Source organism: Arthrobacter sp. NPDC058097, from assembly GCF_042884885.1.
Classification (GTDB): domain Bacteria; phylum Actinomycetota; class Actinomycetes; order Actinomycetales; family Micrococcaceae; genus Arthrobacter.
This window is the reverse complement of the sequence record NZ_JBHVSZ010000004.1, coordinates 1-113,816: the sequence shown is the minus strand read 5'-3', so window position 1 is coordinate 113,816 and position 113,816 is coordinate 1. Positions and strand designations below refer to the sequence as shown.

Annotated in this window: 101 protein-coding genes, 4 tRNA genes and 1 pseudogene (1 of these 106 running past the window's edge); 63 read left to right on the top strand and 43 right to left on the bottom strand. The window is 67.2% G+C overall.

Annotation, left to right across the window (positions count from 1 at the left end; translation table 11 throughout):
- Positions 1-529, bottom strand: the beginning of a protein-coding gene (locus tag ACFVTE_RS08760) for a PucR family transcriptional regulator (protein ID WP_387099213.1). It extends 908 nt beyond the left edge of the window; only the first 529 of its 1,437 coding nucleotides appear in the window; its start codon is at positions 527-529; its stop codon lies beyond the left edge, outside the window.
- A 142-nt stretch (positions 530-671) separates the two neighbouring features.
- Here ACFVTE_RS08760 and ACFVTE_RS08755 point away from each other — a divergent pair, with 142 nt between their 5' ends.
- From ACFVTE_RS08755 to ACFVTE_RS08745, 3 genes are all read left to right on the top strand, one after another.
- On the top strand, positions 672-2,102 hold the full coding sequence (locus tag ACFVTE_RS08755) for an aminobutyraldehyde dehydrogenase (RefSeq protein WP_387099211.1): 1,431 nt from the start codon (positions 672-674) through the stop codon (positions 2,100-2,102).
- 45 nt (positions 2,103-2,147) lie between these two features.
- Entirely contained in the window at positions 2,148-3,503 is a 1,356-nt protein-coding gene (gene gabT, locus ACFVTE_RS08750; protein ID WP_387099209.1) for a 4-aminobutyrate--2-oxoglutarate transaminase, read from the top strand.
- Positions 3,504-3,804: 301 nt separating this feature from the next.
- Complete coding sequence (locus ACFVTE_RS08745) at positions 3,805-4,671, top strand: universal stress protein (protein WP_387099207.1); 867 nt, start codon at positions 3,805-3,807, stop codon at positions 4,669-4,671.
- Positions 4,672-4,786: 115 nt separating this feature from the next.
- Here ACFVTE_RS08745 and rarD read toward each other — a convergent pair whose 3' ends face one another.
- The gene (rarD, locus tag ACFVTE_RS08740; protein ID WP_387099205.1) at positions 4,787-5,836 is read right to left on the bottom strand and encodes an EamA family transporter RarD; all 1,050 of its coding nucleotides are present in this window, start codon (positions 5,834-5,836) and stop codon (positions 4,787-4,789) included.
- 115 nt (positions 5,837-5,951) lie between these two features.
- On the opposite strand from rarD, the gene ACFVTE_RS08735 reads away from it, so the two are divergent.
- From ACFVTE_RS08735 to ACFVTE_RS08700, 8 genes are all read left to right on the top strand, one after another.
- Positions 5,952-6,950 carry a DNA topoisomerase IB gene (locus ACFVTE_RS08735; protein WP_387099203.1) on the top strand — a complete coding sequence of 333 codons (999 nt, stop codon included), beginning with the start codon at positions 5,952-5,954 and terminating at the stop codon, positions 6,948-6,950.
- A gap of 137 nt (positions 6,951-7,087) precedes the next feature.
- Complete coding sequence (locus ACFVTE_RS08730; RefSeq protein ID WP_387099201.1) at positions 7,088-8,524, top strand: FAD-dependent oxidoreductase; 1,437 nt, start codon at positions 7,088-7,090, stop codon at positions 8,522-8,524.
- 164 nt (positions 8,525-8,688) lie between these two features.
- Positions 8,689-10,065 carry a GAF domain-containing protein gene (locus ACFVTE_RS08725; protein WP_387099199.1) on the top strand — a complete coding sequence of 459 codons (1,377 nt, stop codon included), beginning with the start codon at positions 8,689-8,691 and terminating at the stop codon, positions 10,063-10,065.
- Between the two features lie 243 nt (positions 10,066-10,308).
- Entirely contained in the window at positions 10,309-11,832 is a 1,524-nt protein-coding gene (locus tag ACFVTE_RS08720; protein ID WP_387099197.1) for an aldehyde dehydrogenase family protein, read from the top strand.
- Between the two features lie 71 nt (positions 11,833-11,903).
- Positions 11,904-12,926, top strand: a complete 1,023-nt coding sequence (adhP, locus tag ACFVTE_RS08715; RefSeq protein WP_387099195.1) for an alcohol dehydrogenase AdhP — start codon at positions 11,904-11,906, stop codon at positions 12,924-12,926.
- Entirely contained in the window at positions 12,926-13,384 is a 459-nt protein-coding gene (locus tag ACFVTE_RS08710) for a DUF779 domain-containing protein (RefSeq protein ID WP_387099193.1), read from the top strand. Before adhP ends, ACFVTE_RS08710 begins: the two co-directional genes overlap by 1 nt.
- 222 nt (positions 13,385-13,606) lie before the next feature.
- Positions 13,607-19,249 carry a peroxidase family protein gene (locus ACFVTE_RS08705; RefSeq protein WP_387099191.1) on the top strand — a complete coding sequence of 1,881 codons (5,643 nt, stop codon included), beginning with the start codon at positions 13,607-13,609 and terminating at the stop codon, positions 19,247-19,249.
- A gap of 211 nt (positions 19,250-19,460) precedes the next feature.
- On the top strand, positions 19,461-21,011 hold the full coding sequence (locus ACFVTE_RS08700; RefSeq protein ID WP_387099189.1) for an amino acid permease: 1,551 nt from the start codon (positions 19,461-19,463) through the stop codon (positions 21,009-21,011).
- 132 nt (positions 21,012-21,143) lie between these two features.
- Here the strand turns inward: ACFVTE_RS08700 and ACFVTE_RS08695 are convergent, their stop codons facing one another.
- The 5 genes from ACFVTE_RS08695 to ACFVTE_RS08675 all read right to left on the bottom strand — a co-directional run bounded on the left by ACFVTE_RS08695 (position 21,144) and on the right by ACFVTE_RS08675 (position 27,334).
- Positions 21,144-21,779, bottom strand: a complete 636-nt coding sequence (locus ACFVTE_RS08695) for a DUF2461 domain-containing protein (RefSeq protein WP_387099187.1) — start codon at positions 21,777-21,779, stop codon at positions 21,144-21,146.
- A 109-nt stretch (positions 21,780-21,888) separates the two neighbouring features.
- The gene (locus ACFVTE_RS08690; RefSeq protein ID WP_387099185.1) at positions 21,889-23,970 is read right to left on the bottom strand and encodes a DUF6541 family protein; all 2,082 of its coding nucleotides are present in this window, start codon (positions 23,968-23,970) and stop codon (positions 21,889-21,891) included.
- Between the two features lie 7 nt (positions 23,971-23,977).
- Positions 23,978-25,204, bottom strand: a complete 1,227-nt coding sequence (locus ACFVTE_RS08685; protein ID WP_387099183.1) for a polysaccharide pyruvyl transferase family protein — start codon at positions 25,202-25,204, stop codon at positions 23,978-23,980.
- A 155-nt stretch (positions 25,205-25,359) separates the two neighbouring features.
- Positions 25,360-26,841, bottom strand: coding sequence for a catalase (locus ACFVTE_RS08680; RefSeq protein WP_387099182.1), 1,482 nt, complete (start codon positions 26,839-26,841; stop codon positions 25,360-25,362).
- 19 nt (positions 26,842-26,860) lie between these two features.
- On the bottom strand, positions 26,861-27,334 hold the full coding sequence (locus ACFVTE_RS08675; RefSeq protein WP_387099180.1) for a Fur family transcriptional regulator: 474 nt from the start codon (positions 27,332-27,334) through the stop codon (positions 26,861-26,863).
- 76 nt (positions 27,335-27,410) lie between these two features.
- Here ACFVTE_RS08675 and ACFVTE_RS08670 point away from each other — a divergent pair, with 76 nt between their 5' ends.
- The gene (locus ACFVTE_RS08670; RefSeq protein ID WP_387099178.1) at positions 27,411-28,682 is read left to right on the top strand and encodes an MFS transporter; all 1,272 of its coding nucleotides are present in this window, start codon (positions 27,411-27,413) and stop codon (positions 28,680-28,682) included.
- A 40-nt stretch (positions 28,683-28,722) separates the two neighbouring features.
- Positions 28,723-29,592, top strand: coding sequence for a zinc metalloprotease HtpX (gene htpX / locus ACFVTE_RS08665; protein ID WP_387099176.1), 870 nt, complete (start codon positions 28,723-28,725; stop codon positions 29,590-29,592).
- 151 nt (positions 29,593-29,743) lie between these two features.
- Here htpX and ACFVTE_RS08660 read toward each other — a convergent pair whose 3' ends face one another.
- Positions 29,744-30,202 carry a GNAT family N-acetyltransferase gene (locus ACFVTE_RS08660; protein WP_387099174.1) on the bottom strand — a complete coding sequence of 153 codons (459 nt, stop codon included), beginning with the start codon at positions 30,200-30,202 and terminating at the stop codon, positions 29,744-29,746.
- A gap of 216 nt (positions 30,203-30,418) precedes the next feature.
- Here ACFVTE_RS08660 and ACFVTE_RS08655 point away from each other — a divergent pair, with 216 nt between their 5' ends.
- Complete coding sequence (locus tag ACFVTE_RS08655; RefSeq protein WP_387099172.1) at positions 30,419-31,387, top strand: IS481 family transposase; 969 nt, start codon at positions 30,419-30,421, stop codon at positions 31,385-31,387.
- Here ACFVTE_RS08655 and ACFVTE_RS08650 read toward each other — a convergent pair.
- Positions 31,384-31,875 carry a YajQ family cyclic di-GMP-binding protein gene (locus ACFVTE_RS08650; protein ID WP_050054209.1) on the bottom strand — a complete coding sequence of 164 codons (492 nt, stop codon included), beginning with the start codon at positions 31,873-31,875 and terminating at the stop codon, positions 31,384-31,386. The two genes, ACFVTE_RS08655 and ACFVTE_RS08650, sit on opposite strands and share 4 nt — an antisense overlap.
- A 199-nt stretch (positions 31,876-32,074) precedes the next feature.
- Here ACFVTE_RS08650 and ACFVTE_RS08645 point away from each other — a divergent pair, with 199 nt between their 5' ends.
- Both ACFVTE_RS08645 and ACFVTE_RS08640 read left to right on the top strand, forming a co-directional pair.
- Complete coding sequence (locus tag ACFVTE_RS08645; RefSeq protein WP_354257557.1) at positions 32,075-32,329, top strand: hypothetical protein; 255 nt, start codon at positions 32,075-32,077, stop codon at positions 32,327-32,329.
- Positions 32,330-32,447: 118 nt separating this feature from the next.
- Positions 32,448-32,529, top strand: a tRNA-Tyr gene (locus ACFVTE_RS08640).
- A gap of 115 nt (positions 32,530-32,644) precedes the next feature.
- Here the strand turns inward: ACFVTE_RS08640 and ACFVTE_RS08635 are convergent.
- Entirely contained in the window at positions 32,645-33,379 is a 735-nt protein-coding gene (locus ACFVTE_RS08635; RefSeq protein WP_387099169.1) for a potassium channel family protein, read from the bottom strand.
- 137 nt (positions 33,380-33,516) lie between these two features.
- Complete coding sequence (locus ACFVTE_RS08630; protein WP_387099167.1) at positions 33,517-34,560, bottom strand: LysM peptidoglycan-binding domain-containing protein; 1,044 nt, start codon at positions 34,558-34,560, stop codon at positions 33,517-33,519.
- A 393-nt stretch (positions 34,561-34,953) separates the two neighbouring features.
- Between ACFVTE_RS08630 and trxA the strand changes: the two genes are divergently transcribed.
- Entirely contained in the window at positions 34,954-35,388 is a 435-nt protein-coding gene (gene trxA, locus ACFVTE_RS08625) for a thioredoxin (RefSeq protein WP_387099165.1), read from the top strand.
- A gap of 93 nt (positions 35,389-35,481) precedes the next feature.
- Here trxA and ACFVTE_RS08620 read toward each other — a convergent pair whose 3' ends face one another.
- Positions 35,482-35,760, bottom strand: a complete 279-nt coding sequence (locus ACFVTE_RS08620; RefSeq protein ID WP_387099163.1) for a putative quinol monooxygenase — start codon at positions 35,758-35,760, stop codon at positions 35,482-35,484.
- 33 nt (positions 35,761-35,793) lie between these two features.
- Here ACFVTE_RS08620 and ACFVTE_RS08615 point away from each other — a divergent pair, with 33 nt between their 5' ends.
- Together ACFVTE_RS08615 and ACFVTE_RS08610 are read left to right on the top strand one after the other, a co-directional pair.
- On the top strand, positions 35,794-37,467 hold the full coding sequence (locus ACFVTE_RS08615; protein WP_387099161.1) for an AMP-binding protein: 1,674 nt from the start codon (positions 35,794-35,796) through the stop codon (positions 37,465-37,467).
- A gap of 150 nt (positions 37,468-37,617) precedes the next feature.
- A complete protein-coding gene (locus ACFVTE_RS08610; protein WP_387099159.1) occupies positions 37,618-38,535 on the top strand; it encodes a hypothetical protein in 918 nt (305 codons plus the stop codon).
- Positions 38,536-38,614: 79 nt separating this feature from the next.
- On the opposite strand, the gene ACFVTE_RS08605 is transcribed toward ACFVTE_RS08610, so the two are convergent.
- Positions 38,615-39,613: a DNA-3-methyladenine glycosylase family protein gene (locus tag ACFVTE_RS08605; RefSeq protein ID WP_387099157.1), complete on the bottom strand. Its 999-nt coding sequence runs from the start codon at positions 39,611-39,613 to the stop codon at positions 38,615-38,617.
- Between the two features lie 151 nt (positions 39,614-39,764).
- On the opposite strand from ACFVTE_RS08605, the gene ACFVTE_RS08600 reads away from it, so the two are divergent.
- Positions 39,765-40,169, top strand: coding sequence for a VOC family protein (locus ACFVTE_RS08600; RefSeq protein ID WP_387099155.1), 405 nt, complete (start codon positions 39,765-39,767; stop codon positions 40,167-40,169).
- Positions 40,170-40,270: 101 nt separating this feature from the next.
- On the opposite strand, the gene ACFVTE_RS08595 is transcribed toward ACFVTE_RS08600, so the two are convergent.
- Positions 40,271-41,431, bottom strand: a complete 1,161-nt coding sequence (locus ACFVTE_RS08595) for an SLC13 family permease (protein WP_387099153.1) — start codon at positions 41,429-41,431, stop codon at positions 40,271-40,273.
- Between the two features lie 93 nt (positions 41,432-41,524).
- Between ACFVTE_RS08595 and ACFVTE_RS08590 the strand changes: the two genes are divergently transcribed.
- From ACFVTE_RS08590 to ACFVTE_RS08560, 7 genes are all read left to right on the top strand, one after another.
- Positions 41,525-42,910, top strand: a complete 1,386-nt coding sequence (locus ACFVTE_RS08590; protein WP_387099151.1) for a cystathionine beta-synthase — start codon at positions 41,525-41,527, stop codon at positions 42,908-42,910.
- Positions 42,911-42,941: 31 nt separating this feature from the next.
- Positions 42,942-44,105 (top strand): cystathionine gamma-synthase, encoded by a 1,164-nt coding sequence (locus ACFVTE_RS08585; RefSeq protein WP_387099149.1) that lies wholly within the window; start codon positions 42,942-42,944, stop codon positions 44,103-44,105.
- Positions 44,102-45,439: a glycosyltransferase 87 family protein gene (locus ACFVTE_RS08580; protein ID WP_387099147.1), complete on the top strand. Its 1,338-nt coding sequence runs from the start codon at positions 44,102-44,104 to the stop codon at positions 45,437-45,439. Before ACFVTE_RS08585 ends, ACFVTE_RS08580 begins: the two co-directional genes overlap by 4 nt.
- A 39-nt stretch (positions 45,440-45,478) precedes the next feature.
- The gene (locus ACFVTE_RS08575; RefSeq protein WP_387099145.1) at positions 45,479-46,027 is read left to right on the top strand and encodes a winged helix-turn-helix transcriptional regulator; all 549 of its coding nucleotides are present in this window, start codon (positions 45,479-45,481) and stop codon (positions 46,025-46,027) included.
- The gene (locus tag ACFVTE_RS08570; RefSeq protein WP_387099143.1) at positions 46,024-47,475 is read left to right on the top strand and encodes an MFS transporter; all 1,452 of its coding nucleotides are present in this window, start codon (positions 46,024-46,026) and stop codon (positions 47,473-47,475) included. Before ACFVTE_RS08575 ends, ACFVTE_RS08570 begins: the two co-directional genes overlap by 4 nt.
- Positions 47,476-47,563: 88 nt before the next feature.
- A complete protein-coding gene (locus ACFVTE_RS08565; RefSeq protein WP_387099141.1) occupies positions 47,564-48,922 on the top strand; it encodes a glycosyltransferase 87 family protein in 1,359 nt (452 codons plus the stop codon).
- On the top strand, positions 48,919-49,662 hold the full coding sequence (locus ACFVTE_RS08560) for an SDR family oxidoreductase (protein ID WP_387099139.1): 744 nt from the start codon (positions 48,919-48,921) through the stop codon (positions 49,660-49,662). Before ACFVTE_RS08565 ends, ACFVTE_RS08560 begins: the two co-directional genes overlap by 4 nt.
- Positions 49,663-49,759: 97 nt before the next feature.
- On the opposite strand, the gene ACFVTE_RS08555 is transcribed toward ACFVTE_RS08560, so the two are convergent.
- The 5 genes from ACFVTE_RS08555 to ACFVTE_RS08535 are packed head-to-tail and all read right to left on the bottom strand — an operon-like array spanning position 49,760 to position 56,306.
- A complete protein-coding gene (locus ACFVTE_RS08555; protein WP_387099137.1) occupies positions 49,760-51,469 on the bottom strand; it encodes a phospholipase D family protein in 1,710 nt (569 codons plus the stop codon).
- A gap of 52 nt (positions 51,470-51,521) precedes the next feature.
- Positions 51,522-52,742 carry an acyl-CoA dehydrogenase family protein gene (locus ACFVTE_RS08550; protein WP_387099135.1) on the bottom strand — a complete coding sequence of 407 codons (1,221 nt, stop codon included), beginning with the start codon at positions 52,740-52,742 and terminating at the stop codon, positions 51,522-51,524.
- Positions 52,743-52,780: 38 nt separating this feature from the next.
- A complete protein-coding gene (locus ACFVTE_RS08545) occupies positions 52,781-54,304 on the bottom strand; it encodes an APC family permease (RefSeq protein WP_387099133.1) in 1,524 nt (507 codons plus the stop codon).
- A complete protein-coding gene (locus ACFVTE_RS08540) occupies positions 54,301-55,521 on the bottom strand; it encodes a glutathionylspermidine synthase family protein (protein ID WP_387099131.1) in 1,221 nt (406 codons plus the stop codon). The genes ACFVTE_RS08545 and ACFVTE_RS08540 overlap by 4 nt, the downstream gene beginning before the upstream one ends.
- A 2-nt stretch (positions 55,522-55,523) precedes the next feature.
- On the bottom strand, positions 55,524-56,306 hold the full coding sequence (locus ACFVTE_RS08535) for a Tat pathway signal protein (protein WP_387099129.1): 783 nt from the start codon (positions 56,304-56,306) through the stop codon (positions 55,524-55,526).
- A gap of 220 nt (positions 56,307-56,526) precedes the next feature.
- On the opposite strand from ACFVTE_RS08535, the gene ACFVTE_RS08530 reads away from it, so the two are divergent.
- The 5 genes from ACFVTE_RS08530 to ACFVTE_RS08510 all read left to right on the top strand — a co-directional run bounded on the left by ACFVTE_RS08530 (position 56,527) and on the right by ACFVTE_RS08510 (position 61,545).
- Positions 56,527-57,180 carry an MOSC domain-containing protein gene (locus tag ACFVTE_RS08530; protein ID WP_387099127.1) on the top strand — a complete coding sequence of 218 codons (654 nt, stop codon included), beginning with the start codon at positions 56,527-56,529 and terminating at the stop codon, positions 57,178-57,180.
- A 504-nt stretch (positions 57,181-57,684) separates the two neighbouring features.
- Positions 57,685-59,760, top strand: a complete 2,076-nt coding sequence (locus tag ACFVTE_RS08525) for a DEAD/DEAH box helicase (RefSeq protein WP_387099125.1) — start codon at positions 57,685-57,687, stop codon at positions 59,758-59,760.
- 283 nt (positions 59,761-60,043) lie between these two features.
- A tRNA-Thr gene (locus ACFVTE_RS08520) sits at positions 60,044-60,115 on the top strand.
- A 61-nt stretch (positions 60,116-60,176) separates the two neighbouring features.
- Positions 60,177-60,250, top strand: a tRNA-Met gene (locus tag ACFVTE_RS08515).
- A gap of 314 nt (positions 60,251-60,564) precedes the next feature.
- Positions 60,565-61,545 carry a hypothetical protein gene (locus ACFVTE_RS08510; RefSeq protein WP_387099123.1) on the top strand — a complete coding sequence of 327 codons (981 nt, stop codon included), beginning with the start codon at positions 60,565-60,567 and terminating at the stop codon, positions 61,543-61,545.
- Between the two features lie 86 nt (positions 61,546-61,631).
- Here the strand turns inward: ACFVTE_RS08510 and ACFVTE_RS08505 are convergent, their stop codons facing one another.
- Positions 61,632-62,321 carry an HNH endonuclease family protein gene (locus ACFVTE_RS08505; protein ID WP_387099121.1) on the bottom strand — a complete coding sequence of 230 codons (690 nt, stop codon included), beginning with the start codon at positions 62,319-62,321 and terminating at the stop codon, positions 61,632-61,634.
- 313 nt (positions 62,322-62,634) lie between these two features.
- Here ACFVTE_RS08505 and ACFVTE_RS08500 point away from each other — a divergent pair, with 313 nt between their 5' ends.
- On the top strand, positions 62,635-63,195 hold the full coding sequence (locus tag ACFVTE_RS08500) for a dihydrofolate reductase family protein (RefSeq protein ID WP_387099119.1): 561 nt from the start codon (positions 62,635-62,637) through the stop codon (positions 63,193-63,195).
- Positions 63,196-63,234: 39 nt separating this feature from the next.
- Positions 63,235-63,552, top strand: a pseudogene (locus tag ACFVTE_RS08495) (NAD(P)H-binding protein); the annotation flags it as partial.
- 119 nt (positions 63,553-63,671) lie between these two features.
- On the opposite strand, the gene ACFVTE_RS08490 reads toward ACFVTE_RS08495, so the two are convergent.
- Positions 63,672-64,874, bottom strand: coding sequence for an ROK family protein (locus ACFVTE_RS08490; RefSeq protein ID WP_387099117.1), 1,203 nt, complete (start codon positions 64,872-64,874; stop codon positions 63,672-63,674).
- 230 nt (positions 64,875-65,104) lie between these two features.
- Here ACFVTE_RS08490 and ACFVTE_RS08485 point away from each other — a divergent pair, with 230 nt between their 5' ends.
- The 5 genes from ACFVTE_RS08485 to ACFVTE_RS08465 all read left to right on the top strand — a co-directional run bounded on the left by ACFVTE_RS08485 (position 65,105) and on the right by ACFVTE_RS08465 (position 71,147).
- The gene (locus ACFVTE_RS08485; protein ID WP_387099115.1) at positions 65,105-66,394 is read left to right on the top strand and encodes an ABC transporter substrate-binding protein; all 1,290 of its coding nucleotides are present in this window, start codon (positions 65,105-65,107) and stop codon (positions 66,392-66,394) included.
- Positions 66,395-66,416: 22 nt separating this feature from the next.
- The gene (locus tag ACFVTE_RS08480; protein WP_387099113.1) at positions 66,417-67,364 is read left to right on the top strand and encodes a carbohydrate ABC transporter permease; all 948 of its coding nucleotides are present in this window, start codon (positions 66,417-66,419) and stop codon (positions 67,362-67,364) included.
- Entirely contained in the window at positions 67,364-68,299 is a 936-nt protein-coding gene (locus ACFVTE_RS08475) for a carbohydrate ABC transporter permease (protein WP_387099111.1), read from the top strand. The genes ACFVTE_RS08480 and ACFVTE_RS08475 overlap by 1 nt, the downstream gene beginning before the upstream one ends.
- A 52-nt stretch (positions 68,300-68,351) precedes the next feature.
- Positions 68,352-70,061 carry a glycoside hydrolase family 13 protein gene (locus ACFVTE_RS08470; RefSeq protein WP_387099109.1) on the top strand — a complete coding sequence of 570 codons (1,710 nt, stop codon included), beginning with the start codon at positions 68,352-68,354 and terminating at the stop codon, positions 70,059-70,061.
- A gap of 120 nt (positions 70,062-70,181) precedes the next feature.
- On the top strand, positions 70,182-71,147 hold the full coding sequence (locus ACFVTE_RS08465) for an aldo/keto reductase family oxidoreductase (RefSeq protein WP_387099107.1): 966 nt from the start codon (positions 70,182-70,184) through the stop codon (positions 71,145-71,147).
- Between the two features lie 79 nt (positions 71,148-71,226).
- Here the strand turns inward: ACFVTE_RS08465 and ACFVTE_RS08460 are convergent, their stop codons facing one another.
- Positions 71,227-72,147, bottom strand: coding sequence for a TauD/TfdA dioxygenase family protein (locus tag ACFVTE_RS08460; RefSeq protein WP_387099105.1), 921 nt, complete (start codon positions 72,145-72,147; stop codon positions 71,227-71,229).
- 75 nt (positions 72,148-72,222) lie between these two features.
- Positions 72,223-73,260 (bottom strand): ABC transporter substrate-binding protein, encoded by a 1,038-nt coding sequence (locus ACFVTE_RS08455; RefSeq protein ID WP_387099103.1) that lies wholly within the window; start codon positions 73,258-73,260, stop codon positions 72,223-72,225.
- Positions 73,261-73,578: 318 nt separating this feature from the next.
- Here ACFVTE_RS08455 and ACFVTE_RS08450 point away from each other — a divergent pair, with 318 nt between their 5' ends.
- Genes ACFVTE_RS08450 through ACFVTE_RS08420 form a run of 7 tightly spaced genes read left to right on the top strand, consistent with a single transcriptional unit; the run spans position 73,579 to position 79,004 of the window.
- Positions 73,579-74,442 (top strand): HpcH/HpaI aldolase/citrate lyase family protein, encoded by an 864-nt coding sequence (locus ACFVTE_RS08450; protein WP_387099101.1) that lies wholly within the window; start codon positions 73,579-73,581, stop codon positions 74,440-74,442.
- A 27-nt stretch (positions 74,443-74,469) separates the two neighbouring features.
- Positions 74,470-75,411: a DUF2797 domain-containing protein gene (locus ACFVTE_RS08445; protein ID WP_387099099.1), complete on the top strand. Its 942-nt coding sequence runs from the start codon at positions 74,470-74,472 to the stop codon at positions 75,409-75,411.
- 48 nt (positions 75,412-75,459) lie between these two features.
- Positions 75,460-75,684, top strand: a complete 225-nt coding sequence (locus ACFVTE_RS08440; RefSeq protein WP_387099097.1) for a DUF3188 domain-containing protein — start codon at positions 75,460-75,462, stop codon at positions 75,682-75,684.
- A gap of 35 nt (positions 75,685-75,719) precedes the next feature.
- Entirely contained in the window at positions 75,720-76,181 is a 462-nt protein-coding gene (locus ACFVTE_RS08435; protein ID WP_387099095.1) for a MaoC family dehydratase N-terminal domain-containing protein, read from the top strand.
- Positions 76,182-76,183: 2 nt separating this feature from the next.
- The gene (locus ACFVTE_RS08430) at positions 76,184-76,621 is read left to right on the top strand and encodes a MaoC family dehydratase (protein WP_387099093.1); all 438 of its coding nucleotides are present in this window, start codon (positions 76,184-76,186) and stop codon (positions 76,619-76,621) included.
- A 12-nt stretch (positions 76,622-76,633) separates the two neighbouring features.
- Positions 76,634-77,902 (top strand): MFS transporter, encoded by a 1,269-nt coding sequence (locus ACFVTE_RS08425; protein ID WP_387099091.1) that lies wholly within the window; start codon positions 76,634-76,636, stop codon positions 77,900-77,902.
- A gap of 34 nt (positions 77,903-77,936) precedes the next feature.
- Entirely contained in the window at positions 77,937-79,004 is a 1,068-nt protein-coding gene (locus ACFVTE_RS08420; RefSeq protein ID WP_387099089.1) for a UDP-N-acetylmuramate dehydrogenase, read from the top strand.
- A 46-nt stretch (positions 79,005-79,050) separates the two neighbouring features.
- On the opposite strand, the gene ACFVTE_RS08415 is transcribed toward ACFVTE_RS08420, so the two are convergent.
- From ACFVTE_RS08415 to ACFVTE_RS08350, 14 genes are all read right to left on the bottom strand, one after another.
- Positions 79,051-80,157: a winged helix DNA-binding domain-containing protein gene (locus ACFVTE_RS08415; protein WP_387099087.1), complete on the bottom strand. Its 1,107-nt coding sequence runs from the start codon at positions 80,155-80,157 to the stop codon at positions 79,051-79,053.
- A gap of 201 nt (positions 80,158-80,358) precedes the next feature.
- Positions 80,359-81,489, bottom strand: coding sequence for an aspartate-semialdehyde dehydrogenase (gene asd / locus ACFVTE_RS08410; RefSeq protein WP_387099085.1), 1,131 nt, complete (start codon positions 81,487-81,489; stop codon positions 80,359-80,361).
- A 76-nt stretch (positions 81,490-81,565) separates the two neighbouring features.
- Positions 81,566-81,967 (bottom strand): hypothetical protein, encoded by a 402-nt coding sequence (locus tag ACFVTE_RS08405; RefSeq protein WP_387099083.1) that lies wholly within the window; start codon positions 81,965-81,967, stop codon positions 81,566-81,568.
- The gene (locus ACFVTE_RS08400; RefSeq protein ID WP_387099081.1) at positions 81,954-82,607 is read right to left on the bottom strand and encodes a hypothetical protein; all 654 of its coding nucleotides are present in this window, start codon (positions 82,605-82,607) and stop codon (positions 81,954-81,956) included. The genes ACFVTE_RS08405 and ACFVTE_RS08400 overlap by 14 nt, the downstream gene beginning before the upstream one ends.
- A gap of 9 nt (positions 82,608-82,616) precedes the next feature.
- Positions 82,617-83,696, bottom strand: a complete 1,080-nt coding sequence (locus tag ACFVTE_RS08395) for a WXG100 family type VII secretion target (RefSeq protein ID WP_387099079.1) — start codon at positions 83,694-83,696, stop codon at positions 82,617-82,619.
- 118 nt (positions 83,697-83,814) lie between these two features.
- Positions 83,815-84,033: an NF038396 family protein gene (locus ACFVTE_RS08390; protein ID WP_387099077.1), complete on the bottom strand. Its 219-nt coding sequence runs from the start codon at positions 84,031-84,033 to the stop codon at positions 83,815-83,817.
- Between the two features lie 3 nt (positions 84,034-84,036).
- Complete coding sequence (locus ACFVTE_RS08385) at positions 84,037-84,621, bottom strand: dihydrofolate reductase (RefSeq protein ID WP_387099075.1); 585 nt, start codon at positions 84,619-84,621, stop codon at positions 84,037-84,039.
- Positions 84,618-85,421 (bottom strand): thymidylate synthase, encoded by an 804-nt coding sequence (locus ACFVTE_RS08380; RefSeq protein WP_387099073.1) that lies wholly within the window; start codon positions 85,419-85,421, stop codon positions 84,618-84,620. The genes ACFVTE_RS08385 and ACFVTE_RS08380 overlap by 4 nt, the downstream gene beginning before the upstream one ends.
- Before the next feature lie 9 nt (positions 85,422-85,430).
- Complete coding sequence (locus tag ACFVTE_RS08375; RefSeq protein WP_387099071.1) at positions 85,431-85,898, bottom strand: GntR family transcriptional regulator; 468 nt, start codon at positions 85,896-85,898, stop codon at positions 85,431-85,433.
- Positions 85,895-87,553, bottom strand: coding sequence for a hypothetical protein (locus ACFVTE_RS08370; protein WP_387099069.1), 1,659 nt, complete (start codon positions 87,551-87,553; stop codon positions 85,895-85,897). Before ACFVTE_RS08370 ends, ACFVTE_RS08375 begins: the two co-directional genes overlap by 4 nt.
- Before the next feature lie 100 nt (positions 87,554-87,653).
- Positions 87,654-88,625: an NUDIX domain-containing protein gene (locus tag ACFVTE_RS08365; RefSeq protein WP_387099067.1), complete on the bottom strand. Its 972-nt coding sequence runs from the start codon at positions 88,623-88,625 to the stop codon at positions 87,654-87,656.
- An 11-nt stretch (positions 88,626-88,636) separates the two neighbouring features.
- Positions 88,637-90,886, bottom strand: a complete 2,250-nt coding sequence (locus ACFVTE_RS08360; RefSeq protein ID WP_387099065.1) for an RNA degradosome polyphosphate kinase — start codon at positions 90,884-90,886, stop codon at positions 88,637-88,639.
- 104 nt (positions 90,887-90,990) lie between these two features.
- Positions 90,991-91,962: a mycothiol synthase gene (mshD, locus tag ACFVTE_RS08355; protein WP_387099063.1), complete on the bottom strand. Its 972-nt coding sequence runs from the start codon at positions 91,960-91,962 to the stop codon at positions 90,991-90,993.
- 274 nt (positions 91,963-92,236) lie between these two features.
- Positions 92,237-92,935, bottom strand: a complete 699-nt coding sequence (locus tag ACFVTE_RS08350) for a response regulator transcription factor (RefSeq protein WP_354257717.1) — start codon at positions 92,933-92,935, stop codon at positions 92,237-92,239.
- 221 nt (positions 92,936-93,156) lie between these two features.
- Between ACFVTE_RS08350 and ACFVTE_RS08345 the strand changes: the two genes are divergently transcribed.
- From ACFVTE_RS08345 to ACFVTE_RS08320, 6 genes are all read left to right on the top strand, one after another.
- A complete protein-coding gene (locus tag ACFVTE_RS08345; RefSeq protein ID WP_387099061.1) occupies positions 93,157-93,948 on the top strand; it encodes a permease in 792 nt (263 codons plus the stop codon).
- A gap of 164 nt (positions 93,949-94,112) precedes the next feature.
- Positions 94,113-94,766 carry an FABP family protein gene (locus tag ACFVTE_RS08340; RefSeq protein ID WP_387099059.1) on the top strand — a complete coding sequence of 218 codons (654 nt, stop codon included), beginning with the start codon at positions 94,113-94,115 and terminating at the stop codon, positions 94,764-94,766.
- 132 nt (positions 94,767-94,898) lie between these two features.
- Positions 94,899-95,621, top strand: coding sequence for a flavodoxin family protein (locus tag ACFVTE_RS08335; protein WP_387099057.1), 723 nt, complete (start codon positions 94,899-94,901; stop codon positions 95,619-95,621).
- Between the two features lie 41 nt (positions 95,622-95,662).
- The gene (locus ACFVTE_RS08330) at positions 95,663-96,748 is read left to right on the top strand and encodes a YgfZ/GcvT domain-containing protein (protein WP_387099055.1); all 1,086 of its coding nucleotides are present in this window, start codon (positions 95,663-95,665) and stop codon (positions 96,746-96,748) included.
- Positions 96,745-97,203, top strand: coding sequence for an ankyrin repeat domain-containing protein (locus ACFVTE_RS08325; protein WP_387099053.1), 459 nt, complete (start codon positions 96,745-96,747; stop codon positions 97,201-97,203). The genes ACFVTE_RS08330 and ACFVTE_RS08325 overlap by 4 nt, the downstream gene beginning before the upstream one ends.
- Positions 97,204-97,207: 4 nt before the next feature.
- Positions 97,208-98,725 (top strand): DHA2 family efflux MFS transporter permease subunit, encoded by a 1,518-nt coding sequence (locus tag ACFVTE_RS08320; RefSeq protein ID WP_387099051.1) that lies wholly within the window; start codon positions 97,208-97,210, stop codon positions 98,723-98,725.
- 55 nt (positions 98,726-98,780) lie between these two features.
- Here ACFVTE_RS08320 and ACFVTE_RS08315 read toward each other — a convergent pair whose 3' ends face one another.
- The 5 genes from ACFVTE_RS08315 to ACFVTE_RS08295 form a co-directional block, all read right to left on the bottom strand.
- A complete protein-coding gene (locus ACFVTE_RS08315) occupies positions 98,781-99,512 on the bottom strand; it encodes a GNAT family N-acetyltransferase (RefSeq protein ID WP_387099049.1) in 732 nt (243 codons plus the stop codon).
- Between the two features lie 137 nt (positions 99,513-99,649).
- Positions 99,650-100,675, bottom strand: coding sequence for a 6-phosphofructokinase (locus tag ACFVTE_RS08310; protein ID WP_387099047.1), 1,026 nt, complete (start codon positions 100,673-100,675; stop codon positions 99,650-99,652).
- 232 nt (positions 100,676-100,907) lie between these two features.
- Positions 100,908-101,162, bottom strand: a complete 255-nt coding sequence (locus ACFVTE_RS08305; RefSeq protein WP_354257740.1) for a PspC domain-containing protein — start codon at positions 101,160-101,162, stop codon at positions 100,908-100,910.
- 3 nt (positions 101,163-101,165) lie between these two features.
- A complete protein-coding gene (locus ACFVTE_RS08300; RefSeq protein WP_387099045.1) occupies positions 101,166-101,450 on the bottom strand; it encodes a hypothetical protein in 285 nt (94 codons plus the stop codon).
- A gap of 1 nt (position 101,451) precedes the next feature.
- Positions 101,452-103,137, bottom strand: coding sequence for a PspC domain-containing protein (locus tag ACFVTE_RS08295; RefSeq protein WP_387099043.1), 1,686 nt, complete (start codon positions 103,135-103,137; stop codon positions 101,452-101,454).
- A gap of 125 nt (positions 103,138-103,262) precedes the next feature.
- On the opposite strand from ACFVTE_RS08295, the gene ACFVTE_RS08290 reads away from it, so the two are divergent.
- Both ACFVTE_RS08290 and ACFVTE_RS08285 read left to right on the top strand, forming a co-directional pair.
- Entirely contained in the window at positions 103,263-104,654 is a 1,392-nt protein-coding gene (locus ACFVTE_RS08290; RefSeq protein WP_387099041.1) for a PspC domain-containing protein, read from the top strand.
- The gene (locus ACFVTE_RS08285; RefSeq protein ID WP_387099039.1) at positions 104,651-105,328 is read left to right on the top strand and encodes a LuxR C-terminal-related transcriptional regulator; all 678 of its coding nucleotides are present in this window, start codon (positions 104,651-104,653) and stop codon (positions 105,326-105,328) included. Before ACFVTE_RS08290 ends, ACFVTE_RS08285 begins: the two co-directional genes overlap by 4 nt.
- Before the next feature lie 142 nt (positions 105,329-105,470).
- Here ACFVTE_RS08285 and ACFVTE_RS08280 read toward each other — a convergent pair whose 3' ends face one another.
- Positions 105,471-106,688, bottom strand: coding sequence for a pyridoxal phosphate-dependent aminotransferase (locus tag ACFVTE_RS08280; protein WP_387099037.1), 1,218 nt, complete (start codon positions 106,686-106,688; stop codon positions 105,471-105,473).
- Between the two features lie 274 nt (positions 106,689-106,962).
- Here ACFVTE_RS08280 and ACFVTE_RS08275 point away from each other — a divergent pair.
- The 9 genes from ACFVTE_RS08275 to rplL all read left to right on the top strand — a co-directional run bounded on the left by ACFVTE_RS08275 (position 106,963) and on the right by rplL (position 113,640).
- Positions 106,963-107,035, top strand: a tRNA-Trp gene (locus tag ACFVTE_RS08275).
- Positions 107,036-107,116: 81 nt separating this feature from the next.
- A complete protein-coding gene (gene secE, locus ACFVTE_RS08270; RefSeq protein ID WP_387099035.1) occupies positions 107,117-107,401 on the top strand; it encodes a preprotein translocase subunit SecE in 285 nt (94 codons plus the stop codon).
- A gap of 114 nt (positions 107,402-107,515) precedes the next feature.
- Positions 107,516-108,367 (top strand): transcription termination/antitermination protein NusG, encoded by an 852-nt coding sequence (nusG, locus tag ACFVTE_RS08265; protein WP_387099033.1) that lies wholly within the window; start codon positions 107,516-107,518, stop codon positions 108,365-108,367.
- 132 nt (positions 108,368-108,499) lie between these two features.
- Positions 108,500-108,931: a 50S ribosomal protein L11 gene (gene rplK / locus ACFVTE_RS08260; RefSeq protein ID WP_003803853.1), complete on the top strand. Its 432-nt coding sequence runs from the start codon at positions 108,500-108,502 to the stop codon at positions 108,929-108,931.
- 189 nt (positions 108,932-109,120) lie between these two features.
- Positions 109,121-109,828 (top strand): 50S ribosomal protein L1, encoded by a 708-nt coding sequence (rplA, locus tag ACFVTE_RS08255; protein ID WP_331572376.1) that lies wholly within the window; start codon positions 109,121-109,123, stop codon positions 109,826-109,828.
- 155 nt (positions 109,829-109,983) lie between these two features.
- Positions 109,984-111,075, top strand: coding sequence for a GNAT family N-acetyltransferase (locus tag ACFVTE_RS08250; protein ID WP_387099030.1), 1,092 nt, complete (start codon positions 109,984-109,986; stop codon positions 111,073-111,075).
- A gap of 78 nt (positions 111,076-111,153) precedes the next feature.
- Positions 111,154-112,263, top strand: a complete 1,110-nt coding sequence (locus ACFVTE_RS08245) for a GNAT family N-acetyltransferase (protein ID WP_387099737.1) — start codon at positions 111,154-111,156, stop codon at positions 112,261-112,263.
- Positions 112,264-112,606: 343 nt separating this feature from the next.
- Positions 112,607-113,188, top strand: a complete 582-nt coding sequence (rplJ, locus tag ACFVTE_RS08240; RefSeq protein WP_076801202.1) for a 50S ribosomal protein L10 — start codon at positions 112,607-112,609, stop codon at positions 113,186-113,188.
- A 74-nt stretch (positions 113,189-113,262) separates the two neighbouring features.
- Positions 113,263-113,640, top strand: coding sequence for a 50S ribosomal protein L7/L12 (gene rplL / locus ACFVTE_RS08235; RefSeq protein WP_003803837.1), 378 nt, complete (start codon positions 113,263-113,265; stop codon positions 113,638-113,640).
- Positions 113,641-113,816: the final 176 nt, after the last annotated feature.

Genomic DNA, 113,816 nt, shown 5'->3' with positions numbered 1-113,816 from the left:
GCTGGGCGGTGAACTGGGTGAGCGCGATCTCGGTGCGCAGCATGCCGCCCAGGTGCCGCAGGAGCTCGGCCAGGCCGCCGCCGGTCAGCAGCGCGCGGGCCAGGATCTGGTGCCCGGCGATCAGCCGCTCAAGCTTGGAATAGTGGTCTGCGGACTGTGCGTCGGCCACGAGCTTGCTGATGGCGATGAACGGGGTGCCGTACGGCACTTCTACCACCGGCAGACCCCAGCGGTTCGCCTCCGCGATCAAAGCCGGCGGAACGGCGTCGTGTGAGAGCCCCACGCCGAAGCCGATGCCCACGGCGCCGGCGCGCTGGACCTGGCGCACAAAGCGGCGCTGTTCGGGCGCACTCTTCATCCGCAGCCCGGTGGTCAGCACTAGTTCGCCGCCGTTGAGGAAGCGCTGCGGGTCCTCCAGTTCGGTGACCGCAACCCAGCGGATGTCCTGGTGCGAAGTGGTCTCCGCGAGGCTGGATTTCTTGAGTCCCAGAGACTGCACGGCCAGCAGCGCCGCGAGGGAAATTGCCATGGGTCAAGGGTAGCCGGAGGCTGGCCGATCGCACTAAAGCACCGGTTCAAGGGTGTGCAGGTGGCTATTCCCCGCTGTGGGTGGCTGGAATAGGCTCGAGTCAGCCGCATCACACCATTCAGGACGAAAGAGGTTGTACACCGTGGTTCAAACCTTGCAGAACTTCATCAACGGAGAGTTCGTCACGCCTGCGGGCACGGGCCTGATCGACATCGTGAACCCCGTGACCGGCGACGTCGTGGCCAAGTCTCCCGTCTCCGTCGAGGCCGACGTCGACGCCGCCATGGCCGCCGCCAAGGACGCCTTCAAGTCCTGGAAGCACGTGACCCCCGGCCAGCGGCAGCTCATGCTGCTCAAGCTCGCCGACGCCATCGAGGCCAACAGCGACGAACTCGTCGATGCCCAGCACCGCAACACCGGCCAGGTCCGCTCCCTGATCGCGTCCGAGGAAGTGGCCGCCGGCGCCGACCAGCTGCGCTTCTTCGCCGGTGCCGCCCGCATCCTAGAAGGCAAGTCCGCCGGCGAGTACTTCGAGGGGCACACCTCCTTCGTCCGCCGCGAGCCGATCGGCGTCGTGGCCCAGGTGGCCCCGTGGAACTACCCGTTCCTGATGGCCATCTGGAAGATCGGCCCCGCGCTCGCGGCCGGCAACACCGTGGTCCTGAAGCCGTCCGACACGACGCCCGAATCCACCCTGGTCCTGGCGCGCCTGGCCGCGGATATCCTGCCGGCCGGCGTCCTGAACGTCATCCTCGGCACCGGTGAAACCGGTGCGCTGATGGTGGAGCACAAGGTCCCGGGCCTCGTGTCCATCACCGGTTCCGTCCGCGCCGGCATCGCCGTCGCCTCGGGCGCCGCGAAGGGCCTCAAGCGCGCGCACCTGGAACTGGGCGGCAAGGCCCCGGCCATCGTCTTCAAGGACGCCGACATCAAGAAGAGCGCCGCGGCCATCGCCGAGTTCGCATTCTTTAACGCCGGCCAGGACTGCACGGCCATCACCCGCGTGCTGGCTGAGGACTCGGTGCATGATGACCTCGTCGCAGCCATGGTGGAACACACCAAGACCCTGCACACCGGTTCCCAGAACGACGAGGACAACTACTTCGGCCCTCTGAACAACGTCAACCACTTCAAGGCGGTCAGCGCCGTCGTCGATTCGCTGCCGGCGCACTGCACGATCGAAACCGGCGGCCACCGGGCCGGCGAGAAGGGCTACTTCTTCGAGCCCACCATCATCACCGGCGCCAAGCAGTCGGACGACATCGTGCAGAAGGAAACCTTCGGCCCCGTCATTACCGTGCAGAAGTTCAGCACGGAGGCCGAGGCAGTGGAGCTGGCCAACGACGTCGAATACGCCCTGGCGTCCAGCGTCTGGACCAGCGACCACGGCACGGCCATGCGCCTCAGCCGCGACCTTGACTTCGGCGCGGTCTGGATCAACACGCACATCCTCCTCACCGCAGAAATGCCCCACGGCGGCTTCAAACAGTCCGGCTACGGCAAGGACCTCTCCATGTACGGCGTCGAGGACTACACGCGCATCAAGCACGTCATGTCCGCACTTGACGCCTGAACCTCTCCGCACCCGCGCCCCCTCCGCAGTAAAGAAAGAAACACCATGACCACCACTGCCAACGAAATCACCTACCGCCTTGAGCAGAAGCGCCGCGTCCAGGCCGACTTCCCGGGCCCCAAGTCCGTGGCCCTGACCGAACGCCGCAAGGCAGTGGTCGCGGCCGGCGTCGCCTCCAGCGTTCCGGTCTACGTCGCAGATGCCGACGGCGGCATCATCCACGACGTGGACGGCAACTCGTTCATCGACCTCGGCTCGGGCATTGCGGTGACCAGCGTCGGGGCGTCCGATCCCGCCGTCGTCGGTGCCGTGAAGGAGGCCGTGGAGCACTTCACCCACACCTGCTTCATGGTTACCCCCTACGAGGGCTACGTCGCGGTCGCCGAGCAGCTGAACAAGCTCACCCCGGGCACCCACGAGAAGCGCACCGTCCTCTTCAACTCGGGCGCCGAGGCCGTGGAAAACGCCATCAAGGTGGCCCGCCTGGCCACCGGCCGGGACGCCGTCGTCGCCTTTGACCACGCCTACCACGGCCGCACCAACCTGACCATGGCGCTGACCGCCAAGGCCATGCCGTACAAGACCAACTTCGGCCCGTTCGCGCCGGAGGTCTACCGCATGCCGATGAGCTACCCGTTCCGTGAGGAAAACCCGGAGATCACCGGTGCCGAGGCCGCCAAGCGCGCCATCACCGCGATCGAGAAGCAGATCGGCGGCGACCAGGTGGCCGCGATCATCATCGAGCCGATCCAGGGCGAGGGCGGCTTCATTGTTCCGGCCGAAGGCTTCCTGCCGGCGCTGTCCGCCTGGGCCAAGGAAAAGGGCATCGTCTTCATCGCCGATGAGGTCCAGTCCGGCTTCTGCCGCACCGGCGAATGGTTCGCCGTGGACCACGAAGGCATCGTTCCGGACATCATCACCATGGCCAAGGGCATCGCCGGCGGCATGCCGCTGTCCGCCATCACCGGCCGCGCCGACCTGCTCGACGCCGTCCACCCGGGCGGCCTCGGCGGCACCTACGGCGGCAACCCGGTGGCCTGCGCCGCAGCTCTGGCCTCCATCGGTTCCATGCAGGAATACGACCTCAACGCCCGCGCCAAGCATATGGAGGAACTTTCCTTCGGCAAGCTGCGCGAGGTGGCCTCTGAAGTTTCCGTCATCGGCGACATCCGTGGCCGCGGTGCCATGCTGGCCATCGAGCTGGTCCAGGCTGGTTCCAAGGAGCCGAATCCGGAGCTGACCAAGGCCGTTGCCGCCGCCTGCCTCAAAGAAGGCGTCATCATCCTCACCTGCGGAACCTACGGCAACGTCATCCGCCTGCTGCCCCCGCTGGTCATCAGCGACGAGCTGCTGCTGGACGGCCTGGAGGTGCTCGCCGCGGCCATCAAGGCCAACGCTTAGCCTCCCACCTAGCGCGAACGTACAGTTGTGGCCCCGCAACGGACTCAAAATAGGGCCACAACTGTACGTTCGCGCTGAACGCACGGACGTACGACGACGGCGGGCCGGGTACCAAAAGGTGCCCGGCTCGCCGTCGTTGTTGCCGCCGTCGTGCTCCCTTGGTGTTCCGGACCGCCGGCTTCCCATCCACAAGCGGCAGTGCCGCGGTAGAGTCATCCTCACCACTGCACTTCACGCCGCAGGCCGGTGAGCGCTGCCGGAAACCGGGGATCGGTCTGCACTACCCAAAGAGGGGTTTCGCATGCGATACGTAGTCGGTTACACACCCACCGAGCGCGGCGCGGACGCCGTCGCCCTGGCCACGTCGCTGGCCCTGGCCCAGGGCGCCGAACTGGATCTGGTCTATGTGGTGAAGCCGAGCATGCCGTACTTGGCCCTGAACCCGGAGGGCAGCCGGGTCAGTGCCGCGGAGCAGGAGGTGCTGACGGCCGAACGGGAGGGCCTGGCCCTGGTTCCGGAGGGCTTGCCCGCGAAATTCCATGTGCGGGAGGCCGATTCCTTCGCCGGCGGGCTCATCGACGCGGCGGTGGAATATGACGCCGGGCTCATCGTTGTGGGCGCAGCCAGCACAGGCCTCTTCAAACGCTATACGGTGGGGTCAGTGGCCAATGCGCTGCTGCACGCCTCGCCGGTCCCGGTGGCACTTGCGCCCCGCGGCTACCAGCGGACGGCGCCCGTCACCCGGCTGACGCTGGCCGTGGGGCAGCGGGCCGGCGCCGAGGCCGCCCTCGAGACCGCCATCCGGGCGGCGAAGCGGAGGGGAGTGCCGCTGCGGCTGGTGTCGCTGGTGGAACTCGACGCCGCCGGTGATGCCGGGGAGGCCATCAACGCCGCGCACATCCATGCGAACACGGTCCTGACGGCTGCATCGGGGAAGGTCCCGGCCGGCCACGAGGTCGGTGTGGCCGTGGCCCACGGCCGCACCATCGAGGAAGCCATCGACGGGCTCGAATGGGACGACGGCGAGATCCTCATCGTGGGCTCCTCGCGCCTGGCCGAGAAGAACCGCATGTTCCTGGGCAGCACCGCCAACAAGGTGCTGCGGGCCCTGCCGGTGCCGATGGTGGTGGTGCCGCGCGACTATGACCGTGCTGACTCGGCCCCCTAAGCGCGGCCTGCCACCTGAGCGCGAACGGACAGTCGTGGCCCTTTCCTGAGCGCGAACGGACAGTTGTGGCCCTTCCTTGAGCGCGAATGGACAGTTGTGGCCCTTCCGCGGGGGCTTAAGTGTCCGCTCGCGCTTCCCTGCGGGCGAGCCGCTTTGCCGCCGAGCTCTTGCGCGTCGCGGCCAGCATGTCCGCGGTGAGCACCAGCAGGGCAAGCCACACGACGCCGAAGCCGATCCACCGGGCCAGCGTCATGGCCTCGCCGAACACCACCAGGGCAACGATGAACTGCAGCACCGGTGCAAAGTACTGCAGCAGCCCGATGGTGGTCATGGGCAGCCGGCGGGCAGAGGCGCCGAAGAACACCAGAGGCACGGCCGTGATGACGCCCGACGCCAGGAGCAGCCAGAAATGCCCGGCGCCGTGTGTGGTCAGAGAGGCAGTGCCGGTCACCGCGAGGACAATCATCGTTGCCGCGGCCAGGGGAGTGAGGACGATGGTCTCCACGGTGAGGCTGGTGACGGCGTCGGCGCGCGGGCCCACCCGCTTCTTCACGAAGCCGTACAGGCCGAAACTGACGGCCAGAGTCAACGCGATCCACGGCAGTTTCCCGTAGGACACAGTAAGCACGCCGACGGCGATGAAACCGATTGCGACGGCGGCCCACTGCAGCGGCCGGAGCGTCTCCTTGAGGACGAACACGCCGAGGAGGACGGACACCAGCGGGTTAATGAAATAGCCAAGCGAGGTCTCAACCGCCTGTCCCGTGGTGACGCCGTAGGTGTACGTCAGCCAGTTCACCGCAATGAGGCCCGCCGCGGCCGCCAGGGTCCAGAACACGGAGCGGTTCCGCAGCGCAGCACCCAGAACGCGCCATGCCCTCGTCACCGTGATCAGAAGGGCGCAGAAGATCAGGGACCAGACCACCCGGTTTGCCACGATTTCCACAGCGCTGGCCGGTTGCAGAACGAAGAAGTACAGCGGAAGCAGCCCCCAGAGGCCGTAAGCGCCGATGCCGAACAGCATTCCCGCCGTCGTCTCTTTGTCCACCGCCTTGGGTGCGCCGGACACGCCGGGGCTGGTCACACCAGACGCTGCGGCGCCGGACGTTGGGGCAGTCGGAACAGCTGAGGAGACGTATCCGTCGGGGTTAGGCACAAGACCCATAACACCATGTTGAGGAGCGGTATTCCGCCTGCCACGGGACATTGTTTGACTGCCGAAGCAAATTAGTCAGTAGGCTTGCCATTATGAGTACGACTCACCGCAGGGCGACGGTCCGATGAGGCTCCGCCACAGCAACGCTTCCGGCCGCGGGTACCGGCGGGTGCGGGCCGGCACCGGGTTCAGCTACCGGGACCTGGACGGTTCCACGCTGCCGCCCGGTCCGGTCCGGGACCGGCTGGAGAGCATCGGCATTCCGCCTGCCTGGACGGACGTGTGGATAGCGCCGTTTGAGAACGGGCACATCCAGGCGACGGGGCTGGATGCCGTGGGCCGCCGGCAGTACATCTACCATCCGGAATGGCGCCAACGGAAAGACCGGGTGAAATTCGACCGCGCGCTCCAGCTCGCCGAGTCGCTGCCCACCGCCCGCCGGCTGGTCACCATGGATCTGAGGTCCGACGGCGTCACCCGCCAGCGCGTTTTGGCCGCGGCTTTCAGGATGCTGGACAGCGGCTCCCTGCGGGTGGGTTCGGAGCGGTACACGAACGAAAACGGCAGCCACGGGCTCGCCACACTGCTCTGCGCCCACGTCCGCGTCCGCAAGGAGTGCCTGTACCTCAGTTTCCCGGCCAAGAGCGGAAAAACCTGGGAGTCACGCATCGACGACCCGGACCTCGCACCGCTGGCCCAGGCCCTCAAACGGCGCGGCGGCAACGCGCGGCTGTTGGCCTACAAGAACGGCCGGGCGTGGCACCCCGTCACCAGCGCCGACATCAACAGTTACGTCAAGGAGCGCACGGGCGACGACTTCACGGCGAAGGATTTCCGGACCCTCCGGGGCACGGCCGCGGCCGCCGTCAGCCTGGCCCGGAGCGGGCCGCAGAAAACAGAGGCGAAGAGGAAACGGGCCATCAGCGTCGCCATGATGGAGGCGGCGGCGGTACTGGGGAACACGCCGTCGATCGCGCGCAAGAGCTACGTGGACCCCCGGCTGCTGGACCACTTCGCCGCCGGCGAGACCATCGATCCCAAGCGGCTGGACTCGGCGGAGTCGGAACTGCGGGCACTGCTGTACCGGGAGGGCGACGTGGTTGCCCTGCGCAAGAGCAGCTGACGGGTGCCGGCGCTGTGGCCGCAGGCCGTCACGGACCGCCGTGTGCCGTCGCGGGTGGGACGCCCGGCCGGGCGGACAATTAGAATTGAAAACTGCGCGCCGGTGGGGCGCGGTCTCCCGTTCCGGAAGGGCTTACGGTGTCCAACACAGCTGAATCCACGGCCAAGCGCCCGCTCCGCGTCGCGATCGTCGGCGCAGGACCCGCAGGCGTCTACGCCGCGGACATCCTGACCAAGTCCAACGAGGTCAAGGACGGCGACTTTGAGGTCAGCATCGACCTCTTCGAGGCCTACCCGGCACCGTACGGCCTGATCCGCTACGGCGTGGCTCCGGACCACCCGCGCATCAAGGGCATCGTCAACGCCCTGCACAAGGTCCTGGACCGCGGCGACATCCGGTTCCTGGGCAATGTCACCTATGGCCGGGACCTGACAATGCACGACTTCCGCGCCTTCTATGACGCCGTCATCTTCTCCACCGGCGCCATCAAGGATGCCGACATGGAGATCCCCGGCATCGGCCTCGAGGGCTCCTTCGGCGCCGCCGACTTCGTGTCCTGGTACGACGGGCACCCGGACGTTTCCCGCGAATGGCCGCTGGACGCCAAGGAAATCGCGGTCATCGGCAACGGCAACGTGGCTCTTGACGTGGCGCGGATGCTGGTCAAGCACGCCGACGAGCTCCTTGTCACCGAGATCCCGGACAACGTTTACCGGGGCCTGAAGAACTCGCCGGTCACCGACGTCCACGTCTTCGGCCGCCGCGGCCCCGCCCAGGTGAAGTTCACCCCGCTGGAGCTCCGCGAACTCAGCCACGCCCGCGACGTCGACATCGTCCTGTACCCGGAGGACTTCGAGTTCGACGAGGCCTCCGACGACGCGATCCGGAGCAACAACCAGACCAAGACCATGGTGAACACCATGACCAACTGGCTGGTCGAGGAGCACGCCGAGGCTGAGCAGCCGTCGTCGCGCCGCCTGCACCTGCATTTCCTGCACAGCCCGGTGGAGATTTACGACGACGGCGGGTCCGGCAAGGTTGCCGGCATCAAGTTCGAGCGCATGCAGCTGGACGGCACCGGCAACGTCAAGGGCACGGGGGAGTTCATCGACTACCCGGTGCAGGCCGTCTACCGCGCCATCGGCTACCACGGCTCCGCGCTCGACGAACTGGAATACGACGCGAAGCGCGGGGTCATCCCCAACGAGGGCGGCCGGGTCCTGGACGCCGACGGGAATCCTGTCCCCGGCATCTACACCACGGGCTGGATCAAGCGCGGTCCGGTCGGCCTGATCGGGCACACGAAGGGCGACGCCCTGGAAACCATCGGCTTCCTCCTCGAGGACCGGCTCACCCTGCCGCCGGCCCAGAACCCCGACCCGCAGGCGATTATCGACCTGCTCGAGGAGCGCGGCATCGAGTACACCACGTGGGAAGGCTGGAACAAGCTGAACGCCCACGAGGCAGCGCTCGGAGCATCCTGGACGGAGGCCGCAGAGGCCGACGGCGGTGTGGTGCGCGAACGCATCAAGGTGGTGCCGCGCGAGGAGATGATCCAGATCTCCCGCGGCTAGAGGCAACCGTCACCCCGGCTGACGAGTTTTTGTCCAGATAATGGTCGTTTGCCACGTTTCAAACCCCATTATCTGGACAAAAACTCCAACCAGGAGGGGCCTACTGCCGGCGCGGCCGCTCGACTAGACTTTTGCGGGCAAGCGTTTGGGCGAGTGGGAGTTCGATGAAGAACCTGATCCAGCCGGCGGCACCTGAAACCAAAGACTCGGTGCTGGTGCAGCGCCGCGCCCTGGCCGGCCACGAATTCCTGGGCAGCCACGCGCAGACCGAAGCGTTTCCCGATGCCGAGGAAATCCCCGGGCTGCGCCGCCTGATCCGCGAATCCTGGCAGCGGTCCGCCAAGCTGCGGGCCAACCCGGACAACCCCGAGGCGCCGCTGGCCATCGCCCCGGACGAGCTGGAGGAATACCGCCGCCAGCACCCGCTCGCAGCCATCATGCCCGTCATCCAGAAGCTCCTCATCCGGCCCAGCCACGACAGCGGCCTGCTGGTTGCCGTCGGCGACGAGGTGGGCAGGCTGCTCTGGGTGGAAGGCGATACCGGCGCCCGCAGCCGTGCCGAGGGCATGATGTTCGTTCCCGGCGCCGACTGGTCGGAGGCGACCGTGGGGACCAGCGCCCCCGGGACCGCCCTCGCGCTGGGCCGCGGCATCCAGATTTCCGGCGCCGAGCACTACAAACGGTCCGTCCACCCATGGAGCTGCACGGCGGTGCCGTTCCAGGATCCCGACTCCGGCGCGCTGCTGGGGGTCGTGGACATCACGGGCACCGAGGCGGCCGTGGCGCCCCACACCCTCTCCCTGGTCGAGGCCACCGTGGCGGCGGCCCAAGCCCAGCTGCGCGTGGAACGCCTGCAGCTCGCGGCAGCCCAGGAACGGACCAAAGCACGACGGCGGCACCCGGGTTCCGGGGCGGCCGGCGGTTCCGCGCGGGAAGGCAGCCTGTACCGCAACAGCCTGCAGTTGCTGGGCCGCGATCAGGCGCTGCTCAGCATCGAGGGCCGCAGTGTGGTGCTGTCCGCCCGGCACAGCGAGATCCTGGCCCTGCTCAGCACCCGCCCGGACGGCCTCAGTGCCGAGGAACTGAGCGTCCTCCTGTACCCGGGCGACGGCTCCACGATCACCCTGCGCGCCGAGATGGTGCGACTCCGGAAGGTCCTGCAGCAGCTGAACCCCGCCTCGGTGCCGGAGTCGCGGCCCTACCGGCTGGCCATGGACCTCCTGCCGGACAGCAGCCAGGTGCTCACCTGCCTGCAGCGCGGCGCCCACCGAATCGCCCTGGACATCTACCGCGGCGCCGTGCTGCCCCGCTCGGAGGCGCCCGGCGTCGTCGAGCTTCGGAACCGCGTGTCCGCGCTGCTGCGCGAGGCCGTCCTGACGGACGGCAGCGCGGAGTCGCTGCTCAAGTACGCGGAGCTGCCGGAGGCGGCGGACGACGCCGGCGTCCGCCGTGCCGCCCTGAAGCTCCTGCCGCCGCGCTCACCCAAGCGGGCCGCCGTCGTCGCCGACCTGGAGCGGCTGGAAGCCGAACTGGGCGCTTAGTCCCCACCTGCCCCCTAACCTCGCAAGCTCGGCCAGGGAACCCGGCAGGCGTGGCCCCACCCACCTGCCCCCTAACCTCGCAAGCTCGGCCAGGGAACCCGGCAGGCGTGGCCCCACCCACCTGCCTGCAGTGACCTGAGTCATACAGTTGCAACCTGGCTGCAACCTGCCCTCTCCTACGCTCGATGCATCGGCGATCACCAACACTTATCGCCACCATGTTGCAGAGCAAAGGAGCTAGCAATGACCGTTTACGCACAGCCCGGCACCGAAGGTTCGAAGGTCACGTTCAAGGACCGCTACGAGAACTGGATCGGCGGCGAGTGGGTTGCTCCCGTGAAGGGCCAGTACTTCGAGAACATCACCCCGGTCACCGGCAAACCGTTCTGCGAGGTGGCCCGCGGCACCGCCGAGGACATCGAACTCGCCCTCGACGCCGCGCACAAGGTCGCTCCCTCCTGGGGCCGGACGTCGGTGGCCGAGCGGGCCGCGGTGCTGAACAAGATCGCCGACCGGATCGACGCCAACGTCGAGCTCCTCGCCGTCGCCGAGACCTGGGACAACGGCAAGCCGGTCCGCGAGACGCTCAACGCGGACATCCCCTTGGCTGCCGACCACTTCCGCTACTTCGCTTCCGCCGTCCGGGCCCAGGAGGGCCGGCTGTCGCAGCTCGACGACGACACCACCGCCTACCACTTCCACGAACCGCTCGGCGTCGTCGGCCAGATCATCCCGTGGAACTTCCCCATCCTGATGGCCGTCTGGAAGCTGGCACCGGCGCTCGCGGCGGGCAACGCCGTCGTCCTCAAGCCCGCGGAACAGACACCGACGTCCATCCTGGTCCTGATGGAACTGATCAGCGACCTGCTGCCGGCCGGCGTGGTCAACGTGGTCAACGGCTTCGGCGTCGAGGCCGGCAAGCCGCTGGCCTCCAGCCCGCGGATCCGCAAGATCGCCTTCACCGGCGAGACCACCACCGGCCGGCTGATCAGCCAGTACGCCAGCCAGAACCTGATCCCCGTGACGCTGGAACTCGGCGGCAAGAGCCCGAACATCTTCTTCAACGACGTCGCCGAATCCAACGACGCGTTCTACGACAAGGCACTGGAAGGGTTTGCGCTGTTCGCGTTCAACCAGGGCGAAGTCTGCACCTGCCCGTCCCGGGCCTTGGTCCAGGAGGACATCTACGACTCCTTCATGGCCGACGCGCTGGCGCGGACCGAGAAGATCATCCAGGGCAACCCCCTGGACACCGAAACCCAGATCGGAGCGCAGGCCTCCAACGACCAGCTGGAAAAGATCCTCTCCTACATCGACATCGGAAAGCAGGAAGGCGCCAAGGCGCTCACCGGCGGCGCCCGCGCCGAACTGTCCGGGGACCTGGCCGGCGGCTACTACGTCCAGCCCACGATCTTCGAGGGCCACAACCGGATGCGCATCTTCCAGGAGGAGATCTTCGGCCCCGTGGTGTCCGTGACCCGTTTCAGCGACTACAACGACGCCATGGGCATCGCCAACGACACACTCTACGGCCTCGGCGCCGGCGTCTGGTCCCGTAACGGCAACGTCGCGTACCGGGCAGGCCGCGAGATCCAGGCCGGCCGCGTCTGGGTCAACAACTACCACGCCTACCCGGCCGGCGCCGCGTTCGGCGGCTACAAGTCCTCCGGCATCGGGCGTGAGAACCACGCCATGATGCTGGACCACTACCAGCAGACCAAAAACCTCCTGGTCAGCTACAGCGAAAACAAGCTCGGCTTCTTCTAGGGATAGGGCCCCCAGCACCACCCTTACCGCAGTACCCAAACAACCGATTCAACGACGCAAGGATTTCGCCAATGACGACGACAATGCAAGCAGCCGTAGTATCCGAATTTGCCAAAGACCTCCAGATCCTGGACATCCCCGTCCCCGCGCCCGGCCGAGGCCAAGCGCTCGTCAAAGTGATCACCAGCGGTGTCTGCCACACCGATCTCCACGCCGCAGAAGGGGACTGGCCGGTCAAGCCGTCGCCGCCTTTCGTGCCCGGCCACGAAGGGGTGGGCGAGGTGGTGGCCCTCGGTGAGGGCGTCACGGACCTTGCCGTCGGTGACCTGGTGGGCAATGCCTGGCTCTGGTCCGCTTGCGGTGACTGCCAGTACTGCCGAACCGGCTGGGAGACGCTGTGTGAGGCCCAGCAGAACGCCGGTTACAGCGTGGACGGCTCCTTCGGCGAGTACATGCTGGTGGACAGCCGGTTCGCCGCCAGGATTCCGAAGGGATCGGATCCCGTGGAGGTGGCTCCGGTGCTCTGCGCCGGCGTCACTGTCTACAAGGGACTGAAAATGACGGAGGCCAAGCCGGGGGAGTGGGTCACCATCTCCGGCATCGGCGGGCTGGGGCACATCGCCGTCCAGTACGCCGTTGCCATGGGACTGCGCGTCGCCGCCGTGGACATCGCGGACGACAAACTCGCGCTGGCCAAAAAGCACGGCGCCGAACTCACCGTGAACGCGCTGCACGAGGATCCGGCAGAAGTCATCCAGCGGGAAACCGGCGGCTGCCACGGAGTCCTGGTCACGGCGGTGCACCCGTCGGCCTTCGGCCAGGCCATCGGCATGGCCCGCCGCGGCGGCACCATCGTGTTCAACGGCCTGCCGCCGGGCGACTTCCCGGCACCAATCTTCGAAATCGTGCTCAAGGGCCTGACCGTCCGCGGCTCCATCGTGGGGACACGGCAAGACCTCGAGGAAGCACTGGACTTCTACGCGCAGGGCAAGATCCACCCCACCGTCTCCACCCGGGAACTCTCGGAAGTCAACGCGGTCTTTGAGGAAATGAAGCACGCCAAGATCGACGGCCGCGTGGTGCTGAGGCTCTGATGCCCGCTACCAGGCTTGACGCCGAGGTGACGCTGCCCGGGGAGGACTTCTCCCGGGTGGCGCTCACCGCCGAGGCGGTGGGGCTGCTGCGGAAGCTCTGGGCGCAGCACGGCCCGCTCATGTTCCACCAGTCCGGGGGCTGCTGCGACGGTTCCGCGCCCATGTGCTATCCGGCCGGGGACTTCCTCACCGGGGAGTCGGATGTGCTGCTGGGCCGGTTTGATCTCTCTGCGGACGACGGCGGGGAGTCCGGTTCGGCTTCCGACAGCGGCCCCCGCGGCGCTCACGACGGCGGCCAGCCGCTGGAGTTCTGGATGTCCAGGGAACAATTCGGCTACTGGAGCCACACCCACCTGACGGTGGATGTGGTGCAGGGCCGGGGGAGCGGATTTTCCGTCGAGGCGCCGGAAGGCAAGCGCTTCCTGATCCGTTCCACGCTCATGGACTGGCCGGTGTAGCGGGCAAGAGAGGACTCCTGAATTCCAGCTTCACAATGCGCAGGCGGGGCTACAGGCTAGTGGCCCCGCCTGTGTATTGCCTGTTAAAACACCTGATGAAAACCCCCAATTTGGGTGGCTCAACAGATAAAAGAACTCCGATCCGGCCGCATCCACAAGGTTTTCACGGGCATGGCCACGGACGATGGCACGGTCATAACCCCTCCTAGCGGCAGGTGTGCCATGAATGTCTCAGCATGGAAGTCAGACGGGGGCACGGATCAAAGTCGATCCGCTGCACCCACCGAACCACCAACAAACCGGCGTCAGCGACGCAAGAAGCACCGCAAGCAGTCCATCTCCTTCCGGACGGTGGCAGCAGTAACCACACTGATGATGCCGATCGCCATGGGGTTGCCTGTCGTGGCAGCCAACGCGGTTCAGGCACCTGTGGGGGAGGGATTCACCATCACCCCCTCCGATCTCTCCTTCATCCTGAAGCAGATCAAGATCGCCGAGGCCCACGTGGCCAACACGACGTCGGCCACGGGCCCCTGTGGGGCGCTGATCGGCACCGGCCCCAACCAAATTCCGAGCCCTCTGGTTTCCCAGGGTCTCCGGACGGTGGACGGGTCATGCAACAACCTCCAGGCGGGCCAGGAAACGTTCGGTGCAGCCGACCAGAAGTTCCCGCGCCTGACTACACCATCTTTCAAGAATGCCGAGAACTCGCCTCCCGCGTTCGGGCCTTCCCGTCCGACGTCGTATGCGCAGAAGAAGGGCAACGTCTTCGACTCCGAGCCCCGCGTGATCAGCAACCTGATCGTGGACCAGACCTCGACCAACCCGGCTGCAGTCGCCGCGGCAGGCAACCCGGTCCGGACGCAGGGCAACGAGGGTGTCGTTCCCTGCACGACTGACCCGGATCCGCTGGCAACCCCGCCGGTGGACGGCGTTCCCGCCGGCTGCGTGCCGTCCCACAGCACGCTGTTCATCGAGAACGTGACCACCGACGTCGGACTCTCCCCGCCATACAACTCGATGTTCACGCTGTTCGGACAGTTCTTCGACCATGGCGTGGACCAGACCGTCAAGAGCGGCGGAACCGTTTTCGTTCCGCTGAAGGATGACGACCCCCTGATCGCGGGTCCGGACCACGTCTTCGGCAACGCGGACGACCTCGATCCGAACCTTCGCTTCATGGTCCTGACCCGCGGCCAGAACCAGCCCGGCCCGGACGGCGTCCTGGGTGACAACCCCGCAACGCCTGCCGACGAAAGCGCCGACGACATCCAGGATGCGAACAACACGGACTCGCCCTGGGTCGACCAGAGCCAGACTTACACCTCGCACGCCTCGCACCAGGTGTTCCTCCGGGAGTACGTTAACAACACCGACGGCAAGCCCGTCGCCACGGGCAAACTGCTCGGCGGACCTGCCGGGCCCACCGCCGGCGGCATGGCTACCTGGGCCACCACCAAGGCCCAGGCCTCGGCTCTGCTGGGCATACAGCTGCTGGACAAGGACGTCCTGAATGTCCCGATGGTCGCCGCCGACCCGTACGGCAAGTTCATCCCCGGCCCGCTGCGCGGTCTGCCGCAGTTCGTCACCGCCACGGGACTCGTGGAAGCCAACCGCGCTGACAACGGCGGCCTGGGCACACTGGTGCCGGCGAACGTCAAGTACTTTGATACGCCGTTCCTGACGGACATCGCCCACAACGCGGACCCGAGTCCGCAGGACACCGACCACAACCCGGCGACGCCGAAGGTGACGCCCGCGAAGGATGCTGACAACACGGCATCTGCCGACTTCGCGAACCAGCCGGCCGGCACCTACGACGACGAGATGCTGAACGCGCACTTCATCGCCGGTGACGGACGCGTCAACGAGAACATTGGCCTGACCGCAATCCACCAGATCTTCCACTCGGAGCACGACCGGCTCGTCGGCACTGACGTTGATCCGGCCGTGGGCAGCATCAAGAACGTCCTGCTGAACGACACCTCGGCAAGCGGCGTCGCCGCACTCGCCGAATGGAAGCTGGCCTCCGGCGCCAACGGCTGGAACGGTGAGCGGCTCTTCCAGGCCGCACGCTTCGTCACCGAGATGGAATACCAGCACCTGGTCTTCGAGGAGTTCGCCCGCAAGGTTCAGCCGGCGATCAACCCCTTCGAGCCGTTTGCCTTCACCCAGACGGAACTCAACCCCGCGGTTAAGGCGGAATTCGCCCACGCCGTGTACCGCTTCGGCCACTCCATGCTGACCGAAACGATTTCGCGCCGGAACGAGGATGGGGCCGGCGCCGACACGGTGTTCGGCACCTCCGACGACACCCGGGGCAGCCAGAATGACATCTCTCTGCTCGATGGCTTCCTCAACCCGCCTGAGTACACCAACGGTGGCCCTGCCGGGCCGCTGACCTCGGAAGAGGCTGCCGGAAGTGTCATCATGGGAATGTCGGACCAGGCCGGCAACGAACTCGATGAGTTCGTGACCGACACGCTCCGCAACAACCTCCTGGGCCTGCCCCTGGACCTCCCGACGATCAACATGACGCGCGCCCGTTCTGAAGGTATCCCGCGGCTGAACGTCCTGCGCCGGGAGATCTTCAACAAGACGAATGACGGCCAGCTGACGCCTTACACCAGCTGGGTCGACTTCGGCGAGAACCTCAAGCACCCCGAGTCGCTCGCCAACTTCATCGCCGCCTACGGCCGGCACCCGTCCATCACCGGCGCAACGACCCTGGCGGGCAAGCGGGAAGCGGCACGGCTGATCGTCAGCCCCGCTGCCGGGGACGTCCCGCCGGCTGATGCCGCGGCGTTCATGAACAGCACGGACGCCTGGGCCAACGATGGCACGAACTCCATCACCGGCCTCGACAACGTCGACCTCTGGGTCGGCGGTCTCGCGGAGCAGACGGTTGTCTTCGGCGGTCTGCTGGGCAGCACGTTCAACTACGTCTTCGAGAACCAACTGACGGATCTGCAGAACGGTGACCGCCTTTACTACCTGGCGCGCACGCCGGGCATGAACCTGAGGGCACAGCTCGAGGGCAACTCGTTTGCCGAACTGATGATGCGCAACACGAACGTGAAGAGCCTGAAGGCCGATGCGTTCGCCACGTCGGACTGCAAGTTTGAACTGAAGAAGCTGGCAGGCACGGCGGCCGGCTTTACGGCCAACGGCAACACCGTTTTGGACGACCCGGACTCAGAGTGCAACGAGGCGGCCGTTCTGATCCGCATGGCCGACGGCACGATCAAGTACCGTGCGCGGAACACGGTTGACCCGTCCGGCATCAACGGGCAGAGCGTCTACAACGGCACCGCCGGCGTCGACCGGATCTTTGGTGGAAACGACAGCGACACCTTCTGGGGCGGTGAAGGCAACGACATCATCGAAGGCGGTGACGGAGCCGACGTCGCGCTCGGTGGCGATGGCGATGACATCATCACCGACCTCGCCGGTGACGACGTGCCGAAGGGCGGACCGGGCAATGACGCGATCGACGCCGGTCCGGGCCTGGACATCATCATGGCAGGCGACGGCAAGGACTTCACGAACGGCGGAGCCAACGCCAACGAGACCTTCGGTGGAACCGGCGACGACTTCATCATGCTCGGCCAGAGCCTTGACGCCGCGTTCGGCGACAGCGGCGACGACTGGGAAGAGGGTGGCGACCAGCCCGACCTGATGCAGGGTGACAGCGGCAACCTGTTCTTCCTGGATGATTCCCAAAAGCCGGGGCACGATATCCTCGTCGGCCAGGGCGGCGACGACGACTACGACATGGAGGGTGGCGACGATATCGGCGTCGGCGGTCCTGGCATCGAGAAGGTCGCCGGAGCCTCCGGTTACGACTGGGAGACCGGTCAGGGCGATCCACAGGCCCAGGACCTGGACCTTGCCCTGCCGCTTGTTCCCCTTGACATCCTGACCGTTGATGTCCGCGACAAGTTCAACGAACTCGAGGCCGCGTCTGGCTGGAAATTCAATGACAAGATCCGCGGCGACGACGTCGTTCCCAGTGCCGTTGGCGGCGGCGGATTCATCGGGTGCAACGTCCTGGATCAAGCGGGCGTGGACCGGATCGCCGGACTCGGCGAGCTGGTGACTACCTTCCCGACACTGGCATCCGATGTTGTGGCCGCCTCGGCGGGCAAGGACTGCCCGCTCCTGACCGGTACGAACGTTTGGGGTGAAGGCAACATTCTCCTCGGCGGCGGCGGCAGCGACCTTCTCGAGGGCCGCGGCGCCAACGACATCATCGACGGCGACCGCTACCTCAGCGTCCGCCTCAGTGTCCGCACCAACGCAGCCGATCCGGCAACCGAGATCGGCAGCGCCAGCATTGAAGCGCCGGGGCAGAGCGCCATGACCAGCCGGTACCTGAAGGACGCCAACGGCAACCTCATGGGACCAACGCTCCAGGAAGCTGTCTTCGCGGGAACGGTGAACCCGGGCAACATCGTGGCAGTCCGCGAGATCCTCACGGGCTCCGGCGGCACCGACTCCGCAGTATTCACCGGACCGGAGGCCGACTACACGGTCACCACGACCGGCGGCGACGGCACCCTCGGCTCGCCGGGATCCACCACCACGGTGACCGACAATGTGGGCACTGACGGTACCGACACCCTGCGGAACGTCGAGCGGCTGGTGTTCGCCGACACCGTTGCACCGTCGGCTCCCGTCATCGGTGCGGCAACCACTACCGGCAGCGGCCAGGCTACGGTCAACTTCACTCCGGCAGCAGGCGGCGTCGCCACCAGCTTCGAGGTGCGGGTGGTAAACGCAGCCGGAACCCAGGTGGGTGCACTTCAGACGGCAGACGCCGGTGCCACCAGCCTGGTGGTTACGGGCCTGGCCAACGGAACGCCCGTCCGCTTCCAGGTACGGGCAGTGAACGCAATCGGGGCCAGTGCCTTCTCGGCACTGTCCAACGCAGTCACTCCGTCCGCTCCCGTCCTTGCCAGCGCTCCGGCGATCGGCACGGCGACCGCGGGCAATGCCCAGGCCACGGTGCGGTGGACCGCCCCCCCGGCAGTACCCAGCGCGCCGGTCGCGCAGTTCCGGGTCCGGGTCTTCGTGGGAACGGGAGCCACTCCGGCCCGCGAAATCACGGTGGGCAACGTGACGAACACGGTGGTCACCGGACTGATCAACGGCACCGGCTACACGTTCGATGTCTCGGCGATCAACTCGGCAGGCACGGGTGCGGCCTCGGCTCGCAGCGCGCTGACCACGCCGCGGACGGAGTTCGTGGCACCGACGGTCACGGCCAGGACACCCGCCTCGGGCGCCACGTCCGTCAGCCAGACGAACAACCTGAGCGTGACGTTCAGTGAGCCGGTGGCGAATGTCACCACGGGCACCGTGGTGCTGCGGCTCGGCACCACCGTCATTCCCACCTCGGTTACGTACAACAACGCGACCCGGACGGCGACTGTGAACCCGACCGCAACCCTCCTCGCTGACCGTACCTACACGCTGGCTGTCTCCTCAGTCCGCGACACTGCCGGCAACACCATCGCGTTCACGTCATGGCAGTTCACCACCGGCCCTGCCCCGACGGTCGTCTCAGTGACGCCGGCGATCGGCGCCACCAACGTGAGCCGCACGGCGAACGTTACGGTCCGCTACAGCGAGCCCGTGACGAACGTCAACACCGGAACCGTGGTGCTGCGGCGCGGCGGACTGACCGGCCCGGTCGTGACAGCGACGGTGACCTACAACGCCGCGACTCGGACCGCAACGCTCAACCCGTCGGCAACGCTGGCGGCCAACACCACCTACACCGTGGCAACGTCCTCCGTCCGCGACCTGGCGGGCAACCCGCTGGCGTTCCGGTCCTGGACGATCCGGACGGGTGCCGTGTAACAGATTGGGAAGGCTGGCGGCCGGCAGGGGCCGCCAGCCCGCGGGGACCCACGCCCGGCCCTCCACACCGCGCAGCCGCAGCGCGGAGGAGGGCCGGGCGTGGTTTTGCGTGCCGGCTGTCTCAGTATTCGGGACAAATGCGGCCGTCCACTGGATGGACACTACACTTGATAGGTCTGTTTCCATCCCCTATCAGGACTGTGGACTTCCAATGAACCTTTTCCGGACCAAATCCATCGAGCAGTCAATTGCCGACGCTGATGAGCCCGGACGCAAGCTGAAGCGCTCCCTGAGCACCTGGGACCTCATGATCATGGGTGTCGCGGTTGCCGTTGGCGCCGGCATCTTCTCCGTGGGTGCCAAGGCCGCTGCGAACTTCGCCGGCCCGGCCGTCACCATCTCCTTCCTGGTCGCCGCCATCACCTGTGCCCTGGCGATCATGTGCTACGCGGAGTTCGCCACCGCCATCCCGGTGGCCGGCTCCGCCTACGTTTTCACCTACGCCACCATGGGCGAGATTCTGGCCTGGATCATCGGCTGGAACCTCATCCTGGAACTCTTCACCGCCGCTGCGGTGATTGCCAAGTACTGGGGCATCTACCTCAGCAAGGTCTTCGCCCTCATGGGCGTGGAAATGCCGGCCGCCGTCTCGATCGGCGGCGTCGACCTGTACTGGGGCGCCTTCCTCATCGTGGCGGTCTTCACCGTGCTGCTCGTGCTCGGGACCAAGCTGTCCGCGCGCGTCGGCAACATCTTCACGCTGATCAAGATCGCCGTGGTGGTGTTCGTGATCATCGTGGGCTTCAGCTACGTGAAGTTCTCCAACTACACCCCCTTCGTCCCGTCCTCTGAGCCGACGGCCAACGCCGGCGCGGCCGACGTTCTAAAGCAGTCGTTCTTCGGCTTCCTCACCGGCGCCGCCCCCGCGCAGTACGGCACCATGGGCATCTTTGCCGGCGCCGCGCTGGTGTTCTTCGCCTTCATCGGGTTCGACGTTGTGGCCACCTCCGCGGAAGAGGTCAAGAACCCGCAGAAGACCCTGCCCCGCGGCATCTTCGGCGGCCTTGCCCTGGTGACCCTGCTGTACATCCTGGTGTCCCTCGCCCTGACCGGCATGGTCTCCTACACGCAACTCGCCGAGGCGGAGAGCCCCACCCTCACCACGGCCTTCGAGGCAGTGGGCAACACCGACGCCGCCAAGGTGATCGCCTTCGGCTCCCTGGTGGGTCTGACCACCGTGATCATGGTGCTGCTCATGGGCCTGGCCCGCGTGGTGCTGGCCATGAGCCGCGACGGCCTGCTGCCGCGCTCCCTGTCCAAGACCAGTGAAAAGCGTTCGACGCCGGCCCGCCTGCAGGTCATCTGCGGCGCCGCCGTTGCCCTCGTTGCCGGGCTCACCAACGTGGACCTGCTCGAGGAAATGATCAACATCGGCACCCTGTCCGCGTTCGTGATGGTCAGCCTGGGAATCCTGGTGCTGCGCAAGAAGCGCCCCGACCTGAAGCCGGCCTTCCGGGTTCCGTTCGGCAAGGTCCTTCCTGTCGTATCCGCGGTGCTGTGCCTGTACCTGATGACCAACCTCGCGGTGGAGACCTGGATCTTCTTCGGCATCTGGCTGGTCGTCGGCATTGCCATCTACTTCGCCTACGGTCAGCGGCACTCCCGCCTCAACGAGAAGTTCGCCGGGGCCAAGGCTGCCGTGGACGGTCCTGCAGGCGGCCTCGACGACCGGGACGACGACGCGCTGACCAAGGTCCAGTAACCAGCGCCCGGCACGGCCAACGTCCGGCATGGCCAACGTCCGGCATGGCGCGGACCGTCCGGCCTGGCCGCTCTGCGCGGCCCGGCCCGGGCGCGCCCGATCCGTGCTGGCGACCGCCCGCTGGTGCTTCTGTCACGGGGCGGCATGACGCCCCACCCAGTCCACCAGCGGGCGGAGCTGTTCCCACAGGGCGGCAATCTCGCGTTCCGCCTCCGCTGAGCCGAGCCATGCGGGCTCCCCGAGGGTGACGCCGGCGGAGAGCGACTTGTGCTTGAGCAGATCGGCGCGCGGATGGTCCTTCGGAAAGCCCCGCGGCACGGTTTTCAGTTTCTCGCCCTCAATGGCGAACCCTGCCGCCGCGACCGCATCCACGATGTGCTGCAGCTGTTCGCCGGTGCTCCCCGCGTCCACCGAATTCCGGTAGCGCACCAGCTGCGCGGGTGAATGCGAGTGGTAGCCGCCGCCGACCAGCAGGCCATCGGCGCTGATCTGGAGGTAATACCCCACGCCCTCCTGGTACGAGGCGAACGCGCCCTGGGCGGTCTTGTACGGTGACTTGTCCGGGGAGAAGCGGACGTCACGGTGGGGCCGGAAGATCTTACCCGGACCAAAGCGCGGCTCAAGGTCCGCCAGGAGCGCCTGGAGCGGGGCCTTGACGGAATCCTGGTAGACCGCGGAATGGGCCTGCCACCAGTCGCGGTTGTTGTTCTCCTCCAGCTCAGCGTAGAACTTCGTTGCCGCGGCGGGGATGCCCTCGAATGTGCTCATGGTTGAAGCCTAGGGTTTGCCGGGTCCTCCGGCCATGGCCGCATCCGCCTATGTGGAAAGGCGCGCCAACGTTGGCACGTCCGCTTCCGTGGAAGCTACCGGCTACCGGCTACCGGCAGGCGGTGATGCGGTACAGCGTCCTGGCCCCTTCAGAAGCCACTTTCTCGAAACCCTGATCCGTGGGGACATTGTAGAAGCCAGGCCACCGGCCCAGGCTGGTACTGCCGTGCGACGCTCCGGGGGCATCCTCGTAGAAGTGGGTGGCACCGACCTTGCGCACCGCCTCACAGATCCTCGGGTCGCTTGCGATCCGGTTGAAGCCGGTGCGGAGCAGTTCCTTGGCCGCGCTGCCGGCCGTGGGTGCACCCAACTGGGTGTAGACGACGTGCCGCCCGGTCAAAGCATAGAAGTAGGTCTCGCCGTTGAACGGGTCCCCGATCACCACTGCATCTGCCGGCAGCATTGCGCCGGCCCGCTCAATAAAGGCCTGTTCCCCGCTGGAAAGCACGCCGGCCCCCGGCTTGTTGGACACAACGTAGTTCTGTGCCGCCACCGCCACACGTTCCACCGACCGGTAGCTCCCGGAACCGGCGTAAAGCGCGCCCGTGACGGCGGCAACAGCCACGGTGAAGAGGATGGCGGGAACCGGCCACCGGTCCACCATGCTGGCGCGCGGCAGCCGGGCGGACAGGCGGAGCGCTGCCCGGACCACGGCACGCGTCACGACGGCAACGGCCAGGGCCGCCAGGAGGCTCCCCGTCATGGCGATGAACGGTGCAATCCGCTGCGTGTCCTTGTACCAAACGCCCGTCAGCCACCGCAGCCCGTTTTCGGGGCCCGCGGCGAGCACATACAGCCCCACGAACGCCAGCCAGGCGAGGGCGAGCGGCCTCGCCTCCCGGACAAAAATGGCCAGCACCGCCCCCGCAATCACCAGCACGCCCACCGCCACGTTGAAATCGTCCGGTGCCGGCGGGGACAGCGCCGGGAAGCGGGGCAGATCGAAGAAGGCAAGCTTCAGGGAATCCGGGACCACGGCCCGGACAGCCCGCCGGTAGGCCATGACACCTGCCAGGAGACGCGAGTTGGCCAGCACAGACCATGCCGCTGCGGCGAGAACGGCCGCAGCCAGCACAGCCCCGAGCGTGGGCAGGGGGCGGCGCCGCACCCCGCGTACCAGCACGGGCAGGAACCGGGCAGCGATAAATGGCAGTAGCGCCACGGCGGTGGCAAACAGGGCACTGGGGTGGGCCGCGGTGCAGCCGCCAAGGAGAGCCAGAAGAATGGCCGCCAGAAGGATCCGGTCGCGGGCCGGCGTACCTGCTGGCGTACCCGCCCGCCCGGCGGACGCTTCTGCGGATGGTTCTGTGCCTGCGGCGGACGTCAGGCGGCGCAGTAACAGGACAGCCACGGCCAGGGTGGCCGGCACCAGTGCGGTGGCCAGGCCGTTGGGCCACTGGCCGCTGCGGAGGAGCTGGGAGAAGGGGAAGCTGACGAAGGAGGCCCCAATCAGGGGCGTGAGCGCCCACGCCGCGGGGTGCCGCGGCAGCACGGCCGTCGCCAGAAAGGCCAGGCCGGCCGGCCAGATCAGGCCGCCGATGACGATCGAGGACAGGTTCGCCGCTTCCGACACACTGCCCGGAATGAGGGCCACAGCGCTGTGCCATCCCGCGGGGTAGTAGGTGGCGGGGCCCGCCCCGAAAATGGGGGCGATGCTCCACGGCGTGGCCTTGCCGGATTCCTGGATCCAACGGAGTGCGTTCAGGTGGAAGATCGGGTCCCAGCCTTGCGAGGCGGTGGCGGGGTCCCCGATTCCGCGGAGGATGGCCACGCAGGTCACCGCGGAACCAATGGCAACCCCGGCGGCCACCGCCAGGGCCGCCGGCCGGCCCAGGCTTTCAGGCCACAGCGGCTTTCCAAAGGCGAACCGCCTGCCGGCGAGCCAGGCGCCAAGGACCAGCGGCAGGGCGGCCAGCGCGGCGGTGGCGGCGTTCCACGGCAGGCCGACGGCGGCAGCCACGAAGCTGCCGGCCAAGTACATCAGAAGGGTGACGGCCGGACTGAGCGCGATGGCCGCCAGGAAGCCGGGCTTGAACGGCAGCATGGCCAGGAGGCCGGGCAGGAAGAATGCGACGATGAGGAACAGGACGGTTGGGGCCGAGTGGGCCAGTCCGAAAAGCAAATCAAGCATTGTTGGTTCAGAACGCTCCGGGCCGGATCTTGTTCCTCCGCGGGGCGGTGAGTGCCTTGTTAAGGAGCTTCGCCGTCAGCGACCCGGCCGTCGGGGGTCCCGGCGGCGCGGAGGCGGACTGGACCGGCAGCGGCGGATAGATCTTGGCCGCCTCCGCGCGCTTTCGTTCCACGAGGGCCGGCAGTTCGTCACGCAGGGCACCCCGGTCCGCAGGGATTCCGGGATCGTCGCCGTCGAGCGCGAGCGACCAGCCGCTGCCGAGCGAGGCCAGCGACTCGTGCTTGACGTCGTAGTACCCCTTCTTCATGCCCACGGCGAGGCCCCGGGCCCCCGCCGACGCCGCCAGCAGGTGGAAATGGAAGCGGCTGGTCACCCAGGTCTGCTGCTCCGACAACGGAAGGCCATGGGCCCAGATGTGCAGGAACGGCAGGAACCGTTCTTCCGGGATGAGGTCCGCCAGCTGTTCGTAGGCGACGCGGTCGGCGCCGGGGATGGCTTCCACGTAGTAGGCCTTGGTTCCCTCGCCGGCGGCCTTTTCGACGGCGGCCCTCGCCAGTTCCACGGCCGTCCCGAAACGCTCGGGGTCGGCGGTATCGCTTTGGATGCAGACGTAGAGGCCTGGTTCGGCGGTGGAGCGAGCCATTTCGGCGGTGACGCCGAGGAAGGCATCGTCCAGTTCCTGGCTGATGCTGTACGCCTGGGCGCCGGCTTCGTCCCGGGCGGACGCATGGGCGAAGTCCTGGAACAGGGGCATCTCGGCAGGGGCCGACGTCAGTTCGGGCATGAGACCCTGGCCGGTGGCGATCAGGCGGGCACCGGTGAGTGAGTGCACCGCACGCATGGCCACCACGAGTCCGGCGTGGTGGGACCAGTTCTCATTGATGAAGCCGCCGCCGATGAGGTGCAGGGACTCGGCTTCGCGCAGTTTGAGGAGACCAAGATCGTAGGAGGGGGAGCCCAGCCCGGTGACCCGTGCCCTGATGGTCTCCGCTGCGTCCGCCAGCGGCACTTCAGCGGTTTCGTGGACCAACCGCCACAGGGTGTTGGTGACACGCAGGCGCGGATGCAGCCCATCGAAAAGGACCTGCGCCAGGCCGGGCTGGGGGCAGTCCAGCCAGACATCGGCGTCGGGCCGCGCCTCGGCAAGATACTTCAGCCAGGCGGCGGCGATGAACTCGTCGCCGAAATTGGGGTTGCCCGAAGGGCCGATCAGATAAATAGGACCCGACTGCATGCTGATGACTATATCTTCCTGCGAACGTGTAGCCCGCCTCGGCGACGTATGGTGGCGGCCGGCCCAACCGGCTTGACCCCGGACGCAGGGAACCCCGCCCCGGCTGTGAACGGGTCACGGTGCCGGGGCGGGGTTCCTGTTGCTGCCTGGTGCTGTTAGCCGATCTTGTTGGCGGCCTCAGCGTCGGAGAGCGGTGCTGCGCCGAGGTTGGCGCGCAGCTTGGCGCCGAGTTCGGCGTCAACGTTGGTCCAGTACTGGATGGCGCGTTCCTTGATGTCGGCGCGCTTCACGCCGCCCACGGCACCGGTGATGGTGTCCAGGAAACGGGCCTTCTCGCCGTCGTTGTAAACCTCGCGGTACAGCGCACCGGCCTGGACGAAGTCGCCGTCCTCGGCGTGCAGGGAGTGCGCGGCGTGCGTCAGCGCGCCGTCGTTCTCCCAGCCGCCGCCGACAACATCAGTGTCAAGGGCAGCCGGGCCACCGAACGTGTTCGGTGCGTAGACCGGCACGGAAGGAGCGTTGAACAGGAAGCGTCCAGCGCCGTCCTGGCTGTAGTTGTTGACCTGGTTCTTCGGCTGGTTCACCGGGATCTGGGCGTGGTTGGTGCCCACGCGGTAGCGGTGCGCGTCAGCGTAGGAGAAGATGCGGGCCTGGAGCATCTTGTCCGGCGACGCGGCGATGCCCGGCACGAAGTTCGACGGCGCGAAGGTGGCCTGCTCGATCTGCGCGAAGTAGTTCTCCGGGTTCCGGTTCAGCTCCATGGTGCCGACCTTGATCAGCGGGTAGTCCGCGTGCGGCCAGACCTTGGTCAGGTCGAACGGGTTGAACCGGTAGGTCTTGGCGTCCTCGTACGGCATGACCTGGACGTGCAGGTCCCAGGACGGCAGGTTGCCGGCTTCGATGTTCTCGTGCAGGTCACGGATGTAGAAGTCCGCGTCCGAGCCGGCGAGGGCCTCGGCCTCTTCGCCGGTGATGTTCTTCACGCCCTGGTTGGAGCGGAAGTGGTACTTGACCCAGAAACGCTCGCCCTCGGCGTTGATCCACTGGTAGGTGTGCGAGCCGTAGCCCTGCATTTCGCGCCAGGAGGCCGGCAGGCCGCGGTCACCCATCAGCCAGGTGACCTGGTGTGCGGACTCGGGGGACAGCGTCCAGAAGTCCCACTGCATGTCGGCGTCACGCAGGTGCGTGCCCGGCAGGCGCTTCTGGGAGTGGATGAAGTCCGGGAACTTGATGCCGTCGCGGATGAAGAACACCGGGGTGTTGTTGCCCACGAGGTCGTAGTTGCCCTCGGAGGTGTAGAACTTCACGGCGAAACCGCGGGGGTCACGCCAGGTGTCGGGGGAGCCGTTCTCGCCTGCGACGGAGGAGAAACGGATCAGCATCTCGGTCTCGACGCCGGGCTGCAGGAACGCGGCCTTGGTGTACTTGGAGATGTCTTCGGTGGTTTTGAACGTACCGAAAGCGCCGCCGCCCTTGGCGTGCACCACGCGCTCCGGAACGCGCTCGCGGTTGAACTGGGCGAGCTTTTCCACCAGGTAGTGGTCCGTGAGGATGATCGCGCCGTCAGCGCCGACAGCCTTGGAATGCGCGTCGGACGTAACCGGCGCGCCTGACTGGGTCGTTGAAATGGCAGTCATTGTTCTCCTTATTACTTAATTACTTGTCATTTACGTTTGCAGGAAGTTTTTGGGCCCGTTGGCACTCTCCGCAGATCCCCTGGTACATGACATCCGCGATCTGGATGGTCATGGGGTGGGAATCCTCGCTCCAATGCGGGGTGAGGCACGGGGCATGGCCGACAGCGCAGTCGACATCCTCCACCCGGCCGCAGCTGATGCAGATCGCGTGGTGGTGGTTGTCACCCACCCGCGTCTCGTACAGTGCCGGGGAATGCGGAGGTTCGAAGCGGCGCAGCATGTGCAGGTCCGTCAGGTCACCCAGCACCACGTACACGGACTGAGCCGTCAGTTCCGGCAACTCCTCGCGGGCGGCCGCAAGGATGTTTTCCGCCGGGGAGTGCGGGTGATGCTCGACGGCGGCCAGGACCGCCAGCCGCTGCCTGGTCACCCGGCGGCCGTGGGCACGCAGGGCCGCGGCCCATGCTTCGTGGCTTTCCGGGTGATCGGTCATGACTCCATTGAAGCACTTATTTTGACTAGATCACAATAAGGCTGGGCTAAGTTACTGCTGAGGCTAGAGTTGCGGGGTGGGAAAACTTCTGGCTGACATCACTCCGCTGCGCGAAAGCCCCGATTTCCGGCGGCTTTGGCTGGGATCGGCGGTCTCCAATGTGGGCAGCCAGCTCACCCTCGTCGCGGTCGGCCTCGAGGTGTACCGGCTGACCCAAGACAGCCTGTATGTCGGGCTCCTTAGCATCTTTGCCCTGGTGCCGCTAGTGCTGGGCGGGCTGCTGGGCGGCTCCATCGCCGATTCCCATGACCGCCGCACGGTGGCCCTTCTGTCGTCCGCAGTGCTGTGGCTGACCACCGGCGGGCTCGCCCTCCAAGCATGGCTGGAGGTGGGCAATGTTTGGCTGCTGTACGCCCTGGTGGCTGTGCAAAGCGGTGCCCAGGCGATCAACCAGCCTGCCCGCAGTGCCATCATTCCCGCGCTGCTGCGCAAGGAGCTCCTGCCGGCCGCCAACGCACTGAACATGGTGACCTTCGGGCTGGGCATGACGGCGGGGCCGCTGTTCGCGGGTGTCCTCGTGGCCAGCGTGGGCTTCGGATGGACGTACACGCTCGATGTTGTCAGCTTCGTCTTTGCCTTCTGGGCCCTGCTGAAGCTTCCGCCCATGCCGCCCGGCGAACACGCGGGCCGGGCCGGGATGCGGTCCGTGGTGGAGGGCTTCCGCTTCCTGGGCACGCGGCCCAACCTGCGGATGACGTTCATCCTCGACCTCATCGCGATGATCCTTGCCCAGCCGCGGGCACTGCTGCCGGCCATTGGCGCCCTCATGATCGGCGGCGGGGAAACCACTGTGGGCATTCTGCTGGCGGCCGTGGCGGTGGGGGCCTTCCTCGCCGGCCTCTTTTCCGGGCCGCTCGGCGCTGTGCGGCGGCAGGGGACCGCCGTGGTGTGGTCGGTCATGGGGTGGGGCGCCTCGTTTGCGGCGTTCGGCCTCGTGGTGGTGCTGGCCGGGCGGTCCGGCTCCGCCGGCGTGACGTTCTGGCTGATCCCGGCAGCCCTCTGCTGCGCCTTGGCGGGCATTGCCGACTCGGTGAGTGCCGTCTTCCGCACCACCATCCTGCAGGCCGCCACCCCGGACCACCTTCGCGGGCGGCTCCAAGGGGTCTTCATTGTGGTGGTCGCGGGCGGCCCGCGGCTGGGCGACATGGTGGCAGGCGGCGGCACTAAGATTCTTAGTGAGGGCTGGGTCCTGCTGCTGGGCGGCCTCCTGTGCATCCTGGTGGCCTGGCTGGTGGCGCGGTGGCAATCCGGCTTCCTGAAGTACGACGCGCGGAATCCCGTTCCGTAGCGGCGGTGCCGGTTCCGACTTCTGAGCTGTGGAGGCAAAAGTGCACAATCACCACAACGGACTGAAAACGGCGGCGCTGTTCGGCGTCCTGTGGGCGATCCTGCTCGGCCTGGGCGCCCTCATCGCCGCCAACACCCGCAGCTCTGCCCCGATCGTGATCATGGCGCTGATCGGCGTAGGGACCACGGCCTACGGCTACTGGAACAGCGACAAGATCGCGCTCCGCTCCATGCAGGCCTACCCCGTCTCCGAAGCCCAGGCGCCTCAGCTGTACCAGATGGTCCGGGAGCTCTCCGCCCGCGCCAGGCAGCCCATGCCGCGGATTTATGTGTCGCCAACCATGACGCCCAATGCCTTCGCCACGGGGCGGAACCCGCAGAATGCGGCCGTCTGCTGCACGGAGGGCATCCTGCAGCTTCTCACCCCGCGGGAGCTGCGGGGCGTCCTTGGCCACGAGCTCATGCACGTCTACAACCGCGACATCCTGACCTCGTCCGTGGCGGCTGCGGTGGCCGGCGTCATCACCTCGGTGGGGCAGATGCTGCTGTTCTTCGGCGGCGGGGACAGGCGCAATTCGAACCCGCTCGCCCTCATCGCCATGGCGCTGCTGGCCCCCTTGGCAGCGTCGCTGATCCAGGTGGCCATCTCCCGCACCCGTGAGTACGACGCCGACGAGGACGGTTCGCAGCTCACCGGCGATCCGCTGGCGCTCGCCTCCGCCCTCCGCAAGATCCACCAGGGCGTCCAGGCCCAGCCGCTGCCGCAGGACCAGCGGCTGGTCAACGCCTCGCACCTGATGATTGCCAACCCGTTCCGAGGCGGCGGGCTCAGCAAGCTGTTCGCGACGCACCCGCCGATGCAGGACCGCATCAGCCGCCTGGAACGGATGGCGGGCCGGCCGCTCGGCTGACCGCCGCCGTCGTACTTTCCGTCTTTCCGTCTCACGACGCGCCCCGTACCCGGCGACGCGCCCCGAAACCTACGACGCGCACAATGCCTGGCGCGGCCGGAATTCCGGTAGCGGGCGGAAATCTGCGCGTCGCCTGATCAGCTGAGCGTCGTCACGTGAGCGAACGGGCGTAACAGACGGACAGCGGCTCGCCCGCGTAGGGCCCGAAGTTGTCGATCAGGCGGTAGCCCTCGCGTTCGTAGAAGCGGATGGCGTCGGGCTGGGCCGTGCCTGTTTCCAGCCTGAGTTCGCTCAAGCCCAGGCGGGAGGCTTCGGCCTCAAGGCTTCGCAGGACCGCCGTGGCAGCCCCGCTTCCGCGGTGGCCGGGCAGCACGAACATCCTCTTGATCTCCGCGGACCCGGCATCGAGCCGGCGCAGGGCGCCGCAGGCAACGGCGGTCCCCTCGTGGTTCCGTGCCACGAGGAACACCGTGATGTCCTCGGCGCTGGGCGGCGAACCCGGTTCGTGGTCGTCGCTGCCGTAGCGGGCATCCAGCTCGGCCCGCTGCATGCTGCGGAGCCTCGCCCCGTCCTCGGCGTCCCACGGTTCAGGGGTGACCGCGAAATTCATGTCCTGTCCTCTCGTCGCCTACCCCGGATCGGTTGTCCCGGGACGCACAAACAGGCCGGGGACACCCGAATTGCAGTGTCCCCGGCCCGTTATAAAGCATCGCTAGCTGTATTGACCACGGACGTTAGTGACGCTCGGCGTGGTTCGGTGACATGAAGAAGACCTCCGGGTGGAGTGGGGCTTGTCTAGAGTCCAATTCCACGCACGGAGGTCTTCATGTCCCACCCTAACGCTCTTCTGACGCCCCGTGGCCGGCTGCAGCTCGCGCAGTGTGTCGTTGACCAGTGTTGGAGTCTGCGCCGGGCCGCGGAACGGTTCCAGGTCTCGGTCCCGACCGCTGCGCGCTGGGCTGAGCGCTACCGCGAGCATGGACCGGAAGCAATGGAGGACCGCTCCAGCCGCCCGCACTCTTCGCCCCGGCGGACTGCCACGCGTACCGAGCGGCGGATCATCGCCCTGCGTGTGAACCGCCGGTGGGGCCCTGCCAGGATCGGTTATCTGCTGGGCATCCACCCCTCCACTGTCCATCGTGTGCTGTCCCGCTACCGGCTCGCGAAACTGGCCTGGCTCGATCGCGGCACCGGAAGGGTGATCCGCCGCTACGAACACGACAAGCCCGGGGACCTGGTCCACGTCGACATCAAAAAGCTCGGCCGTATCCCCAATGGCGGCGGACACCGGGTCCTGGGCAGGACCGCCGGGTGGAAGAACAAGACCGGCACCACGGCCAACCGCCGGCCCGGCTATCACTACCTCCACAACGCCGTCGATGACCACTCACGCCTTGCCTACAGCGAGATCCTCACCGACGAGAAAAAGGAAACAGCAGCAGCCTTCTGGTCCCGGGCCAACGCCTGGTTCAACGCCCACGGAATCACCGTCCAGCGCGTCTTGACCGATAACGGGAACTGCTACCGGTCCCGCGCTTTCGCTGAAGCCCTGGGCCCGGACATCAAGCACAAACGCACCCGCCCCTACCGGCCACAAACCAACGGCAAGGTCGAACGCTTCAACCGGACCATGCTCGAGGAATGGGCCTACATCCGCCCGTACCGCTCAGAGGCCGAGCGTGTCGCCGCTTTCCCCGACTGGCTACATGCCTACAATCACCACCGAGCCCACACCGCCCTCAAAGGTCAGACACCGGCCAGCCGCGTCACCAACCTCTCAGGTCAATACAGCTAGCTGCGGAAGTTGACGAACTGAAGATCGGCCTCGTCGAAATCCTTCAGCAGGGCCATGGTTGCCTGCAGGTCGTCGCGGGACTTGGACGTGACGCGGAGTTCGTCGCCCTGGATCTGGGACTTGACGGACTTCGGCGCCTCGTCGCGGATGAGCTTGTTGATCTTCTTGGCGAGGTCCTGCGCGATGCCTTCCTTGATGGAGGCCTCCAGCCGGAATTCCTTGCCGGATGCGTAGGGCTCGCCGGTGTCCAGGGACTTCAGCGAGATGCCGCGGCGGATGAGCTTGGACTGCAGCACGTCCAGCACGGCCAGGACGCGCTCCTCGGAGTTCGCCTTCATTAGGATCTTCTCGCCGCTGAAGTCGACTTCGGCGCCGACGCCCTTGAAGTCATAGCGCTGGGCGAGTTCCTTCTGCGCCTGGTTCAGCGCGTTGGCCACCTCCTGCTTGTCTACTTTGCTTACGACGTCGAATGTGGACTCGCCTGCCATGACTCTCCTTTGCTGGTGCCTGCGTCGCCCGGGCCGCGAGGCTCCGGGCAGGGTGTTGATATCTGGATTCCAGCGTAGTACGGATGGCGGTGATGTGAAGCTGGGCGGCATTCACAGTTCACTCATAGCCAAGTCATGGCGGGAACGAAGTTTCGGCCACCAGAGTTGAAGCAGTTGGAAGCCGCTCGGAAGGAAAGCAATGACCCACAAGGCCGTCCGCTACGTCACCAAATCCACCGCGGCAGCCGCCGGAACCATCGCCACCGCCGCCTCGTCCGTGGCGGCCGCTGCCGTGGCTGCATCCATCATCCTCAGCCCCGTAGCCGACGCGTCGACCCGGATGGAGGGAGTGCAGGCGGATCTCCAGCGGGCCGTGCAGCTTAACCAGATCACCGAGGAGCAGGCGTTGCGGTTCGAGGCCAAGCTCGCCGGCCGGATCCTCGGCGAAGCCTGATTTTCCGCGGATTTTCGGCCCTCAGATCCCCGATTTTATTCTTCGGCAGAAGTTCTGTAAGGTTGTCTTGCCCGCGGTTGATGGAAACACCGGCCGGGGTGATCTTCTTTTGAAGTTCGGCAGATTACCCGAGCGGCCAAAGGGGGCTGACTGTAAATCAGCTGGCAACGCCTACGGGGGTTCGAATCCCTCATCTGCCACATTTTGAAAGACCTCCGGAACCTATTGGTTCCGGAGGTCTTTTGCTTTTCCGGTTGGTGCCGCGGGCGGGACTAACTCCGGTTGGGGGTCGGCTGACTAATATTCCGAGCTAATTCACGGTGCGGGGTTGCGCCTCAGCTCGGCGATCTCGCGCCGGAGGGCGGCAACCTCTGCTGCCAGTTCGACCACCTCCGTCAGCACGGGCTGCTCTGCCGATTCGGCCGCTGCCACCGTTGTCTCCTCGACGCGCTGGACCAGCCACGAGGCAATGGAGGCCGTCACCACGCCCAGCACCGCGATGCCGCTCATCATCAGGGCCGCCGCGACCATCCGGCCCAGGGGAGTGACCGGGTACATGTCGCCGTAGCCCACGGTGGTGATGGTGGCCACGGCCCACCATACGGCGTCGCCGAAGGTGAGGATCTTGGCATCGGAAGCCGACTGTTCGACGTCGAGCACGGCCAGGGCACCCACGAACACCAGCAGAGCAGCGGAAGCGGCCACGTAGGTGACAACCCTGCCGCGCAGCGTTTCGCCCACCGTCCGGTGAAGCACTGACAGCAGGGTCACCAGGCGGAGCAGCCGCAGGGGTCGGAAGAACGGCAGGGCGACGATCAGCAGTTCGTGCAGGTTGCGGACAAACCAGCGCCCGCGGTCTTCGGCCAGCCATAGGTTGGCCACATAGTCCAGCGCGAAAATGCCCCAGGTGATCCACAGGGTGGCCTCGAGCCATTCGGCTCCCCGGCCTTCCATTCTGCCAATCACCTGCCACGCGTACGCCGCCAGGAACACAATGGCCGTCCCCATCAGCGGCCATTCGGCAAGGTCCCGATAGCGTTGCTGCGTCATGGCCACGATCATACGGGCGGCCTTGACGGCGGGCGTCCCTGGCGGCGGGTCTCTACCCGGCCGGGACTTCCGTGATGCTCCCGGCCGGGCGCGTACTTTGTACCGGCGCCCCGGTTCTGGTGTTCGGTTCGGGCCGGTCAGTTCAGCGCGATGACCAGCATCTGGGTGGTGCCCGGGATGCAGGTTTGCAGGACGGCCCGGGGGAACCCGCCGAACACCGCGGCGACGTCGTTGGTGGTGCCGGGGTTCGGCACCTGGCTCCGGGCCGAGACCCGGTAGGAGCCGTAGCCCGGTATGTCGACGCGTTCACCGACGCTGATTCCGGAGAACCGGGCCCAGCCGCCGCAGAAGTCGTGCTCGGTGATGAAGAGCGAGTACCCGTCGGTTGGCGTGAAGTGGATGGGGCCGATGCAGCTGTCCACCATCGCCTGGCCGCCGGCGCCCGCCACATAGATGGTGCGTACCGCGGGAACCGGTGCCGGCGCAGGAACGGGAGCGGGCGCTGGGGCGGGCGCCGGAGCGGGCGCTGGGACGGGAGCGGGCGCTGGGGCGGGAGCCGGAGCGGGTGCCGGCACGGACACGGCCGGTCCGCTGAGCTTGAGGGTCTGGCCCGGAAATATGACCGAGCCGGGTCCAAGGCCGTTGGCTGCCAGCACGCTGCCGGCGCTGACGTTGAAGCGTGCGGCAATTGAACTCACCGTGTCGCCGGCAACCACCCGGTATGTGGCGGGCTTGGGTGGAGGGTCCGGAGCAACCTTGCGGACGCTGACTGTTTTCGCCGGTGCCTTCACCGCCGCCTTGGTGGGTGTCCTGGCGGCTGTCTTCGTTGCCGTCTTCACGGGTGCTTTTGCCTGTGCCCTGGTGGCGGGCGCGGCGGCTGCTGCGGACGGCGTCGCCGGTGCCGGCTGTTCCACGGCCGGTTCGACGGCGGCCGGTTCGACGGCGGCCGGTTCGACGGCGGCCGGTTGGCCGACGGCGGCAGCCCGGCTCCCGCCGTCGGACGCGACCAGCGCGCTGACGCCCACTGACGCCCCCAACAGGGCGGCGGACACCGCTGCGGAAATGATCAGTACCCGTGCGCCCGGCCTTCCCGCCAGCGGTCCAGGCCGGGCGGGCGCCCGGCCCGCGAAGCTGTTGTGGCCAGAGGTATGCGGGGGATCTGGCGTCTCCTGTTGGTTCATGGCGGACCCTTGCTTCGTGCGCAGGCGGTGTCCGGATGCGCGTCGGACGGTGACGCGCAGACACAGGAGGTGCTCGGGGCCCAGGGGGCGGAAGCACGGCATATGGGGCGCATGACCGCTATTCATGAGTGGCGCACGCTGCTCGCTAGCGTGCCGGCCCCAGCCTGATTCGAGTGTAGGAAGCACCGCGCAGGGACTGCACGAGTAGGGGATACCTGTTTTTCCGGGAGCGGGCACTTGTTTTTCGCAGGTGGCCACCGCCCAGCAGGGGGGCCGGCCATCCGACGCAGGCTTGACCGGACGCGGAGGGCGAAAAATATTCCCGGTGACGCGGGGAGCGAACAAGGCTCCGCGGCGCGGGACTTACGGTCACGGCTCGCGTACCGTTGAACCATGGCTACCGTCGACATCACAGGTGAACAGTTCGCATCGACCATCGAGGGCAACGACATTGTCCTGGTGGACTTCTGGGCTGAATGGTGTGGTCCCTGCCGCCAGTTCGCGCCCACGTACTCCGCGGCGTCGGAAAAGCACCCGGACGTCGTTTTCGCGAAGGTGGACACCGAAGCCGAGCAGCAGCTGGCAGCGGAAGCGGGTATCTCCTCGATCCCCACGCTGATGGCGTTCCGCGAGAAGGTGCTGGTGTTCTCACAGCCCGGCGCGCTGCCCGCCCCGCAGCTCGAGCAGGTCATAGACGCCGTCAAGGCCCTCGATATGGAGGAAGTCCACGCCCACGTGGCCCGCTCCCAGGCCGAGGCCGCAGCAGCCGCGGGCAATGGCAGCAAGAGCTCCGGCCCCCAGGACGGCTCGCAGATCCCCGACTTCTAAAGGCCTCTTAAACAGCAACGCGGGGTCACTTTCCGCCCAATAACCCTCGGTATTGGGCGGAAAGTGACCCCGCGTTGCTTTGTTGTGGAAGGACTAGAGGCGGTCCACCTGGACCGGTTCGGCCAGGAGGGCGCTGAGGGATTCGTTCAGGTCCTGCAGTGCGATGCCTTTGGAGTGCGAGTCGAGGGCCTCTTCCGACTCCCACCGCTCGGTCAGGACCAGCTTGTCCTCCGTCGCCTCGGTGAGCTCGTACCGGAGGCAACCCGGCTCGTTGACTACCTCGTCGATGGCGATTTCCAGGGCGAGCTTCACACGGAAGAATTCGCCGTCGTTGGGGATGAACGTGGCCTGCAGGTCGATGGGTGCACTCATGGATTTCACAATACCGGCTTGATAGCGTGCCTTATGCGCGCTTACACCGCCGGGGACGCGGACGTCCCCTTGCTTGAGGAAACCATCGGCCAGAACTTTGAGCGCGTGGCGGCGCAGTTCCCGCTGCACGACGCGCTGATCGAGGCCGCCCCCGTGCCCGGCGCGGATGCCCGCCGCTGGAGCTACACCAAACTGAACGACGACGTCGACCGGCTGGCCCGCGCGCTCCTCGCCCTTGGCGTCGCGAAGGGCGAGCGGATCGGCATCTGGAGCCCGAACTGCGCTGAATGGACCATCCTGCAGTACGCCACGGCGAAGGTCGGGGCGGTCCTGGTCAACGTGAATCCTTCGTACCGCAGCCATGAGCTGGAGTTCGTGGTGAAACAGAACGGCATGCGGATGCTGGTCACGGCGCCGTCGGACCGGAACAGCGACTATGTGGGGATGGCACGCCAGGCGCTCGCAGTATGCCCGGACCTCCGGGAGCTCGTGTTCCTGCCGGACTTCGAACTGGAAGGACTCGACGCCGGCGTCCCCCTGGGTGACCAGGAGCTCACTTACGCTGAGCTGCTTAAGCGGGCGGACGCCGTCGGGCATTCGGTACTGAAAGACCGCATGGCGGACCTGGATCCGCACGATCCGATCAACCTGCAGTACACGTCCGGAACCACGGGCTTCCCCAAGGGCGCCACGCTGACGCACTACAACATCCTCAACAACGGGTACTCCATCGGCGAGCTGCTCAAGTACACCGAGCACGACCGGGTGGTGATCCCGGTGCCGTTCTACCACTGTTTCGGAATGGTGATCGGCAACCTGAATGCGCTGAGCCACGGTGCCGCGACGATCATTCCGGGGCGCGGGTTCACGCCGGCCGCGGCGCTGGAGTCCGTGCAGGATTTCGGTGGCACCTCCCTGTACGGGGTGCCCACCATGTTCATCGCCGAACTCGCTCTGCCTGACTTCGCCTCGTACGACCTCTCGACGCTCCGCACCGGGGTCATGGCCGGCTCGCTGTGCCCCATCGAGGTGATGAACCGGGTGATTTCGGAGATGAACATGCGGGACGTGGCCATCTGCTACGGCATGACCGAGACGTCGCCGGTGTCCACCATGACCCGCGGCGGGGACACGCTGCAGCAGCGCACGGAAACGGTGGGGCGCACAATGCCGCGGTTGGAAAGCAAGATCGTGGACCCCATGGGAGAGGTGGTGGAACGCGGCGAGATCGGCGAACTGTGTACGCGCGGCTACGCCGTGATGCAGGGGTACTGGAACCAGCCGGAGAAGACTGCCGAGGCGATCGACGCCGACGGCTGGATGCACACCGGCGACCTGGCGCGCATGGACGACGACGGGTACGTGGTGATTGAGGGCCGGATGAAGGACATGGTGATCCGCGGCGGCGAGAACATCTACCCCCGCGAGATCGAGGAGTTCCTCTACACCCATCCGTCCATCCAGGACGTCCAGGTGATCGGCGTGCCCGATGCAAAGTACGGCGAGGAGCTCATGGCCTGCATCATCCTCAAGCCCGGGGCCGACCCGCTGGACGCCGCCGCGGTGGCGGAGTTCTGCCGCGGAAAGCTGGCGCACTACAAGGTGCCCCGCTACGTCGAGGTCCGCGACAGCTTCCCCATGACGGTGTCCGGGAAGATCCGCAAGGTGGAGATGCGCGAGGAGGCCGTCGCCAGGCTGGGCCTCTAAGCGCGAACGGACCTCTAAAAAGCAACGCGGGGTCAGATATCGCCCAATGAATGGCCTCCATTGGGCGATATCTGACCCCGCGTTGCAGGTTGCCGCATTGGGGTTGTGGATAACTCCAAAAGGCTTCGGCAGGCCGCCAGAATAGTTCCCATGGCCCGTCCGTCACCGCTCCCGGAACCCCTGCATCACCTCCCCTTTACCGTGTACGAATCACGGGCGCTCGGAGTGACGGAGAAACGGCTCCGCGCCCAGGACCTCGCCGACGGCGGACGTCTCATCTATCTGCCGAAGGGACGCTTCCTCGACCTGCAGGCACGGGCCCGGGTGCTGGCAGCGGCAACCCCCGGAGCCTGGGTGTCGCATCAGACAGCAGCCGAGCTTACGCTGCTGGGGCTGCCGCCGTGGATGGACGGGGAGACCGTTCACCTGAGCAAGCCGCACGAGCTGCCGAGGGTTCGCCGCGCCGGAGTGGTGGGCCACCGCGTCCGAATGATTCCGGGCGAAATCGGGGAGTGTGCCGGCATTCCCATCTCGTTGCCGCCCCGGACCTGGCTGGACCTCGCCGCCGTGCTCCCTCTGAAGTACGTCGTTGCAATGGGGGATCAGCTGATCCGGCTTCCGCGGCCTCAGTTCGAGGGCCGCACGGAGCCTTATGCGTACAAGGAAGGGCTTCGCCTGCTCATCCGGCAGCACCCCAACATGAAGGGCGTTGAGAAGGCAAGGCTCGCCCTGGACGAAATGCGGGTGGGCGCCGACTCCTACCCTGAAACTTTCCTCCGGATAGCGATGTTGGATGCGCATTTGCCGGAGCCTGAACTGCAGGTGCGCCTGGTCCCTCACGATCCCTGGTCTCCGACTGCCGACCTCGGGTACCGGCGTTTCCGGATCGCACTGCAGTACGACGGCGAGCACCACCTTTCGCGTGAACAGCAGTCCCGGGATAACCGGCGCGACGAGGCGTTCACCAGCGCCGGCTGGTCGTATTTCAAGGTGAATGCCGACGATATGGAGGAGGGATTCCGGGGCGTGATCAGCCGGATAAAAGGTGCGAAACGCCGTGCGGCCTAAGGCAACGCGGGGTCAGGTATCGCCCAATGCCGGGCCTCCACTGGGCGCGAAGTGACCCCGCGTTGCAGTCAAAGGCGGGTCAGTGGCTGCGGTGGTCCTGGATGGTCATCCGCGGGCCGAAGGTGGGCTTGCGGAAGCCGCTCAGGCCGAGCATCCGGACCACTCGCTGCCGGTGTCCCGTCCACGGTTCCAAGAGGGCCAGCATGCCGGCGTCGTCCGTCCGCCGTCCGGTCAGCGCCGCGCCAACGTATGCGGCCAGGTGGTAATCGCCCACCGCGATGGAGTCGGGACACCCATGCGTCCGCTGCACCACCTCGGCTGCGGTCCACACCCCGATCCCCGGGATGGTCTGCATCTTGGTGGCTGCCTCCGCCGCCGGCAGGGAAGCCAGACGTTCAAGCGCGACGGCGGATCGCAGGGCGCGCATGACAGTCGCCGAACGCTGAGGTCCGACGCCCGCCTTGTGCCACTCCCAGGACGGGATGCGGAGCCAGGCGTCGGCGGTCGGCCGGACCAGCAGCCCGGTTGGCGCGACGGTACCGGCGCCTGGGGCGGGCGTGCCGTGCCGGTACATCAGGTAGCGGAAACCCCGCCGCGCCTCGATGACGGTGACCTTCTGCTCCAGGATGGTGGGCACGAGGGAGTCAACCATCCGCCCGGTGGACGGGAGGCGCACGTCGGGGTTGCGGCGCCGGGCTTCACGGACCATGCGGGGGAGCGTCGAGGCGAAGGAGGGCTCGTCAAACGCGGACCAGTCGTCATCCGCGCCGAGGAGCCGGGGAACGCCGGCGATGGCGGCATCTGAGCCGGGGCCCCAGGCCAGGGCATCGACGCAGGGGCCGCCGCCATCCAGCCCGAATCCCGCCCGGCCATCCACGGTGAGCCGCAGCGTCACCGGGCCATCCGGCGTCGTGAACGCCATCCACAGCCCGTCCGGCCGCGAAGAGAAGGAGGGGTCGCCGTTGCCGCGCATCAGGATACCGAGGGTGCGGTGCAGGTCATACGGGCCGCCCGGATGCCACCTGAGGGACGCGTCCGCCGCGGCTGCCAGCCGGGCGGGTGCGTCAGCAATGGTCATACGAACATCGTCCCACGCCGCACCGACAAACATGCCGCCGTACCCGCCGGGTGGGTTTCGACGGGCCCTTATCCGGGGACGGCGGCAGGACTACAATCCGTGTGTGGCACGGGTCGGCCGTGTCCCTTCCTTCGATTTGTAGGTGATCGCAATGGGTGGAGTGGTGCATTTTGAAATCCCCGCGGACGACCAGGACCGGGCGAGAAACTTCTACAATCAGGCCCTCGGCTGGCGGATCGACCCCATGCCCGAGATGGACTACAACGTGGTGATCACCACCCCGATGGACGAAAAGACAGGCAGGCCCACCGAGCCAGGCGCCATCAACGGCGGCATGATGGCCAGGGACGGGGAACTGACCACGCCGGTCATTACCGTGGACGTTGAGGACATCGACGCGACGCTGAAGGCGGTCGAGCAGCTGGGCGGTTCCGTGGTGAAGGGAAAGGAAACCATCCCGGGCATGGGCCACTACGCCTACTTCAAGGACACCGAGGGCAACATCCTCGGGCTCTGGGAAAACCTCCCGGCCGGTGCCGGCGGCGCTACGGGCTGACCTGCTCCTCGCCGAAGCGGCCGCGGGCCTCCACCGGGACCAGCGGTTTCCGGGCGCGGATCCTGAGCTCCTGCACCGCCCAGGTGTTGCTTGCCTTGCCGTCACGGCATCCCGTTTCCCAGCCAGAGCGCCAAAACCGCCAGCGGAAGCGCCAGGATAACCACGGCGGCGCCGGCAACCGCAAACCCGCCCCAGCGCACGCGCAGGTTCAGGCTCTGCAGCCGCTCGTGCCACAGGAGCGTGGCGAGTGATGCCCATGGCGAAATGAGCGGACCCAGGTTCACGCCGATCAGGAGCGCGGCCAGCCTCAGCGGCGATCCGGCCGCGGGCTCCAGGGCCAGGTAGCCGGGGAGGTTGTTGGCGATGTTGGCGGAACCGGCGCCCAGCGCCGCGAGGCGCAGCAGGTCCGGAAACGTCTCGCCGGCCCCCGCGGCGGGTGCGAGGGCGTGGGTGAGGCCGTGCGCGTGCAGGGTCTCAACCACCATGAACAGCCCGGCGGTCAGCATCAGCGGGCGCCACGGCAGCATCGACCAGCGCAGGGCTGACGGCCGCCGCCCCAGGAACATGGCCAGCAGGAACCCTGCCGCCAGGGCGGCGGGAACCGCCACGGGGACGCCGGAAACCAGAGCCGGGAGCAGCACGACCAGCGTGCCGGCCGATGCCCGGAGCAGCGTCCGGTCGCTTGCCGGGTGGACAGGCTGCGGACCGTAACGGCCACGCAGGTCCCGGCGGAAGGCCAGCCACAGCAGCAGCGACGGCACCACAACACCGATTGCGGCAGGCGCCCACATGAGCCTGGCAAATCCCAGCGGGCTGAGGGACATGTTCGACTGGGCCAAAAGGTTGGTGAGGTTGGACACCGGCAGGAACAGGGACGCGGTGTTGGCCAGCCACACGGTGCTCAGGGCGAACGGCAGGGGCGGGATCTTCGCGTGGACGGCGAGCAGCACCACCACGGGCGTCACAAGCACCGCGGTGGTATCGAGCGACAGAAAGGCCGTGGCGATCGCGGACAGGGCAAGCACAAAGAGCCACAGCAGGAAGACGCTGCCCCGGCCCAGCGCCGCAATGCGGTCCGTCAGCACGCGGAACAGCCCCGCATCATCGACCAGTTCCGTGACCACGGTCATCGCCACCACGAAGGCCAGGATGGGGGCCGTGCGTCCAGCCAACGAGGCGAACGCGGGCCACGGCAGCAGGCCGGCGGCAAGGCAGCCTGCACCGGCAAGCAGCATGCCGCCCGGCAGCAGGTAGCTCCGCATATTCTTCGGTATTCGCAGGGGTGCCACCGCCCAATCTTCGCACCGAACGCTGTCTGGGCTTGCCGGGCGGCCCAAGACGGTAAGTTGGTACCCATGAAGTACGCCCAGTCTGTCCTGGACCTCATCGGCAACACCCCGCTCATCAAGCTGAACCACGTCACGGAGGGCATCAAAGCCACCGTCCTCGTGAAGCTCGAATACGTGAACCCCGGCGGCTCCATCAAGGACCGCATCGCGGCGAAGATGGTCGAGGAGGCCGAGCGCGACGGCAAGCTCAAGCCCGGCGGCACCATCATCGAGCCCACCTCGGGGAACACCGGCGTCGGCCTGGCCCTGGTGGCGCAGCAAAAGGGCTACAAGTGCATTTTCGTGGTTCCGGACAAGGTGGGCGAGGACAAGCGAGCGGTCCTGGAAGCCTACGGTGCCGAAGTGGTGGTGACGCCCACCGCCGTCGAACCTGACAGCCCGCAGAGCTACTACGGCGTGTCCGACCGCCTGGTCACCGAGATCCCCGGTGCGTACAAGCCGGACCAGTTCTCCAACCCCGCGGCGCCGCTGAGCCACTACGAGACCACCGGCCCCGAGATCTGGCGGGACACCGACGGCAAGGTGACGCACTGCGTGATCGGCGCCGGCACGGGCGGCACCATCACCGGCACCGGCCGCTACCTCAAGGAGGTCTCGGCGGACCGTCCGGAGTCCGACGGCGGCCGGGTCAGGATCATCGGGGCCGATCCCGAAGGCTCTGTCTACTCAGGCGGCACCGGCCGCCCGTACTTCGTCGAGGGCGTGGGCGAGGACATGTGGCCCGCCAACTACGACAAGTCGGTCCCGGACGAGGTCCTCGCGGTCAGCGACGCAGACTCCTTCGAGATGACCCGGCGGCTTGCCCGCGAGGAGGGCCTGCTGGTGGGCGGCTCCTCCGGCATGGCCGTGGTGGCCGCCCTGCGCACCGCCCGGGACCTCCCCGAGGAGGCGGTGGTGGTGGTGATCCTGCCCGACTCCGGCCGCGGCTACCTCGCCAAAATCTTCAACGACCAATGGATGCGGTCCTACGGCTTCCTCTCCGGCGGCGAGGAGGCCTCCGTGGGCGAGGTCATCAAGTTCAAGACGGGCGAACTGCCGGACCTGGTGCACATCCACCCGAACGAAACCGTCCGCGACGTCATCAACATCATGAACGAGTTCGGCGTCAGCCACATCCCGGTCCTGTCCGCGGAACCGCCCGTCGTGATGGGCGAGGTGCTCGGCGCCGTGGACGAGCGGACCCTGACCGCCAAGCTGTTCCGCGGCGAGGCCAGGCTAACGGACAAGATCGCCGAGCACATGGGGGAGAGGCTGCCGGTGATCGGCTCGCTCGAAACCATCTCCGCCGCCCGCGAACTGCTCTCCGACGTCGACACCGTGATGGTGACGTTCGTCGGCGCACCCATTGGCATCCTGACCCGCCACGACCTCCTCGCCTACCTCAGCAACTGATCCCTACCTCAGCAACTGCTAAAGGAGCCCCATGTCTGTCACTGAGAACCAAGGATTCAACACCCGCGCCGTGCACGCCGGCCAGGGCTTCGAGCCGCGCACCGGCGCCGTCGTTCCGCCACTGCACTTCAGCTCGACCTATGCCCAGGACGGCATCGGCGGGCTGCGGGACGGCTACGAATACGGCCGCGGCGGCAACCCCACCCGCGACGCCCTGCAGGAACAGCTCGCGGCGCTCGAGCGCGGCACGCACGCGTACTCCTTCAGCTCGGGACTTGCGGCCGAGGATTCCCTGATCCGCGCCCTGATGCGCCCCGGTGACCACATCGTGCTCGGCAACGACGCCTACGGCGGTACCTACCGGCTGATCAGCCGCGTGCTCGGCGAGTGGGGGATCGGCAACACCCCCGTCGACATGTCCGATCTCGACGCCGTCCAGGCCGCGGTTGCCGCCAACAAGACCCGCTTCGTCTGGGTGGAGACCCCGTCCAACCCGATGATGAAGATCACCGACATTGAGGCGCTCGCCAAGATAGCTCACGACGCCGGGGCCCTCCTGATCGTCGACAACACCTTCGCGTCGCCCTACCTGCAGACCCCGCTCGACCTGGGTGCCGACGTCGTGGTCCACTCCACGACCAAGTACATCGGCGGCCACTCCGACGTGGTGGGCGGCGCGGTCGTGGTCAAGGACGCCGGGCTTGCCGAGAAGATCGGCTTCGTGCAGTTCGCCGTTGGCGCCGTCTCCGGCCCGATGGACGCCTTCCTCACCACGCGCGGGCTCAAGACCCTGGGCGTGCGCATGGACCGGCACAGCGACAACGCCCAGGCCGTTGCCGAATGGCTCCTGGAGCGCCCCGAGGTGGAGGCCGTCCTGTACCCGGGCCTGCCCTCGCACCCCGGCCACGAGCTGGCGAAGAAGCAGATGAAGAAGTTCGGCGGCATGATCTCGGTGCAGTTCAAGGGCGGCGAGGCGGCTGCCCGGAAGGTGGCCGAATCGACGTCGGTCTTCACCCTGGCGGAATCGCTCGGCGGCATCGAGTCGCTGATGAACTATCCGTCCGAGATGACGCACGCCTCGGTCAAGGGCACCGAACTGGCCGTCCCCGTGAACCTGATCCGGCTCTCCTGCGGCATCGAGGACGTCGAGGACCTCATCGCCGACCTTGAGCAAGCCTTCACGCATATCCAGTGACGGCCTCCCCGCAGACGCAGGAAGGCGCCGGCACCCGGCAGGAAACCGGCCGGGGTGGGGCGCCCCGGGGAACGGCGGCGCGCCGGCGTGTCCTCGGCTGGATCGCGACGGCGGGCGGGGCTGCCGCCCTCGTCCTCGCTTTGGTGTGTCTGTATGCCGGATACGCCCCGGCCATGAACGACTTCGAGGTCTATTACTACGGCGGCACCAAGGTGCTGCAGACCGGCGAGGCCGGCATCAGCGAGCTGTACGCGCCGCGGGACGGCCTGCCGTTCACCTATCCGCCGTTCGCCGCGCTGCTGTTCGCCGGCCTGGCCACCATGGCTCTCGGCCAAGCCGGGCAGCTCTTCGTCTGGGCCGCGCTGGGCGGGGCCGCAGTGGTTTCCGCCTGGCTCGCCCGGCACTACTTCGGGATAACGCGCTGGCGGGAGGCGTTTGCCGACTGGCGGTTCCGGACTGTGGCGCTGGCCGGAACCGGAGCCATCGTGCTGCTGGGACCGTGGCGGGACACCTTCGTGTTCGGCCAGATCAACATCATCCTGATGGGCCTGATCCTGGCCGACTTCGCGCTGCACGGAAAATCCAGGGCGGGTGAAGTCCGCTGGCCCGCCGGCCTGCTGATCGGTGTTGCCGCCGGGATCAAGCTGACGCCGCTCGCGTTCGGCCTTTACTTCCTGGTCCGCCGCGATTTCAAGGCCCTGGCCTGGATGGCTGTTGGCTTCGTCGGTTCCATTGCCGTGGCCTGGGCCGCCTTGCCGCTGGCGTCGGTGACTTTCTGGACCAGGATCCTGCCCAACACCGGGCGCATCGGTGATCCCGGATACGTGGACAACCTGTCCCTGAAGGGGCTGCTGCTCCACCTGGGCCTGCCGGACTCGGGGTTCACCAGCCTGCTGTGGCTGGTACTCGCGCTGGCCCTCGCCGGACTCACCGCGCTGGTGATCCGGTGGGCTGTGGCCGTGGAGGAAAACTTCGTGGCGGTGTCCGCGACCGCGGTGCTCATGCTCCTGGTCAGCCCGGTTTCGTGGTCCCATCACTGGGTGTGGATCGCGGTGGCCCTGCCGTCCATGGCCTTCGCGATGCACCGCGTTCCCTCCCGGACCGGCCTCATGCGGCTGGCCGGCTGGCTGGTGGTGGCGGCATCCGCCGTGGCCTTCTACCTCGCGCCCAAGGACCTCGCGATGGCGGCCGGCGCCGAGGTGTGGGGCGTAAACCCGCAGACCCAGTGGCCGCTGATGGTCTCCAGCCTCGGCGTCCTGTGCGGCGTGGCGCTGCTGGTGTACTGGACCGCGGCCTACCGGCCCTCGCGGACAGGGATCAGCCCGCGCTGCTAGGGGCTAGCTTTCTTCAAGAAAGTCAGCTAGTCTCGCAGCATGCCTCTCCGCTCCGACTGGTCCCAGCGCAGCTGCAGCATGGCCCGCGGCCTCGACATTTTCGGCGACCCCTGGGGCATGCTGGTCCTCCGCGAGGTCTTCTTCGGCAACGGCCGCTTCGACGCGATGAAAACGCGCCTTCAGGTGGCCGACTCCGTCCTCACCCGCCGGCTTGCCTCCCTCGTGGAGTCCGGCCTCCTGACGAAACAGCCCTATGACGACGGCGGCCGCACCCGCCATGAGTATGTCCTCACCGCCAAAGGTGAGGACGCACTGCCGGTGCTCAACGCCGTCGTGATCTGGTCCGAAAAGCATCTGCCGGCGCCATCCGAGCACGCCCACATGTATGTGGTCCACGCAACGTGCGGGCAACGCACATCGTCCGCGGACACCTGCACCGGGTGCGGGGAACGGCTCACCGCGGAGAACACCAGCTGGCACAGCCTGACGCGCAGCGAGGATCCGCTCCCGCTGGCCACGGCGCCCGAGCCAACCTACAAGCTGACCAACCGCGTTCAAGGCGGCGGAAAAGAAGGAACAGCCGCATGACCACCCCCGAAGACCCCCGAGTTTTTGTCCAGATATCGCGCCCTGAAGGGCCCCTGGAGGACGATATCTGGACAAAAACTCCAGCGGAAGGGGCGGCTAAAACCCCGGAGGAAGGCAAGAAGACTCCGGGGGAGGGGCCGAAGAAGCGGCGACGGCTGCATCCGGCGTGGGCGGTGGCGGCGGTGGCGTTCCTGGCACTCGTCGGGGCCGCCGGGTTCCGTGCCGCGCCGGGTGTGCTCATGGTGCCGCTGCAGCAGGAGTTCGGCTGGTCCACCACGGTGCTGTCGTCCGCGGTGAGCATCAACCTGGTGCTGTTCGGCCTCACGGCCCCGTTCGCCGCGGCCCTGATGGAACGGTTCGGCATCCGGGCCGTCACCGCCGTCGCCCTCGGACTGATCGGCGCGGGCAGTGCCCTGACCGTGCTGGTCAACCAGTCCTGGCAGATCCTCCTCACGTGGGGCCTGCTCATCGGCCTGGGCACCGGTTCCATGGCCCTCGTCTTCGCGGCGACCATCGCCAACACCTGGTTCACCAAGAGCCGGGGCCTGGTGATCGGCATCCTGACCGCAGGCAGCGCCGCCGGGCAGCTGGTCTTCCTGCCGTTCATCGCGATGCTCGCCCAGGACCCGGGCTGGCGCCAGGCCTCGCTGCTCATCGCCGCCGGCGCGCTCGCCGTGGTACCGCTGGTGCTGAAGTTCCTGAAAAACTCACCTGCCGACGTCGGGGCGTTGCCTTACGGGGCAGAGGAACAGTCCGGCACCCCTTCCGTTGCCGCCGCCACGCCGGAGGCTGCCGAACCCCGCCGCAACGCCGCCGTCCGGGCACTGCAGGTACTGAGGAGAGCCAGCAGGAACCGCACGTTCTGGGCGCTCGCCGCCGGGTTCGCCATCTGCGGCGCCACGACGAACGGGCTGATCGGCACCCACTTCATCCCGTCCGCCCACGATCACGGCATGCCGGAAACGACGGCGGCCGGCCTGCTCGCCGTTGTCGGGATCTTCGACATCCTGGGCACCATCGCCTCCGGCTGGCTGACCGACCGGTTCAACCCCCGGATCCTGCTGGCCGTGTACTACCAGTTCCGCGGGATCGGGCTTCTGGTGCTTCCGCTGCTGCTGGGCTCCTCGGTCCAGCCCAGCATGATCGTGTTCGTGGTGATCTACGGACTGGACTGGGTGGCCACGGTTCCGCCCACCGCGGCGATCTGCCGCCAGGTGTTCGGCGCCGACGGCAGTGTGGTGTTCGGCTGGGTGTTCGCGGCGCACCAGCTGGGTGCCGCCGCGGCCGCCCTGGCCGCCGGGGCCATCCGGGACGCCACCGGCCACTACACGTATGCCTGGCTGGGCGCCGCCGCGATGTGCACCATCGCCGCGGTCATCAGCGCCACCATCCGCAAGGACGCCGGACGACGAAAGCCCGCAGCAGTGGCAGCCGCTTCAGTAGACTGAGCGGGAGCGCCCTCGGGCGCGGCTCTTGCGGCTGAACGCGCTACGCGTCCCGCAGCCACATTGCCGGACGACAGCTGGGGGACACCGAATGGCACTGCTTACTGCCCGAACGAAAAGCGACAGACCCGCCGGGGAACAGGACAACCTATCCGCACCGCGGCCTCGCGGCCGCCGGACCGCGCTGGCCGCCGTCGAACTGGCGGTCCTGCTGGCCGTGCTCGCAGCCGCCGTCTTCGTCTCGTCGCGGCTGGACGCCTGGGGCGAGAAGGGCCTGGACTTCAGCGTCTACTGGTACGGCGGCAAGATCCTCAACGACGCCGGCCTGTCGCCGTCGGGCCTGTATCAGCCCACTGTGGACTGGGCAGGCGGACCGGAACTGCCGTTCACTTACCCGCCGTTCGCGGCGCTGGTCTTCAGCCTGCTTGCCAACCTGCCGCAGGCCACCGCGCTGCTGCTGTTCAACGCCGCAGGCGTGGCCGTGGCCGCCTGGGTAGCGGCGCTCGGTGTCCGTTACTGGCACAGCAAGCCGGGCTGGCGCAGCACCTTTGCCTCCCCGACCTTCCGGTCCGCGCTCAACCGGCTCGGCGCCGTCGTACTTTTCCTGGCCGTCCTGAATCTGGGGCCGTGGCGCGAAACCCTGGTTTTCGGACAGATCAACATCCTCCTCCTGGGGCTGATGACGGCGGACCTGCTGTCCCGCAGCCCGCTCTGGCGGAACGGCGTGCCCGGCAGCGGCTTCCTGGTGGGCGTGGCGGCCGGCATCAAGCTGACGCCCCTGGTCTTCGGACTGTATTTCCTGATGCGCAAGGACTGGCGCGGACTGCTGAACATGGGCGCCGGGTTTGCCTTCACCGTGCTGCTTGGCTGGGTGCTCCGGCCAGCCGAATCCCTCAGCTTCTGGCTGGAGATTCTTCCCGATACGTCCCGGATCGGCGGCGCCGGCTACGTGGACAACCTGTCCATCAAGGGCGCCCTGCTCCACTTCGGGGTTCCGGCGGACGTCGTGAACGTGCCGTGGATACTCCTGAGCCTGCTCGTGGTGGCTCTGGGCGCGGCCGTCATCCGGACCGCCAGCCGCCAGGGTGCCAGAGTGGTGGCCATTTCCGCCACGGCACTCACCATGCTCCTGGTCAGCCCGGTCTCGTGGTCGCACCACTGGGTCTGGATGGCGGCAGTGCTTCCGGCGTTCGCCTGGACGCTGCGCGAAAGCCCTCAGCGGCACCGCCTCTCACGCTGGGTGATGGGCGCCGTCCTGGGCGTGTCCACGGCGGTGTTCCTGTTCTCGCCGAAGACCATCGGCACCGCCCTGGGCTCCGAAAACCTTGATCTGCAGACGCCGGCGCCCTGGATCATGGCGTCCAGCGCCGGGGTGTTCTGCGCGCTCGCCATCATGCTGTGCTGGCTCGTGGTCCTCCGCCGCGACGCCGTGGCGGAGCTGGCTGAATGAGCACGGCACTGGTCACCGGCGTCGGGCGCCTCGCCGGCATTGGCGCGGGGATCGCCCGGCAGTTGGCCGCCGGCGGCTGGGACCTGGTGCTGACCTACTGGCAGGACTACGACGCCCGCATGCCCTGGGGAATCCAGCCGGACGACGTCGGGCGGCTCACCGCGGAACTGGCGGCGACCGGCTCCAAGGTGGTGGCGCTGCCCGCCGACTTTCAGGACCCGGGCGCCGTGGACCGGCTGATGGCGGAGGTGGCCGCGCAGGCGGGAACCCTCCACGGGATGGTGCTCAGCCACGCCGAGTCCGTCGATTCGGGCATTCTGGACACCACCCTCGAAAGCTTCGAGCGGCACTTCGCCGTGAACACCCGGGCCAGCTGGCAGCTGATCCGCGCCTTTGCGCAGCAGGCAGCGGACGATGGCGGCGCCATCGTCGCGCTGACCAGCGACCACACAGCGTTCAACCTGCCGTACGGTGCGTCCAAGGGTGCGTTGGACCGTATTGTGATCGCCGCAGCGCGTGAGCTCGGGCCTCTGGGCATCAGCGCCAATGTGCTCAACCCCGGGCCCGTGGACACCGGCTGGATGGATGGACCGCTTCGTGAAGAGCTGGCCCGGCGGCAGCCCGGCGGGCGGCTGGGCACGCCTGCCGACGTGGCGGGAACCGCGGCGTTCCTGCTGTCCCCGGCAGGCCGCTGGGTGTCCGGTCAGCTCATAAAGGCCGACGGCGGGTTCTCGGCCTGACGCTTCCGGCGCACTTTAGGGCGGGCACGTTCCCGGGCCGCCATGGGCACCTCACCGCCGTGGGATTTGCGCGCCACGGCAGCTGCGATTCGCCCGTTTAGAACGGGGTAGTGCCGCGCATCCGGCGGGGGCGGCCGTCCGGATCCACCACCAGGCGGTTGGCAGCGCCTGCCCAGAGACGCTGAAGGGGCGGCACGGGCGCTGGAGTGTGGTGGCGCACATGTCCCTTGGGGCGTGGCCCGCCGCGGCCGGTTGCGTGCCAATGTTCCAGGGCATCGGCGGTGGCGTTCCAGAGTTTCAGCCCGGCTGCCGGGGCGTGGAGCTGAGGGTCATCCTCGTCCAGGCCCAGGTGTTCGGCCCAGAGCTGCAGCCGCAGCCCGTAGGCCAACGGCCGGGATGCGCCGGGGACCGTGTTTGCCTGCTGCCCGGTGTCTGTACTCCCGGTGTCTGTACTCCTGTCTGGACCGGGGGCTTCCCGATGACTGGCACTGGTGTCGAACACGGCGCAGGTGAGCTCGCTGTCCGTGGTCCAGGACCGGCGGTTGAAGTTGTCCGATCCGCAGGTGAACCAGGTGTCGTCGATGATGCAGATCTTGGCATGGACATAGATCGGAGTCCCGGCGCGGTTTTCCAGGTCGAACACGCCAACCCTGTCGGGCGCAGCCCGGCGCATCCTGCTGATGGCACGCATCTGCCCCACCCGCTTGGGCGGCCCGCCGAGAATACCGTCAGAGTCCGGGTAGCGCGGCACGACGGCGATCACCTGCAACTCGGGGTTCTGTTCGAGGGCCGCCGCGATCCCGGCCGCCACCTCTTCGGACCACAGGTACTGGTCCTCGATGTAGATCAGCGAGCGGGCCTGGGCGAAGGCTTTCGTGTAGGCCCGGGCGATGCTCCGCTCACCGCCAGGTGCGAAAGGGAACGGCGGATGCTTCATGCCGTAAGTGCGGAGCAGCTGCACGGCATGAGGTCCCGCAGGTGGCGGGGGCGGCGCAGTGGCGGGGAGCGGTTCGGGGTGCCGGGGCATATCGGCAAGACGCTGCAGGAGCATCCGGTACGGTGTGCGACGGTCCAGGGGATGGGGATCATTCCACCGTTCGGCGAACAACTCCAGCACATCTGCCACAACCGGGCCCCGGAGTTCGAGGGCCGCATCGTGCCACGGCGGCCTTTTTCCATACCGGGAATCCATGGCCACCGCCTGCGGGTCCCCCTCGTGATCGGCATCGTCCCGGCGGCTGTGGGAAAGATCGATCCCGCCCACGAACGCGACGTCCAGCGAGGGGTCGTTCCGCCGGCGGATGACGACCAGTTTCTGGTGATGGCAGCCGAAGAGGCGCACCCGCTGGTCCAGCAGCACCTCCCCGCCGGCGTCGTTGACCTGGCGGCTGAGGAGCTCGTTGGACCGCCAGCTCATCGGGGCCGACACGCGCTCGCCGTGGGATCGCCAAATCAGGCCGCGTACTTCCACTCCCGCCCGGGCCAACCGCGCCAGCAACTCACCGATTGTCGGTCCATCCGCCGTCAGCCGCTCGTCGGCATCGCCACGCCAGTCGGTGAACCACACGCGGTCCCCCGGACTCAGGGCCGACAGCTCCTCAAGCAGCCGGGCGAAGTAGGTGGCCCCATGAATGAGAGGCCGCACGAGGTTGCCCTCCGACCAGGACGGCGATTCGGCACCGCCGGCGTGCACGCCGGTGGCTGTATTCCCCCGCTCAGCTCCACTCAGGAACCAGGCACCGGCACTACTGTCCACCCGATGGTCCCCGCTCCCTCCTGGGGCCGGGAGATCGTCAGCGTCAGCCATGTGCCCAGTATGCTCCAGGCCATGCGGCCGCGGCGAGAGCCAAACCATCCGCCTACCGGAACGCCGGCAGGCCCGTGACGTGCTGGCCGAGGATCAGTGTGTGCACCTCGTCTGTTCCCTCGTAGGTGCGCACGGACTCGAGGTTGGCTGCGTGCCGCAGGGGAGAGTAGTCCAGCGTGATGCCGTTGCCGCCCAGGATGGTCCGGGCTTCCCGCGCCACCTTGATGGCCTCGCGGACGTTGTTGAGCTTGGCCAGCGAGATCTGCTCAGGGCGGAGCCGGCCGGAGTCCTTGAGCCGGCCCAGGTGCAGGGCGAGCATGGTGCCCTTCTGGACCTCGAGCAGCATGTTGACGAGCTTCTCCTGCGTCAGCTGGTAGCCGGCCAGCGGCTTGCCGAACTGCAGGCGCTCCATCGAATACCGCAGCGCCGCCTCGTAGGAATCACGGGCCGCGCCCATGGCGCCCCACGCGATGCCGTACCGCGCCTCATTCAGGCAGCTGAAGGGGCCGCTGAGTCCCCGGGCACCCGGCAGCAGTGCCTCCGGGCCCAGCCGGACGCCGTCGAACGTCACATCGCACTGGATGGAGGCGCGCATGGACAGCTTCCCCCCGATCGGCGTGGCGGTGACTCCCGCCGTGCCGGCGGGCACGAGGAAGCCGCGGACGCCGTCGTCGGTCCTTGCCCAGACCACCATCACGTCGGCCACGGAGGCGAGCCCGATCCAGCGCTTGGCGCCGGCCAGGATCCAGCCGGCGTCCTCGCCGGTTCCGTCCGGACGCGCTGTGGTGGTCATCGACGACGGGTCCGAGCCCGCCGTAGGCTCGGTCAGCGCGAAGCAGCCGATCACCTCGCCGGCCGCCATCCGGGGGAGCCACTCCTCCTTCTGGTCCTCCGAGCCCCACTTATGGACGGCGCTCATCGCCAGTGACCCCTGGACAGAGACGAACGTGCGGATTCCGGAATCGCCGGCCTCCAGCTCCATGGCGGCCAGGCCGTATTCGACGGCGGACCGGCCGGGGCAGCCGTAGCCCTCCAGATGCATGCCCAGGACGCCCAGCTCGCCCAGCTGTGCGGGCAGGTGCAGGGGGAAGACGCCCTCTTCGTACCATTCGGCGATGTCGGGGCGGATCTGCTGGTCGGTGAAGTCACGGATCCGCTGCCGCAGGGCCAGCTCATCGGGGGTCAGCAGGGAATCCAGGGCCAGGACATCCGAAGGGTCCGGGAGACCGTACTCGGCCGAAGCTTCCGCGGGATCAAAGGCGTCATTGCTCATTGCAGCATCCTATGTGTCCCAGGCCGCCGTACATCGGGTTACCCGCCCGGGGAAACCCGCGTCCGGCCCAGGAAGTACTCCCGGGTTGACGGCAGAAACCGGCAGACCGTCGCCAGCACCACGCCCAGCGCCAGCAGCACGACGCCGCTGACAAACGCCCCGCCGACGCCGAAGATCTGCGTGTTCCCGTAGGCCGGGTCCCACATCTGCGCGGCGGACACGAAGAACGCCGCGGTCAGCAGCAGCGCCCCGAGCAGCGGGAGGATTCCGCGGAACCACAGGTTGCGGGCTGATTCACGCAGGGTATCCCGGAAGTACCAGGCGCAGGCAAAGCCCGTGAGGGCGTAGTAGAAGGCGATGAACAGGCTGATGGAGCTGATGGAATCGGACAGCAGGTTCTCGCTGAGGAAGCTCATGGCCACGTAGTACACGATGGCCGCCGCGCCCATCACCTGGGTGGAGAACCCCGGGGTCTGGTTGCGCTCGTGGACCTCCCCGAACTTCGGCGGCAGGGCCCGGTGCACGCCCATGGACAGGGTGCCGCGGGCGGTGGGCAGGATGGTGGTCTGGGTGGAGGACAGCACGGACGCCAGCACGGCCACCACGATCAGCCAGCCCCACGGACCCAGCACCACGTCCTTCATCGCCAGGAACACGTCGTCCTGGTTGTCCGCGTTGGCCAGGCCGATTCCGTCGGTCCCCACGGACGCGTACATCATCACCAGCAGCGCCACCGAGACGTAGATGGCCACCAGCACAAACGCCGAGATGACCGCTCCGCGGCCAGGGGTGGTGGCCGGGTTTTCGGTTTCCTCGTTCACGGCCAGGCAGGTGTCCCAGCCCCAGTAGATGAACAGGGCGAGCAGGATGCCGTGCACCACCGCGCCGGGATCGGCGAACGCTCCGGCGGGGTTGAACCACTCGACGTCGAACGGCTGGCCTGTCGGCGCCTCTCCTGTCAGGCCCGCGATCCTGGCAATTATCGCCACGGCGAAGATGCCCAGAGAGATGTACTGGATGTACGTCAGGGTCCGCTGGACGTGCTCACCCAGCCGGATTCCGCGGTAGTTCACGAGGGCCATGAAGGCGATGAAAACGACGCCGGTGGCCGTCACCACCGCCTTGTTCCCCGCCAGGGACCCGTCGCCGACGAGGAGCCAGAGGTACTGGCCGGCCACCTGGGCCAGGTTGGCCAGGACCACGACGCCGGCCAGGGCCACGGCCCAGCCGCCCAGCCACCCCGCCCAGGGTCCGAAAGCACTTCGGGCCCAGATGAAGGTGGTTCCGCAGTCCGGCATGGCGCTGTTGAGCTCGCGGAAGGCGTAGGCGATGAACAGGACGGGAATGAAGCCCAGGACCAGGATCAGCGGGGTGTGGTCCCCGTTGACGGCCACGATCAGGCCGAGTGTCGCGGCCAGCGAGTACACCGGCGCGGTGGAGGCGAGGCCCAGCATCACGGAGTCGCCGAGGTCAAGGATCCCGGCGCGGAGTCCCTTGCCGGGGACGGCACTGCCGGGCTGGCCCCCGGCGCCGCCGCCCGCCGTCGTCGTTCCTGTTCTCATAGCGCTATACCTGCCTTGTTCGCGTTGGCCTGTGCTGCCTGGACGCTCAGCGGCGCCGGCGCGTCAATGGTGTTCGGGACGAAGCGGCAGAAGTAGTCGGTGACGGGCCCGTCGGACTCGCGGATGCCGCAGCCCACCGCTTCGCCGTCCACCACCCACAGGCCGAGGACCGGATGGTTGCCGTCGAAGTCGGGGAGCGAATGGTACTGCTGGTAGCACCAGCCCTCGCGGCCGTATCCGCCCGGCTTCGCCAGGCTGATGCCCTCCGCGTGGATCCGGATGTTGTCGCCCTCGCGGCCGTGCAGCGGCTTGGCCACCCACTCCCGGAGCGGACCCGGATCATTGAGGTAGGCGGGCAGCAGGTTCGGATGGTCCGGGTAGAGGTGCCACAGGGCGGCCAGGAGCGCCTTGTTGGAGAGCAGCATTTTCCAGGCCGGCTCCACCCAGCGCGGATTGTGCGAGCGCTGCATCAGGCGGTGGCCGAACGGTTCCTTCATCATCAGCTCCCAAGGGTAGAGCTTGAAGATGGTGCTGATCATGAAGTTGTCCATGTCCACGAAGCGGTTCAGGTTCGGGTCCCAGCCGATGTCCGACATGTTGATGCCGATGGTGGTCCATCCGGCCTGGCTCGCGACGTCCCGCATGTAGGCGGCCGTCATCCAGTCCTCACCCGACTCCTCGGCCTCGGAGTGGGCCACATGCAGCGTGCTCATTCCCGTGCGGTACTGCAGCTTCTTCCACTGCCGGATCAGCGCCTCGTGGATCCCGTTCCACTGGTCCTTCTCCGGGAAGACGTCCTGCAGCCAGAACCACTGGGCCACGGCCGCCTCGATCAGGCCGGTGGGGGTGTCCGCGTTGTACTCGAGCATCTTGGCCGCGCCGCCCTGGCCGTCATAGATGAAATCGAAGCGGCCGTAGATATCCTGGTCCCCGGCCTGCAGCGACTCGGCGGCCAGTTCCAGCGCCTGCGGGCCAATGCCGATGGGACCCATGGCGCCGGTGGCCAGGAACTTCGCGGCTTCCAGGCACATCCGGTGCATGTCCTCGGCCGTGACCTCCAGCGCCTCCACCTCGTCGATGGTGAATTCGTAGTAGGCGGACTCGTTCCAGTACTCGATCTTCTTGCCGCCGGGCAGTGTGGTGGTTGAGAACACCAGGCCCTGCTCCTCGATTTTCCGCTTCCAGTCGGGCCGGGGCTCCGAGAGTAACCGCTTCATCCCTAGCCTCCCGTGCTTCCGCCCTTGGAGCTGCTGCCGAAGCCGCCCCTGCTGACCGTGCCGCCCTTGGAGCTGTAGCCGGTGGAGGTCTTGGCCCCCTGCGGCACCGTCCGGGTGAAGTTCGGATAGGACGTCCTGTTCTGGCCGATGCCCGGAACGCTGGCCCCGCGGGCATAGAAGTACCAGGCGTACAGGGCACCGCCGCGGCCGGCCGAGCTGTTGCACTGGGTGTCCTCGACGCGCTCACCTGTCTCCTCGTTGAAGCAGACCTGGGCGTAATCGGGGTCCTGTTCGTTGCTGGCCACGATCGCGGTGATGGTGCCCGCCAGAAGGGCCGTGACGCCGAGGCCCACCACTACCGTGCGGCGCTGCGACCGCTTCTTCCGGGCTGCCGCATCGCGCTCGCGGTCACGGGCGAAGGGGTCGAAGACGGGGCTGGGCTGGGGGAAGCCGGTGTGGTTCTGGGTGCCTTCCGCCGGGGTTGCTTGGGCTGGCCTTCCCTTGCTTGGCTTTCCCTTGCCTCGTTTGCCGGTGCCCGGCTGTCCGGGGCCGCCCTGTCCCTCGTCTTCCCGTCCCTTGTCTTCCCGTCCCGGCGTGCCGGGGATCAGCAGCTCGGGGTGCAGCTCGGGCTTGGGCACCTGCCAGGGCGGCGGCTTGGCCGGCCCGCGGGAGGCGTCGTCACCGGACCTGCCGTCGTTTCCGCCGGTCACGTCGTCGTTCCGGGCCCCGCCAGCGTCCTTGCTCGGGTCCTTCTCCGGGTCCATGGTTCCCCCCTGCTGTTCCATGCTCTTGGCTGCGGCGCGGTTGGCTGCGGCGCTCTTGGCTGCGTGCTGTTGGCGGCCGGAACGCTTGGCTGCGGCCGGCGGTTACCGGCTGTCCGTCCAGCCGGTAAATACTGCAGCAAGCCTAGTGGCTGGAGGGTGCCTCGGTGAATAAATTTCCACGCCCACCATCCCGCCGGAAAGATCAAAAGCGCTGGTCAGCCCGAGAACCTAAACTGGAGCCATGCACACAGCCACTGTTCTCGCCGTTTGCCGGGTCCACCAGCTCCTTCCGGACGAGGGAAGCGTGGGCGTCACCGCCATCGACAAACGCCCGGTGGACGGGCCGGTGAAGGTACACAAGCTCGGTTTGCACGGTGACGTCCAGGCCAGCCGCATCCACCACGGGGGAGAGGACCAGGCGCTCTACGCCTATTCCCAGGCCGACGCCGACTACTGGATCGGGGAGCTGCAGCGCGAACTCCCGCCCGGGATCTTCGGGGAGAACCTGCGCGTCGCAGGAATCGAAACCACGGGGGCCGTGATCGGCGAACGCTGGCGAATCGGGCTGGAAGTGGAAGTCGAGGTCACCTCGCCGCGTGTTCCGTGTGCGACGTTCCAGCGGCGCATGGACGAGACCCAGTGGGTCAAGCGCTTCGCAGAGGCCGGAAGGGTGGGCGCGTACCTGCGCGTCGTCAAGACCGGCTCCGTGCAGGCAGGCGACCACATCCACCGCCTCTTCGTGCCCAAGCATGGAGTGACCATCGGCCGCTGGTTCAGCGAGCCCGACGTCGACGCCGTCGAGGCCCTGCGCGACGCCGAAGCCGACGGCGAAATCCGGCTGCAGCCCGAGTACCACGACCGGTTCGAGCAGATGCTCCGCCGGGTCGGCGGCTAGGACTCAGCGGCTAGCGCGAGCCGCCCTGCCGCGTTTCGGCACCGCTTTCGGCAGCCCGGCGCGGGCACCCCCCGGGACGGCGCGGGCGGAGGGCTGCATCGGCGCGAAAACCGGGGCAGAAACGCCGCCTGTGCGCAAGCTCACCGCCCCTGCCGGGTCCTCGGTTCGTCGGCATGCGGGGTCATGCCTTACACTTGAAACATCCCCCACTCCGGAAATCCCTTATTCCTGCCCAATTTTTGAGGCAGGACTGGCAAGTGTTGGGGCCCGCAAATGTGATGCGGGCAGTTTCATAGGGAGAGCCGGCTGAAGAAAACGCTGTACAGACTGCTGGGATAGCAGCCAAGAGATGCAGTGCGAAGTCCTGCCACGGGATTGCGAAAGCGCCGGACTTCTACGTGACCGGCCGGTCAATGTATGCCCGGCGCCCACGGCACATGTACTGCGGCTCCGCTCACCTCGGGTTGTGCCGCCTGGCCCCCTATGGATGAGGAACATCTCCCTATGCCCGAAAATCACGACGACGCCCGGAACATCGACGCCACGGAAACGGCGACCGCCGAAGCGGCCAACATCGAATTCACCGAGGCTGCTGTCCCCGCAGCCGAGCCCGCCGAGGCCGCAGCCCCCGCTGCAGCCGAGCCGGAAGAAGAAGGCGTCCGCTTCACCGACCTTGGCCTCGACGGCCGGGTCCTCGCCGCCCTGCAGGACGTCGGCTACGAAAAGCCCTCGCCCATCCAGGCAGCCACCATTCCGCTGCTGCTCGAAGGCCGCGACGTAGTAGGCCTGGCCCAGACCGGTACCGGTAAGACTGCAGCATTCGCAGTACCGGCACTGTCACGGCTGGCCGAGCTCCACGACCTCAATGGCCCGTCCCGCAAGACGCAGGCCCTGGTTCTCGCCCCGACCCGCGAGCTGGCGCTCCAGGTTGCCGAGGCCTTCACTTCCTACGCCAAGCACATGGAAGACTTCACCGTCCTCCCCGTCTACGGCGGCTCCGCCTATGGCCCCCAGCTGGCCGGCCTGCGCCGTGGCGCCCAGGTTGTTGTGGGCACCCCCGGCCGTGTGATCGACCACATCGCCAAGGGCTCCCTGGATCTCTCCGAACTGCAGTACCTGGTGCTGGACGAGGCCGACGAAATGTTGCGCATGGGCTTCGCGGAAGACGTGGAGCAGATCTTCCAGCAGACCCCGGAATCCCGCCAGGTGGCGCTCTTCTCGGCCACCATGCCGAGCCAGATCCGCCGGATGTCCAAGCAGTACCTGAACAACCCGGCAGAGGTCCAGGTCAAGTCCAAGACCACCACCGGCGCCAACACCCGCCAGCGATACCTGCAGGTTATGGGCCCGCACAAGCTCGATGCCATGACCCGCATCCTCGAGGTCGAAGAGTTCGACGGCGTCATCGCGTTCGTCCGCACCAAGATGGCCACCGAGGACCTCGCCGACAAGCTCCGGGCGCGCGGCTTCCAGGCTGCCGCCATCAACGGCGATATCCCGCAGCAGCAGCGCGAACGCACCGTTGACGCGCTCAAGGAAGGCCGCATCGACATCCTGGTTGCCACCGACGTCGCTGCCCGCGGCCTCGACGTCGAGCGCATCAGCCACGTGGTCAACTACGACATCCCGCACGACACCGAGTCTTACGTGCACCGCATCGGCCGCACCGGCCGGGCCGGCCGCTCCGGCGACGCGATCCTGTTCATGACGCCGCGCGAGAAGTACCTGCTGCGTTCCATTGAGAAGGCCACGCGGCAGCCGGTGGAGCAGATGCACCTGCCTACCGCCGAGACCGTCAACACCCTGCGCCTGGGCAAGTTCGCTGACAAGATCACCGAGACCCTTGAGTCCGAGGATGTGGCTGCATTCCGCGACCTCATCTCCTCCTACGAGGAAGAGCACAACGTGCCGGCGGCAGAAATCGCCGCGGCACTGGCGGTCATGGCCCAGGGCGGCCAGCCGCTGCTGGTCAAGGAACTGCCTGCTGCTCCGGAGTTCCAGAAGCGCGAACGGTCCAAGGACGGCTTCGGTTCCCGGGGCCCGACCCGTGCGCTCACCGAAGGCAACGCCACCTACCGGATCGCCGTCGGGCGGCGCCAGCGCGTCATGCCGGGTTCCATCGTGGGCGCCATTGCCAACGAAGGCGGCATCTCCTCGTCGCAGATCGGCGGCATCGACATCCGGTCGGACCACTCCCTCGTGGAGCTGCCGGCCGATCTGAGCCCCGATCAGCTGAAGGCCCTGTGGCGCACTCGGATCGGCGGCGAGCTCATCCACCTCGAGCTGGACTCCGGACGTCGCCCGTCAGGCGACCGGGGAGACCGTGGAGGCTACCAGGGCGGCCGCGGCGGCAACTTCAAGGGCAGCGGCGGCTTCAAAAAGGAGTATCGCAAGAACGACGGCGAGCGTTCCTCCGCTGACCGCGGCGGCCGTTCGTACAGCGAGCGTTCCGAACGTTCCTTCAGTGACCGCGGCCAGTCGAGCGACTCCCGGTTCGGCGGCCACGGCGACGGCTCGCGCAAGCCCCGCCACGGCAGCGATGGCGGCCACCGTGACTTCAACCGCAAGGGCAAGTGGTAACCACACCTTCGCGATCTTCCCGTGATGAATGAGGCTGCGGTGGATTCCGCATCCGAATAGAAACAGGCCGGCTGATCAGCCGGCCTGTTGCTATTTAAGGCAGTTCCCCATGGCCCGCATGTACGCTTCGTCACATCTGCGTCCCGAAGGGCCCGGAAAGGTCTTCCAAACGGGGCCGGAAGGCCGCTCCAAGCCCGGATTTCCGGGCTTTTCCCGTCTTGGAAACCACGTTCCGCGGCCGATTTGTTGAGTGCGAAATCTTCCGGTAGAGTATTTACTCGTTGCCCCCCTAGCTCAGTGGTAGAGCGCGTTCTTGGTAAGAACGAGGTCACCGGATCGATTCCGGTGGGGGGCTCGGAATGAGGGCCTGTGTCAAGGCGGTCTTGACCGGCTTGACACAGGTTTTTCTCATTCGTGGCGGTGTAGCTCAGTTGGTTAGAGCGCACGACTCATAATCGTGAGGTCGGGAGATCGAGCCTCCCCACCGCTACAGAATCTGCAGGCCAGAGGCATTCAGCCCCTGGCCTGCTTTTGTTTTTGGCCAGCGGCACCCATTCGGCTGATGGCCAAGCCGTCGTGGGGCGCTTTGGGGGAGTCGGCGTCGTAAATTACGACGGCGGCCGGCGTGTCCCGTGTCAATGTGCCCCATCGTGGACTGCTTCCGTAACCCAGAGCTTGAGTGCCACCCCCCAATCAGGGCTGGCGGCCCCAGCCTAATTCCAAGTTTGCGTTCCTAGGCTCGGCAGCATTACCGGCCGGGGTGCAAACCCCGGCCGCAGAAATGGTGCCCGTGGGGGGAACACAGTGGAGTGGTTTGGTGAAGTCGGCGTAGACCGCCGTGCTCTTTTGAATCTGGGGCGGATCGCGGCGGCCGGCGGAGGTCTCCTTGCCCTGGCCACCGTCACCGCCGGACCGGCGTCCGCAACAACCGTTCCCACAGTGCCGGCCGAGGTGGCCCCAACCCCGGCACCATCCGCGCCTCCCACTGATCAACCAGTTGGCACTGACCAGCCTGGTCCGGGGACCGCCCCTGCCCTGAGCAAGGCGGACGTGGGGCTCTCGGCGGTGGACAACACGGCGGACGCCGACAAGCCGGTTTCCGCCGCGCAGCAGGCCGCCCTGGACCTCAAGGCAGACGAGACGGGCATCGTCCGCGGCACAGACGGCCGGCGGTACCGGATGGTGGCCTGTGCGGTCCGCAACAGCGGCCTGGGATTCTCCCTGATCGAGGACGACCGGCACACGCCAGTGGGGGTGGTGTCGACGGAGAATGCCCTGGACGACATGTCAGTCACCGTCCGAATGGGGTTCGACGGCCTGAAGGTGAGCTCCGTGGTGGTGGTTGCCGACGAGACGCTGGCCGCCGCCGGTTACCAGCTTGGCGCGTCCGTCGGCCTGAACAGCATCACCATCCAGGCCTCGCAGCCCGCGGGGTTGGGGGACTACGTCTCATGGAACGGTTCCGCCTGGGTGTCTCTCAACGGGCTGGTCACGTCCACGGCGATGAACAAGAGCACCGGCCTCATCACCTGCACTCACGCCGCAATGTCATCGCCCTTTGGCGGCTCCGTCACGTCGAGGAGCCTGACCAAGCGGGCGTCCATGGAGGGCATGTCCGCCACGTCCACAAGCCTTTTTCTGGTGGACAACGCCGGCATCCCGGTCAAGACGCCCACCAAGGACAACAGATTCTGGCTGACCCGAACCGGTGCCCGGAGGGTGCCCATGTCCGAACTCGCGATGCCCTCTGCCAACATCTGGGTTTACGGGATGTTCGAGGTCTGACAAAAAAGCCCCGCACCGCCGTTGCGGCGGTGCGGGGCTGTTTCGTGCGGGGGCTAGCTTGGCTGCGTGACTTCCCGCAACCAGGCCTAGGCCCTGGTGACGCTGATGCGCACGTTCGGGCAGGAGTCCGCGTAGCGGATCAGGGCTGCCTTTTCGGCGCTGTCCACCCGCAGGCCCCAGCGGATCTTCACGGCGATCCAGTTGCCGATGTACTCGCAGCGGTTCGCCGGCGGCATCCAGGCCTCGGGACCCTTGGCCTGCTTGGCGGAGTTCAGCGCCGCCGTCTGCGCGTTCAGGGACCGGTCGTCGCCGAGGTCGTTGTAGAACGCCACCCGGCGTGCCTGTGACCAGTAGCGGGCCCCGGAGCCCCACGCCTCGTGGACGGGGACCGTGTGGTCGATTTCCACGGCCGACGCCAGGGTGTGCGTGCGGTTGTCCCATCTGGTGACCCAGCGGCCCGTGCCCACGGTGCACCGGCGCGCGGTGGTGAACGTCGCGGCCACCTTGGCCTCCTGCAGCAGGACCTCGGCCCGCGTGTTCTGGCAGTCACGGTTGGTGTCCAGCCAGGTGCCGAAGTAGCGGGTCCGGTCGTAGCCGGCGTTGTTCTCCGCGGCCACCGTGAGGGCGCGGGCGGCGGTGCGCAGCGGCGCGGAATAGTAGCTGGCGGCCTCGGCGGGCACTGCCAGCCCGGTGAGCAGCAGGCCGGCGGCCACGGCGGCAGCGGACAGCGACCGGACCCAGGGGCCGGACGTGACGGCCGAGGTGAAGGCAGCCACCCGGCGTCGTGCCTCTCTGAGCTGGCGTGTCTGTCCGAACTGGCGTGCGGCCTTGGAAAGGCCTGTGTGATTGGACGTGCCTAACGGCATGTTTCCCCCATCGTTCCTGAAACCGTACGAATTGCTTGATGCGTCAACCAGCATGTCAGCCGGAATAAGGGAGAACCGGAACCTTGATGAGGTCTTGATGCAATCCTGTGGGAACGCTGCGGATGCCCCCGAAACCGGCGCAACCGTTGTCATCCGGGCGGCTTGAACCTAAGGTCGGACTGCACAAACAAGGCAAACAGGCAGGCGGACAACAGGAGCCGGCATGGCCAGACTGATCTATTCGGGACTCATGTCCGTTGACGGTTACATCGCGGACCGGGACGGCAAGTTCGACTGGGCCGAGCCGGACGCCGAGGTGCATTCCTTCGTCAACGAGTTGATGCGGCCGGCGGGAACGCACCTGCTCGGACGCCGGATGTACGAGGTGATGGCAGCCTGGGACCATCCGGAGGACTTCGGCGAGATACCCGGCCATATCCGGGACTTCGCCGATCTCTGGAAGGCAGCCGACAAGGTGGTCTTCTCCCGCACCCTGCAGGACGTGACCACCGCCCGGACCCGGATCGAACGGGAGTTCAGCGCCGACGCCGTCGGACGGCTCAAGGCCGGCGCCAGCCGGGACCTGGCGATCGGAGGCGCGGAAATCGCCGGGGAGGCCATCCGGGCGGGCCTGGTGGACGAGTTCCAGATGTTCCTCTCGCCCGTGGCAGTAGGCGGCGGCAAGACCTTCCTCCCGGCTGACGTCCGGCTGCGGCTGGAGCTGCTCGAGGAGCGCCGGTTCGGCAACGGCACGGTCTTCCTCCGCTACGCCAACCGGCCGTGATGAACGGACGGCGGCGCCGGCCTGCGGCGGGCGCCGCGCCTGCGACACAATGGGGACAGGGCCCGTATCGCAATCATCGGCGGCCACGGCAAGGTGGCCCTGCAACTGCCCACCCTCCTCACAGAACAGGGGCACAGCGTCACGTCCTTCATCCGCAACCCGGACCATGCGGCGGAGGTCGCCGCCACCGGTGCATCGCCGTCGGTCCTTGACGTTGAAAACTCGACGACGGCGGAGGTGGCCGCCGGGCTCCGGAACCACGACGCCGTGGTCTGGTCAGCCGTTGCCGGGGGAGGGAACCCGGCCAGCACGTGCCCCGTGGACCGGGACGCGGCCATCCGTTCCGGGGAACGGGCTTATCGACGTGAACCCCGAGGACGCCAGCTCCGGCACGCAGACGTCGCGCGAACGTACACTTGGGGCCCCAGAACCACCCGCTTCTGGGGCCCCAAGTGTACGTTCGCGCTTGAACGGGGTCAGGCCGGGACGTTGAGCTCCAGGTCCAGGGTGTTCGTCTCCACGTAGTCCAGGGCCCGCCGGACCGCGCCCACAGTCACGATCGAATCGCCCAGCGGCGAGACCGCCACCCGCGGCGGGGTGACCGTGAACTCCGGCAGCCGGGCAGCAATGGGCCCGAGCAGGACCCCGGCAGAGTTGGCCACCGCCCCGCCGATCACCACGAGCTCGGGGTTGATCATGGTGGCCACCGAGCCGATCACGCGGGCCATCCTGTCGGCCAGCCGGTCGAGGATCTTCAGCGCCTCCGCATCACCGGCGGCGGCTGCGGCGAAGACGTGCTCCGCCTCGGCCCCCCTTGCGGCATGTTCACGAAGCGATGTATCGGCGGCTCCCGCCATCGCCTCCGCCGCCCAGACCCGCGCCAGCGACGCGATGCCGTAGGTGTCGCCCACACCCTCCACCAGGTCCAGGTACGCGAGTTCGCCCGCGCCGCCGCCGCTGCCGTGCAGCAGGCGGCCGTCCTCGATGACGCCGGAACCCAGTCGTTCACTGGCCAGGATCACGACGACGTCGTCCACCCCCGCGGCCGCGCCCCGCCACCTGTCGCCGAGGGCGGCGAGGTTGGCGTCATTCTCCAGCAGGACGGTCCATCCGCGCAGTTCTTTCAGCGCGGACTTGAGGCCGACGTCGAACAGCCCCCAGAAGCGCTGGGCCGCCAGGATGTTGCCGTTCCGGTCCACCGGTGCGGCGATGCCTGCGCACACTGCCAGCACCGAGTCCGGGGAGGCCCCCACGCTGTGCAGCGCCATGGTGGCGGCCCGGTCGATGACCCCCACACGTTCCTCGGCGGACATGTCCTCAATCTCAAACGGCTGGCTGGCCCGTCCCAGCACCTTGCCGCGAAGGTCGGACACCACCACCGTCGCCTTCGAGAAGCCCACGTCCATTCCCAGGACGTAGCCTGCGCGCTCGTTGAGTTCGAACCGCCGGGCAGGCCGTCCCTTCTGGTAACCGCCAAAGGCGCGCTGGTTCTCCAGCTCGGTGAGCCATCCGCGCTGCATGAGGTCCTCGCACACGGAGATGGCCGTGGCGCGGGTCAGGCCGGTGGCCTGGATGACCTCGGTGACCGTCACCGCACCCGAGGCGCGCATGAAATCCAGGACAGCTCCGGCGCTCACCCGGCGCAGCAGCTGGGGTGTTGCCGCCGTCATCTCGGACATGGTGTTGACCTCCTTGTGCTCTGCCCCACATAATACTTGAGGAACTAAATTTAGATCTAAAATAAACTAACCTTGTGGGCCGGACGGCCGCCGGCCACGGGATTCTCCTTCCAGCTTTTTCCTCAGCCCTTTTGCAAAGGAGCAACTGTGAACAGCCCTTCGAAGCACCGCCAACTCCGGAATCCGAAAAGCCCCGCGGCCAGCCAGAACTCCGCCCCGGCCTCCGCGCTGTGAGCACCATCCCGCTCAGCCGGCGAGCCCTGTTCAAGGCTGCCGGGCTCGCCGGCGCGGCAGCCGTCCTCCCGCTGGCAGGCTGCGGTTCCGTCCCCAGCAGCCAGAACGGCGTCACCACCCTGCGCTTCATGCAGAACAAGCCCGAGGTGGTGGCCTACTTCAACCAGGTGATCAAGGACTTCGAGGCACTCAACCCGGACATCCGCGTCATCCAGGATTTCAACGAGGGCAACTTCGTTCCCGGCCTGGTCCGCAACGATCCTCCCGACGTCGTGACCCGCGGCTTCGCGCAGGCGACCGCCGACTTCGTCCGCAAGGGCGTGTTCGCCGACCTTTCAGACCATCCGGCCGCAGCCACGATCGACCCCAAGGTCCAGGACCTGGTCAGCTCGTGGGGGCAGTACAACGGGCACGAGACCAGTGCCCTCCCGTTCTCCCTGGCAGCAGCCGGGGTCATCTACAACCGCGACATCTTCGAAGCGCAGGGCGTGTCCGTCCCCGTTACGTGGGACGAGTTCGTCGCGGCCTGCGGGAAGTTCAAGGCCGCCGGCATCACGCCCATCTACGGCACGTTCAAGGACAGCTGGACCCTCGGCCAGGGGATGTTCGACTACCTGGCGGGCGGCACGCTGGACGTCGCCGACTTCTTCGCGAAGCTCGCCGCCAAGGGTGCCGCCATCAGCGAAGACGCAAAGGAATCGTTCACCAGCAACTTCGGCCCGGTCCTGCCCAAGATGCTCGAACTGGCCGCCTTCTCGCAGAAGGGCGCCATCAGCAAGAACTACGCGGACGGCAACGCCGCGTTCGCCAAGGGCCAGGCGGCCATGTACCTGCAGGGCCCGTGGGCGCTGTCCCAACTGGTGGCCGCCAACAAGGACGTCAGGCTCGGCAGCTTTCCGCTGCCCGTCACGAACAACCCCGCGGACACGAAAGCCCGGGTCAACGTGGACATGGCCCTGTCCATCACCCGCAACACGCCCAACATGGCCGCCGCACGCCGGTTCGTCAGCTATCTGCTGAACCCCTCCGTGGTGAACGCCTACAACGAAAAGAACGCGGCGTTCTCGCCGCTCAAGGAAGCCCCCGCCGTCGAAAATCCCCAGATCACCGGCCTCGCGGCCTCGGTGCGGGAGGGCCGGTACTACCAGGGGGCAACCACCTACTTCCCGCCGTCGGTACCGCTGTACAACTACATCCAGTCCTTCGTGTACGGCAAGAACACCGAGCAGTTCCTTGCCGCCCTCGACGACGAATGGCGCCGGGTGGCCGAGCGCACCGCGGTCTGACCCGCCCGAATCCAGGAGCCCCATGACTACAACCTCAGAGACGGTGCAGGCAGCCCCGCACGCCGCGCCCGCCGTTCCCCCGAAATCCCCGCAGCGCACCGGCAGGTCCAAGAACAGGATCGATCCTGCCTACTACTGGATGGTGGTGCCGGTCCTGGCGCTGTTCGCCTTCTTCATCACGCTGCCGGCACTCGTGGGCGTGTTCTTCAGCCTGACAAACTACGCCGGCTACGGCGACTGGAAGTTCATCGGCCTGTCCAACTACGTCAACATCTTCAAAGACCCGGCCATCCTGCAGTCCTACATCTTCACTTTCGTGTTCGCCCTGACCACCACCGTGGTGGTCAATGTCGTGGCACTCGCGATCGCACTCGGCCTGAACGCCAGGATCAAGTGGCGCACCGGAATCCGCACCGTGTTCTTCATCCCCATGGTGCTCTCGGCCCTGGTGGTCTCCTTCGTGTTCAACTACCTGTTCTCCAACACCCTGCCGGTAATCGCGGACAGCCTCGGTGTGACGCCGTTGGCCACGAGCATCCTGGCCAACGAGAACTACGCCTGGCTGGCCATCGTGCTGGTCACGGTGTGGCAGGCGGCCCCCGGCGCCACCATCATCTACCTGGCCGGGCTGCAGAGCGTCCCGGCCGAGGTGTATGAGGCCGCGGACCTCGACGGCGCAGGCAGCTTCCGGCAGTTCGCCAGCCTGACCCTGCCACTCATCCTCGGATACCTCGTCATCAACGTGATCCTCGGCTTCAAGGGCTTCCTCGGAACCTACGAGATCATCGTGGGCCTCACCGGCGGCGGGCCCGGCATGGCCACCCAGTCCGTGGCCATGCGCATCTTCTCCGGCTTCACCGGCGGGGACTACTCCTACCAGATGGCGAACGCGGTCATCTACTTCCTGATCACCCTGCTGATCTCCGTCATCCAGCTGCGCCTTATCCAGCGCCGGGGGGTTTCACTCTAATGACAGCTCTTCCACTGACCGGCCGCCGTACAAACAGCGCCGGCCCTTCAAACAGCCCCGGCACTTCCAACAGCGCAGCCAACCCGCTCCGCAGGAAAAACCGCTCCGGCCGGGAGGGTTACAAGGTCAACTGGTGGCTCACCGCGCTGATGCTGGTGGCCTCCCTGACGGTGCTCCTCCCGCTGTACTTCACCGTGGCTATGGCACTGAAGTCCCCGGACCAGATCGGTACGGGCACGGGACTGGAATGGCCCAGCCCGGTGAACTGGGAAAACTTCGGCGCCGCCTATGTGGCAACGAACTTCCCGCGGGCGTTCATGTCGACGGCGTTCGTCACCGTGCTCAGCGTGCTCGGTTCGCTGGCCTGCAGCTCGCTCGTGGCCTATGCCATCGCCAGGAACTGGAACCGGAAATTCTTCCGCGGCTCCTTCATGTACCTGCTCTCGGCCATGTTCATTCCGTTCCCGGTGATCATCCTGCCCCTGATCAAGCAGACGGCCCTCCTCGGCCTGGACAACCCGGGCGGCGTGGTGTTCCTGCACGTGCTGGGCGGCATCTCGTTCAACACGCTGTTGTACATCGCCTTCGTCCGCTCCATCCCGGTGGAGCTGGAGGAATCGGCCCGGCTCGACGGCGCCACCACCTGGCAGGTCTTCCGCAAGATCATCTTCCCGCTGCTGGCCCCCATGAACGCCACCGTGGGCATCTTCGCCTTCCTGGGCTCATGGAACGACTTCCTGCTCCCGCAGATGATGATCGCCGACCCCGCCCTGCAGACCCTTCCCGTGGTGCAGATGCTCTTCCAGGGGGAGTTCAACACCAACTACAGCCTCGCGTTCGCCTCCTACCTGATGGCCATGGCACCCACCTTGGTGGTTTACATCCTGGCCCAGCGTTGGGTACTGTCCGGAGTCATGCGCGGGGCCGTCAAGTAGACCCATCACACCAGTCCAACAAAAACCCCAACCACAAGAAAAGGACCATCCCTTGTCCACCACCGCCACGCTGGCAACCCTTTCCGATTCCGACCGTCTGGCCGATCCGAACTGGTGGCGCCAGGCGTCCGTGTACCAGATCTACCCCCGCAGCTTTTCCGACTCGAACGGCGACGGCCTGGGCGACATCAAGGGCATCACCGCCAAGGTCCCGTACCTGAAGACGCTCGGAATCGACGCCGTCTGGCTCAGCCCGTTCTACCCCTCGGCGCTCGCCGACGGCGGCTACGACGTGGACGACTACCGCAACGTGGACCCGAAGCTCGGCACGCTCGAGGACTTCGACGAGATGGCCGCCGCCCTGCACGCCGCCGGCATCAAGCTGATCGCCGACATCGTCCCGAACCACTCCTCGGACCGGCACGAATGGTTCAAGGAAGCCCTCGCCTCCCCGAAGGGTTCACCGGCCCGGGACCGCTACATCTTCCGCGACGGCAAGGGCCCCAACGGCGAGTTCCCGCCGTCTGACTGGGACTCCGTCTTCGGCGGCCCCGCCTGGGAGCGCATCACCGAACCGGACGGCACCCCCGGCCAGTGGTACATGCACATCTTCGCCAAGGAGCAGCCCGACCTGAACTGGGCCAACCGCGAAATCCGCGACGACTTCCTCAAGACCTTGCGCTTCTGGTCGGACCGCGGCGTGGACGGCTTCCGCGTTGACGTGGCGCACGCGCTCACCAAGGACCTCACCGAGCCGCTGCTCTCCAAGCTGGAGCTGAGCGCGGCCAACACCGGCACGGACGGATTCGACGACGGGTCGCACCCGTTCTGGGACCGGGACGAGGTGCACGAGGTCTACGCCGAGTGGCGCGAAGTCTTCAACGAGTACAACCCGCCGCGCACCGCCGTCGCCGAAGCCTGGGTGCACGCCACCCGCCGGGCACGCTACGCCAGCCCCGAGGGCCTGGGCCAGGCGTTCAACTTCGACCTCCTGCAGGCAGACTTCGACGCCGAGGAGTTCCACGAGATCATCACCCGCAACCTGGCGGAGGCCGCGGCCACCGGCGCCTCCTCCACCTGGGTCTTCTCCAACCACGACGTCGTCCGGCACGCCACCCGCTACGGCCTGCCCAAGGGCTCCAAGGGCAAGCACGCCAAGGGCCAGGACGGCAAGGACTGGCTGCTGGCCGGCGGTCCGGCGGAGCAACTCGATGTGGATCTCGGCCAGCGCCGTGCCCGCGCCGCCACGCTCCTGATGCTCGCGCTGCCGGGTTCCGCCTACCTGTACCAGGGTGAGGAACTGGGTCTGCAGGAAGTGGCCGACATTCCGGAATCCGAACGGCAGGACCCGTCGTTCTTCCGCAACAGGGGAGTGGAAGTGGGCCGCGACGGCTGCCGCGTGCCGCTGCCGTGGTCCGTGGAGGGCACATCCTTCGGGTTCGGCGACGGCGGCGCCCACCTGCCGCAGCCCGAGTGGTTCGCCGGCTACGCCGTCGAGGCGCAGGACGGCACCCAGGGCTCCACGCTCGAGCTGTACCGCACGGCACTGAAGCTCCGCCGCGAGCTGCAGGCGGCCGAAGAGCTGGCATGGATCGAAACGGGAAACCCGGATGTCCTGCACTTCAGCCGTCCGGGAGGGTGGCAGTCCGTGACCAACTTCGGGGACACCGCCGTCGACCTTCCCGCGGGCACCGTGCTGGTGAGCAGCGCCCCGCTGGAAGACGGGAAGCTGCCGGCCAACACCACGGCCTGGCTGCGCTGATCCCACCGGGATACTGACGCTGGCGGCTCCTGGTCTGAGTGGACCGGGGGCCGCCAGCGGCTCGTTGGACACCCGGGCCGGCCTCTGTGCTGGACCCGGAACAAATGGAAGAGTGAAGCCATGACTGAACAGACTGCAGCACCCTACGGCCGGCTGCTCTACGGCTGCATGGGCCTGGGCGGGGACTGGTCGACCGATCCCCACGAAATCACCGACGTCGAGGCCGCGGCCGAGGCGATCGATGCGGCGCTGGACATCGGCGTCACGCTCTTCGACCACGCCGACATCTACCGGCACGGAAAGGCCGAGGCCGTCTTCGGCGAGGTCCTGGCCGGCACCAGCGGCCTGCGCGAACGCATCCAGCTGCAGACCAAGTGCGGGATCCGGCTGAACGAGCGGGGGCTGGAGACACACTACGACCTGAGCGCGGACGCCATCATGGAGCGGGTGAACGGCAGCCTCGAGCGGCTGCGCACCGACTACGTGGACATCCTCCTGCTGCACCGTCCGGATCCCCTGATGGACCCCGCGGAGGTGGCGGCCGCCGTCGGGAAGCTGATGGCGGAAGGCAAGGTGCGGGCGTTGGGCGTGTCCAACATGTCCGCCGCGCAGATCGAGTTCCTGCAGGACAGCCTCGAGACCCCGGTGGTGGCCAACCAGCTGGAACTCAGCCTGCTCAAGCGGGACTGGCTGGAGAGCACGGTGCTGGTGAACCATCCCGATGCCCGCAGCTACAGCTTTCCGCACGGGACACTGGAGTACTGTGCCCGGCAGGGAATCACGCTGCAGGCTTACGGCGCCCTGGCCCGCGGCCATTACACCGGCAACCCGCCCGAGCGACCCACACCGGCCGAGGGCGCCACGGCCGCGCTGCTGGCGGAGATGGCCCGGGAAAAAGACACCACCGTGGAGGCGGTGCTGCTGGGGTGGCTGATGAAGCACCCGGCCGGGATCGCGCCGGTCATCGGTTCGGCCAACCCGGACCGGATCCGTGCCTGCGCCGGAGCCGCCCGCGCGGCCGAGACCATGACCCGGGCCGAGTGGTACCGGCTGTGGGTCACGGCCAGGGGGAGCAACATCCCTTAAAACCCAACTGGGTCGCAGTTGTTGTCGTTATGAGCCTTCAAAACGACAACAACTGCGACCCAGATTGGTGTGGACAACCCTACAGCGGGGCGATCTCCGAGTACGTGGAGGCATCGCCCTTCAGGGCCTGGCTCTGCTTGCCGTCCACGCCCACCGGAATGTCCCCGGCGATGGTGACGCGGTTGAGCTTGCGCGGCTGGCCGTCGTAGTTGTCCGGGGCGTAGTGCTGGGTGATCCGGTTGTCGAAGAGCACCAGCTGGTTCGGTTCCCAGTTCACCCGGACCACGTTCTCGGGCCGGGTGACGTAGGCCTGGAGCAGGCGGATGATGTCCTTGGATTCAGTGTTGGACAGGCCCACGATCCGCAGGCGCTGTGCGAAGCCGCCAATGAACAGTCCGCGCTCGCCGGTCAGCGGGTGGACGCGCACCACGGGGTGGGCCGTCTCGAACTTCAGCCGGGTGAACTCCTTGCGGCGCTCTTCGGAGTTGGCGTGCTCAAGGTTCTTGGGCACGGAGTAGTCATAGTCGTTGGTGTGGATGGCCCACAGGGTGTCGGCGAAGTTGCGCAGCTCGTCCGGAAGATCGGCGTAGGCGCCGGCGGAGGACGCGATCAGCGTCTCGCCGCCGTAAGCCGGCAGGTCGATGCTGCGCAGGGTGGACGCCTGCGGCGGGTTGACCACGAACGTGACATCGGTGTGCCAGTTGTTGGCGGAACCGTTCTCGCTGTCCACCGGCAGGACGTTCTCCTCGCCCTCCACGGATGCCACAGTGGGGTGTGCCTTGGTGAGCGGGCCGAAGTGGCTGGCGAACTTCACCTGCGCCTCGTCGGAGAGGATGTTGGCCTCGCGGAAGACAAGGGCCTTGTGCTCGTTGAGGGCCGCGCGGATCTCCGCAACGGTCTCCGCGGACAGGTCGCCGCTGAGGTCCAGGCCCCTGATCTCGGCGCCGATGCGGGAGCCCAGCTTGGAGAATTCGAGCTTGGTTTCGGTAATGACGGTCATCGTTCTTTCCTCACTTTGTGCGTTGCTTGAATCGGTGCGTTGTTTTGGCTGGTGGCGTTGATATAGCTCGGGCGGTTACTTGGACCCGGTCAGGAGTCCGTTGAACTCGTTGGTGTACAGCTTTTTGGTGTCAAGGCCGGACTTGATGATGCCCGCGGACTTCAGGTACTCCTCCCAGCGGGTGAAGTCCTCGTCCTTGATCTCGCCCTTGGCGGGGACGCCCACGCTCTTCCAGTACTGCAGGGCGGCGGGGTTCTCATTGCGGCCACGTTCCTTCAGGATCTTGGTGAGCCGGGCAATGACCTCCTTGCGGGGCGTGGCCCGCTCCCACTCGATGGCCTTCGCCACGCCCGTGGTGAAGGTCCGGACCGTGTTGGGGTTCTGGGCGAGGAAGTCTTCCCGGAAGACGTAGGGTCCGCCGGCGAACGTGCCGAAGAGCTCGAAGTCGCTGAAGACGGACCGCAGCCCGCCGTTGGCAACGGCCTTGTCCTGCAGGATGCTGCCCAGCGACCCGGCGTCCACCTGGCCGCGGCGGATGGCTTCCTCCGTGTCGTTCGGCGGAACCACCACGAGCTGGACCTGCTTGATCTCGTCCGCGCTCAGACCGTTCTTGCGGAGGTAGGTGTTGATGACCGCCTCCGAGTGGGCACCGAGGGTGTTCACGGCGATTTTCTTGCCGATGAAGTCCCGGGCCGTCCTGATCGGGCTGTCTTCCTTCACGTAGAAGCCGTTGAACGTCTTGCTGTCCTCGCCGTAGTAGTTGATGACGGCCTTCACCGGCGCGCCGGCCTCCACGAGCTTCACCACGGCCCCGGCGAATGCGCCGCCGAAGTCGGTCTGCCCAGTGGCTGCGGACTGGATGTCCTGCGGGCCGCTGATGGTGTTGCCCACCCAGTTCAGCTTGACGTCGCCCAGGTAGCCGAGGTCCTGCGCCAGCTCGGGAAGGGTGACGCTGTTGGCCCAGCCCTGATAGCGCAGCTCCTTGACTTCATTGGCGCCGGACGTCCCGGCGCCGCCTGTGGCATCGCCGGCGGCGCTTCCGCCGCAGCCGGACACCGTCAGGGCGATGACGACGGCGGCCGCAGCACTCAGAATGGTCAGGTGTCGTTTCATTGGGGGTTTCCTTCAGGGGGTTGGTTGGCGGGTTCGCCACGTTCGCTCCGGCCGCTGCAACGGCCGATGGATCGATGTAAGCGCACTCGACAGGACGCAGAAAAGTGCCCGGGTCATGGCGGGCAACCGTTGGAAATCCGCGGAAACATGGCGCAACAGCGGGTCATGAGGCGTCCCGTTGCGGACGGTGAACCGGCGTGACGGGCGGTGCCGGAGAGGCGTGCCCGCGGGGGTAGACTGCCCTTTTGTTCGTAATGGTCTGCACTGCCGGGCGGATCTGCGTCGCGCATACGGGCGCGCGCCCGATACGGTAGAAGCATGACGTCTTCTTCCACAGCCGAGATCACCCGGCAAGAACGCAATATCCCCGCCGAGATCGCCCGCTCGTGGCTGCTTGTCAACGCAATGAAAACCGAGCTTTTCGACCAGTCCGCTGTGTCCCGCGCGGATTCGATCATCCTGGACATCGAAGACGCCGTTGACCCCTCGCAGAAGGACATCGCCCGCGAGAACGTGGTGAACTGGCTCTCCGGCGGCGGCCAGGCCTGGGTGCGGATCAACGACGCCACCAGCAAGTTCTGGGCCGACGACCTCGCAGGCCTGCGCGGCACCCCGGGGCTGCTTGGCGTCATGCTGGCCAAGACCGAGTCCGCGGACCAGGTCACCGAGTCCTTCCACCGCATGGACGGCAAGACGCCGGTCATCCCGCTCGTGGAATCCGCGCTCGGCATCGAGGAAGCCAACCACATCGCCAAGGCCCAGGGCGCCTTCCGCCTGGCCTTCGGCTCCGGCGACTTCCGCCGCGACACCGGCATGGCCAACACCCAGGAGGCCATGGCCTACCCGCGCGCCAAGCTCGTCGTCGCCAGCCGCGTCGGCAACCTGCCGGGCCCCATCGATGGACCCACCGTGGGCACCAACCACCCGATCCTGCGCGAGCAGACCGGCGTCACCGTGATGATGGGCATGACCGGAAAGCTCTGCCTGGCCATCGACCAGACCAGCGTCATCAACGAGGTCATCAGCCCCACGCCGTCGGACGTCGCCTGGGCCACCGACTTCATGAACGACTTCGAAGCCAACGGCCGCGTCATCCGCGACGGCTCCGACCTGCCCCGCCTCGGCCGCGCAGAGAAGATCATGAAGCTCGCGGTAGCGTTCGGCGTGCAGCCCGCGCTGTAAGCGCCATCAGCAACGCCAGGAGACCCCGTGACCGATACCCGTTATCTGGTGCACGGGGTCTTTTGGGATGGGCCGCCGGCCGTTTCCGCAGCGTCCGACGGCGGCAGGCCGGTTCTGCGCCTCCAGCACCGTTCCGGCGGGTTCAGCGAGATGGCGCTCGACGCCGGCACCCGGCTCGGGTTCCGGGTGGCGGACGGCGCCAGGCACTGCCTCGGCCACACTCGGGTCTTCTCCGCCACCGAGCGCCGGCACGTCACATGCCCGGACAGTGCCCAGGCGGTCCGGGGCACCCAGTGCGGGACCTGTCAGCTGGCGGACGACACCCGGCTGATCCACGACTTCCACCGGGGCGGGCGGGTCCCGGCCGGACTGCGGGGCTATCTCATGCAGCCGCACTGGCTCTACGTCGCCACATTCGCCAACGGTGCCAGCAAGATCGGCACGGCCTCGCAGCCGCGCAAATGGAACCGGCTGGCCGAGCAGGGCGCCGTGGTTGCCCGCTACGTCGCCCTGGCCGAGGACGGGCGGGTGGTGCGCGTCCTGGAGGACCTGGCGACGAGCGAAGCGGGCCTTGCCCAGCAGGTGCGCGGCGCCGCGAAGGCCGCGGCCCTCACGGAGCCGATGCCCGGCGTCGAGCTTGACCTGCTGAACCGGCGCCGGGCGGAAGACGTCCGGGCCGTGTTGGCGGGCACCGCCGTCGGGGGTTTTGCCATTGCGGACGAGCAGTGGATCCGCCCCGCCCAGGCCGCGGCGCTGTGCGCCGCGGCTTCCCGGCACGCGTACCCGCACGGGATGGACGGCGGAAGTCACGGCTTCACGCTCAGATCCCTGTGCGGCAGCCACGGGCTGGTCAGCCTGGACGGCTCGGAGCTGGACTTCGTGGTGAACCTCGGGCTGCTGAAGGGGCGGCTGGTGGAACCGGGGGAGCACACCTCGCAGGTGCCGGCCGTGCAGGAAGCCCTCTTCTAAGGAAGGCCCTGAATGGGGGCGGCCAGCCTGACTCGGTAGACTGGCACGGTGCTGCACGAATTCTGGGTCACCGCGCCCAAGTCCTACAAAATCCTGGTCTTCACCGCGATGGGCCTCATCGCCGTCGGTCTGATCCTCAACGTCGCAGGCAACGTCACCGCCAACCAGGGGCTCATGATCGGGTCCTTGCCGGTGATCGGCCTGGGCCTGGTGCTGCACATGGTGGGCCTGGTGGTCCGCGGCCAGCGTGTGCGGAAGAACATCCCCAAGTAGGAAACCGGCACGCGGGCCCCGATAGGCTTGAACCCATGACTATCAATCCGGACCTGCAGGGCCGAAGCTACCCTGCCGCAGAGGTGTATGACGTCGGCCGCGAGAAAATCCGCGAGTTCGCCCGTGCCGTCAAAGCCACCCACCCCGCCCACTTCGATGTTGACGCCGCACAGGGCCTGGGCCACCCCGACCTCGTCGCACCGCCGACGTTCGCGATCATCATCGCGCAGCGCGCCGACGCCCAGCTGATCGAGGATCCGGCGGCCGGCATCGACTTTTCCCGCGTCGTCCACGCCGACCAGCGCTTCACCCACCACCGCCCCATCTTTGCCGGCGACAGGCTCGTCGCCGAGCTGCACGTCGACGGCGTGCGAGCCATGGGCGGCGGTGCCATGATCACCACGCGCAGCGAGATTTTCGTGCTGACGGACGGGGACGGGCGCGAGCCGGTATCCACCACCAAGTCATCCATCCTGGTCCGCGGAGAGGGACAGTAGCCATGAGCCCCACATTCGAAGAACTCAGCGTCGGCCAGGACATCGGCAGCCGCAGCATCGCGGTGACCCGGCAGGACCTGGTCAGGTACGCCGGCGCATCGGGCGACTTCAACCCGATCCACTGGAACGAGGCCTTTGCCACGGGCGTCGAGCTGCCCGGCGTCATCGCGCACGGCATGTTCACCATGGGTGCCGCCGTGCAGCTGGTCAGCGACTGGGCCGGTGACCCGGCCGCCGTCGTCGATTACCAGACGCGTTTCACCAAGCCGGTGCTGGTCACCGACACCACGGGAACCGGCGACGCCGGTGCCGTGATCGACGTCAGCGGTGCGGTCGGCGCGCTGGATGCCGAAGCACGCACCGCGCGCGTGGACCTCACCGTGGTGTTCGACGGCCAGAAGGTCCTCGTCAAGGCCCAGGCCCTCGTCCGGTTGGCGTGACGTGATGCTGTCTTGAGTTCCGCCGCCGTCCAGGCGCGGGAAGTCGCCCTGTGGCGCAACGCGGTGGTCGTGGCCTACGCCGCCAGCGGGCTCGCCTTTGCATCCTGGGTCTCGCGCCTGCCGGCGATCCGCGACGGTCTCGGCCTCACACCTGGCACGGTGGGACTGCTCCTGCTGTGCATGACGGCCGGGTCCTTTCTCTCGGTGTCCGCGTCGGGGCTGATTGTGCTCCGGCTCGGTTCCCGGCGGACCATCCGGACCGGCAGCATCATGGTCGGGTGCGGCCTGGTCCTAGCCGGCTTCGGCACATCCGTCCTGTCCAGCCCGGTTGCGGTTGCGGCGGGCCTGGCAGTCGTCGGACTGGGCACGGCGAGCTGGAACACGGCGTCCAACGTGGAGGGCGCCGCCGTCGAACGGGCCATCGGCCGTCACATCATGCCCCGGCTGCACGGCTCGTTCAGCCTGGGCACGGTTGCGGGGGCCGGGCTTGGTGCCTGGGCAGCGGGCGCGGGCGTGCCCGTCCTCTGGCACCTCGCCGCTGCCGGGCTGGTCGTCGCCGTCTCGGTGACGACGGCGGCACGCTGGTTCCGTGCCGACGTCACGCCCGCGGAACGCGCGGCACCGTACCGGCCCGACAACTTCGAGGACCCCTCCACCGGGCCGATCCCCGTCATCCGGGCGTCAACTGACGGTACTCGGGCCCCGCTGGACAACAAGCGCAAGATCGCCCAGGCCTGGCGGGACCGGCGGACGCTGCTCCTCGGCATCATGGTGCTGGGCCTGGCGCTGGCCGAGGGCGCGGCGGGGGACTGGGTGGCATTGGCTCTGGCGGACGGACACCACCAGTCGGATGCGGCGGGCGCCGCAGGGTACGGGCTGTTCGTCACCTTCATGACCATCGGCCGGTTCGTTGGGACCGTGGTGCTGGACCGGTTCGGCCGGGTCCCGGTGATGCGGTGGTGCTCGGCCATGGCTGTCGCCGGTCTGGCGCTGTTCGTGTTCGCCCCGGTGCCGTGGCTGGCCTACGCCGCCCTGGCCGTGTGGGGGCTCGGCGCCTCGCTGGGCTTCCCGGTGGGCATGTCCGCCGCGGCCGACGACCCCGCCAAGGCCGCCGCCCGGCTGTCAGTGGTGTCCACGATCGGGTACGGGGCGTTCCTGTGCGGCCCGCCGCTGCTGGGGCTGCTGGCTGAGCACGTAGGGATCCTGCACTCGCTGCTGGCCGTCGTGGCCGTGCTGACGGTGAGCTTCCTGCTGTCCCCGGTGGCCCGCAAGCTTCCCTGATTTCCCCTCCTTCTGTTCCCGATAGGCTGGACTGGTGACCTCCCCAATGCTTTCCGAACTGACCACGGCCGCCGTCGGCGGTCCCGCCGGCAAATACGTCGAGGCCCGCACCGAGGCCGAGATCATCGAGGCGGTGCGTGCCGCGGACGCCGCGGATGAGCAGCTGCTGATCATCGGCGGCGGCTCCAACCTGCTGATTTCCGACGACGGGTTCCCCGGAACCGTCCTGAAGATCGCCTCCGCGGGGTTCACCGTCAACGCGGAAGACTCCTGCGGCGGCGTATCCGTGGTGGTGCAGGCGGGCCACAACTGGGACGCGCTGGTGGAGCACGCCGTGCTGCACGCATGGTCCGGCATCGAGGCGCTGTCAGGGATCCCCGGCGCCACCGGAGCCACGCCCGTGCAGAACGTCGGCGCCTACGGTGCAGATGTCTCGCAGACCATCGCCGCCGTCCGCACCTGGGACCGGGAGCGCAACGCCGTGCAGACCTTCACCAACTCGGAGCTGAAGTTCGGGTACCGGGATTCGATCCTCAAGCAGACCACAGTCAACGGGTCCCCGCGCTATGTTGTGCTGACCGTCGAGTTCCAGCTGCCGCTGGGCCGCATGAGCGCACCCATCCGCTATGCCGAGCTGGCGCGGGTCCTGGGCGTTGAACAGGGCCAGCGAGCCTACTCCAACGACGTTCGCCGCGAGGTCCTGCGGCTGCGTGCCTCCAAGGGCATGGTGCTGGATCCGGCCGACCGCGACACCTACTCCACGGGTTCGTTCTTCACCAACCCCATCGTCCCCTCTGGGGTGGCGGCCGGGCTTCCGGAGTCCGCGCCCCGGTACCCGGGCGGCTCCAACGGGCTGATCAAGCTGTCCGCGGCCTGGCTGATCGACCACGCCGGCTTCGGCAAGGGCTTCGGGCTGGAGGAGGGGAGCGTCTCCGGCGGCCGGGCCTCGCTGTCCACCAAGCACACCCTGGCCATCACCAACCGCGGCTCGGCCCGCGCCGCCGACATGGTGGCGATCGCGCGGGAGGTGCGTGCCGGCGTCGTCGGGCGTTTTGGCATTGAACTGCACCCCGAACCGCTCCTGATCGGCATTACGCTCTAGCGAGTGTCTGGCCGGTCTTGGGCGTGGTAGCGCCGGCCCGCACCCGTCAGGACGCCAGGAACCGCTCGTACCGCTCGGCGGCGCGCCGGAAACCGGCGAGGGCCGCCGGGCCCAGGGGCTTCGTGTCGTCGAAGGGAACGGGTACGACGGCGGCCGCCCGCCCGTTCCCCTGCCTCGCCCAGGTGCCGGTCACCTCGCCGCCGGCCACGATGGCCTTCTTGAACACACCGTTGCCGCCGGGCACGATCTTCTGCGCGTGTTCGGGCGGCAGCGTGATGCTCCGGTCCGTGTAGCCGAGGACGAACTCGTCGAACCCCGGCAGCGCAAGGACCGTGCGCTGCCCGGGCACCCCGTCGTCCAGCAATGCGGCGGCCTCCGGCGACAGCCAGTACTGGGTCCCGTCGTGCTCCAACTCGACCAACTGGCCGCTCACCTCCGGCAGCGCCCGCCGGACTTCGGTCAGGGGAATGCTGGACCACCAGGCGAAGTCGCGCAGCGTGGCGGGTCCGTGCCCGCGCAGGTACCGCAGCAGCAGCTCCGCGATCCCCTCCTCCCGGCCCAGATCGCGTGACGACGTGATCCAACGGTCGAACGCAACGAACTTCTGCTGGTTGCCGTCCAGCGGCCCGGGCACCAGCGAGGCACTCTGGCACAGCATCCACAGCAGGTGGGTCCCGCGCTGGGCCTTGGTGGCCTGCCCGGCAGTTTCGAGGGCCGCGAACAGCTCCTCCCGGCTGGCTGCACGTCCGCCGTCAACCACGCCAAGGGCTATTTCGCGGCATTTCTCCACGTCCTCGCTGGTGATTTCCAGCTGCCGGTGCCGCCCGGCCGTGCCCTGGATCATGCGGGCCGTGGTGATGTTCAGGATCCAGTGCAGGTCCCCGGGCGCCAGCAGGTGCAGTGTCCCCCGCATGGGCCACGACCGGACGACCGCACCGTCATCCAGAGCCCTGCGGACATCGCTCAGTCCCGCGCCGGGCACCCGGACACCCACAGCCCACAGCGCCGACTGGAGGTCCTGCGCCTGCATAGCGGTCATCCCACGGACGGCCGCCGGCACGCCGTCGAACCCGGACCCCAGAAGCCCCTGCGACACCAGACGAAGCCGGCCCATCACCCTGGACGAAACCCGGGTCTTCATCGCCGCTGCCATGAGCCCATCCTAGGACGCTCCGGACCGGAGCAAGCACCCGCATCTCAAGCGGCGCGTCCTGAATGCGACCGCGGGGGCGCGGATACAGAACCGGCCCCGCTCCGCGTGATCGGCCCCGGCCCTTGGAACAGCGGGCGGGGCCGGTCGTGCGGGGCAGGGCCGGTCGTGCGGGGCAGGGCCGGTTGAGTAAGCGGAGCCTGGCTACAGCGTGCCGGTGGCGATGTTGAGCATGCGGCGCAGCGGCTCCGCAGCACCCCAGAGGAGCTGGTCGCCGACGGTGAAGGCGCTGATGTACTGCGGACCCATCTCGAGCTTGCGGATACGTCCCACCGGAATGGTCAGCGTGCCAGAGGCGGCCACGGGGGTCAGGCCGGCCATTGAGGCTTCCTTGGAGTTGGGCACCACCTTGGCCCACTCGTTGTCCTCGTCGAGCAGCTTCTCGATCTCGGCAACGGAGAGGTCCTCGCGCAGCTTCAGGGTGAGCGCCTGCGAGTGGGAGCGCATGGCCCCGATCCGCACACAGAGGCCATCCATGATCACGTGGTTCTCATCCGAGGTGCCCAGGATCTTGTTGGTCTCGACGCCGGCCTTCCACTCTTCCTTGGACTGGCCGTTGCCGAGGTCGGCATCGATCCAGGGGATGAGGGAGCCGGCCAGCGGCACACCGAACTGGGTGGCGTCGACGCCGTTGCGCTGGTGGGCCAGCACCTTGCGGTCGATGTCCAGAATGGCCGACGCCGGATCGTTCAGTTCCGTGCTGACCTCGGCGTTGAGCGTGCCGAACTGGCTGAGCAGCTCGCGCATGTGCCGCGCTCCGCCGCCGGAGGCGGCCTGGTAGGTCATGGACGTGCCCCACTCGACGAGGCCGTTCTTGAAGAGGCCGCCAAGGCCCATGAGCATGCAGGAGACGGTGCAGTTGCCGCCGATGAAGTCCTTGACGCCGTTGGCGAGGCCCTTGTCGATGACGTCGCGGTTAATCGGGTCAAGCACGATGATCGAGTCGTCGTTCATGCGCAGGGTGGACGCGGCATCGATCCAGAGGCCGTCCCAGCCACGGCTGCGGAGCTCGCCGTGGACCTGCTTGGTGTAGTCCCCGCCCTGGGCGGTGACAATAATCGGCAGCTTCGCCAGGGTCTCGACGTCGAACGCGTCCTCGAGCTTACCGGCCCCATCAGCGAAGGACGGGGCGGCGCCTCCCGCGTTTGAGGTGGAGAAAAATACCGGGTTGATGCTGGCGAAGTCGCCCTCGTCCTGCATGCGCTGCATCAGGACGGAGCCGACCATGCCGCGCCAACCGACCAGTCCAACGGACGGAGTAGCTGCTGTAGTCATTTAGCCAGTTTATCTTTGGATTTGGCAGGCCGCAGTCGGTTACGTCACGGGCCTTGGCGCGCTCGACGCAATGACCTCAGTCGACGGGCCGCGGAAGGTTGCGGGCTTTGCGCAGCTTCTCGGCCCGGCGCTCCTTGGCATACGCGGACCACGCCGCCAGGGGAACGAAGATCCCGACAGGCACCACCCACCAGACCTCGCCCAGGATGCCCCAGGTGCCGTCGAGTGCGATTCGGACAATGCCGTAGACGATTCCGCCCGTGAACAGCGAGGCAAGAACCGCCAGGAAGAGCAACCCGGCGGAGCTGTTGACGGGTTTCACGAGGCCGTGGCCGTCGTCTTTGCGCACGCCATATTCGTCCGGCGTGTAGCCCACCGTCTCCCCGTTCTCGGCGCGCCGGTAGATCAGCCTGTTGTCGGGGGTCTGTGGCGGAACGTAGCCCGGCTCCTGCGGGACACCCTCGCTACGCCTCGCCACGGGCATCCTCAATCGCTGCCAGCAGCCCGGCATCATCCAGGCCTGCCGTTTCTGCCACCTCGTCCTTGTCGAAGTCGGGAACGCCGGTGGTCCAGGAGGCCGCCTCGCGGCGGATCAGCAGATGCTGTTCGGACGCCAGGGTCTTGAAAACGAGGTACGCGGATCCGCCCTGGTTCTGTTCGACGTGCTGGCGTACCACCCGGAGCGTCGCCTCCGCCGAGGAAATGGCGGGATCCTGGGCGAAGACGAACCAGGTGCCCAGGAGCCGGGGCTGGAGCATCAGGGAAACACCGGGTGCTTCCAGCAGTGCCACGTTGTCCATTGATTCGCCGGTCAGGAGCGAGATCTCGGTCCACCGGGTCGCCTGGCCGAGCGCTGTGGCCACGGCGGCAGCCACACCCTTCACGCCGAGATCGCCGTCGTCATCAACTGCAGCCAGGTCGCGTGCCAGCAGCGACGAGGCGCCGGCAGTGGACAGGGTGACGTCGTCGATCATCTCTTCAGCACGGAACACGCTGACTGAACGGTCACGGGCAGGGCCCTCGAAAACGTTCAGCAGGTAGGCGAACTCGCCGACGCCGAAGCCGATGACGTCGATGCCGAGGCGCGGTTCCTGCTGGGTCGGGTCCTGATCAGTCATGCTTGTCTCCTAATCGCCGAATCCGAAGAACTTGCCCACGGACTTGCCTGCATCAACCAACGTATCCTTCGTGTCGCTCACGAACTTTCCGGGGTCCTTGACGGCGTTGACGACTCCTTCGCCGATGTCCTTGCCGACGCTGCTGATGGTGTCCCAGTTCTCGTACACCGCAATGCCAACGCTGGCGACCTGGCAGACAGTCCCGGCAGGAGGCGGCAGGAAGCACCCGACACCCAAGAGGCCTTTACCCGCGCTGGCCAACCCGCCCTTGATGTCGCCGTCGGAGAAGCTCTTCACCGAGTCGTAGGCACTGAACCCGACGCCGGCCCAGCCAAGACCCCGCGCGAGGCCCGACTTGCCCAGCCACTCGAGCTTGGTGCCGGCGCCGAGCCAGGGCTTCTCCTCCAGGACGGGTCCCAGTTTGGACAGCACACCAATGTGCTTGTTGAGGTTCTTCAGCGACGCAATGTCGGTGGCCTTGTCGATAAACCCGAGCCCTCGGTGGGCGGACGCCGAGCCTTTCAGCAGGTCGTCCAGGGCCGGGTTCCCGAGCAGCCGGTGCGCTGCGAAGCCGGGCCCGCCAATGCGGTGGCTACCCTGCAGGAACGACTTGATGAAGTCCGCCCGCTGGTTCTTCAGCACCCAGCCGTACTGACTGAGGTGCTTGGCAAGGGTGAAGGGGGCCTTGATGAACTTGTGCAGGGTCATGCCCGCCTTGAGCGCACCGACGCCCCCGAGCAGTACACCGCCCAGTACGCCCGGCAATGAAGAGCCCGGATCGCCCAGAGTGACGGGTCCGCCGCCGGAGCCGGGGGCGGCGTCGCTGGCCTTCTCCTGCTCGTTGGCGTTGTCCAGCAGCTTCCGGGACTCGTCCTTGAGGGCGCGGGCTGTCCGCTGGATGAGCGCCCGGTGGTTGCCGTTCCAGTCCGAGCGGAACTGCGTGGCGTCGTTGCCCTTCCACGAAGGGTTGTTGTTGATCTGGTTGGTCAGCTGCGATGACGTCTGCAGCAGGGTGTCGGAGACCTTTCCGAACTGCTGCGCGAGTGTGCGAAGCTGCGCGACGTCGGCGCCCCACAAATTTCCTGTCACTGCTGCATCATCCCCCAAATCCGGACCGCCCCGGACGGAGACGGTTGCTGCTAAGTCCAGCCATCACTCTAGTTCGGGCCCAGGTGCGCCGCGATGGGCAGCCCTCCCCATCCGGACGCTACTGGCGGTCGGGCTCCTCCAGTAGGGCATTCCTGCGGGCGCGCAGGGCGAAGAAGGCGCCGAAGGCAAACACCTGCGTCACCACCACCAGCACGATGATGCCGGCGATCTTGTTGCCGCCCAGGATCATGGTCAGGCCAACAATCGCGGACAGCAGTGCCAGCAGCGGCAGCAGCATGTAGCCGAGCACAAAGAGGGTTTCGGGTTTACGCAGCATCTTCTAACCTTCCGAGCGGTTCCACTTGGTGAACCGGTAGCGGGTGCCGTTTGCCCCCGTGAGCCAGCCGTCGGAGGGCACGGACGGGCCGGGCACCCAGCCGTCGCCGAGCTCCGGGGCGTACGTGTCGCCGTCGGCGTCGACGTCGATGGTGGTGACCACCGCGACGTTTGCCAGGCCCGTGGACTCCTTGAAAATCTCGCCGCCGCCGAGGATCCAGACTGCCTCACAGCCCGGGGCGAACTGAGATTCGAGCAGGGCGTCATCGAGGGATTTCACGACGACGGCGCCCTCCGCCTCGGGCGTGCTGCCCCAGTTTTCCTGCCGGGTGATGACGATGTTGGTCCGGTTGGGCAGCGGACGGTACTTGGCCGGGAAGGACAGCCAGGTCTTGCGGCCCATGATGACGGGATGGCCCGTGGTGACCGTGGTGAAGTGCTTCAGGTCCTCGGGCAGGTTCCACGGCATGTCGCCGTCCTTGCCGATGACGCCGGCGGGGGTCTGTGCCCACACGAGCCCGATCCCGGACATCCCTGCCGCGATGTCCTCGCTGAAAGCCTGCCCGTCCATAGTGCCCTCCGTGCTCATACGGCGATCGGCGCCTTGATCGTGGGGTGGTGCCGGTAGCCCACCACTTCGAAGTCGTCCAGGGTGTAGTCGAAGATCGACTCCGGCTTGCGCGTGATCTTCAGCTGCGGGTACTCGTACGGTTCCCGGTCCAGCTGCTTCAGGACCTGGTCCATGTGGTTGTCGTAGATGTGCACGTCCCCGCCAGTCCAGACGAATTCACCGGGCTCGAGTCCCACCTGCTGCGCCAGCATGCAGGTCAGCAGCGAGTAGGAGGCGATGTTGAACGGCACGCCGAGGAACATGTCCGCCGAGCGCTGGTACAGCTGGCAGGAGAGCTTGCCGTCCGCGACGTAGAACTGGAAGAACGCGTGGCAGGGCGGCAGTGCCATGTCCTTGAGTTCACTCACGTTCCAGGCCGACACAATGTGCCGGCGCGAGTCCGGGTTCGACTTCAGGCTCTCCACGAGCTCGGCGATCTGGTCGATGTGGCCGCCGTCCGGGGTGGGCCAGCTCCGCCACTGGACGCCGTAAACCGGCCCGAGTTCACCCTCGGCATCTGCCCACTCGTTCCAGATGGTCACACCCTGGTCCTGCATCCACTTCACGTTGGAGTCGCCGCGGAGGAACCACAGCAGCTCGACGGCCACGGACTTGAAGTGCACCCGCTTGGTGGTGATCAGTGGGAAGCTTTCGCCCAGATCGAAGCGTATCTGGCGACCGAAAACGCTGCTGGTTCCGGTGCCGGTGCGGTCTGATTTGTGCGTGCCGTTGGCCATGACGTCGCGCAGAAGGTCTTCATAGGGCGTTGGGATGCTCACCCGTCCAGTCTAGTCGGAGGCCGTCGAAGGGTTTGAAGGCAGGCCGCGGCGGCGCTGGAGACTGACCCGGAGCAGCGCAAGAAGCTCCTCGTCCGGCAGTCCCGCCTTGGCCGCGGCGTCGATAAGACGTTCGACGGCGGCACCGAGTTCCGCTGCGGCCGCACCGGAGCCGGCGGTCCCGGCGCCGGCCCCTCCGGAGCCGCGCACACCGGTGTCCGGCGAACCGTGCGCCGGAGGCCCGAGGACGACGGTGCCGTTGCGGCGCCGGGTTTCGATCAGCCCGGCCTGTTCGAGTTCCCTGTACGCGCGGGCAACGGTCCCGGCGGCAAGCCCCAGGTCAGCCGCCAGGCTGCGGACCGCCGGCAGCCGCGTCCCGGCAGTGAGGGCTCCAGCGGCGATCAGCGCGCTGATCTGCAGCCGGATCTGCTCGTATGGGGGAATGGGGGAGCCGAGGTCCACCGAAATGCCCGCGGTCATCGCGCAGGTTCCACCGGCGCGCGGCGGGCTGCCGGTGCGCTCCTCGGGCCGAAAGCGGTCACGCGGATCAGGGACAGCACCACGGCGGCTGCCAGCAGCACGTACCCGGTGGCGGCCGCGGCACCTTCCCACATCTCTGCCGGACTGGTCTGCGTTCCGAGCAGCGCACCCCATGAGCGGCTTCCCGATATCAGCAGTCCGCCGCCCTGGGCCAGCAGGAAGGCGGCCAGAATCCGCACGATCCTGTTCAGCGTGACGGCGCGGAGCGCCGCATCCAGTCCGCCATCCCGGGCGATGATGCCGCGGCGCCGGCGCACGGCAAGGGTAGCGGGAACAGCCGTGACGGCGACGGCGGCAGTGGCCACCGCCGTCGTAATCCAGGCCGGCGATTCAGCCGTTCCGGGCGGAAGGGCTGCTTCTCCAACGGCGGTCAGCACCGTTACTACGGCCAGGACCACCGTGGCAACGATGGCAGCGGTGAGGAGCGCGGGAGCCACCGGCTGGACCGGCCAGCCGCGGGCTGCCGAGGAAGCGCCGTAGTTCCGTCCGAGTAGCAGTTCTCCAACCAGGATGGCCAGCAGGACGCAGACAGCCATCACGGCTGAGATCACGCTGGCGCGGACCGGATTGGTCGTGCCCAGAAAGAAGAGGGCGGCAACCCCCGGTGCCACCGCTGCCAGCGCCAAGAGGGGGCCGAGGGACACAGTGAGCACCGCTGCTGGATGCTTCTCGCGGCGGAGGTTCCGGGCGTTTGTCCGGCCCGAAGCCGGAGTCCGCCCGCTTCGGGCCTCGCGGCGCCGGACACCGGCCAACTGCGGCGGCTGCCACAGCCACATCACGAACAACACCACCACGGCCAGCAGCCCGCCGGGATCGGCCCAATCGGTGGTAACCGCGGGATCGGGCCGGGCCGCATAGTTGGCAGCAATGGAAGCAAGCCCGGCGGCGACGGTCGAGACCGTCCGCAGCAGACGGTTCATCGCGATCGTGCGGAGAATTTCGTTGTCACCTGCATCCAGTGCTTCGAGCTGCCGGCGGCGGGAAATCAGCCACAGCACCAGGATGGTTCCGGCCGCCAGCAGCAGGAGGGCGGCGGCAAGGCAGGCCGTCAGTTCGGTGCCGGGAATCCGTCCGTCGCCGCCCACGAGGGGGCCGGCTTCCCCGTAGGGCGGGGAGGTGTAGGGCAGCGGACGGTACGCCGGCTGCGTGGCCGCCCAAGCGATGCTTGCGGCGGAGGCGGCGAAGATGCCGAGCGTGGCCCACGCGAGCTTCCGCGGGAGAAAGTCCCTGACCCGCCGGACGGCCAGGGTTGCCAGCCGCCGCGAACGGCGGGGTCCCGGGTAGCTGAGTTGGCCCAGCGCGTGGACGCCGAGGCAGCCGGCTACCGGCCAGGCCAGCGCCTCCAGGATGTCGGCAGGCTGCTGCAGCGACGGCGTCTGTGGATTGAGGGGAATGATGCCGGCGTTCGCTGCTCCCTGCAGTGTGCTGGCCAGCCAGCCGATGACGCCGACCCAGAGCGCATGGTCCGAGACTGACTTGGGCGAGGTGCCTCCGCTGGGCGCCCAGACAACCCAGCGCAATAGTCCGTATATGCCCACTGCGGCCAGCAGCGGTCCCAGCAGCGCCATGGGCGGCAGCTCAAACTGTATTGGCAACAGATCCCCCAGTGATCCCCAAAGCGCCTGATCCGCAGCGCCATCTTTGTGCCAAGTATTTGATACAAAGATGGCATGGTCAAGATGGGGCCGCGGGGGCTCAGTCGTCGAAGGGCTTGAACTGCTCCACGGAAACGATCCTGCTCTTGCTGCCATGCGCCACGTGGCAGATGATCATTTCCCCCGGGGCGAGGTACGGGTCCGCCGCCGGCAGCAGTCCTTTGAGCCGCGGGGTCATGTAACGGGCCAGCTGACCCAGCACCGTGGGGAGGGCCGGCCGGTGGGTGCACAGCACCACCGCGCGCTGCTTGTCGAACAGGGCGTCGACGGCGGCCGCTGTCTTTTTCGGGTTGCGGGCGTGCCGGTGCTCCGTCAGGGCGTCCACCAGTTTCACCTTGGCGTCCGAGGACTTGGCGTAGGGGGCGATGGTGGCCACACAGCGCAGCCACGGGCTGGTGACCACGCGCAGCGGTTTCCACGCCTTCAGCAGCCGGTGCACGGCCTGTGCCTGGCGGATGCCGGTGGCGGCCAGGGGACGTTCGCCTTCCGCTTTGGTCCACGAGGATCGCGGCTTGGCCTTGGCATGGCGCACGACGACGAGCGGCCAGGTCTGCAGTTCCCTGCGGGCATGCGCCGCTGCCAGGTGCTCCAGCGGCGCCCGGTCCGAGGGGTTGGACAGCAGTTCGGCGGCGCGTTCCGGGGTGCACCACATGACGCTGTCCACCTCTTTACCGTCGGGGCGAAGGGAGTTGCCCGTGACCTCGACGGCCCAGTAGTGCACAACCTTCAGTCCGGCAGAGACGTGGTAGTGGATGGGCGGGAGCGGAATGCCGAGGGGCGCCACAAGTCCGATCTCCTCCTCGACCTCACGGACGGCGCACTCGGGCACCGTTTCGCCGGGGTCAAGCTTGCCCTTGGGCCAGGACCAGTCGTCGTACCGCGGCCGGTGGATCAGGAGGACTTCCAGCTGGTCCTTCTTGACGCGCCAAGGCAGGGCGCCGGCGGCCGTGACGGCTACCGGCTCGCCCGGGTGATCGGTCTGATCCGCTATGGGTGAGTCGCTGCTCTTCAAAGGCCGGGTTCCTACCGCCGGGCGACGGCGCGCTGGCGGGAGCGTGATGCCAGGAGCCAGGACTGGACGTCGTCAAGCTTGCGGCCGTCCTCGCCGATGTGGTGGCGGGTCCACACGCCGTCGCTGTCCAAGTGCCAGCTGGACGTCTCGGGGTCCATGTACCGGCGCAGCAGGTCCAGGACGTAGGCGGTGTCCTCGCCGCCGGACAACTGCACCAGCGCCTCCACCCTGCGGTCCAGGTTGCGGTGCATCATGTCCGCCGAACCGATGTACACCACGGGGTCGCCGCCGTTGCTGAAGGCGAACACGCGCGAATGCTCCAGGAACCGCCCCAGGATGGAGCGGACCGTGATGTTCTCGCTGAGCCCGGGGATGCCGGGGCGCAGCGAGCAGATGCCGCGGACAATGACGTCCACCTTCACGCCGGCCTGCGAAGCGCGGTACAGGGAATCGATGATGGCCTCATCCACCATGGAGTTGACCTTGATCTGCACCCGCGCGGGAATGCCTGCCCGGGCGTTGCGGATCTCGGTTTCGATCCTGTCGATCAGGCCCGAGCGCACGGAGCGCGGCGCCACCAGGAGCCGCTTGAAGGTCGACTTTGGGGCGTATCCGGACAGTTGGTTGAACAGCTTGGTGAGATCCTCGCCCACCTGCTCGTTGGCGGTCAGGAGACCCAGGTCCTCGTAGTAGCGTGCCGTCCGCGGGTGGTAGTTGCCGGTTCCGATGTGGCAGTAGCGGCGGAGGCCGTCCACCTCCTGGCGGACCACGAGGGAGAGCTTGCAGTGGGTCTTCAGGCCCACGATGCCGTAGACCACGTGGACGCCGGCCTGCTCCAGCTTGCGGGCCCAGGAGATGTTGGCCTGTTCGTCGAAGCGGGCCTTGATCTCCACGAGGGCCAGCACCTGCTTGCCCGCCTCGGCGGCGTCGATGAGGGCGTCCACGATGGGGGAGTCACCTGAGGTGCGGTACAGGGTCTGCTTGATGGCCTGCACCTTGGGGTCCGCCGCCGCCTGTTCCAGGAATGCCTGGACGGATGTGGAGAACGAATCGTACGGGTGGTGCAGCAGGATGTCGCGTCGGCGCATGGCGGCGAACACGTTCGCGGCCTTGGACGTCTCGGACTCGTTCAGGTACCGGGACGTGTGGGGCACGTGCTTGGGGTAGTGCAGGTCCGCGCGGTCGATGCCTGCGATCACGGACAAACCGCGCAGGTCGAGAGGGGCCGGGACGGAGTAGACCTCTGACTCGTCCACTCCGAGCTCGCGGATCAGCAGTGCACGGATGTTCGGGTTGATGTCGTTGGTGACCTCCAACCGGACGGGCGGGCCGAACCGGCGGCGGAGCAGTTCCTTCTCGAGCGCCTGCAGGAGGTTCTCGGCGTCGTCCTCTTCCACCTCGACGTCCTCGTTGCGGGTGACGCGGAAGGTGTGGTGTTCCAGGACCTCCATGCCGGCGAAGAGCTGGTCCAGGTGGACGGCGATGACTTCCTCGAGGGCGATGAACCGTGCCACGCGGCCGGGCACCGAGCCGGCGCGCGGGCCGTCGATGGAAATCAGGCGGGGCAGCTGGTCCGGCACCTTGACGCGGGCGAAGAGCTCCTTGTCGCTGACCGGATTCCGCACCACCACGGCGAGGTTCAGCGAAAGCCCAGAAATGTAGGGGAAGGGGTGGGCGGGGTCCACGGCCAGCGGGGTGAGGATGGGGAAGACCTTCTCCGCGAACATGGCGCTGAGCCGGTGCCGGGCCTCGTCGTCGAGCTCGTCCCAGTGCATGAGGTGGATGTGCTCGTAGGCCAGCGCGGGCCGGATCTGCTCCGCGTAGACCTGGGCGTGCCGCTGCTGCAGGCGGTGGGCGGCCTCGCCGATCTGTTCCAGGACCTGGACGGGGCTCAGCCCGGCGGGGGAGGGGACGGCGAGCCCGGTGGCGATGCGGCGTTTCAGGCCGGCCACGCGGACCATGAAGAATTCGTCGAGGTTGGAGGCGAAGATCGACAGGAAGTTGACGCGCTCCAGCAGGTACAGGTCCGGGTCTTCGGCAAGTTCGAGGACGCGGGCGTTGAACGCGAGCCAGCTCAGTTCGCGGTCCAGGAACCGGTCCGGGCTGATCTCACCCTCAGGTTCCAGGATGGCGGCGAACTCGGGGATGTCGATCCGGTCCTGCGTGGCGCGGGACGCCGGCACTTCGGAGGAGCCGAACCGGGCGCGCACAGGGGCCGCCTTGATTTCGGTGGTGGCTGTTCCGGCGGATTCCGGTTGCATGCGCTCTCCTTGGGTACTGGCGGGTTTAGTTTCAACCTTACAAGCATTAACCAGTCCGGGACCCGAAGATTTCGAGGCCGGCGGCCCGCGTGCAGGAGGTGTGATCAGCGTCCCTCGAGCGGCCCGTACATGACGTCCATATCCCATCGCGTGAAGCCCAGGCGCCGGTACAGCGAGACGGCCGGGGTGTTGTCCGCGTCGGTATACAGCATGACGGCGTGCAGCCCCTGCTGCTGGAGGTGCCGGATCCCGGCGATGGTCAGCGCCTTGCCCAGGCCCATGCCCTGCGCGGCCGGCGTAACGCCGACAACGTAGACCTCGCCGATGGCCGGGTGCGTCCCGTGCTGCGGATGCACCTTGGTCCAGTGGTAACCGAGGAGCCGCCCGTCCCGGTCCTCGGCCAGCAGGAAGCCCGCGGGGTCGAACCAGGCCTCGTCCATCCGGGCCTGCAGGTCGGCCCTGGTGAGGGAGCCCTGCTCCGGGTGGTGCGCGAAAGCCTGACGGTTGGCCACGAGCCAGGCCTCCTCATCCTTGCCCGGCACAAAGGCGCGGATCGAGACCCCGTCCGGAAGACCGGCGTCGGGCAGGTCAGAGGCGGCAGTGGTGAGACGCATCTTCCACAGTTCCCGGACCGGTCCGTAGCCGTACCGGGCTGCCAGGTCAGCCGCTGCCTCATGGTTGCCGTGCGACCAGGCCTTGAGCCCGTCCAGGCCGCGGGAGGACTTGAGCGTGCCCACGAGCCGGTCCCCCACGCCCTGGTTCCGGTAGCTGGGGTGCACCGCGATTTCCACCACGCCTGTCCCGTCGGGCTCCTCGACAACGACGGCGAAACCGGCCAGGTCCTGTGCCGTGGCGGGATCCGACTGCTCGTCGGGGGCGTAGAGGGCCAGGGTCAGCAGCGTGTGCGGGCCGGTGTCCGCGGCACGCATGCTCACGAGGGTCTGTTCGGAAATGGGGGGATTGCCGTCCGATTCCTCGGCGGCGGCCAGCAGGGCACGGACGTCCCGCAGCAGCTCGTCATCCACACTGCCCTTGATGACAAGGACGGGCCATTTCTCCGGGTGCGCTGGACTCATGCTGTAAGGCTATACGGACGCCGCCCGGGGCGCCCGATTTGGAACAGGCCGGTGCGCCCCGTATAGTCGTTACCTCAACCGGCAAACACGCAGGTTGTGAGGGGGATCCACCACTGGGGTGGCCTCGATACGTTCGACCCGTATGTCCTCCACTCAGCAGTAAGAAATGCAGAACGGCCCGGCTCTGGTGAGCCGGGCCGTTCTGCATTTTGCCGTGGGTTCTTGTGGCCGCGCCGGGCCCCGTGTTGGGGGCCTGGGTGCCCGGGCGTCGGGCCTACGCCTCGGTGAGTTCGTCCTCCTGCTGGCGCATCAGGGTGAGCCGGTAGCCCACGTTGCGCACCGTGCTGATGAGGTTCTCGTGGTCGGCGCCCAGCTTGGCGCGCAGCCGCCGGACGTGGACGTCCACGGTCCGGGTGCCGCCATAGTAGTCGTAGCCCCAGACCTCCGTGAGGAGCTGCTGCCGGGTGAAGACCCGGCCCGGGTGCTGTGCAAGGTACTTCAGGAGTTCGAATTCCTTGAAGGTCAGGTTCAGTGCCGCGCCGTTGACGCGCGCCGTGTAGCTTGCCTCGTCAATTACGACGCCGGCGGCCCGGATTTCGGAGGGAGCCTCCTCCTGCTCCGGTACAGCCCGGGCTACACAGAGACGGATCCGCGCCTCCACTTCGGCAGGGCCTGCCGAGTCGAGCACGATGTCATCGACAGCCCACGCGGAGGAGACGGCCGCCATGCCGCCTTCGGTGAGGATCAGCACCAGCGGTGCGCTGAGGCCGGTGGCCTTCAGGAGCTGGGTCAGGGAGCGGGCGCCCACGAGGTCTTTGCGCGCATCCAAAAGCACGATGTCGCAGGGGTCCGTCTCGAGCAGCGCGGTGGGCTCCGCGGGCAGGATGTGCACCCGGTGGTTCAGGAGTTCCAAGGCAGGCAAAATGTCCACCGATGACCCGGTGCTGTTGGTCAGTAACAGGATGTGCGACATTATTCCTCCAAGGGGCTGTCCGCGCATCGTCGGGCGACTGAGCTGATGTCTGAGTATACCCAACGGCCCCCGGACGGACACTGATGGGCCGCACCCGCGTGCCTTGTTTACGACATATGGCGTTCACATAGGGCAGGATTGAAACCGTCAGGGGGCCGAGCCCTGCCCGTCAACGGCACAGCCAGGATGAGGTCGCAGCAGATTTGAGTGCAGAGTCCGAGATGAGTACGCCACGGCCTGCCCCCGAGGTGAGCGCTCCTGCCGCTGCCGGCCGGACGCTCAAGTCATGGAGCATCGGAATCATTGGCCTGGCGGGCCTTGCCACGCTGGTGGCCAGCGTCTTCCGGACCCCCGATGTCCTCCTCGCGGTGGCCGTGCTTTTTGCTTTGGGGATCGGTGTCGGCTGGCCGCACTACCTGGATATCCCGGCCAAGAAAACCCTCGCCGCCGTGATCGGGCTCTCAGGCGCCGGCTCGGCCGTTGCGGCCACATTCGCCGCCGCCCCCGGCTACCTCAACTGGACGCCCGGCTTCATCGCCCTGGGTGTCACCGCCGTCTTCCTTGTCCAGCTGGTGCGCGGCACCGGCCAGGCGCAGCGCCTGGAGTCGACGCTCGGCTGCAGCGTGGGGGTCCTGCTGTCCTGCCTGGGCTCCGGCTGGATCGGCGGCGCCAGGTTCAACGGTGTCAAGGAGATGGTGCTGGTGGCGGGCATCAGCGCCGCCGTCGCACTTCTGACCGGCCTCATCCGCTGGCCCGACCGGATCATTGCGCCCCTGGGCATCACCCTGGCCGGACTGGCCGGGCCGCTGGCCGGGCTGGTGTTCTCCGACATCGCTGTGCTGCCCGCCGCCGTGTTCGGCGTGGTGGTGGGGGCAGTCCTGGTCAGCTTCCGCCGGCTGGTCACCCTCCGGGGCGCGCCGCTGAACTTTCCGGCTGCCCTCGGCATGGGTCTGGCGCCGATTGCGGCGGTCGGTTCGCTCGCCTACTTCATAGACAAACTACTCATCTCCTGACGGGTTAGGATGGCATCATGTCCGTACTTGCATTTGAAATCTTCTTCCTTGTCCTGCTCGGCGTTGCCAGTGTTTCCATGGCCTGGTTTGCCGGTTTTGTCGTCTACCGTCTGTTCAAAGGACAGCGGTAAACCCCTGCTTAGCGGTTTCGAGAGGTAGCGGCTGTGCCTATTGAAATTCCTACGGACCTGACCCCCGAACTGGTTCCCCTCTCCTGGCTCATTGGTGAGTGGGAGGGCCGCGGCCGGCTCGGTGCCGGTGATGAAGGTTCAGAGCACTTCCTGCAGCATGTCTCCTTCACCCACAATGGTCTGCCGTATTTGCAGTACCGTGCGGAAAGCTGGCTGATCGACGAGGACGGCACCAAGCTCCGGCCGCTCACTGTTGAGACCGGTTTTTGGGCCCTGGAGCGCAAGCAGCTGGAGGCCGACAGCGGACCCGGCCTGATTCCCGGGGACATCGTGCCCGTGCTGAAAAGCGCCGACGAGGTGGAGGCCCTCCGCAACAAGGATGGCGGCTTCGACATCTCGGTCTCCATCAGCCACCCCGGCGGCATCTCTGAGCTGTACTACGGGCAGATCAAGGGCCCGCAGATCCAGCTCAGTACCGACATGGTGATGCGCGGCAGCCACTCCAAGGAATACAGTGCGGCCACCCGGATCTTCGGGCTGGTTGACGGCAACCTGCTCTGGCGCTGGGACGTGGCCTTCGGCAGGCCGTCGGCAACCGCCGCGGCCGCCCAGCCGGCCGCCGAAGCTGTCGAGGCGGGCAACGGCCTCGAGGCGCATGCCTCGGCGTTCCTTAGCAAGGTCTCCTGACCGCAGCACCCCTGCTTCCGCACCCTTGCGTCCGCGGGCACTGTTCGCCTGCTCTGTTCGCCGGCGCTCCCTTGGGCTACTTTGGCCTCAGGTCCCACAACCTGAGTCCGCAGCAACCCGATGGAGTGTCCGATGGATGAGTCCCAGCCCCCGGCTGACTACAGCGACCTCAAAGCCGTCTACTTTAACGGCACGCTGAAGCGGTCGCCGGAAAAGAGCAACACCGAGGGCCTGATCACGGTGAGCCGGCTGATTATGGAGAAGCAGGGCGTGGCCACCCGGGTCATCCGCACCGTCGACCACGACATCGCCAGCGGCGTGTACCCGGACATGCGTGAGCATGGCTGGGCGACCGATGAATGGCCCGAGCTGTATCCGGCTGTGAAAGAAGCGGACATCGTGGTGGTGGCGGGACCCATCTGGCTGGGTGACAACTCCTCGCAGACCAAGAAGCTCATCGAGCGGCTCTACGCCCATTCCGGCCAGCTTAACGAGAAGGGCCAGTGGGCCTTCTACCCGAAGGTGGGCGGCTGCCTGATCACCGGCAACGAGGACGGCATCAAGCACTGTTCCATGAACGTCCTGTACAGCCTGCAGCACATCGGCTTCACCATCCCGCCGCAGGCCGACGCCGGCTGGATCGGCCCGGTCGGGCCGGGCCCCAGCTACCTCGATGAGGGATCGGGCGGCCCGGAGAGCGACTTCACGAACCGGAACACAACGTTCATGACGTGGAACCTCCTGCACCTGGCCCGCACGCTCAAGGACGCCGGCGGAATTCCCGCCTACGGCAACCTTCCGGAAGAATGGAAGGCCGGAACCAAATTCGGTTTCGAAAACCCGGAATACCGCTAGGTGGCCGGAATACCCTCCCAGCCAAGGACGTTCCCCTTCATATGACTACCAAGAGCCCTCTGTTGTCGCGCCCTGGCGCCGTTGAAGCGGGCGGCGCCGACGCCGGCGTCGCGTCCCACTATGGCGAGCCCCTGCGGGAGCAGCGCGCCCTGGCGTCCGGAACCGCCGTCGTCGATCTTTCCCACCGCGGCGTGGTGACGGTCACCGGACCGGACCGCCTGAGCTGGCTTAACACGCTGTCCTCCCAGCAGGTCACCAACCTGCAGCCCGGTGAATCCAGCGAACTGCTGCTCCTGAGTGTCCAGGGCCGCATCGAGTTCGATGCGCGCGTGGTGGACGACGGCGGGACCACCTGGCTGATCGTCGAGGCGGCCGAAGCGGGACCCCTCGCCGAGTGGCTGACCAAGATGAAGTTCATGCTCCGCGTTGAGGTGGCGGACGTGTCGGCCGGGTGGGCTGTGGTGGGATCCACCAGGGCCGTGCCCGAATGGTCCGGCCAGCTGGTGTGGCAGGACCCCTGGCCGCATGTCGGGGCGGGCGGCTACTCCTACGCCGTGGTCCCGGAAGACACCCACCCCGGCGCCGACCGCCCGTGGTTTGAATACCTCGTGCCCGCCGCCGAGCTCGAAGAGACCGTGGGGGACCGCAAGCTCGCCGGCGTTCTCTCCGCCGAAGCCCTGCGCGTGGCCGCCTGGCGTCCGCGGCTCGGGGCCGAAACGGACGACAAGACCATTCCGCACGAACTGGACCTGCTCCGCACCGCCGTGCACCTGGCCAAGGGCTGCTACAAAGGCCAGGAGACTATCGCCCGCGTCCACAACCTTGGCCACCCGCCGCGGCGCCTTGTGTTCCTGCAGCTCGACGGCTCCCAGCACACCATGCCCGCCCCCGGCAGCGAAGTCCGGGTGGGGGAGCGCAAGGTGGGCACCGTTACGTCCGTGGCACAGCACTACGAGATGGGCCCCATCGCGCTGGCAGTCATCAAGCGTTCGGTAGCCGCGGATGAAATACTGACGGTAATGGACGGGGATGAACCGTACACAGCCGCGCAGGAAGTGATCGTGGCGCCCGACGCCGGACAGGTCGTCGGAAGGCAGACAGGATTCCTGAGGGGGACCCACAGATGACAGACTCCACCGCGCCCGACGCCTCGCAGCAACCCGCTTCGCAGGCGCCCGAGGCCTCGCAGCAGCCCGCTTCGCAGGGGCCCGATGAGGAAACCCTCGCGCTGGCGCACAGCCTCTTCGACGCAGCCCGGAACGGCGACACCGAGCTGCTGCGCAGCTACCTCAACGCAGGCGCCCCGGCCACGATGACCAACTACGCCGGCGACTCGCTGCTCATGCTCGCCGCCTACCACGGCCACGCCGAGACCGTGCAGCTCATCCTGCACCACGGCGGTGACGCCAACGCTGCCAACGACCGCGGACAGACCCCGCTGGCCGGCGCAGTGTTCAAGGGCTACGCGGACGTGGCCAGGGCACTGATCGACGCGGGAGCAGATCCCGACGCCGGCTCCCCGTCGGCGCGTGACGCCGCCCGGATGTTCGCCCGCGACGACATCCTGGAATTGCTGGGCTGAACTTTTGGAGAACGTCACCAGGCCCTGGCCTGCCCTCTGGTCCCTCGTCATCGGGTTCTTCATGATCCTGATCGACACCACCATCGTTTCGGTGGCCAACCCGCGCATCATGGAGGGGCTGGATACGGACATCAACGCCGTGATCTGGGTCACCAGCGCCTACCTGCTGGCGTATGCCGTGCCGCTGCTGATCACGGGCAGGCTCGGCGACAGGTTCGGTCCCAAGCGTCTGTACCTGGCCGGCCTTGTGGTCTTCACCCTCGCGTCGCTGTGGTGCGGGCTGTCCGGAACGGTCGGGATGCTCATCGCCGCCCGCGTGCTGCAGGGCCTCGGCGCAGCGCTGATGGCGCCGCAGACCATGGCCGTGATCACCAGGATCTTCCCGCCGGACGGGCGGGGAGCAGCGATGGGCCTGTGGGGCGCCACCGCCGGTGTGGCCACGCTGGTGGGGCCCATCCTGGGCGGCGTGCTCGTTGACGGGCTTGGCTGGGAGTGGATCTTCTTCATCAACGTGCCCATCGGGATCGTGGGCTTCATCCTTGCCTTGCGCTTCGTTCCGTCCCTCACCACCCACCCGCACCGGTTCGACATCCCCGGCGTGGTGCTTAGCGCCGTCGGGCTTTTCCTCCTTGTCTTTGGCATCCAGGAGGGCGAGACGTACAACTGGGGCACCATCACCGGTCCGGTGACGGTGTGGGGGCTGATCATCAGCGGGATTGTGGTGCTGGGGCTGTTTGTCGGCTGGCAGGCGGCCAACAAGGGCGAGCCCCTGCTTCCGCTGGGCCTCTTCCGGGACCGCAACTTCTCGCTGGCGAACATCGGGATCACCACGGTGGGCTTCACCGTCACCGCCTTCGGGCTCCCGCTCATCTTCTACTACCAGATCGTGCGGGACATGACCCCCACGCAGTCTGCCCTGATGATGGCGCCCATGGCACTGATTTCGGGCGGCCTCGCACCCCTGGTGGGCAAGATCATCGACCGGGTGAACCCCAAATACATCACGTCAACGGGCCTGCTCCTGATGGCCGTGGCCCTGTTCTGGAATTCAGCACTCATGCATCCGGACACCCCGGTATGGCTGTTCCTGCTGCCCAGCGCGGTACTTGGATTCGCGAATGCCGGCATCTGGGCCCCGCTGAGCTCCACTGCCACCCGCAACCTGCCCATGCGGCAGGCCGGCGCCGGTGCAGGCGTGTACAACACGACGCGGCAGATCGGGGCTGTCCTCGGCAGTGCCGCCATCGCCGTGCTCATGCAGGCACGGCTCGCCGCGGAACTTCCGGCGGCACCCGGCGGGGCGCCCGGTAGCGGCGGCGAGGCCGGCGGCTTCGGCGGCCAGCTGCCTCCCGCGCTCCATGACGGCTTCGCGACGGCGATGGGCCAGTCGATCATGCTGCCGGCGGCTGTGATCGTGCTCGGCGCCGCTGTTGCCCTGTTCTTTGCCAAGCCCAAAGCAGTCCAGGGCTGGGGCGGGCAGCGGCCGGCGGCCGGCCAGGACGCGGAAGCGACGACGCGCTAGCGCATGTGGCGGCCCCGCGGGGGTGCGGCGGCCCGCGTGGGGCGCCGGCCGCCGGTCAGGCCCGATGCGGCTGGCCGAGCAGCACGCTGGTCTGGATGCCGCCGGTGGAAAAGCCCAGGCTGCGTGCCGTGGCCAGCGAACCCTTGTTGCTGACGTCGGTGCGCCACTGCAGAGTCAGCCCCGAGGCCAAGGCTTCGTGGGCGGCCACCGACGCCGCGAGCGAGCCCAGTCCGCGCCGGCGCCACTCGGGTGCCACCAGAACGCCCATGTGGGCCAGGATGCCTTCCCATTCGGAGTAGGCGCCGCAGGCCACAGGCACCCGCTGCCCTTCGTCGTCGTGAATGATGGTGTAGCGGTTCTCGAGGTCGGACAGGCCCACCTCGTTCACGTCATCGGGCGGGCACAGGCCCTCGAGCTCAATAGCTTCAGGGTTGCCGTGCGATACCGTCAGCTCCTCCGCGGGCTGGAGCAGCGGCAGGTCGTCGGCGAAGAAGAGTGCGGCCGAGCCCTGGCCATGGCCTCCGTGCCGGCGCGTGATGGTCAGCAGGGTGACGTGCTGGGCCATCTCCTCGTCGGAAACGCCGGCCGCGGCGTCCAGTGCCCACTGCGGCCCCACCAGGGCCGAGCTGCCGAACAGCCGGACGAACTCGACCGAGCGCGCGGCGTCATCGACCCTGGTGATCCGCTCGCCGGTTTCCAGCGCGCTGGCGAAAGCGCCGTCGTCGAGCCCCAGGCGGCGCGCCCAGGCAAGCTGGATGATGGCGGCTGATCCGGGGTCAAGACTCATGGTCCCAGCCTACCGATCCCGGCCCCCGCGAGCCCGCTCCACACGGTCCCAGCGCGAACGTACAGCTGTGGCCCCAAATCCGTGCGGAAAAGGGGCCACAGCTGTACGTTCGCGCTATGAGCAGGCGGGGTGCCGGCTTAGCCGAAGAGGACCGCGGCCTCGTCGTAGCGGTGCTGAGGGACGGTCTTGAGCTTGCCGAGGGCGGCTTCGAAGCCCACGTGGTCAATGTCGGTGCCGCTCAGCGACACCATGGTGCCCCAGCGCCCCTCCACCACGGAGTCGATGGCGGCCATGCCAAGCCGGGTGGCCAGCACCCGGTCGAAGGCGGACGGGACGCCGCCACGCTGGATGTGGCCCAGGATGGTGGCGCGGGTTTCGATGCCGGTCCGGGCTTCGATTTCCGGGGCCAGCTGATCGGCAATCCCGCCCAGCCGGGGACGGCCGAAGGTGTCCAGGCCGCGCTCGGAGTGCGGGCTTTCCATGTGCTCCGGAACGAACCCTTCGGCCACCACGACCAGCGGTGCACGGCCACGGGCGTGGGCCTCGGTCACCCATTTGGTGATCTGCTCGATGCTGACCTTCTGCTCCGGGATCAGGATGGCATGGGCACCGGAGGCCATCCCGGCGTGCAGTGCGATCCAACCGACGTGGCGGCCCATGACCTCGGCGATCATGCAGCGGTGGTGGGATTCACCGGTGGTCCGCAGCCGGTCGATGGCCTCGGTGGCAATCTGCACGGCGGTGTCGAAGCCAAAGGTGTAGTCCGTGGCGTCAAGGTCGTTGTCGACCGTCTTGGGGACGCCGACGATCTTCAGGCCGGCATCCGTCAGGCGCTTGGCGGCTGCGAGGGTTCCTTCGCCGCCGATGGCGATGATGGCGTCGATGCCCAGCCGGTCCATGTGGGCTTTGATGACGTCCGGCCCGCCGCCGTTCTCGAACGGGTTGGTGCGGGATGTGCCGAGGATGGTGCCGCCCTGCTTGGCAATACCGCGGACAAGGGTTCGGGGGATGGGGATGATGTCACCCTCCACCACGCCGCGCCAACCGTCGAGGAACCCCACGAATTCGTGGCCATGGATGGCAATGCCTTTGAGGACGGCGCCGCGGATGACGGCGTTCAGTCCGGGGCAGTCGCCGCCGCTGGTGAGGATTCCGATTTTCATTTTCTTGGCTCAAATCCTGGTTCGAAGGTTTTACGGGCAGAGCGCCACGCTGAGCTCAATTAGAGATTCTAGTGGGGAGTGTGGGGTAGGACACAAACGATTACACCCCCGAGGGGTCCAGTCCCCGGCTCGGGACGCCGGGGCCGGTAGGGTCCGGGACAGCACAGTGCCCCCGTTCCGGCGGGAACGGGGGCACTGTACGAATTGACGACGGCGGCTGCCGCGAAGGGCTCTACCGGCCTATGCCACGCTTTTCGAGGAACGACTCAAGGGCGATCGAGTTGTTCTGGTCCGGCAGGATCAGCCACGCTGCGAGGTAGAACACGACTGCCGGGCCCGGCAGCAGGCAGAACAGGAGGAATGCGATCCGGACAAATGCCACGTCCACATTCAGCTTCCCGGCGATTCCGCCGCATACGCCGCCCAGCCACCGCTGCGGTCCGCGCTTCAGGCCAAGGCCCCTGACAATGCTGAAGAACTTTTCCATGGTTCAAGACTTCCCGTTTGTTGTGCTGTTGTCACGTTTTCGCGCTGAGAGGAGCCCGCCGACCACCAACGCTGCCCCGGCTCCGATCATCAGGCCGATCAGCACATATGTCCCGTTCAGGACCACAATCCCCAGCTGCGAGATGACGATCAGGACGGCCAGGGCGAGGACCACCAGCCCCCAGACGATGGTTCCTACCCGGGCCGGCGCCTCGGCGGGTTCGTCCATGCCCGGGACGGATGGTTTGGGTGCAGGGTTTGGTTCCGGCGAGGGATCAAAACTGCTCATGTCAGTTTCCTTCCTGGATGGCGATGTTGCTAACGGTGCCGTCGATCTGGAGGATCAGGCGGGCGCCGGGCTTGTCCGAGTTGTAGCTGCTTTGCCGGGAGGTGATGCCGCCCCGGCTGTCCGTGCCCTCGTTCAGGTTGCCCAGGGTCATGTCGGCCCGGACATCCACCGGCACGGTGCGCGGAATGATGACCGTCACGTTGCTTGCCGTCGCATCGAGGGGGATCACGACGTCGGTGCTCAGGGGCGGGTTCAGGTTCAGGCCGGTCAGGTCCACAGTTCCCCGGCCTCCGGTGATCTGGAAGCCCTGGCGGGCCTGTTCCAGGGTGACCGGATTCCAGTCCGCATTCTGGAAGCGGAACCGGTCTCCGTTGGGAACGGCGCTGAAGATGCCGCCGACGATGAGCGCCACCACGGCGAAGAACCCGAGGACGCCCGAGGTCCTGCCGCGCATTCCGGCCAGCAGGATGCCAAGGCCCAGGACCGCTGCACCGGCTGCCCAGACCACGGCGTTGGCTGAATCGCCGAGATCAATCAGGTTGCCGGCGTCGAGCGCTTTGAGCGTTCCGCCAGCCAGCAGGGCCAGTCCGGCGGTGATGGCTATGGCCGGCGCGCCGGGGCCGGTGGGCCGCGACTTGGGTGCCGGTGCGGGCACCGGAACCGGAGCTGGCCGGCGCGGCGGAAGGCCGCCGCCGTAGGGGGCCGTGGGAGCTCCAGAGCCATAAGGGGCTGCCTGGCCGTACTGGCTTGCCTGGCTGTAGGAGGGGATGGCGTCCGGGGTCGGCGGAACCGTATAGGGCTGGGCAGGTGTGTGGTTGCCGGCGGCAAAGGATGACGGCGTTGTTGTGGATCCCGCCGTGGCGGCCGCCGGCGGGTTCCCGGGGGTTGCGTAACCGTAGGCGGCCCGGCTTCCGGTGGCGCTGCCCATCGGCGCTCCGCTGCGGTTCTTGTTCCGCTGCGTCAGGAAGTAGATCAAGTAGATAAGACCGCCGATCCAGAACAGCGCCCAGAAGAAGCCGAAGCCGTCGTGGCCCCATCCCCAGAAGCCGCCGCCTATGCCGGTGAGGCCGACGATCGAGGTGATGAGTGCCCCCGTCATGCCGGTGCTCCAGCGGCCGGCGCCCGCCTCCTGGGTGTGGATCCGGCCGTCGGGCTCAGGCAGCAGGGCCCAGCCCAGGCCGTACAGGAGGACGCCGATGCCCGCGAACAGCGTCAGCACGATGAAGATGCCGCGCACGATCAGCGGGTCGATGCCCATCCTTTCCGCGATGCCGCTCGAGACGCCGCCGATCCAGCGGTCGCGTCCCCGGTGGATGCCGTGGCTGCGGATCCAGTCGAAGAAGGTCAGCGGCTGGGCGGTGCGGCCGTAGCCCGGAGCGCCGTAGCCGGGAGCGCCGTAGGAGGGCCCGGCGTGGGTTCCGGCGTGCGTTCCGGAAGGCGGGGTGTCTCCAGCGGAAGTGTGCGGCGGCTGGTCCGCGGCGGGGGTCGGGAACAGCGGCTCCGTCGGGTTCTCCGGCGGGGTGTGGCTTTCCCGCTCAGAGTTATCCGTGGCAGCGTGGCTTTCCGACTCAGCATTTTCTGGCTCGGCGTATTCCCGCTCTGCGGGGTGCTCCGGTTCCTGGCCGCTGCCGCCCTCGGGCGGGGTGCCCGGCTGGCCTTCATTGGGGTTGGGGTTCTGCGAGTTCATACTTCGATCTTGCCGTTTGCGCTGGTCAGTCCTCTATTGGGGAACACCCTGAGCCGTCCCTGACTTACCCCGGGTTCACCCTCACAACGGGGCCCGGCAACCCTGATCCGTGTTTGGATTGATGCATGACCACAGCCCCCGTCCGCCCGCCTCTGGTTCGCAGCAGCGACCGCGTGATCGCAGGCGTCTGCTCCGGCCTGGCGGTCCATCTTGGCTGGCCGGTGCGCATGGTCCGGATCGGCATGGTGGTGGCCGCCTTCGCGGGCGGCGCGGGGCTGGCGTTCTACGCGTGGCTGTGGATTATGGTTCCCACCGCGGACGAGAACGCCAAGCGCAATGCCCGCCGCCCGGCGTCGCCCATTGCCCCTGCCGTGAGCCTGCCGCCCGTGAGCTTGCAGTCCGGCCCGGCCCCCGCCCTTTCCCCGGGAACTGTCCCGTTACCTGCCGTCCCGCCGCCTGCGGGGGAGTACGACGCCGGCGCCGCCTCCCAGCCCCCGGCGCCTGCCGCCGCTCCCGGGGCCTGGTTCCGGATCCGGAGTATGCGCTACGGCAAGGAGATTCTGCTGGGCGCCGGGCTCCTGCTCGTGGCCGCGATCCTGATCGCCAGGCTGCTCGGCGTGGAGGTGCCCCTCGGCACGCTGATCCCGGCGGCAGCGATACTGGGCGGCGCGGCGATTGCCTGGATGCAGCTGGATGAAACCCGCCGGGCCGGGCTCGTGGATAAAACCAAAGCGGACCAGGCCGGGGGCTGGGCGCGTCTGGCTGCGGGCCTGGCGCTCGTGGTTGCCGGGGTGCTGGTCATGGTGTCGGGGTCCGGCTCCTGGCAGCAGACCTGGCTCGCATTGCTCGCGTCCGTGGCCGTGCTGGGCGGCGTGGCGCTGGTGCTGCTGCCCTGGGGCCTGAAGTTCTGGCGTGACCTCGAAACCGAACGGGCCGGACGCGTGCGGGAGACCGAGCGGGCCGAGATCGCCGCCCACCTGCACGATTCCGTCCTCCAGACGCTTGCCCTGATCCAGCGGCGGGCCGGCAACGAGCACGACGTCGTCCGCCTGGCCCGGGCCCAGGAGCGCGAACTGCGGGGCTGGCTCTTCAAGGACCCCGCCCGCGAGGCCGGCCAGCTCTCGGACCGGATCAAGACCGCCGCCGCCGAGGTTGAGGACGGGCTGGGAAACGCCGTCGACGTCGTGACCGTGGGCGACACGGAGATGACCGAACGCCACGACGCGCTGGTCCAGGCCAGCCGTGAAGCCATGCTGAACGCTGCCCGCCACGGCGGCGGTCCTGTTTCCGTCTACCTCGAGGTGTCCGACGGCGGCGCGGAAGTTTTCGTCAAGGACCGCGGCCCGGGCTTCGAACTGAACACGGTCCCGCACGACAGGCTGGGCGTGCGTGAATCAATCGTTGGCCGGATGAAGCGGCACGGCGGCAACGCCGTCATCAACAGCGGACCCGACGGCACGGAGGTGCGCCTCAGGCTGCCTGCGGACGTTGCGGACAACGGGGAAGGGAAGTCATGAGTACACCAGCAGGGGCAGGCCCGGCGGGAAGAAGCGTTCGGGTGGTGATCGTGGATGACCACGCGATCTTCCGGTCCGGCCTGAAGGCTGACCTGGACCCGAGCGTGGTGGTGATCGGGGAAGCCGGCACCGTGGAGCAGGCCGTCGAGGTGATCGCCGCTGCACGGCCCGACGTCGTGCTGCTGGACGTGCACCTGCCCGGCGGCCGCGGCGGGGGAGGCCGGGAAGTCATCACCGGTTCCGCGGCCCTGCTGGGGACAACACGGTTCCTTGCCCTGAGCGTGTCCGACGCCGCCGAGGATGTGGTTGCCGTGATCCGCGCCGGTGCCCGCGGCTACGTTACAAAGACGATTTCCGGTGCGGAGATCACCGATGCCGTGTTCCGGGTTGCCGGCGGCGATGCCGTGTTCTCCCCGCGGCTGGCAGGCTTCGTCCTGGACGCCTTCGGCACCGCTCCGGCCGACATCGCCGACGACGAACTGGACAAGCTCTCCGCCCGCGAACTCGAGGTGATGCGGCTGATCGCCCGCGGCTACAGCTACAAGGAGGTGGCCAAGGAGCTCTTCATCTCGATCAAAACCGTCGAAACCCACGTCTCGGCCGTGCTCCGGAAGCTGCAGCTGTCGAGCCGCCACGAACTGACCAAGTGGGCCGCCGAACGCCGTCTCCTCTAGCCGAGACGCGTCCTCACGTCCCGTCGCCTTTCCCCAAACCCTTCCTCACGTCCTGCCGCCCAAAGGCAAACGCTCCCGCACCAAAAATAATTGGTGCGGGAGCGTCTGAGGATTTCCTGCAGGATCTGCGGGAGGGTTTGGGTTACTGGGCCTTGCCGAGGAACTCCTGCAGGCGGCCGACGCCGGTGGCGAGGTCCTCGTCGCCCAAGGCGTAGGAGAGCCGCAGGTAGCCGGACGGGCCGAAGGCCTCGCCCGGAACCACGGCGACCTCCACCTCGTCCAGGATCAGCGCGGCCAGCGCCGCCGAGGTTTCCGGGCGGACGGTACCGTTCGCCGTCGGGAATTCCTTGCCCAGCAGCGCGCGGACGTCCGCGTACACGTAAAAGGCACCCTTCGGCGTCGGGCATTCAACACCCTCGATCGCGTTGAGCCCGTCCACGATGGCCTTCCGGCGGCGGTCGAAGGCGACCTTCATCTCGTCCACCGCGGTGAGCGGGCCGGAGACGGCTGCCAGGGCCGCGATCTGCGGGATGTTGGACACGTTGGAGGTGGCGTGCGACTGCAGGTTTGTGGCGGCCTTGATGACGTCGGCGGGGCCGATCATCCAGCCCACGCGCCAGCCGGTCATCGCATAGGTCTTGGCGACACCGTTGAGGATCACTACCTTGTCGCCCAGTTCCGGGGCGGCGGTGGCGATGGAGGTGAACGGAACACCGTCGTACGTCAGGTGCTCGTAGATCTCGTCGGTGACAACCCACAGGCCCTTGGCGGCGGCCCACTTGCCGATTTCGGCGACCTGCTCGGGCGAGTAGACGGAGCCGGTGGGGTTCGACGGCGAGACGAACAGCAGGATCTTCGTGCGGTCGGTGACGGCTGCTTCGAGCTGCTCCACGGTCACCAGGTAGTCCTGCTCCGGGCCGGCGAAGACTTCCACCGGGACGCCGCCGGCGAGGCGGATGGCCTCGGGGTACGTGGTCCAGAACGGCGTGGGGACAATCACTTCGTCGCCAGGATCCACCAGCGTGGCGAACGTGTTGTAGACGGCCTGCTTGCCGCCGTTGGTGACCAGCACCTGTGATGGGTCGGCCTTGTAGCCGGAGTCCCGGAACGTCTTCTCGGCGATGGCCTTCTTCAGTTCAGGCAGGCCGCCGGCGGGGGAGTAGCGATGGTACTTCGGCTGGCTGGCGGCGTCGATGGCGGCCTGGACGATGTAGTCCGGAGTGGGGAAGTCGGGCTCACCCGCACCGAAGCCAATCACCGGCCGGCCGGCCGCCTTCAGCGCCTTGGCCTTGGCGTCGACAGCCAGGGTGGCGGATTCGGCAATGGCGGAAATGCGTTGGGAAACGCGGGCGGAAGACATGGCGGGTCCGTTCTTCGCTTGCAGCTGGTGAGCTGAATGGTGGATTTCGACGGAATCTACTCTATGCTGTTCACCGGATCGTTCGAGGTGGAACACGGATTTGTGACTGCGGTGCGGCGCGGATCCAGAAGCTGAAAACGATCCGAAACGAGGCTGGTTCGACGTAAGCGCAGTTGTTGCGTAGACTGGTTCTCCGGTGTTGAAAACACGGATGATGGCGTGCGCCCCAGATGGCCTTGGGGAAAAGTGCGGCCTCCATCGGTTTTCGATCCATAGGGTAGTGGCGCAATTGGTAGCGCAGCGGTCTCCAAAACCGCAGGTTGCAGGTTCGAGTCCTGTCTGCCCTGCGCAGGCTGTTCCGGCGAAAAGCCGGAGCAAGCGCAGCAAACAAAGGTTCAGTTCAGAGCCGGGTAATCCGACTTGCGAGGATGAGTGAGGAACAGGTGACCGAAACAGCTGCAAGCAGCTCCAAGGGCCGCCCAGCCAAGAAGGCCGCCAAGGCCGGCTTCTTCGCTCGCATCGCACTCTTCGTCCGCCAGGTCATTGGCGAACTGAAGAAGGTCGTCGCCCCCACCCGCAAGGAACTGATCAACTACACGCTCGTGGTGCTCGTATTCGTAGTCATCATGATGGTGGTCGTCACTCTGCTGGACCTGGCGTTCGGCACCGCGGTGAGCTGGGTCTTCAGCGGTACAGGCGCCACGGACCGCTAAGGCGATCGGTCCGCAGACTGCGTGGACTCCGGCCGGATTCGGCAAGGAGTTACGGGGTGTGCGGAATTGAGCCATTTAAATAGGCAATTAGGCAATGAGGAAGCAGGAGACCAAGTGTCTGAGCAGGAGCTCGAGGTAACTGAGACTGAGCTGGATGAAACCCAGAACCCCGCGGCTGAGTCCGCTGAGGGCTCCGAGGTTGAGTCTGCTGCGCCCGATTCCGAAGGCGACGCCGATTTTGAAGACGACGCTGACGCTTCCGAAGACGACGAGACCGACGCCGATGAGGCCGACGACGTGACCGGAGAGGACGCCGGGGAAGGCGCCGAAGGGGCCGACGTCCTGGCCGCTGCTGCCGCCCAGGCCACCGACCCGGCCGAAGAGTTCAAGTCCAAGCTGCGCCGCCAGGAGGGTGACTGGTACGTCATCCACTCCTACGCCGGCTACGAGAACCGCGTCAAGGCCAACCTTGAGACCCGCATCCAGACCCTGGACATGGAAGATTACATCTTCGAAATCCAGGTTCCCATGGAAGAAGTCGTTGAGATCAAGAACGCTCAGCGCAAGGTCATCAACCGCGTCCGAATCCCCGGCTACGTGCTGGTCCGCATGGACCTGACCGACGCCTCGTGGGGCGCCGTCCGCCACACCCCGGGTGTCACCGGCTTCGTGGGCAACGCCCACAACCCCGTGCCGCTGCGCCTCGATGAGGTCTTCTCCATGCTCGCCCCGGTCTTCGAAGAGGAGCAGGCGGAGAAGGGCAAGCCCGCCAAGCAGGCTGCCGCCCCGGTCAACGTCGACTTCGAGGTCGGCGAGTCGGTCATCGTCAAGGAAGGCCCGTTCGAGACCCTTCCCGCCACGATCTCCGAGATCAAGGTGGATTCCCAGACCCTCGTGGTGCTGGTCTCCATCTTCGAACGCGAGACCCCGGTCACGCTGGCCTTCAACCAGGTCACCAAGATCTAGCTGATCACCATAGATTTCGTTCCGGAACGGCCCGCTTAGCAGTTTCGGAACGGCCGACCGCCTCGCCATGGCGGTCAACCACCTGAGGCACGCTCCTGTGTCCCAGGACGCATTTGAGAGAAGGACCCTACATTGGCTCCCAAGAAGAAGGTCACCGGCCTCATCAAGCTGCAGATCCAGGCAGGTGCCGCTAACCCGGCCCCGCCGATCGGTCCTGCGCTTGGCCAGCACGGTGTCAACATCATGGAATTCTGCAAGGCGTACAACGCTGCGACGGAAGCCCAGCGCGGCAACGTTATTCCTGTTGAAATCACCGTGTACGAAGACCGTTCGTTCACGTTCATCACCAAGACCCCGCCGGCTGCAGAGCTCATCAAGAAGGCTGCAGGCGTCGCCAAGGGTTCGGCTACTCCGCACACCGTCAAGGTTGCCAAGCTGACCCAGGCCCAGGTCAACGAGATCGCCTCCACCAAGATGGAAGACCTCAACGCCACCAGCCTCGAAGGCGCAGCGAAGATCATCGCCGGCACCGCCCGCTCCATGGGCATCACCGTCGAGGGTTAATTCCCCACCGCTGATGCGGCGCCGGATCCGGGAAACCGGGAACGACGCCGGGCAGCACCGCCGGGAAACCGGCACCACTGAAAAATTGAAATGCCGCAAGTTCCGTACGGATAAAACCGCCGGACCAGCGGCTGTGGCAGGGCCCAGCGCGGTCCGCAGACCACAACTGCACAAGGAGAAATAAGCAGCATGGCAAAGCGCAGCAAAGCATATGAGGCAGCCGCCGCCAAGATCGACGCGGAGAAGTTCTACGCGCCGTTCGAGGCAGTAACGCTCGCCAAGGACACCAACCCGTCCAAGTTCGACGCCACCGTTGAGGTTGCCTTCCGCCTGGGCGTTGACCCCCGCAAGGCCGACCAGATGGTCCGCGGCACGGTCAACCTGCCCCACGGCACCGGTAAGACCGCCCGCGTTCTGGTGTTCGCCACGGGCGAGAAGGCCGAAGCAGCAATCGCTGCCGGCGCCGACTTCGTTGGTTCCGACGACCTGATCGAAAAGATCGCCGGCGGCTGGACCGACTTCGACGCAGCCGTAGCCACCCCTGACCTCATGGGCAAGGTTGGCCGCCTCGGTAAGGTACTGGGCCCGCGTAACCTGATGCCGAACCCGAAGACCGGCACCGTCACCCCCGATGTCACCAAGGCTGTCAACGACATCAAGGGCGGCAAGATCGACTTCCGCGTGGACAAGCACTCCAACCTGCACTTCATCATCGGCAAGGTTTCCTTCGACGCCGTCAAACTGGCCGAGAACTACGCCGCCGCCCTCGAAGAGGTGCTCCGCCTGAAGCCGTCCGCTTCCAAGGGCCGCTACATCCAGAAGGCAACGGTTGCCACCACGTTCGGTCCGGGCATCTCCGTTGACCCCAACGTCACCAAGGTTCTCATCGAGGCTTAAGCTTCCTGAACCCACGGCCGGATATCCGGCCGGCACAAAAGGACCGCCCGGCATTTGCCGGGCGGTCCTTTTGCGTTAGCGCCTGCTCTGGCGGCAGTCCGCTGACAAGCCAGGGCACTCTGTCGGACGCAGGAGGTTGCAGTTAGGCTGATCCGGTGACGACGCCCTCCTACCGGATCGAGCCGCTGTTCCTGCCTGCGTCCCTTGACGCTGCCGACGCCATGGACTTCCTCGAGTTCAGCCGCCTCAGCGACGACCTTGTGCTGGAGACCTGGGGCAACCTGGACCGGGCAGCGCCCCGCAGGGCCCGGCTGGAGGGGTGGCGGGACGACGACTACGCGAAGCTGCGGCTCATCTTCGTGCGGCTGGACGGCCGCATGGTGGCGAGGTCCTGGATAAGGCTTACGCAAAAGGAAAACCTCCAGGATGCGTTTGTCCGGGTGGATGTCCTCAATGAGTTCAGCGGCCGCGGCATCGGCCAGGCCCTCCTCCGGCATGCGGAGGCACTGGCGGCGGAGGACGGCCGCAGCACCCTGCAGAGTTTCACCGAGCACGCGCCCGGGTTCGACCCGGACGGTGAGGGGGTGCTGAAGCCCGGAACGGGCACGGGCGGGGTCCCGGCCGCGGCACGCGGCGTACGGTTCGCCCTGGCGGCCGGTTACACCCTCGAACAGGTGACGCGTTTCAGCGCACTGGACATGCCGCCGTCGGACGGTGTCCTGGACGCGCTGGAAGGCGAGGCAGCCGGCGTCGCCGGGGACGGGTACCAGATCCTCGGCTGGACGGACCGCTGCCCGGACGAGTACGTGGAGCAGATGGCAGTGCTCATGTCGCGGATGAGCACGGATACCCCGGCCGGCGCGCTGCACTACGACGCCGAGGTCTGGGACGCCCGGCGTGTCCGGCACGTCGAGGACGAGTGGAAACGGACAGGCCTGGAGTCGCTGGTGGCAGTCGCCCGGCACAAGGTGAGCGGCGAGTTGGCCGCCTATTCCGTGCTGCAGCACTCGGGCGAAAAACCGTGGCTGGCCGAACAGGACGACACCCTGGTGGCCAAAACGCACCGCGGGCACCGGCTGGGGATGCTGGTGAAGGTGTTCAACCTTCGCCGCCTGCAGCAGGAGCATCCCGAAGTCGAGCGGGTCCTGACCTTCAACGCCGCCGAGAATGACCACATGCTGGCCATCAACCTTGCCCTGGGATTCCGTCCGGCAGGGTACGACGGTGAGTGGCAGCGCCAGCGCTAACCGGCATATGCTGGCGACGGATACACCGGGACTCAATCCCGCAGCCTTGCAGGCGAGCGGCGGAAACGGCTGGGGATGATGGCAATAAACGTGCGGATCGAGCGGCTGTATATTCCGGACTCCGTGGACGCTGCCGACGCAGCGGATTTCCTCGCCGCGGTGGAGGTGGGACGCAAGGTCCGGATGGATACCTGGGGCAGTGACGACCTCGCCTACACGCCGATGGAAAAGCTCCTTGAACTGGACGACCCCTACGAGCGCCAGGTGATCCTCGTGGCAAAGGTCGAGGACGAAATCGTGGGCACCGTGGACATCGCGCTTCCCCTCGCCGACAACCTGGACCTTGCCGAATTCACGCTGGACATCCTCCCCGAATACCAGCGCCAGGGCGTGGGCCGGCAGCTGCTCGAGGCCGCGGAGCACTTCGCCCGGAACGAGGGCCGCACCATGATCCTGGTGGATACCAACCATCCCGGGGCTTCCCTGCACGAATTCGCGCCAGAGCAGCTGGTGCCCGGGTCGGGGCAGGGCTACGTGCCGCTGGGCAGCCGCGAGGTGGATTTTGCCCAGCGCACCGGCTACACGCTGCAGCACATTGAGCAGTTCAGCTCGTGCGCATTGCCGCTGGACAGCAAGCTGGTGGCGGAGCTCGAGGCGGAGGCCCAGGAAGCCAACAACGGCCGCTACCGGCTGCACCACTGGACCGACCGCTGCCCGGAGCGCTGGCTGGAATCGGTGGCCGCCCTCGAAAACCAGGCCGGCGGTGACGCCGGACCGGTTGAGGGGACCGATGACATAGTTTTCGACGCGCGGATCCTGCGGGAAGCCGAGGAAGTGACCATCAGTCAGGGACGGCGGACGGTGGTGACCGCCGTCGAACATATCGCCACGGAGACGCTCGTGGGGCTCACCACCATCAGCGTCCTGGCACAGCGGCAGGACGTGGTCTTCCAGGACGACACCGTGGTGCTGCAGGCGCACCGCGGCAACAAGCTTGGCCTGCTCATCAAGGTGGCCAACATGGAGCGCCTCACAGAGCAGTTCCCCGCTGCTCGGGTGATCTACACCTGGAACGCACCGGAAAACCGGTACCTGCTCACGGTCAACCACCAGCTGGGGTTCACGACGGCGGGAGTCACCGGGATCTGGCAGAAGGAACTGCCGGACCTGGGACCGAGCCGGAGCTAGGGGCCGGCAGGATTTAGCACCCCCGGCGGGCCAGCCCCCGGACGAGCCGGGCCGATTTGGTTATCCCCTGAGCCGTCCCGTAAGCTTGAACTACCAAAGACCGTCGGTTGTTGGATTCCCACTCTTTCGAGCTCAGCTCAACTCTGCAGTTGTGTGCGGAAGAGCCAGTGGGTTTCCGGACGAAGGACCCTGAACATAGGGCGGCCGGCGCAGGTGAACGAAGCAAAGTTCCGCTGTTTGAACAGCGTTGAGCCAAGCCCCGTGCATCTGCGCGGGGCGTTTTTAGTTTTAGCTCACCTGAGCGGGGACCCGGAAAACCGGCACTATCCCCGGAAGGAGGGTTATGGCAACGCCTACCAAGGTTTCAGCAGTAGCTGAGATCACTAACGATTTCAAGGAATCGAACGCCGCTGTCCTGACCGAATACCGTGGGCTCACCGTTGCACAGCTCAAGCAGCTGCGTGTTTCTCTCGGCCAGGACACCAAGTTCGCGGTCGTCAAGAACACCCTGACCGCCATTGCAGCCAAGGAAGCTGGTGTCGAAGCATTCGACGGCCAGCTCGCCGGCCCCACTGCAATCGCGTTCATCAAGGGTGACGCAGTTGCAGCTGCCAAGAGCCTGACGGATTTTGCCAAGGCCAACAAGCAGCTGGTCATCAAGACCGGTTACTTCGAGGGCAAGGCACTGAACGCCAGCGAAGTTGCTGCCCTGGCAGCACTCGAGTCCCGCGAGCTGCAGCTCGCCAAGGTTGCAGGCGTCCTCAAGGCCCCTGCCGCCGCTGCTGCACGCATCATCGACGCACTGCGCCTCAAGCTTGAAGAAGAGAACGGTGCTCCGGCTGAAGCCGCAGCTCCCGCCGCTGAAGAAGCTCCGGCCGCAGAAGCAGCAGAGGCTCCGGCCGAAGCCGCTGCCGAAGAGAACTAACTCTCTCCCAAAAAGACTCCGGTGGAACGGACGGCATTCAGCCCCCGGCCACCTTTATAGGAAGGACGCCAACCATGGCGAAGCTCAGCAACGAAGAGCTCATTGAAGCTTTCAAGGAACTGACCATCATCGAGCTCTCCGAGTTCGTCAAGCTCTTCGAAGAGACCTTCGAAGTTACCGCAGCTGCTGTTGCTGTTGCCGGCCCCGCCGGTGGCGCTGCTGCTGAGGAAGCTGAAGAGAAGACTGACTTCGACGTCATCCTCGAAGCTGCTGGCGACAAGAAGATCGCAGTGATCAAGGAAGTTCGCGCCATCACCTCCCTCGGCCTCAAGGAAGCCAAGGACCTGGTTGACAGCGCTCCCAAGGCTGTTCTCGAAGGCGCCACCAAGGAAGCTGCCGAGAAGGCAAAGGCTCAGCTCGAAGAAGCTGGCGCCACCGTTACCCTCAAGTAACACTGCATTTCCAGGAATCCCCGTCCACTCCGGTGGGCGGGGATTCCTGCGTTTAACAGCAACCCCGTCAAAAAGCAACGCGGGGTCACTTAGCGCCCAATCCAAGGGCCGAATTGGGGGCGATGTGTCCCCCCGGGGGGTTTTGTGGGCGGGGTGTTTGGGCGGCGGGGGGGCGT

What these genes read in the sequence shown, in the direction of transcription:
- ACFVTE_RS08525 (WP_387099125.1), top strand. Translation starts at nt 57,685, where the DNA reads ATGCCCGAAAATCACGACGACGCCCGGAACATCGACGCCACGGAAACG.
- ACFVTE_RS08460 (WP_387099105.1), bottom strand. Translation starts at nt 72,147, where the DNA reads ATGACCGTCATTACCGAAACCAAGCTCGAATTCTCCAAGCTGGGCTCC.
- ACFVTE_RS08345 (WP_387099061.1), top strand. Translation starts at nt 93,157, where the DNA reads ATGAGTACGCCACGGCCTGCCCCCGAGGTGAGCGCTCCTGCCGCTGCC.
- ACFVTE_RS08535 (WP_387099129.1), bottom strand. Translation starts at nt 56,306, where the DNA reads ATGGAACAGCAGGGGGGAACCATGGACCCGGAGAAGGACCCGAGCAAG.
- ACFVTE_RS08465 (WP_387099107.1), top strand. Translation starts at nt 70,182, where the DNA reads ATGACTGAACAGACTGCAGCACCCTACGGCCGGCTGCTCTACGGCTGC.
- ACFVTE_RS08660 (WP_387099174.1), bottom strand. Translation starts at nt 30,202, where the DNA reads ATGAATTTCGCGGTCACCCCTGAACCGTGGGACGCCGAGGACGGGGCG.
- rarD (WP_387099205.1), bottom strand. Translation starts at nt 5,836, where the DNA reads ATGGGTCTTGTGCCTAACCCCGACGGATACGTCTCCTCAGCTGTTCCG.
- ACFVTE_RS08675 (WP_387099180.1), bottom strand. Translation starts at nt 27,334, where the DNA reads ATGACCGATCACCCGGAAAGCCACGAAGCATGGGCCGCGGCCCTGCGT.
- ACFVTE_RS08415 (WP_387099087.1), bottom strand. Translation starts at nt 80,157, where the DNA reads ATGGCAGCGGCGATGAAGACCCGGGTTTCGTCCAGGGTGATGGGCCGG.
- trxA (WP_387099165.1), top strand. Translation starts at nt 34,954, where the DNA reads ATGGCTACCGTCGACATCACAGGTGAACAGTTCGCATCGACCATCGAG.
- ACFVTE_RS08245 (WP_387099737.1), top strand. Translation starts at nt 111,154, where the DNA reads ATGGCAATAAACGTGCGGATCGAGCGGCTGTATATTCCGGACTCCGTG.
- ACFVTE_RS08475 (WP_387099111.1), top strand. Translation starts at nt 67,364, where the DNA reads ATGACAGCTCTTCCACTGACCGGCCGCCGTACAAACAGCGCCGGCCCT.
- asd (WP_387099085.1), bottom strand. Translation starts at nt 81,489, where the DNA reads ATGACTACAGCAGCTACTCCGTCCGTTGGACTGGTCGGTTGGCGCGGC.
- ACFVTE_RS08735 (WP_387099203.1), top strand. Translation starts at nt 5,952, where the DNA reads ATGAGGCTCCGCCACAGCAACGCTTCCGGCCGCGGGTACCGGCGGGTG.
- ACFVTE_RS08560 (WP_387099139.1), top strand. Translation starts at nt 48,919, where the DNA reads ATGAGCACGGCACTGGTCACCGGCGTCGGGCGCCTCGCCGGCATTGGC.
- mshD (WP_387099063.1), bottom strand. Translation starts at nt 91,962, where the DNA reads ATGAGTCCAGCGCACCCGGAGAAATGGCCCGTCCTTGTCATCAAGGGC.
- ACFVTE_RS08490 (WP_387099117.1), bottom strand. Translation starts at nt 64,874, where the DNA reads ATGTCCGAGATGACGGCGGCAACACCCCAGCTGCTGCGCCGGGTGAGC.
- rplA (WP_331572376.1), top strand. Translation starts at nt 109,121, where the DNA reads ATGGCAAAGCGCAGCAAAGCATATGAGGCAGCCGCCGCCAAGATCGAC.
- ACFVTE_RS08530 (WP_387099127.1), top strand. Translation starts at nt 56,527, where the DNA reads ATGCACACAGCCACTGTTCTCGCCGTTTGCCGGGTCCACCAGCTCCTT.
- ACFVTE_RS08450 (WP_387099101.1), top strand. Translation starts at nt 73,579, where the DNA reads ATGACGTCTTCTTCCACAGCCGAGATCACCCGGCAAGAACGCAATATC.
- ACFVTE_RS08400 (WP_387099081.1), bottom strand. Translation starts at nt 82,607, where the DNA reads ATGACTGATCAGGACCCGACCCAGCAGGAACCGCGCCTCGGCATCGAC.
- gabT (WP_387099209.1), top strand. Translation starts at nt 2,148, where the DNA reads ATGACCACCACTGCCAACGAAATCACCTACCGCCTTGAGCAGAAGCGC.
- ACFVTE_RS08710 (WP_387099193.1), top strand. Translation starts at nt 12,926, where the DNA reads ATGCCCGCTACCAGGCTTGACGCCGAGGTGACGCTGCCCGGGGAGGAC.
- ACFVTE_RS08295 (WP_387099043.1), bottom strand. Translation starts at nt 103,137, where the DNA reads ATGAACTCGCAGAACCCCAACCCCAATGAAGGCCAGCCGGGCACCCCG.
- ACFVTE_RS08350 (WP_354257717.1), bottom strand. Translation starts at nt 92,935, where the DNA reads ATGTCGCACATCCTGTTACTGACCAACAGCACCGGGTCATCGGTGGAC.
- ACFVTE_RS08310 (WP_387099047.1), bottom strand. Translation starts at nt 100,675, where the DNA reads ATGAAAATCGGAATCCTCACCAGCGGCGGCGACTGCCCCGGACTGAAC.
- ACFVTE_RS08585 (WP_387099149.1), top strand. Translation starts at nt 42,942, where the DNA reads ATGTCTGTCACTGAGAACCAAGGATTCAACACCCGCGCCGTGCACGCC.
- ACFVTE_RS08700 (WP_387099189.1), top strand. Translation starts at nt 19,461, where the DNA reads ATGAACCTTTTCCGGACCAAATCCATCGAGCAGTCAATTGCCGACGCT.
- ACFVTE_RS08570 (WP_387099143.1), top strand. Translation starts at nt 46,024, where the DNA reads ATGACCACCCCCGAAGACCCCCGAGTTTTTGTCCAGATATCGCGCCCT.
- rplL (WP_003803837.1), top strand. Translation starts at nt 113,263, where the DNA reads ATGGCGAAGCTCAGCAACGAAGAGCTCATTGAAGCTTTCAAGGAACTG.
- ACFVTE_RS08705 (WP_387099191.1), top strand. Translation starts at nt 13,607, where the DNA reads ATGAATGTCTCAGCATGGAAGTCAGACGGGGGCACGGATCAAAGTCGA.
- ACFVTE_RS08545 (WP_387099133.1), bottom strand. Translation starts at nt 54,304, where the DNA reads ATGAGAACAGGAACGACGACGGCGGGCGGCGGCGCCGGGGGCCAGCCC.
- ACFVTE_RS08335 (WP_387099057.1), top strand. Translation starts at nt 94,899, where the DNA reads ATGGATGAGTCCCAGCCCCCGGCTGACTACAGCGACCTCAAAGCCGTC.
- ACFVTE_RS08555 (WP_387099137.1), bottom strand. Translation starts at nt 51,469, where the DNA reads ATGGCTGACGCTGACGATCTCCCGGCCCCAGGAGGGAGCGGGGACCAT.
- ACFVTE_RS08650 (WP_050054209.1), bottom strand. Translation starts at nt 31,875, where the DNA reads ATGGCAGGCGAGTCCACATTCGACGTCGTAAGCAAAGTAGACAAGCAG.
- ACFVTE_RS08480 (WP_387099113.1), top strand. Translation starts at nt 66,417, where the DNA reads ATGACTACAACCTCAGAGACGGTGCAGGCAGCCCCGCACGCCGCGCCC.
- ACFVTE_RS08455 (WP_387099103.1), bottom strand. Translation starts at nt 73,260, where the DNA reads ATGAAACGACACCTGACCATTCTGAGTGCTGCGGCCGCCGTCGTCATC.
- ACFVTE_RS08655 (WP_387099172.1), top strand. Translation starts at nt 30,419, where the DNA reads ATGTCCCACCCTAACGCTCTTCTGACGCCCCGTGGCCGGCTGCAGCTC.
- ACFVTE_RS08360 (WP_387099065.1), bottom strand. Translation starts at nt 90,886, where the DNA reads ATGCAACCGGAATCCGCCGGAACAGCCACCACCGAAATCAAGGCGGCC.
- ACFVTE_RS08680 (WP_387099182.1), bottom strand. Translation starts at nt 26,841, where the DNA reads ATGACTGCCATTTCAACGACCCAGTCAGGCGCGCCGGTTACGTCCGAC.
- ACFVTE_RS08315 (WP_387099049.1), bottom strand. Translation starts at nt 99,512, where the DNA reads ATGAGTCTTGACCCCGGATCAGCCGCCATCATCCAGCTTGCCTGGGCG.
- secE (WP_387099035.1), top strand. Translation starts at nt 107,117, where the DNA reads ATGAGTGAGGAACAGGTGACCGAAACAGCTGCAAGCAGCTCCAAGGGC.
- ACFVTE_RS08610 (WP_387099159.1), top strand. Translation starts at nt 37,618, where the DNA reads ATGGCCCGTCCGTCACCGCTCCCGGAACCCCTGCATCACCTCCCCTTT.
- ACFVTE_RS08725 (WP_387099199.1), top strand. Translation starts at nt 8,689, where the DNA reads ATGAAGAACCTGATCCAGCCGGCGGCACCTGAAACCAAAGACTCGGTG.
- ACFVTE_RS08325 (WP_387099053.1), top strand. Translation starts at nt 96,745, where the DNA reads ATGACAGACTCCACCGCGCCCGACGCCTCGCAGCAACCCGCTTCGCAG.
- ACFVTE_RS08630 (WP_387099167.1), bottom strand. Translation starts at nt 34,560, where the DNA reads ATGAACCAACAGGAGACGCCAGATCCCCCGCATACCTCTGGCCACAAC.
- ACFVTE_RS08720 (WP_387099197.1), top strand. Translation starts at nt 10,309, where the DNA reads ATGACCGTTTACGCACAGCCCGGCACCGAAGGTTCGAAGGTCACGTTC.
- ACFVTE_RS08550 (WP_387099135.1), bottom strand. Translation starts at nt 52,742, where the DNA reads ATGAGCAATGACGCCTTTGATCCCGCGGAAGCTTCGGCCGAGTACGGT.
- ACFVTE_RS08600 (WP_387099155.1), top strand. Translation starts at nt 39,765, where the DNA reads ATGGGTGGAGTGGTGCATTTTGAAATCCCCGCGGACGACCAGGACCGG.
- ACFVTE_RS08430 (WP_387099093.1), top strand. Translation starts at nt 76,184, where the DNA reads ATGAGCCCCACATTCGAAGAACTCAGCGTCGGCCAGGACATCGGCAGC.
- ACFVTE_RS08290 (WP_387099041.1), top strand. Translation starts at nt 103,263, where the DNA reads ATGACCACAGCCCCCGTCCGCCCGCCTCTGGTTCGCAGCAGCGACCGC.
- ACFVTE_RS08435 (WP_387099095.1), top strand. Translation starts at nt 75,720, where the DNA reads ATGACTATCAATCCGGACCTGCAGGGCCGAAGCTACCCTGCCGCAGAG.
- ACFVTE_RS08575 (WP_387099145.1), top strand. Translation starts at nt 45,479, where the DNA reads ATGCCTCTCCGCTCCGACTGGTCCCAGCGCAGCTGCAGCATGGCCCGC.
- ACFVTE_RS08375 (WP_387099071.1), bottom strand. Translation starts at nt 85,898, where the DNA reads ATGACCGCGGGCATTTCGGTGGACCTCGGCTCCCCCATTCCCCCATAC.
- ACFVTE_RS08300 (WP_387099045.1), bottom strand. Translation starts at nt 101,450, where the DNA reads ATGAGCAGTTTTGATCCCTCGCCGGAACCAAACCCTGCACCCAAACCA.
- ACFVTE_RS08285 (WP_387099039.1), top strand. Translation starts at nt 104,651, where the DNA reads ATGAGTACACCAGCAGGGGCAGGCCCGGCGGGAAGAAGCGTTCGGGTG.
- ACFVTE_RS08500 (WP_387099119.1), top strand. Translation starts at nt 62,635, where the DNA reads ATGGCCAGACTGATCTATTCGGGACTCATGTCCGTTGACGGTTACATC.
- ACFVTE_RS08685 (WP_387099183.1), bottom strand. Translation starts at nt 25,204, where the DNA reads ATGCAGTCGGGTCCTATTTATCTGATCGGCCCTTCGGGCAACCCCAAT.
- ACFVTE_RS08690 (WP_387099185.1), bottom strand. Translation starts at nt 23,970, where the DNA reads ATGCTTGATTTGCTTTTCGGACTGGCCCACTCGGCCCCAACCGTCCTG.
- adhP (WP_387099195.1), top strand. Translation starts at nt 11,904, where the DNA reads ATGACGACGACAATGCAAGCAGCCGTAGTATCCGAATTTGCCAAAGAC.
- ACFVTE_RS08745 (WP_387099207.1), top strand. Translation starts at nt 3,805, where the DNA reads ATGCGATACGTAGTCGGTTACACACCCACCGAGCGCGGCGCGGACGCC.
- ACFVTE_RS08385 (WP_387099075.1), bottom strand. Translation starts at nt 84,621, where the DNA reads ATGAGCACGGAGGGCACTATGGACGGGCAGGCTTTCAGCGAGGACATC.
- ACFVTE_RS08390 (WP_387099077.1), bottom strand. Translation starts at nt 84,033, where the DNA reads ATGCTGCGTAAACCCGAAACCCTCTTTGTGCTCGGCTACATGCTGCTG.
- ACFVTE_RS08540 (WP_387099131.1), bottom strand. Translation starts at nt 55,521, where the DNA reads ATGAAGCGGTTACTCTCGGAGCCCCGGCCCGACTGGAAGCGGAAAATC.
- ACFVTE_RS08615 (WP_387099161.1), top strand. Translation starts at nt 35,794, where the DNA reads ATGCGCGCTTACACCGCCGGGGACGCGGACGTCCCCTTGCTTGAGGAA.
- ACFVTE_RS08595 (WP_387099153.1), bottom strand. Translation starts at nt 41,431, where the DNA reads ATGCGGAGCTACCTGCTGCCGGGCGGCATGCTGCTTGCCGGTGCAGGC.
- ACFVTE_RS08280 (WP_387099037.1), bottom strand. Translation starts at nt 106,688, where the DNA reads ATGTCTTCCGCCCGCGTTTCCCAACGCATTTCCGCCATTGCCGAATCC.
- ACFVTE_RS08330 (WP_387099055.1), top strand. Translation starts at nt 95,663, where the DNA reads ATGACTACCAAGAGCCCTCTGTTGTCGCGCCCTGGCGCCGTTGAAGCG.
- ACFVTE_RS08620 (WP_387099163.1), bottom strand. Translation starts at nt 35,760, where the DNA reads ATGAGTGCACCCATCGACCTGCAGGCCACGTTCATCCCCAACGACGGC.
- ACFVTE_RS08645 (WP_354257557.1), top strand. Translation starts at nt 32,075, where the DNA reads ATGACCCACAAGGCCGTCCGCTACGTCACCAAATCCACCGCGGCAGCC.
- ACFVTE_RS08305 (WP_354257740.1), bottom strand. Translation starts at nt 101,162, where the DNA reads ATGGAAAAGTTCTTCAGCATTGTCAGGGGCCTTGGCCTGAAGCGCGGA.
- rplJ (WP_076801202.1), top strand. Translation starts at nt 112,607, where the DNA reads ATGGCAACGCCTACCAAGGTTTCAGCAGTAGCTGAGATCACTAACGAT.
- ACFVTE_RS08695 (WP_387099187.1), bottom strand. Translation starts at nt 21,779, where the DNA reads ATGAGCACATTCGAGGGCATCCCCGCCGCGGCAACGAAGTTCTACGCT.
- ACFVTE_RS08565 (WP_387099141.1), top strand. Translation starts at nt 47,564, where the DNA reads ATGGCACTGCTTACTGCCCGAACGAAAAGCGACAGACCCGCCGGGGAA.
- ACFVTE_RS08590 (WP_387099151.1), top strand. Translation starts at nt 41,525, where the DNA reads ATGAAGTACGCCCAGTCTGTCCTGGACCTCATCGGCAACACCCCGCTC.
- ACFVTE_RS08635 (WP_387099169.1), bottom strand. Translation starts at nt 33,379, where the DNA reads ATGACGCAGCAACGCTATCGGGACCTTGCCGAATGGCCGCTGATGGGG.
- ACFVTE_RS08605 (WP_387099157.1), bottom strand. Translation starts at nt 39,613, where the DNA reads ATGACCATTGCTGACGCACCCGCCCGGCTGGCAGCCGCGGCGGACGCG.